Annotated in this window: 114 protein-coding genes, 2 pseudogenes and 1 riboswitch (2 of these 117 cut by a window edge); of the genes and pseudogenes, 40 read left to right on the top strand and 76 right to left on the bottom strand. The window is 64.7% G+C overall.

Features of this window, described 5'->3' with window-relative positions:
* The 3 genes in view from AC5RVN_RS04315 to AC5RVN_RS04305 are tightly spaced (at most 7 nt apart) and all read left to right on the top strand, a layout consistent with a single transcriptional unit that may run on beyond the window.
* A protein-coding gene (locus tag AC5RVN_RS04315; protein WP_494137169.1) for an aldo/keto reductase crosses the window boundary here: on the top strand, window positions 1-542 show its 3' portion. 328 nt of this gene lie to the left of the window's left edge; the window shows 542 of its 870 coding nt (coding positions 329-870); the start codon falls outside the window, past its left edge; it ends in the stop codon at window positions 540-542.
* Between the two features lie 7 nt (window positions 543-549).
* Window positions 550-1,479 carry an alpha/beta fold hydrolase gene (locus AC5RVN_RS04310; protein WP_494137168.1) on the top strand — a complete coding sequence of 310 codons (930 nt, stop codon included), beginning with the start codon at window positions 550-552 and terminating at the stop codon, window positions 1,477-1,479.
* Entirely contained in the window at window positions 1,476-2,570 is a 1,095-nt protein-coding gene (locus AC5RVN_RS04305) for a glycosyltransferase family 4 protein (protein WP_494137167.1), read from the top strand. Before AC5RVN_RS04310 ends, AC5RVN_RS04305 begins: the two co-directional genes overlap by 4 nt.
* Window positions 2,571-2,573: 3 nt before the next feature.
* Here the strand turns inward: AC5RVN_RS04305 and AC5RVN_RS04300 are convergent, their stop codons facing one another.
* The 13 genes from AC5RVN_RS04300 to pyrR form a co-directional block, all read right to left on the bottom strand.
* The gene (locus AC5RVN_RS04300; RefSeq protein WP_494137166.1) at window positions 2,574-4,721 is read right to left on the bottom strand and encodes a primosomal protein N'; all 2,148 of its coding nucleotides are present in this window, start codon (window positions 4,719-4,721) and stop codon (window positions 2,574-2,576) included.
* Between the two features lie 92 nt (window positions 4,722-4,813).
* Window positions 4,814-6,049: a methionine adenosyltransferase gene (gene metK / locus AC5RVN_RS04295; protein WP_494039774.1), complete on the bottom strand. Its 1,236-nt coding sequence runs from the start codon at window positions 6,047-6,049 to the stop codon at window positions 4,814-4,816.
* 87 nt (window positions 6,050-6,136) lie between these two features.
* Window positions 6,137-7,378, bottom strand: a complete 1,242-nt coding sequence (coaBC, locus tag AC5RVN_RS04290) for a bifunctional phosphopantothenoylcysteine decarboxylase/phosphopantothenate--cysteine ligase CoaBC (RefSeq protein WP_494137165.1) — start codon at window positions 7,376-7,378, stop codon at window positions 6,137-6,139.
* 35 nt (window positions 7,379-7,413) lie between these two features.
* Window positions 7,414-7,674, bottom strand: coding sequence for a DNA-directed RNA polymerase subunit omega (rpoZ, locus tag AC5RVN_RS04285; protein ID WP_003800778.1), 261 nt, complete (start codon window positions 7,672-7,674; stop codon window positions 7,414-7,416).
* 15 nt (window positions 7,675-7,689) lie between these two features.
* The gene (gene gmk, locus AC5RVN_RS04280; RefSeq protein WP_494039776.1) at window positions 7,690-8,286 is read right to left on the bottom strand and encodes a guanylate kinase; all 597 of its coding nucleotides are present in this window, start codon (window positions 8,284-8,286) and stop codon (window positions 7,690-7,692) included.
* Between the two features lie 47 nt (window positions 8,287-8,333).
* On the bottom strand, window positions 8,334-8,651 hold the full coding sequence (mihF, locus tag AC5RVN_RS04275) for an integration host factor, actinobacterial type (protein ID WP_494137423.1): 318 nt from the start codon (window positions 8,649-8,651) through the stop codon (window positions 8,334-8,336).
* 110 nt (window positions 8,652-8,761) lie between these two features.
* The gene (gene pyrF / locus AC5RVN_RS04270; protein ID WP_494039777.1) at window positions 8,762-9,634 is read right to left on the bottom strand and encodes an orotidine-5'-phosphate decarboxylase; all 873 of its coding nucleotides are present in this window, start codon (window positions 9,632-9,634) and stop codon (window positions 8,762-8,764) included.
* A complete protein-coding gene (gene carB / locus AC5RVN_RS04265) occupies window positions 9,627-12,956 on the bottom strand; it encodes a carbamoyl-phosphate synthase large subunit (RefSeq protein WP_494137164.1) in 3,330 nt (1,109 codons plus the stop codon). The genes pyrF and carB overlap by 8 nt, the downstream gene beginning before the upstream one ends.
* Window positions 12,956-14,275, bottom strand: a complete 1,320-nt coding sequence (gene carA, locus AC5RVN_RS04260) for a glutamine-hydrolyzing carbamoyl-phosphate synthase small subunit (protein ID WP_494039779.1) — start codon at window positions 14,273-14,275, stop codon at window positions 12,956-12,958. Before carA ends, carB begins: the two co-directional genes overlap by 1 nt.
* Entirely contained in the window at window positions 14,256-14,777 is a 522-nt protein-coding gene (locus tag AC5RVN_RS04255; RefSeq protein ID WP_494039780.1) for a PH-like domain-containing protein, read from the bottom strand. The genes carA and AC5RVN_RS04255 overlap by 20 nt, the downstream gene beginning before the upstream one ends.
* Window positions 14,777-16,111 carry a dihydroorotase gene (locus AC5RVN_RS04250; protein ID WP_494039781.1) on the bottom strand — a complete coding sequence of 445 codons (1,335 nt, stop codon included), beginning with the start codon at window positions 16,109-16,111 and terminating at the stop codon, window positions 14,777-14,779. Before AC5RVN_RS04250 ends, AC5RVN_RS04255 begins: the two co-directional genes overlap by 1 nt.
* Window positions 16,111-17,136 (bottom strand): aspartate carbamoyltransferase catalytic subunit, encoded by a 1,026-nt coding sequence (locus AC5RVN_RS04245; protein WP_494039782.1) that lies wholly within the window; start codon window positions 17,134-17,136, stop codon window positions 16,111-16,113. Before AC5RVN_RS04245 ends, AC5RVN_RS04250 begins: the two co-directional genes overlap by 1 nt.
* On the bottom strand, window positions 17,133-17,720 hold the full coding sequence (pyrR, locus tag AC5RVN_RS04240; protein ID WP_494039783.1) for a bifunctional pyr operon transcriptional regulator/uracil phosphoribosyltransferase PyrR: 588 nt from the start codon (window positions 17,718-17,720) through the stop codon (window positions 17,133-17,135). Before pyrR ends, AC5RVN_RS04245 begins: the two co-directional genes overlap by 4 nt.
* A gap of 179 nt (window positions 17,721-17,899) precedes the next feature.
* On the opposite strand from pyrR, the gene AC5RVN_RS04235 reads away from it, so the two are divergent.
* Window positions 17,900-19,180 (top strand): PrsW family intramembrane metalloprotease, encoded by a 1,281-nt coding sequence (locus tag AC5RVN_RS04235; RefSeq protein ID WP_494039784.1) that lies wholly within the window; start codon window positions 17,900-17,902, stop codon window positions 19,178-19,180.
* A 56-nt stretch (window positions 19,181-19,236) separates the two neighbouring features.
* Here the strand turns inward: AC5RVN_RS04235 and nusB are convergent, their stop codons facing one another.
* The 14 genes from nusB to AC5RVN_RS04165 all read right to left on the bottom strand — a co-directional run bounded on the left by nusB (window position 19,237) and on the right by AC5RVN_RS04165 (window position 32,621).
* On the bottom strand, window positions 19,237-19,647 hold the full coding sequence (gene nusB, locus AC5RVN_RS04230; protein WP_494039785.1) for a transcription antitermination factor NusB: 411 nt from the start codon (window positions 19,645-19,647) through the stop codon (window positions 19,237-19,239).
* The gene (efp, locus tag AC5RVN_RS04225; RefSeq protein ID WP_494039786.1) at window positions 19,647-20,210 is read right to left on the bottom strand and encodes an elongation factor P; all 564 of its coding nucleotides are present in this window, start codon (window positions 20,208-20,210) and stop codon (window positions 19,647-19,649) included. Before efp ends, nusB begins: the two co-directional genes overlap by 1 nt.
* Before the next feature lie 173 nt (window positions 20,211-20,383).
* Window positions 20,384-20,902: a tetratricopeptide repeat protein gene (locus AC5RVN_RS04220; protein WP_494039787.1), complete on the bottom strand. Its 519-nt coding sequence runs from the start codon at window positions 20,900-20,902 to the stop codon at window positions 20,384-20,386.
* Window positions 20,902-21,993 (bottom strand): 3-dehydroquinate synthase, encoded by a 1,092-nt coding sequence (gene aroB, locus AC5RVN_RS04215; RefSeq protein ID WP_494039788.1) that lies wholly within the window; start codon window positions 21,991-21,993, stop codon window positions 20,902-20,904. Before aroB ends, AC5RVN_RS04220 begins: the two co-directional genes overlap by 1 nt.
* Window positions 21,990-22,499, bottom strand: a complete 510-nt coding sequence (locus AC5RVN_RS04210; protein WP_494137422.1) for a shikimate kinase — start codon at window positions 22,497-22,499, stop codon at window positions 21,990-21,992. The genes aroB and AC5RVN_RS04210 overlap by 4 nt, the downstream gene beginning before the upstream one ends.
* A gap of 54 nt (window positions 22,500-22,553) precedes the next feature.
* A complete protein-coding gene (gene aroC, locus AC5RVN_RS04205) occupies window positions 22,554-23,753 on the bottom strand; it encodes a chorismate synthase (RefSeq protein ID WP_494137163.1) in 1,200 nt (399 codons plus the stop codon).
* Window positions 23,754-23,779: 26 nt separating this feature from the next.
* Complete coding sequence (locus tag AC5RVN_RS04200; protein WP_494039790.1) at window positions 23,780-24,640, bottom strand: shikimate dehydrogenase; 861 nt, start codon at window positions 24,638-24,640, stop codon at window positions 23,780-23,782.
* A complete protein-coding gene (mltG, locus tag AC5RVN_RS04195; RefSeq protein WP_494039791.1) occupies window positions 24,637-26,229 on the bottom strand; it encodes an endolytic transglycosylase MltG in 1,593 nt (530 codons plus the stop codon). Before mltG ends, AC5RVN_RS04200 begins: the two co-directional genes overlap by 4 nt.
* A complete protein-coding gene (ruvX, locus tag AC5RVN_RS04190) occupies window positions 26,226-26,819 on the bottom strand; it encodes a Holliday junction resolvase RuvX (RefSeq protein WP_494039792.1) in 594 nt (197 codons plus the stop codon). Before ruvX ends, mltG begins: the two co-directional genes overlap by 4 nt.
* Before the next feature lie 7 nt (window positions 26,820-26,826).
* Window positions 26,827-29,505: an alanine--tRNA ligase gene (gene alaS / locus AC5RVN_RS04185; protein ID WP_494137162.1), complete on the bottom strand. Its 2,679-nt coding sequence runs from the start codon at window positions 29,503-29,505 to the stop codon at window positions 26,827-26,829.
* Window positions 29,506-29,637: 132 nt separating this feature from the next.
* On the bottom strand, window positions 29,638-29,880 hold the full coding sequence (locus AC5RVN_RS04180) for a hypothetical protein (RefSeq protein WP_494039794.1): 243 nt from the start codon (window positions 29,878-29,880) through the stop codon (window positions 29,638-29,640).
* A gap of 17 nt (window positions 29,881-29,897) precedes the next feature.
* On the bottom strand, window positions 29,898-30,272 hold the full coding sequence (locus AC5RVN_RS04175; RefSeq protein ID WP_494039795.1) for a DUF948 domain-containing protein: 375 nt from the start codon (window positions 30,270-30,272) through the stop codon (window positions 29,898-29,900).
* A 146-nt stretch (window positions 30,273-30,418) separates the two neighbouring features.
* A complete protein-coding gene (gene rpsD, locus AC5RVN_RS04170; protein WP_494039796.1) occupies window positions 30,419-31,045 on the bottom strand; it encodes a 30S ribosomal protein S4 in 627 nt (208 codons plus the stop codon).
* A 169-nt stretch (window positions 31,046-31,214) separates the two neighbouring features.
* Window positions 31,215-32,621, bottom strand: coding sequence for a replication-associated recombination protein A (locus tag AC5RVN_RS04165; RefSeq protein ID WP_494039797.1), 1,407 nt, complete (start codon window positions 32,619-32,621; stop codon window positions 31,215-31,217).
* Window positions 32,622-32,694: 73 nt separating this feature from the next.
* On the opposite strand from AC5RVN_RS04165, the gene AC5RVN_RS04160 reads away from it, so the two are divergent.
* Entirely contained in the window at window positions 32,695-33,369 is a 675-nt protein-coding gene (locus tag AC5RVN_RS04160) for an acVLRF1 family peptidyl-tRNA hydrolase (protein ID WP_494039798.1), read from the top strand.
* Window positions 33,370-33,480: 111 nt separating this feature from the next.
* On the opposite strand, the gene AC5RVN_RS04155 is transcribed toward AC5RVN_RS04160, so the two are convergent.
* Together AC5RVN_RS04155 and aspS are read right to left on the bottom strand one after the other, a co-directional pair.
* Window positions 33,481-34,215: a GNAT family N-acetyltransferase gene (locus AC5RVN_RS04155; RefSeq protein WP_494040138.1), complete on the bottom strand. Its 735-nt coding sequence runs from the start codon at window positions 34,213-34,215 to the stop codon at window positions 33,481-33,483.
* Between the two features lie 134 nt (window positions 34,216-34,349).
* Window positions 34,350-36,128 (bottom strand): aspartate--tRNA ligase, encoded by a 1,779-nt coding sequence (gene aspS / locus AC5RVN_RS04150; protein ID WP_494137161.1) that lies wholly within the window; start codon window positions 36,126-36,128, stop codon window positions 34,350-34,352.
* Between the two features lie 109 nt (window positions 36,129-36,237).
* On the opposite strand from aspS, the gene AC5RVN_RS04145 reads away from it, so the two are divergent.
* Window positions 36,238-37,479 carry an APC family permease gene (locus tag AC5RVN_RS04145; protein ID WP_494137160.1) on the top strand — a complete coding sequence of 414 codons (1,242 nt, stop codon included), beginning with the start codon at window positions 36,238-36,240 and terminating at the stop codon, window positions 37,477-37,479.
* Between the two features lie 6 nt (window positions 37,480-37,485).
* Here the strand turns inward: AC5RVN_RS04145 and hisS are convergent, their stop codons facing one another.
* Window positions 37,486-38,862 (bottom strand): histidine--tRNA ligase, encoded by a 1,377-nt coding sequence (gene hisS, locus AC5RVN_RS04140; protein ID WP_494137159.1) that lies wholly within the window; start codon window positions 38,860-38,862, stop codon window positions 37,486-37,488.
* Between the two features lie 228 nt (window positions 38,863-39,090).
* On the opposite strand from hisS, the gene AC5RVN_RS04135 reads away from it, so the two are divergent.
* The 3 genes from AC5RVN_RS04135 to AC5RVN_RS04125 all read left to right on the top strand — a co-directional run bounded on the left by AC5RVN_RS04135 (window position 39,091) and on the right by AC5RVN_RS04125 (window position 42,343).
* The gene (locus tag AC5RVN_RS04135; protein ID WP_494137158.1) at window positions 39,091-39,903 is read left to right on the top strand and encodes a peptidylprolyl isomerase; all 813 of its coding nucleotides are present in this window, start codon (window positions 39,091-39,093) and stop codon (window positions 39,901-39,903) included.
* A 66-nt stretch (window positions 39,904-39,969) separates the two neighbouring features.
* Entirely contained in the window at window positions 39,970-41,496 is a 1,527-nt protein-coding gene (locus AC5RVN_RS04130; protein WP_494137157.1) for a DUF349 domain-containing protein, read from the top strand.
* A 112-nt stretch (window positions 41,497-41,608) separates the two neighbouring features.
* Window positions 41,609-42,343 (top strand): hypothetical protein, encoded by a 735-nt coding sequence (locus AC5RVN_RS04125; RefSeq protein ID WP_494137156.1) that lies wholly within the window; start codon window positions 41,609-41,611, stop codon window positions 42,341-42,343.
* Here the strand turns inward: AC5RVN_RS04125 and AC5RVN_RS04120 are convergent.
* The 9 genes from AC5RVN_RS04120 to pdxT all read right to left on the bottom strand — a co-directional run bounded on the left by AC5RVN_RS04120 (window position 42,224) and on the right by pdxT (window position 52,208).
* Window positions 42,224-44,614, bottom strand: a complete 2,391-nt coding sequence (locus tag AC5RVN_RS04120; protein WP_494137155.1) for a RelA/SpoT family protein — start codon at window positions 44,612-44,614, stop codon at window positions 42,224-42,226. The two genes, AC5RVN_RS04125 and AC5RVN_RS04120, sit on opposite strands and share 120 nt — an antisense overlap.
* Before the next feature lie 134 nt (window positions 44,615-44,748).
* The gene (gene secF, locus AC5RVN_RS04115; RefSeq protein ID WP_494137154.1) at window positions 44,749-45,771 is read right to left on the bottom strand and encodes a protein translocase subunit SecF; all 1,023 of its coding nucleotides are present in this window, start codon (window positions 45,769-45,771) and stop codon (window positions 44,749-44,751) included.
* On the bottom strand, window positions 45,771-47,531 hold the full coding sequence (gene secD / locus AC5RVN_RS04110; protein ID WP_494137153.1) for a protein translocase subunit SecD: 1,761 nt from the start codon (window positions 47,529-47,531) through the stop codon (window positions 45,771-45,773). The genes secF and secD overlap by 1 nt, the downstream gene beginning before the upstream one ends.
* Before the next feature lie 102 nt (window positions 47,532-47,633).
* The gene (gene yajC, locus AC5RVN_RS04105) at window positions 47,634-48,029 is read right to left on the bottom strand and encodes a preprotein translocase subunit YajC (RefSeq protein WP_494137421.1); all 396 of its coding nucleotides are present in this window, start codon (window positions 48,027-48,029) and stop codon (window positions 47,634-47,636) included.
* Between the two features lie 238 nt (window positions 48,030-48,267).
* Window positions 48,268-49,356, bottom strand: coding sequence for a Holliday junction branch migration DNA helicase RuvB (gene ruvB / locus AC5RVN_RS04100; RefSeq protein WP_494137152.1), 1,089 nt, complete (start codon window positions 49,354-49,356; stop codon window positions 48,268-48,270).
* Window positions 49,349-49,993 (bottom strand): Holliday junction branch migration protein RuvA, encoded by a 645-nt coding sequence (gene ruvA, locus AC5RVN_RS04095; protein ID WP_494137151.1) that lies wholly within the window; start codon window positions 49,991-49,993, stop codon window positions 49,349-49,351. The genes ruvB and ruvA overlap by 8 nt, the downstream gene beginning before the upstream one ends.
* A gap of 97 nt (window positions 49,994-50,090) precedes the next feature.
* Entirely contained in the window at window positions 50,091-50,669 is a 579-nt protein-coding gene (gene ruvC, locus AC5RVN_RS04090; protein ID WP_104044563.1) for a crossover junction endodeoxyribonuclease RuvC, read from the bottom strand.
* A gap of 68 nt (window positions 50,670-50,737) precedes the next feature.
* Window positions 50,738-51,493, bottom strand: coding sequence for a YebC/PmpR family DNA-binding transcriptional regulator (locus tag AC5RVN_RS04085; RefSeq protein WP_494137150.1), 756 nt, complete (start codon window positions 51,491-51,493; stop codon window positions 50,738-50,740).
* A 4-nt stretch (window positions 51,494-51,497) separates the two neighbouring features.
* Window positions 51,498-52,208, bottom strand: a complete 711-nt coding sequence (pdxT, locus tag AC5RVN_RS04080; protein ID WP_494137149.1) for a pyridoxal 5'-phosphate synthase glutaminase subunit PdxT — start codon at window positions 52,206-52,208, stop codon at window positions 51,498-51,500.
* A gap of 92 nt (window positions 52,209-52,300) precedes the next feature.
* On the opposite strand from pdxT, the gene AC5RVN_RS04075 reads away from it, so the two are divergent.
* Together AC5RVN_RS04075 and AC5RVN_RS04070 are read left to right on the top strand one after the other, a co-directional pair.
* Window positions 52,301-53,593: a MurT ligase domain-containing protein gene (locus AC5RVN_RS04075; protein WP_494039812.1), complete on the top strand. Its 1,293-nt coding sequence runs from the start codon at window positions 52,301-52,303 to the stop codon at window positions 53,591-53,593.
* Window positions 53,590-54,348, top strand: a complete 759-nt coding sequence (locus AC5RVN_RS04070; RefSeq protein WP_494039813.1) for a type 1 glutamine amidotransferase — start codon at window positions 53,590-53,592, stop codon at window positions 54,346-54,348. The genes AC5RVN_RS04075 and AC5RVN_RS04070 overlap by 4 nt, the downstream gene beginning before the upstream one ends.
* Before the next feature lie 49 nt (window positions 54,349-54,397).
* Here AC5RVN_RS04070 and AC5RVN_RS04065 read toward each other — a convergent pair whose 3' ends face one another.
* Window positions 54,398-55,672 (bottom strand): CapA family protein, encoded by a 1,275-nt coding sequence (locus tag AC5RVN_RS04065; protein WP_494137148.1) that lies wholly within the window; start codon window positions 55,670-55,672, stop codon window positions 54,398-54,400.
* An 84-nt stretch (window positions 55,673-55,756) separates the two neighbouring features.
* Between AC5RVN_RS04065 and AC5RVN_RS04060 the strand changes: the two genes are divergently transcribed.
* Window positions 55,757-57,769 carry a M3 family metallopeptidase gene (locus AC5RVN_RS04060; RefSeq protein ID WP_494137147.1) on the top strand — a complete coding sequence of 671 codons (2,013 nt, stop codon included), beginning with the start codon at window positions 55,757-55,759 and terminating at the stop codon, window positions 57,767-57,769.
* A 239-nt stretch (window positions 57,770-58,008) separates the two neighbouring features.
* On the opposite strand, the gene pdxS is transcribed toward AC5RVN_RS04060, so the two are convergent.
* The 6 genes from pdxS to AC5RVN_RS04030 all read right to left on the bottom strand — a co-directional run bounded on the left by pdxS (window position 58,009) and on the right by AC5RVN_RS04030 (window position 66,251).
* A complete protein-coding gene (gene pdxS / locus AC5RVN_RS04055) occupies window positions 58,009-58,935 on the bottom strand; it encodes a pyridoxal 5'-phosphate synthase lyase subunit PdxS (protein ID WP_494137146.1) in 927 nt (308 codons plus the stop codon).
* Window positions 58,936-59,082: 147 nt separating this feature from the next.
* A complete protein-coding gene (pgsA, locus tag AC5RVN_RS04050; protein WP_494137145.1) occupies window positions 59,083-59,706 on the bottom strand; it encodes a phosphatidylinositol phosphate synthase in 624 nt (207 codons plus the stop codon).
* On the bottom strand, window positions 59,696-60,283 hold the full coding sequence (locus tag AC5RVN_RS04045; protein WP_494137144.1) for an HIT family protein: 588 nt from the start codon (window positions 60,281-60,283) through the stop codon (window positions 59,696-59,698). The genes pgsA and AC5RVN_RS04045 overlap by 11 nt, the downstream gene beginning before the upstream one ends.
* 17 nt (window positions 60,284-60,300) lie before the next feature.
* Window positions 60,301-62,310, bottom strand: coding sequence for a threonine--tRNA ligase (gene thrS, locus AC5RVN_RS04040; protein WP_494137143.1), 2,010 nt, complete (start codon window positions 62,308-62,310; stop codon window positions 60,301-60,303).
* A 117-nt stretch (window positions 62,311-62,427) separates the two neighbouring features.
* The gene (locus AC5RVN_RS04035; protein WP_494137142.1) at window positions 62,428-65,916 is read right to left on the bottom strand and encodes a DNA polymerase III subunit alpha; all 3,489 of its coding nucleotides are present in this window, start codon (window positions 65,914-65,916) and stop codon (window positions 62,428-62,430) included.
* Window positions 65,913-66,251 (bottom strand): DUF6504 family protein, encoded by a 339-nt coding sequence (locus AC5RVN_RS04030; RefSeq protein ID WP_494039821.1) that lies wholly within the window; start codon window positions 66,249-66,251, stop codon window positions 65,913-65,915. Before AC5RVN_RS04030 ends, AC5RVN_RS04035 begins: the two co-directional genes overlap by 4 nt.
* 133 nt (window positions 66,252-66,384) lie before the next feature.
* Here AC5RVN_RS04030 and AC5RVN_RS04025 point away from each other — a divergent pair, with 133 nt between their 5' ends.
* Window positions 66,385-66,774 carry a hypothetical protein gene (locus AC5RVN_RS04025; RefSeq protein ID WP_494039822.1) on the top strand — a complete coding sequence of 130 codons (390 nt, stop codon included), beginning with the start codon at window positions 66,385-66,387 and terminating at the stop codon, window positions 66,772-66,774.
* A 19-nt stretch (window positions 66,775-66,793) separates the two neighbouring features.
* Here AC5RVN_RS04025 and AC5RVN_RS04020 read toward each other — a convergent pair whose 3' ends face one another.
* Window positions 66,794-67,114: a chorismate mutase gene (locus AC5RVN_RS04020; RefSeq protein ID WP_494039823.1), complete on the bottom strand. Its 321-nt coding sequence runs from the start codon at window positions 67,112-67,114 to the stop codon at window positions 66,794-66,796.
* Window positions 67,115-67,133: 19 nt separating this feature from the next.
* On the opposite strand from AC5RVN_RS04020, the gene AC5RVN_RS04015 reads away from it, so the two are divergent.
* The gene (locus tag AC5RVN_RS04015) at window positions 67,134-67,556 is read left to right on the top strand and encodes a VOC family protein (protein WP_494104869.1); all 423 of its coding nucleotides are present in this window, start codon (window positions 67,134-67,136) and stop codon (window positions 67,554-67,556) included.
* Window positions 67,557-67,611: 55 nt separating this feature from the next.
* Here the strand turns inward: AC5RVN_RS04015 and AC5RVN_RS04010 are convergent, their stop codons facing one another.
* Complete coding sequence (locus tag AC5RVN_RS04010; protein ID WP_494039825.1) at window positions 67,612-68,373, bottom strand: SOS response-associated peptidase; 762 nt, start codon at window positions 68,371-68,373, stop codon at window positions 67,612-67,614.
* Between the two features lie 123 nt (window positions 68,374-68,496).
* Here AC5RVN_RS04010 and AC5RVN_RS04005 point away from each other — a divergent pair, with 123 nt between their 5' ends.
* Window positions 68,497-68,754, top strand: a complete 258-nt coding sequence (locus AC5RVN_RS04005; protein ID WP_494039826.1) for a mycoredoxin — start codon at window positions 68,497-68,499, stop codon at window positions 68,752-68,754.
* On the opposite strand, the gene AC5RVN_RS04000 is transcribed toward AC5RVN_RS04005, so the two are convergent.
* Complete coding sequence (locus AC5RVN_RS04000) at window positions 68,755-69,501, bottom strand: lipoate--protein ligase family protein (protein WP_494039827.1); 747 nt, start codon at window positions 69,499-69,501, stop codon at window positions 68,755-68,757.
* A 163-nt stretch (window positions 69,502-69,664) separates the two neighbouring features.
* Window positions 69,665-70,468: a thioesterase family protein gene (locus tag AC5RVN_RS03995; RefSeq protein WP_494137141.1), complete on the bottom strand. Its 804-nt coding sequence runs from the start codon at window positions 70,466-70,468 to the stop codon at window positions 69,665-69,667.
* 169 nt (window positions 70,469-70,637) lie between these two features.
* Between AC5RVN_RS03995 and AC5RVN_RS03990 the strand changes: the two genes are divergently transcribed.
* Window positions 70,638-71,315, top strand: coding sequence for an endonuclease/exonuclease/phosphatase family protein (locus AC5RVN_RS03990; protein ID WP_494039829.1), 678 nt, complete (start codon window positions 70,638-70,640; stop codon window positions 71,313-71,315).
* Between the two features lie 13 nt (window positions 71,316-71,328).
* Here the strand turns inward: AC5RVN_RS03990 and AC5RVN_RS03985 are convergent, their stop codons facing one another.
* Together AC5RVN_RS03985 and AC5RVN_RS03980 are read right to left on the bottom strand one after the other, a co-directional pair.
* Entirely contained in the window at window positions 71,329-71,838 is a 510-nt protein-coding gene (locus AC5RVN_RS03985; protein ID WP_494039830.1) for an NUDIX domain-containing protein, read from the bottom strand.
* Between the two features lie 42 nt (window positions 71,839-71,880).
* The gene (locus tag AC5RVN_RS03980; RefSeq protein ID WP_494039831.1) at window positions 71,881-72,072 is read right to left on the bottom strand and encodes a DUF1918 domain-containing protein; all 192 of its coding nucleotides are present in this window, start codon (window positions 72,070-72,072) and stop codon (window positions 71,881-71,883) included.
* Between the two features lie 95 nt (window positions 72,073-72,167).
* Between AC5RVN_RS03980 and AC5RVN_RS03975 the strand changes: the two genes are divergently transcribed.
* Entirely contained in the window at window positions 72,168-72,674 is a 507-nt protein-coding gene (locus tag AC5RVN_RS03975; RefSeq protein ID WP_494039832.1) for a metallophosphoesterase family protein, read from the top strand.
* A 118-nt stretch (window positions 72,675-72,792) separates the two neighbouring features.
* A complete protein-coding gene (locus AC5RVN_RS03970) occupies window positions 72,793-73,686 on the top strand; it encodes a glucose 1-dehydrogenase (RefSeq protein WP_494039833.1) in 894 nt (297 codons plus the stop codon).
* A gap of 81 nt (window positions 73,687-73,767) precedes the next feature.
* Here the strand turns inward: AC5RVN_RS03970 and AC5RVN_RS03965 are convergent, their stop codons facing one another.
* Genes AC5RVN_RS03965 through AC5RVN_RS03955 form a run of 3 tightly spaced genes read right to left on the bottom strand, consistent with a single transcriptional unit; the run spans window position 73,768 to window position 75,117 of the window.
* A complete protein-coding gene (locus AC5RVN_RS03965) occupies window positions 73,768-74,211 on the bottom strand; it encodes a DUF1810 domain-containing protein (protein ID WP_494039834.1) in 444 nt (147 codons plus the stop codon).
* Window positions 74,195-74,764, bottom strand: a complete 570-nt coding sequence (locus AC5RVN_RS03960) for a DNA alkylation repair protein (RefSeq protein WP_494137420.1) — start codon at window positions 74,762-74,764, stop codon at window positions 74,195-74,197. Before AC5RVN_RS03960 ends, AC5RVN_RS03965 begins: the two co-directional genes overlap by 17 nt.
* Window positions 74,761-75,117, bottom strand: coding sequence for a TraR/DksA family transcriptional regulator (locus AC5RVN_RS03955; protein WP_494039835.1), 357 nt, complete (start codon window positions 75,115-75,117; stop codon window positions 74,761-74,763). Before AC5RVN_RS03955 ends, AC5RVN_RS03960 begins: the two co-directional genes overlap by 4 nt.
* Window positions 75,118-75,499: 382 nt before the next feature.
* Window positions 75,500-75,671: riboswitch (cyclic di-AMP (ydaO/yuaA leader) on the top strand.
* A gap of 3 nt (window positions 75,672-75,674) precedes the next feature.
* Here AC5RVN_RS03955 and AC5RVN_RS03950 point away from each other — a divergent pair.
* Window positions 75,675-76,526, top strand: coding sequence for a LysM peptidoglycan-binding domain-containing protein (locus AC5RVN_RS03950; RefSeq protein WP_494137140.1), 852 nt, complete (start codon window positions 75,675-75,677; stop codon window positions 76,524-76,526).
* Between the two features lie 101 nt (window positions 76,527-76,627).
* Here AC5RVN_RS03950 and AC5RVN_RS03945 read toward each other — a convergent pair whose 3' ends face one another.
* The 7 genes from AC5RVN_RS03945 to AC5RVN_RS03915 form a co-directional block, all read right to left on the bottom strand.
* Entirely contained in the window at window positions 76,628-78,103 is a 1,476-nt protein-coding gene (locus AC5RVN_RS03945) for a protein adenylyltransferase SelO (RefSeq protein WP_494039837.1), read from the bottom strand.
* Window positions 78,100-79,542: an APC family permease gene (locus tag AC5RVN_RS03940; protein ID WP_494137139.1), complete on the bottom strand. Its 1,443-nt coding sequence runs from the start codon at window positions 79,540-79,542 to the stop codon at window positions 78,100-78,102. Before AC5RVN_RS03940 ends, AC5RVN_RS03945 begins: the two co-directional genes overlap by 4 nt.
* Entirely contained in the window at window positions 79,539-80,558 is a 1,020-nt protein-coding gene (locus AC5RVN_RS03935) for a ribonuclease Z (protein WP_494104906.1), read from the bottom strand. The genes AC5RVN_RS03940 and AC5RVN_RS03935 overlap by 4 nt, the downstream gene beginning before the upstream one ends.
* Window positions 80,559-80,626: 68 nt before the next feature.
* Window positions 80,627-80,815, bottom strand: coding sequence for a hypothetical protein (locus AC5RVN_RS03930; protein WP_494039840.1), 189 nt, complete (start codon window positions 80,813-80,815; stop codon window positions 80,627-80,629).
* Between the two features lie 121 nt (window positions 80,816-80,936).
* Entirely contained in the window at window positions 80,937-81,365 is a 429-nt protein-coding gene (locus AC5RVN_RS03925) for a hypothetical protein (RefSeq protein WP_494039841.1), read from the bottom strand.
* Window positions 81,366-81,477: 112 nt separating this feature from the next.
* Window positions 81,478-81,846: a hypothetical protein gene (locus AC5RVN_RS03920; protein WP_494137138.1), complete on the bottom strand. Its 369-nt coding sequence runs from the start codon at window positions 81,844-81,846 to the stop codon at window positions 81,478-81,480.
* 108 nt (window positions 81,847-81,954) lie between these two features.
* A complete protein-coding gene (locus AC5RVN_RS03915; RefSeq protein ID WP_494039843.1) occupies window positions 81,955-82,167 on the bottom strand; it encodes a hypothetical protein in 213 nt (70 codons plus the stop codon).
* A 380-nt stretch (window positions 82,168-82,547) separates the two neighbouring features.
* On the opposite strand from AC5RVN_RS03915, the gene AC5RVN_RS03910 reads away from it, so the two are divergent.
* From AC5RVN_RS03910 to AC5RVN_RS03885, 6 genes are all read left to right on the top strand, one after another.
* Window positions 82,548-83,393: a universal stress protein gene (locus AC5RVN_RS03910; protein WP_494104881.1), complete on the top strand. Its 846-nt coding sequence runs from the start codon at window positions 82,548-82,550 to the stop codon at window positions 83,391-83,393.
* Between the two features lie 56 nt (window positions 83,394-83,449).
* Window positions 83,450-83,911 carry a polysaccharide deacetylase family protein gene (locus AC5RVN_RS03905; protein WP_494104882.1) on the top strand — a complete coding sequence of 154 codons (462 nt, stop codon included), beginning with the start codon at window positions 83,450-83,452 and terminating at the stop codon, window positions 83,909-83,911.
* Window positions 83,912-84,006: 95 nt separating this feature from the next.
* Entirely contained in the window at window positions 84,007-84,537 is a 531-nt protein-coding gene (locus AC5RVN_RS03900; protein ID WP_494039846.1) for a hypothetical protein, read from the top strand.
* The gene (locus tag AC5RVN_RS03895) at window positions 84,534-84,731 is read left to right on the top strand and encodes a hypothetical protein (RefSeq protein ID WP_494039847.1); all 198 of its coding nucleotides are present in this window, start codon (window positions 84,534-84,536) and stop codon (window positions 84,729-84,731) included. Before AC5RVN_RS03900 ends, AC5RVN_RS03895 begins: the two co-directional genes overlap by 4 nt.
* 55 nt (window positions 84,732-84,786) lie before the next feature.
* Window positions 84,787-85,674, top strand: coding sequence for an HNH endonuclease (locus AC5RVN_RS03890; RefSeq protein WP_494137137.1), 888 nt, complete (start codon window positions 84,787-84,789; stop codon window positions 85,672-85,674).
* Window positions 85,675-85,684: 10 nt separating this feature from the next.
* Window positions 85,685-86,209, top strand: coding sequence for a DUF2087 domain-containing protein (locus tag AC5RVN_RS03885; protein WP_494039849.1), 525 nt, complete (start codon window positions 85,685-85,687; stop codon window positions 86,207-86,209).
* Here the strand turns inward: AC5RVN_RS03885 and AC5RVN_RS03880 are convergent.
* Together AC5RVN_RS03880 and AC5RVN_RS03875 are read right to left on the bottom strand one after the other, a co-directional pair.
* Window positions 86,206-86,703 (bottom strand): hypothetical protein, encoded by a 498-nt coding sequence (locus tag AC5RVN_RS03880; RefSeq protein WP_494039850.1) that lies wholly within the window; start codon window positions 86,701-86,703, stop codon window positions 86,206-86,208. The genes AC5RVN_RS03885 and AC5RVN_RS03880 overlap by 4 nt on opposite strands.
* A 128-nt stretch (window positions 86,704-86,831) precedes the next feature.
* Window positions 86,832-87,077, bottom strand: coding sequence for a hypothetical protein (locus AC5RVN_RS03875; protein WP_494039851.1), 246 nt, complete (start codon window positions 87,075-87,077; stop codon window positions 86,832-86,834).
* Between the two features lie 383 nt (window positions 87,078-87,460).
* On the opposite strand from AC5RVN_RS03875, the gene AC5RVN_RS03870 reads away from it, so the two are divergent.
* Window positions 87,461-89,329, top strand: coding sequence for a vWA domain-containing protein (locus AC5RVN_RS03870; protein ID WP_494137136.1), 1,869 nt, complete (start codon window positions 87,461-87,463; stop codon window positions 89,327-89,329).
* 50 nt (window positions 89,330-89,379) lie between these two features.
* Here the strand turns inward: AC5RVN_RS03870 and AC5RVN_RS03865 are convergent, their stop codons facing one another.
* A complete protein-coding gene (locus AC5RVN_RS03865; protein WP_494039853.1) occupies window positions 89,380-90,006 on the bottom strand; it encodes an MBL fold metallo-hydrolase in 627 nt (208 codons plus the stop codon).
* A gap of 175 nt (window positions 90,007-90,181) precedes the next feature.
* On the opposite strand from AC5RVN_RS03865, the gene AC5RVN_RS03860 reads away from it, so the two are divergent.
* Window positions 90,182-90,754 carry a hypothetical protein gene (locus tag AC5RVN_RS03860; protein WP_494039854.1) on the top strand — a complete coding sequence of 191 codons (573 nt, stop codon included), beginning with the start codon at window positions 90,182-90,184 and terminating at the stop codon, window positions 90,752-90,754.
* Window positions 90,755-90,839: 85 nt separating this feature from the next.
* Here AC5RVN_RS03860 and AC5RVN_RS03855 read toward each other — a convergent pair whose 3' ends face one another.
* Together AC5RVN_RS03855 and AC5RVN_RS03850 are read right to left on the bottom strand one after the other, a co-directional pair.
* Window positions 90,840-91,700, bottom strand: coding sequence for a hypothetical protein (locus AC5RVN_RS03855; RefSeq protein ID WP_494137135.1), 861 nt, complete (start codon window positions 91,698-91,700; stop codon window positions 90,840-90,842).
* The gene (locus AC5RVN_RS03850) at window positions 91,684-93,450 is read right to left on the bottom strand and encodes an NAD(P)/FAD-dependent oxidoreductase (protein WP_494137134.1); all 1,767 of its coding nucleotides are present in this window, start codon (window positions 93,448-93,450) and stop codon (window positions 91,684-91,686) included. Before AC5RVN_RS03850 ends, AC5RVN_RS03855 begins: the two co-directional genes overlap by 17 nt.
* Window positions 93,451-93,596: 146 nt before the next feature.
* Between AC5RVN_RS03850 and AC5RVN_RS03845 the strand changes: the two genes are divergently transcribed.
* From AC5RVN_RS03845 to AC5RVN_RS03825, 5 genes are all read left to right on the top strand, one after another.
* Window positions 93,597-93,971 carry a UBP-type zinc finger domain-containing protein gene (locus AC5RVN_RS03845; RefSeq protein ID WP_494137419.1) on the top strand — a complete coding sequence of 125 codons (375 nt, stop codon included), beginning with the start codon at window positions 93,597-93,599 and terminating at the stop codon, window positions 93,969-93,971.
* Between the two features lie 65 nt (window positions 93,972-94,036).
* Complete coding sequence (locus tag AC5RVN_RS03840; protein WP_494137133.1) at window positions 94,037-94,729, top strand: MSMEG_4193 family putative phosphomutase; 693 nt, start codon at window positions 94,037-94,039, stop codon at window positions 94,727-94,729.
* A 24-nt stretch (window positions 94,730-94,753) separates the two neighbouring features.
* The gene (locus AC5RVN_RS03835; protein ID WP_494137132.1) at window positions 94,754-95,308 is read left to right on the top strand and encodes a DUF3090 domain-containing protein; all 555 of its coding nucleotides are present in this window, start codon (window positions 94,754-94,756) and stop codon (window positions 95,306-95,308) included.
* 2 nt (window positions 95,309-95,310) lie between these two features.
* Window positions 95,311-96,078: an SCO1664 family protein gene (locus AC5RVN_RS03830; RefSeq protein ID WP_494137131.1), complete on the top strand. Its 768-nt coding sequence runs from the start codon at window positions 95,311-95,313 to the stop codon at window positions 96,076-96,078.
* A gap of 1,114 nt (window positions 96,079-97,192) precedes the next feature.
* Window positions 97,193-97,390 (top strand): hypothetical protein, encoded by a 198-nt coding sequence (locus AC5RVN_RS03825; RefSeq protein ID WP_494137130.1) that lies wholly within the window; start codon window positions 97,193-97,195, stop codon window positions 97,388-97,390.
* Between the two features lie 92 nt (window positions 97,391-97,482).
* Here the strand turns inward: AC5RVN_RS03825 and AC5RVN_RS03820 are convergent, their stop codons facing one another.
* Window positions 97,483-98,379: a DNA/RNA non-specific endonuclease gene (locus AC5RVN_RS03820; protein ID WP_494104886.1), complete on the bottom strand. Its 897-nt coding sequence runs from the start codon at window positions 98,377-98,379 to the stop codon at window positions 97,483-97,485.
* A 60-nt stretch (window positions 98,380-98,439) separates the two neighbouring features.
* Entirely contained in the window at window positions 98,440-99,000 is a 561-nt protein-coding gene (locus AC5RVN_RS03815; RefSeq protein ID WP_494039863.1) for an RBBP9/YdeN family alpha/beta hydrolase, read from the bottom strand.
* A gap of 270 nt (window positions 99,001-99,270) precedes the next feature.
* Between AC5RVN_RS03815 and AC5RVN_RS03810 the strand changes: the two genes are divergently transcribed.
* The 3 genes from AC5RVN_RS03810 to AC5RVN_RS03800 all read left to right on the top strand — a co-directional run bounded on the left by AC5RVN_RS03810 (window position 99,271) and on the right by AC5RVN_RS03800 (window position 100,843).
* The gene (locus AC5RVN_RS03810; RefSeq protein ID WP_494137129.1) at window positions 99,271-99,816 is read left to right on the top strand and encodes an AMIN-like domain-containing (lipo)protein; all 546 of its coding nucleotides are present in this window, start codon (window positions 99,271-99,273) and stop codon (window positions 99,814-99,816) included.
* Window positions 99,817-100,139: 323 nt separating this feature from the next.
* Window positions 100,140-100,625, top strand: coding sequence for a PI-PLC domain-containing protein (locus AC5RVN_RS03805; RefSeq protein WP_494137128.1), 486 nt, complete (start codon window positions 100,140-100,142; stop codon window positions 100,623-100,625).
* Window positions 100,622-100,843, top strand: a complete 222-nt coding sequence (locus tag AC5RVN_RS03800) for a glycerophosphodiester phosphodiesterase (RefSeq protein ID WP_494039866.1) — start codon at window positions 100,622-100,624, stop codon at window positions 100,841-100,843. The genes AC5RVN_RS03805 and AC5RVN_RS03800 overlap by 4 nt, the downstream gene beginning before the upstream one ends.
* A gap of 44 nt (window positions 100,844-100,887) precedes the next feature.
* On the opposite strand, the gene AC5RVN_RS03795 is transcribed toward AC5RVN_RS03800, so the two are convergent.
* Window positions 100,888-101,079 (bottom strand): three-helix bundle dimerization domain-containing protein, encoded by a 192-nt coding sequence (locus AC5RVN_RS03795; protein ID WP_494039867.1) that lies wholly within the window; start codon window positions 101,077-101,079, stop codon window positions 100,888-100,890.
* 256 nt (window positions 101,080-101,335) lie between these two features.
* Between AC5RVN_RS03795 and AC5RVN_RS03790 the strand changes: the two genes are divergently transcribed.
* The 3 genes and pseudogenes from AC5RVN_RS03790 to AC5RVN_RS03780 all read left to right on the top strand — a co-directional run.
* Window positions 101,336-101,833, top strand: a complete 498-nt coding sequence (locus AC5RVN_RS03790; RefSeq protein ID WP_494137127.1) for a DM13 domain-containing protein — start codon at window positions 101,336-101,338, stop codon at window positions 101,831-101,833.
* Window positions 101,830-102,420, top strand: a complete 591-nt coding sequence (locus AC5RVN_RS03785) for a hypothetical protein (protein WP_494137126.1) — start codon at window positions 101,830-101,832, stop codon at window positions 102,418-102,420. The genes AC5RVN_RS03790 and AC5RVN_RS03785 overlap by 4 nt, the downstream gene beginning before the upstream one ends.
* Window positions 102,421-102,721: 301 nt before the next feature.
* Window positions 102,722-102,936: pseudogene (locus AC5RVN_RS03780) on the top strand (integrase core domain-containing protein); the annotation flags it as partial.
* Between the two features lie 66 nt (window positions 102,937-103,002).
* On the opposite strand, the gene nrdF reads toward AC5RVN_RS03780, so the two are convergent.
* From nrdF to nrdH, 5 genes are all read right to left on the bottom strand, one after another.
* The gene (gene nrdF / locus AC5RVN_RS03775) at window positions 103,003-103,977 is read right to left on the bottom strand and encodes a class 1b ribonucleoside-diphosphate reductase subunit beta (RefSeq protein ID WP_494137125.1); all 975 of its coding nucleotides are present in this window, start codon (window positions 103,975-103,977) and stop codon (window positions 103,003-103,005) included.
* Window positions 103,974-104,765, bottom strand: a complete 792-nt coding sequence (locus AC5RVN_RS03770; RefSeq protein WP_494137124.1) for an NUMOD3 domain-containing DNA-binding protein — start codon at window positions 104,763-104,765, stop codon at window positions 103,974-103,976. Before AC5RVN_RS03770 ends, nrdF begins: the two co-directional genes overlap by 4 nt.
* Before the next feature lie 38 nt (window positions 104,766-104,803).
* Window positions 104,804-106,924, bottom strand: coding sequence for a class 1b ribonucleoside-diphosphate reductase subunit alpha (nrdE, locus tag AC5RVN_RS03765; RefSeq protein WP_494137123.1), 2,121 nt, complete (start codon window positions 106,922-106,924; stop codon window positions 104,804-104,806).
* 20 nt (window positions 106,925-106,944) lie between these two features.
* Window positions 106,945-107,397, bottom strand: a complete 453-nt coding sequence (gene nrdI / locus AC5RVN_RS03760; protein ID WP_494137418.1) for a class Ib ribonucleoside-diphosphate reductase assembly flavoprotein NrdI — start codon at window positions 107,395-107,397, stop codon at window positions 106,945-106,947.
* Window positions 107,398-107,525: 128 nt separating this feature from the next.
* Window positions 107,526-107,771, bottom strand: a complete 246-nt coding sequence (gene nrdH / locus AC5RVN_RS03755; protein ID WP_050054847.1) for a glutaredoxin-like protein NrdH — start codon at window positions 107,769-107,771, stop codon at window positions 107,526-107,528.
* Window positions 107,772-108,182: 411 nt separating this feature from the next.
* Here nrdH and AC5RVN_RS03750 point away from each other — a divergent pair, with 411 nt between their 5' ends.
* Entirely contained in the window at window positions 108,183-109,100 is a 918-nt protein-coding gene (locus tag AC5RVN_RS03750; RefSeq protein ID WP_494137122.1) for a LysR family transcriptional regulator, read from the top strand.
* 45 nt (window positions 109,101-109,145) lie between these two features.
* Window positions 109,146-109,649, top strand: coding sequence for a DUF2004 domain-containing protein (locus AC5RVN_RS03745; protein ID WP_494039873.1), 504 nt, complete (start codon window positions 109,146-109,148; stop codon window positions 109,647-109,649).
* Window positions 109,650-109,701: 52 nt separating this feature from the next.
* On the opposite strand, the pseudogene metE reads toward AC5RVN_RS03745, so the two are convergent.
* Window positions 109,702-111,002, bottom strand: a pseudogene (metE, locus tag AC5RVN_RS03740) (5-methyltetrahydropteroyltriglutamate--homocysteine S-methyltransferase) (its annotated part continues 65 nt past the right edge of the window); the annotation flags it as partial.

Genomic DNA, 111,002 nt, shown 5'->3' with positions numbered 1-111,002 from the left:
TGGTCAACCTGGGCCTGGACTACGTGGACATGTACCTCATCCACTGGCCCTGCCCAAGGCGCGGCCTGTTTCCCGAAACCTACCGCGCCATGGAGACGCTTTACCGGGAGGGAAAAGTGCGGGCCATCGGCGTCAGCAACTTCCAGCCTGCCCACCTCGACCGGTTGCTGCAGACGGCAGAGGTAGTCCCTGCCGTAAACCAGATCGAGCTGCACCCGTGGCTCCAGCAGCACGAGCTGCGGAAGATTCACGACGGACTCGGTATCAGGACGGAAGCGTGGAGCCCCTTGGGCCGCGGCCGCGTGCTGGCCGACCCCGTGGTGCAGGCCTGCGCCGTCGAACACGGCAGGACCCCTGCGCAGACTGTTCTTCGCTGGCACATGGAACTGGGAAACATTGCCATTCCCAAGGCAAGTTCCGAGGCACGCATCCGGGAAAACCTGGACGTTTTCAACTTTGAGCTCACAGCCAGGGACATGGATGCGCTCGCCGGACTGGACCGCGGACAGCGGGTTGGTTCCCACCCGGACAACGTCAATTAGGACCTGCATGAAAACAACATCTCCGGGGCAGTCCCCCGCGCCCGCGTTCTTCAGCCCGGACCTGGCGGGCCGCACCCGCGCCTCTTCAGTGCAGCTCGGAGGCGGGAAGGTTTCCTACTGGACCTACGAACCCGGGCTGGTGACCCCTGAAACCCGGACCATCCTGGTGATCCACGGGTTCCGCGGCGACCACCATGGGCTCCTCCGGGTGGCCGATCAGCTCCCGGAGATGAAGATCATCATGCCGGACCTGCCCGGCTTTGGCAGTTCAGACGCGTTCGGGTCCGGTGGCCACACCGTAAGGGGTTACGGGGCGTTCATTTCGGAATTCATGACGGCCCTGGGTCTGGGCGCGGACACCGTTCTGTTGGGGCATTCCTTCGGCTCGATTATTGCCGCGCATTTTGTGGCAGCCAATCCGGGCACGGTGCATCCCCTGATCCTGGTCAACCCCATCGCCGCGCCGGCGCTGGAGGGACCGAAAGGCGTGATGACCAGGCTGGCCGTGCTCTATTACCGGCTCTCGGCCCGCCTGCCCCGACCGCTGGGGCTTGCCCTGTTGCGCAGCCCTGCAATTGTCCGGGTAATGAGTGAAACCATGGCAAAAACGGCCGACCGGGACCTTCGGCGCTTCATTCACGGCCAGCACCACGCCTACTTCAGTGCCTTTGCCAGCCGGGACAGCCTTCTCGAGTCTTTTACCGCCTCCGTCAGCAGCCACGTGGCCGAGGTGGCCAAGCGCCTGACCCTACCGGTGCTGCTGATCGCGGGAGAGAAGGACGAAATCGCCATGCTGCCGGACCAGCACCGGCTGGCCGCGCTGTTGCCCGACGGCGAACTCCAGGTCATCCCGGGCGTCGGCCACCTGATCCACTACGAAACGCCGGAGCCGGCTGCCCGCTACATCCGCAGCTTCCTGAAGGACCACCCCGCGTGAAAATTGTCATTGACGCCCGTTTCACCCGGACTGACCACCACGACGGCATCAGCCGCTACGGAGCCAGCCTCATTGCGGCAACGTCGAAAATCGCCGACGTTTCCATGCTTATTTGCGACATCCGCCAGCTCACCCTGCTGCCGGACGTGCCATACACACTGATCAACAGCCCCCTGTCCCCCGCGGAACTTCTCGTTGCCCGCAGGATCAACCCGCTGGGCGCGGACGTGGTGGTCTGCCCTATGCAGACGATGGGCACCTGGGGCCGGAAGTACGGGCTGGTCCTGACCCTGCACGACCTCATCTATTATGAGCACCCCGCACCCCCGGGATTCCTGCCCGCCCCCGTGCGGTTGCTCTGGCGCCTTTACCACAAGGCGTACTGGCCGCAGCGGCTCCTCCTCAACCGGGCCGACGTCGTCGCCACCATCAGCAGGACCACCGAGGCCCTGATGGCCAAGTACCGGCTCACGCGCCGGCCCGTCCGGATCATCAGCAACGCACCGCAACCGGCGCAGGAGCCCCGCGTACCGGAAGCCGGCGCCGAGCCCTCCCTTGTGTACATGGGCTCATTCATGCCGTACAAAAACGTGGAGACCATGGTGGCCGGCATGGCTGAACTGCCCGGCTTTACACTGCACCTGCTCAGCCGGATAACCCCGCAGCGGCGGGCCGAACTTGAGAAGCTCATTCCCCCGGGAGCCCGGGTGGTCTTCCGCAATGGCGTCACCGATGAGGAGTACAGCGCGCTCCTGAAAACGGCCACCGCACTGGTGAGCCTTTCACGGGCCGAAGGGTACGGCCTGCCTCTGGTGGAGGCCATGGCGCTGGGCACGCCGGTCATCGCCAGCGATATTCCCATCTTCCGCGAAGTGGGCGGCGACGCCGCGAGCTACGTCGATCCGGCCTCTCCCCTGCAGTTCGCGGACGCTGTGAAGAAGCTGCAGGACCCGGAGCGGTGGGAGGACATTTCGCGGCGTTCTGCAGCCCGTGCCGCGGAGTTCAACTGGGATGAATCGGCCCGCCAACTGGTGGACGTGGCCCAGGGGATCGTGGCCCGGCGCCGCGGCGGGCAGGGCCTTCGCAGGTAGCCGCTAGAGCACGTCAACCCCGTCCAGGCGCACCTGCACCGGTTCGGTGGCGCGCTTCGCGGCCGTTGCGGCGCGGGTGGCCCGCAGGACGCGGGTCACCGCAGCGGCCTGGGCGTAGGGGAAGAACAGAAGGGTCCGGACATCCTCCGCGGAGCGGCGGGCGGAGGGTGCAGCGCTGAGGATCACCGGCGCAGGGCCTGCAGTCCGGAGCAGGACCCCGGATTGTTCCAGTTGCGCCGCCACTGCGCCGGAGAAATGCTCGACGGCGGCCCGAGGCCCCGTGACCGAGGCGATGCGCACCGCTGGAGGAAGCTGCAGCTCAGCCCGCAGGGAGAGCTCACGCCGGGCGTAACCTGCAGGATCCCACCGGAGCAGCGCGCCCACCGGGCCGGTGTCCGATGCGGTAACCACTACAAGGCCCCCCTCTGCCCCTGGACGCACCAGCGCAGCGGCGTTGAACCAACGGCGCACAGTATCTTCACCGGCCCGCAGGGTTTCCCGGCGCAGCAGGGAGTCACCGTCCAGCAGCAAGGCCGCGGCGTATCCGTTTTCCGCGATTGGCTCGGCCCCCACCGTAGCCACTACCAGGGCGTTGCCGCTGGTTACGTGTGCCTTCACCTGGTCACCCGAGGACGTGATGACCGTCTTGCCGGGAAATGCCCGGCCCAGCTCCTCAGCCGTCCGAATCACGCCGGTTGCGCCCCTGCGCAGCTTCCGGCTGTTGCAGTGCGCGCAGTGCCACTTAGGGTCAGGAGTGGAGCACCACCGGCATTGGGGCAGGGCGTTTGTGCCACTCGGTCCGGCTACGGCCAGGGGACCCTGGCAGGCACCACAGCGTGCCGGCTCCCGGCACCTGTCACACACCAGCGACGGCGCGTAGCCGGCCCGGGCCACCTGGACAAGGACGGGCCCCCGTTCGAGGCCCTCCTTGGCCGCCCTCCAGGCAGCACCGGGAAGGCGGGCGATCCTGGCCAGCGGATCCCGCTCCTGCTCGAAGCTGTCCGCGGTGTTCACCACCCGCGGGACGGTGCTGCGGACCAGCGTACGGTCGGCTTCGACAGGCAGGGCCCAGCCCGTCTCGACAAGCCGTTGGACCTCGGTGCTGCGGGCGTGCCCGGCCAGGAGGCATGCCGCTCCCGCCTGTTCGGTACGCAGGAGCAGGACTTCGCGGGCGTGGGCGTAGGGCGCGCGCTGTTCGATGTGGAGGTCGTCGCCGTCGTCCCAGCAAACAGCGAGCCCCAGGTCCTTGACGGGAGCATAGGCGGCGGACCGGGTCCCGATAGCGACCCGGGCGGTTCCGGCAAGGAGTCGCAGGAAATTCTGGTAGCGCGGCGTGGGCCCGTCCTCTGCCGTCAGGCGGGCGACGGCAGAGGACGGCAACAGGTCCGCAACTGCCTCCTCAAGCCGGTCCAGGTCACGGTTGTCCGGCACCACCACCACGGCACCCCGGCCGGAGGCGTAGACAGCGGCAACGGCCTGGGCCAACAGCTGCGGCCAGCCGGCGGTGCCGTAACCCTGCAGAGGATTCAACACGGCCCTCGGTGAACCGCCATCAGTCAGGTGGCGCAGGAACGCGGAGCCGTTGCGGTAGCTGGTCCACGCATTTCCTGCGCCCGGCTCCTTCGCGGCCGCAGCATGTTCAACAGGCCCGTCGCCAGGGGTTTCCCCGGTTGCGGGATACGTCTTCTCCAGGCGCGCCACCCGCGGGGGAACCGCAACCCGGAGGACATCGCTGATGGTCCCGGCGTACCGGGCGGCGACGGCGGTGACCAGTTCGGTGATCCCGGACGTCAGGACGGGAACCGGGGAAACAACTTTCGCCAGCGGCAGCAGGGTGTGGCCGGCGTCGGACCCGGCAACCCGTTCCAGGATGAACCCGCCCAGGTCCTGGCCGTTAAACTTGACCTTGACCCTGACACCGGGCTGCGCATCCTCATCGAGGGCGGCAGGAACGCCGTAATCAAACGGCCGGTCCAGATGGGGCAGGGAGGATTCCACGAGCACCCTGGCTACCGGGAGGCGGGCAGCGAACTGCGGGCCGGTTTGCTGTTTGCGGGACGGGAAGCCCTGCAGCAGGGACGGCTGCACTGCTCCCGGGAGATCCAGTAACGGCTGTGCGGAATCGTCAGCAACCAAGGTGGCTACCTCCATTCAGCATGACCGGGTGGACGTGGCCAGTAGACCAGCCGGTACTGACATGTCAACCGGCACCGGCATTCCCTGCAGGAACTGGACGACAGGGACTAGGCGTTGAAGAACGCCTTCAGGTCATCCACGCGGTCCAGCCGCTCCCAGGTGAAGTCGGGATCGTCCCGGCCGAAATGGCCGTGGGCCGCCGTTTTGGCGTAGATGGGGCGCTTCAGGTCCAGGGCGTCGATGATGGCGCGGGGCCGCAAGTCAAAAATCTCTGCGATGGCAGCGCTGATCCGGGCGGGGTCCACGGTTTCGGTTCCGAACGTCTCCACGTAGGTGCCCACGGGGCGCGCCTGGCCAATGGCGTAGGCGATCTGGATCTCTGCGCGCTTTGCGAGCCCGGCGGCCACAACGTTTTTGGCCACCCACCGCATGGCGTAGGCAGCTGAGCGGTCCACCTTGGACGGATCCTTGCCGGAGAAGGCACCACCACCGTGGCGGGCCATCCCGCCATAGGTGTCAACGATGATCTTGCGCCCGGTCAAGCCGGCGTCTCCAACGGGACCGCCGATGACAAACTCGCCGGCGGGGTTAAGGATGTTCGCCGCGCGGGAAATGTCCAGGTTGGCACCTGCCAGGACCGGCTCGATGACGATGGAGGCGAGGTCCGCACGGAGCTGTTCCAGGCTTGCGCCCTCGGCATGCTGGCTGGAAATGACCACGGTTTCCACCGAGACCGGCAGGTCCCGGTCATAACCGACGGTGACCTGGGTCTTGCCGTCGGGACGGAGGTAAGGCAACTCCCCTGACTTGCGGACTTCGGTGAGCCGCTCCGAGAGGCGGTGCGCCAGCCAGATGGGCGTCGGCATGTAAGAAGGCGTTTCGTCGCTCGCGTAACCGAACATCAGGCCCTGGTCTCCGGCGCCCTGAAGGTCGTAATCGTCTTCCTGGCGTCCCTCGCGGGCCTCAAGGGAATTGAAGACTCCCCCGGCGATGTCGTTGGACTGCTGCCCGATGGATACGGACACACCGCAGCGGGCGCCGTCGAATCCGTTGGCCGAGGAATCGTACCCAATGCCCAGGATGGTTTCGCGCACGATCTGGGGGATTTCGACGTAGGCGTCAGTGGTGACCTCACCGGCCACGTGGACCAGGCCGGTGGTGGCCATGGTTTCCACCGCGACACGCGATTCCGGGTCCTTGTCCAGCAGCGCGTCGAGGATGGCGTCGCTAATCTGGTCGCAGATCTTGTCCGGGTGGCCCTCGGTGACCGACTCGGAGGTGAAGAGCCGGAGCGCGGACGGGGTGGCCGCGTGGGATGGGGGAAGGTGCAGCGGTAAAGTCACTCAACTACCTTACTGGTTGGGATCCGTACTCCCTGCAGGAGACGGCAGCAGATGTCCCTGTACTAAGCGAACGTGCGCGGGAACACGTCAGGCGCGGGGCGAAACGTGATTCAGTTCAAAGCCGATCCGGCTGATGATGGCCGCCGATACTTCCGTTTTGGTTCCGGCCGCCTCCTGGGGCTCGGAACCGGCCCGGGACAGGATGACAACGGCATTCGTGTCCTGCCCGAAGACCTTGTCAGCACCCACGTGGTTCAGCACCAGCAAATCGCAGCCTTTGCGCTCCAGCTTTGCTTCGGCATAGGCCAGCACGTCCCCCTGGCTGTCGCCGGTTTCCGCAGCGAAGCCAACAATCAGCTGCTGCCTCTTCCCGTGACCGGCGCTGTTCCGCAGTTCCACCAGTTCGTGCAGGATGTCCGGGTTGCGGACCAGGGTGATGACGGGGTCGGCGCTGTCATCACGCTTCTTGATTTTCGTGTCCGAGACCTCGGCAGGGCGGAAGTCGGCCACTGCGGCGGACATAATAACGACGTCGGAATCGGCCGCAGCCGCCAGCGCCGCCGCGCGCAGCTGCAGGGCTGTTTCCACCGGCACCACTTCCACTCCGGCAGGGGCCTGAACTTCCATGTGCGCTGCGAGCAGGCGGACGGTCGCGCCCGCATTCCGGGCGGCGACGGCCAGCGCGACACCCTGCTTGCCGGAGGACCGGTTCCCCAGGAACCGCACCGGGTCCAAGGGTTCACGGGTTCCGCCTGCGCTGATGGTGACCGTGCGGCCTGCCAGCGGCAGCTGGTAGTCAGAGTCGCCCTGGACCAAGGCCATGGCGGCATCGAAGATCACTTCGGGCTCGGGCAGCCTGCCCGGACCGGAGTCAGAACCCGTCAACCTGCCGGTGGCCGGCTCCAGCACGGCCACTCCGCGGCCCCGCAGGGTTTCCACGTTGGCCTGCGTGGCAGCATGCTGCCACATCTCGGTGTGCATGGCGGGAGCGAACAGCACCGGACCGTGGGCCATCAGCAGGGTATTGGTAAGGAGGTCGCCGGCCTGGCCGGTGGCTGCCTTGGCCAGGAGATCGGCTGTGGCCGGGGCGATGACCACCAGATCGGCTTCATGGCCGAGGCGGACGTGGTTGACCTGATGGACGTCGTCGAAAACGCTGTTGCTGACCGGATTTCCGGACAGGGCCTCCCAGGTGGCGGTGCCAACAAAACGGGTGGCTGCTTCCGTGGGGATCACCGTGACGTGATGGCCGGCTTCAGTAAAAAGCCGGAGGAGCGATGCCACCTTGTAGGCGGCTATCCCTCCCCCGACTCCGAGGACTATGCGCACGTGAACTCCGTCAACAGCACGTCAGGCGGCAGGTACTACTCTGCAGCTTCGATCGGCGTGGAAACCAGTTTGCCTTCGTTGATCTCTCGCAGGGCGATCGAGAGCGACTTTTCGTTCAGCTTGGTGTCTACCAGCGGGCCGACGTATTCGAAGAGGCCCTCGTGCAGCTGGGCGTAGTAAGCGTTGATCTGACGAGCACGCTTGGCACCAAAGATCACCAGGCCGTACTTGGAGTCTGCTGCTTCAAGCAGCGAGTCGATCGGCGGGTTGATGATGCCTTCAAGGTTCGTGGACACGAATTCTCCAAAATTCTAGCGGGCTGACCGTTCCGGCGTTCCTTGCGGATGCGGGGTCAGCCCCATGAGTGAAACAAGCTCGTCCGCTGCCCGGCGAACGTCGTCATTGATGACGGTATGGTCGAACTCCGGTTCAGCAGCAAGCTCCAGTTTAGCGGTTTCCAGCCGTTGCTGCTGTTCCTCGGGTGTTTCGGTGCCCCGGCCTACCAGTCGGCGGACCATTTCGTCCCAGCTCGGCGGCGCGAGGAAGACAAACTGGGCGTCCGGAACTGCGGCCTTGACCTGGCGGGCGCCCTGCAGATCGATCTCCAGCAGCACGGACCGGCCTTCGGCGATGGCCTGGTTTACGGTGCTCTTCAGCGTTCCGTAGGTGTTCTGTCCATGGACTACTGCCCATTCCAGGAGCTCGCCGTCAGCCACAAGCCGTTCGAACTCATCCTTTGACTTGAAGAAGTAGTGGACGCCGTCAACTTCCCCCGGCCGGGGTGCCCGGGTAGTGGCCGAAACGGACAGCCAAACCTCGGGGTAGTTGTCCCGGATGAAGGTGGACACGGTGCCTTTGCCAACAGCCGTCGGACCAGCGAGGACTGTCAGTCCAGGTTTATTACGCACGTATTCCTTTGAGCCTGAGGTCGGGGAAAGCGCCGGAGGTATCCGCGCTAGTTTTCGTCTATAAAATCTACCAGCGCCCGGCGCTGGTGGACGCCCAGTCCGCGGAGCCTGCGGGACGCGGCAATGCCCAGCTGCTTCATGATGGCGGCCGCCCTGACTTTGCCAACGCCCGGCAGTGCCTCCAGCAGCTCCGATACCTTCATCCGCGCCATGGCTTCATCCTCCACGGCCGCATTGATGATGTCGGCGGCGGACCTGGCACCGTTCTTGAGGCTTTCCTTGGCCGCCGCGCGCGTTGCCCTGGCTGCCGCCGCCTTGTTCAGGGCATTACTTCGTTCCGATGCGGATAAGGGTCGCAGCACCATGGTGGACACCCCCGGATCTGGGTGGATACGTCCACGGCGGCCGCCGTTGGACATGTCCTGAAACTACCCTTTGGTGCAGCCCGAATCAATGCATCAGCAGGAAAGCAGAGCTATTCGCCCAGCAACCCGTCAAGCGTCCGCTGGGCCGCCTCCCGCAGCGCCCGCGGCTGCGGGCCCGCCGAAAGAATGTCCCTGCTGGACGTTCCCAGCACTTGGGGATAGGAACTGCCAAAAGTGGCGCGAAGATGGGCCGGCGTAGCGCCCTGCGCTCCCAGGCCCGGTGCCAGGATGGGCCCGCGCATGGCTGCAAGGTCCACGTCGAGGTCAGCGAGGGCCGAGCCGACGGTTGCCCCAACCACGAGCCCTACCGAACCAAGCCCACCCGGGTAACGGCGGTTTTCGCCCCCGGCTGCCAGGGCGATCCTGCGTGCCACCGAGTCAGCTCCCCCGACGTGCTGGACTGACGCGCCCTCCGGGTTGGACGTCAGGGCGAGGACAAAAACACCACGTCCCGTCGCGGCCGCCAGATCGAGGGCCGGACGCAGCGACTCGAAGCCAAGGTAGGGGCTCAACGTCACCGAGTCAGCGGCCAGCGGCGAACCGTCCCGGAGCCACGCATCGGCATAGGCCGCCATGGTGGATCCGATGTCCCCGCGTTTTGCGTCGGCGATGGTAAGCACCGTTTCGTCCCGGGAAACAGCGAGGAGTTCCTCGAGGACACCCAGACCGGCTGACCCGTGGCGCTCGTACAGGGCCACCTGCGGCTTCACCGCGGCAGCGAGGGAACCGACGGCGTCGAGGACTGTCAGGGAAAAGGCGCGAAGGCCCTCGACGTCGTCGTTAAGCCCCCAGTCGGCCAGCAGGGCCGGGTGGGGATCAATACCCACGCACAGGGGACCGCGGGCGGCCATTGCGGCGCCAAGCCGGGAACCGAAGGACTCCCGGCTTGGCGCTTCAGCGGATGCTGCGGCCTGCTCAGGCATTCTGCAGGGCCGCCTTCTGCGACGCTGCCTTTTGGGATTCTCCCAGGGCCGCGGCGTGCTCCTGCAGGCTGGTGACGGACCATTCGTAGGTGCGCATCGCCTCAATGGCCTGTACGGCGGCGTTGAATTCGGCCACCGTGGTGATGCAGGGGATGCCGATGGACGTCGCGGCGGCGCGGAGTTCGTAGCCGTCGCTGCGGGCTTCACCGCCGGAGGGGGTGTTGAAGACCATGTCGATCTCACCGGCGATCACGAGGTCGGCGATGGTGCCTTCGCCTTCGGCGCTGCTGCCCTCTGCCACCTTGCGGACCGGAGTGGCCTGGATGCCGTTGCGGCGGAGCACGTCAGCGGTCCCGCCTGTGGAGACGATCTCGAAACCGAGGTCCGAGAGGCGCTTGACGCCCATGATTACCGAACGCTTGTCGCGGTTGGCCACGGATACGAAGATCTTGCCTTCGGTGGGCAGCGCGTTGTTGGCCGCTGCCTGGCTCTTGGCGAACGCCGTATCGAAGTGCTTGTCGATGCCCATGACTTCGCCGGTGGAGCGCATTTCGGGTCCGAGCAGGGAGTCCACCACTTTGCCTTCCAGGGTGCGGAAGCGGCTGAACGGCAGGACTGCCTCCTTGACGGACACCGGGGCATCCAGGGGCAGGGTGGAGCCGTCGCCGGCCTCGGGCAGCATCTTGTAGGCGCTGCGCAGCTGGCCGATGGTGACGCCGGTGCCGATCAGGGCAGCCGCCTTCGCCATCTGCACGCCGGTGGCCTTGGACACGAACGGCACGGTCCGGGACGCCCGCGGGTTGGCTTCGAGGACGTACAGCACGTCCGAGGCCAGGGCGAACTGGATGTTGATGAGGCCGCGGACACCCACGCCTTCGGCGATGGCACGGGTAGCCGTGCGCACACGCTCCAGGACGTTGGCGCCCAGCGTGATGGGCGGCAGGACGCAGGCGGAGTCGCCGGAGTGGATGCCGGCTTCCTCGATGTGCTCCATGATGCCGCCCAGGTACATGTCCGTGCCGTCAAAGAGGGCATCGACGTCGATTTCGACGGCGTCCTCGAGGAAGCGGTCGATCAGCACCGGATGGTCCGGGGTGATCTCGGTGGCGTTGGCGATGTAGCGGGACAGGTTGGGCTCGTCGTAGACGATCTCCATGCCGCGGCCGCCCAGGACGTAGGACGGGCGGACCAGGACAGGGTAGCCGATTTCGTCCGCGATCTTCTTGGCGTCCTCGAAGGACACGGCTGTGCCGTTCTTCGGGGAAATCAGGCCGGCCTTGTCCAGGACCCGGGAGAACGCGCCGCGGTGCTCGGCAAGGTCAATGGCCTCCGGGGAGGTGCCGAGGATGGGAACCCCCGCGTCCGCCAGCTGCTGGGCCAGCTTGAGGGGGGTCTGCCCGCCGAGCTGGACGAAGACGCCCATGACGCCGCCGGTGCGTTCCTCGGCCGCGATGACCTCAAGCACGTCTTCGAGCGTCAGCGGTTCGAAGTACAGGCGGGTGGAGATGTCGTAGTCAGTGGAAACGGTCTCCGGGTTGCAGTTGACCATCACCGTTTCGTAGCCGGCCTTGCGCAGCGCCATGGAGGCGTGGACGCAGGAGTAGTCGAACTCGATGCCCTGGCCGATGCGGTTGGGGCCCGAGCCGAGGATCAGGATGGACGGCTTGGAGTGCAGCGCCACCTCGTCCTCCTGGTCATAGGCCGAGTAATGGTAGGGCGTGTACGCGGCGAATTCGGCGGCGCAGGTGTCAACGGTTTTGTAGACGGGACGGATGCCCAGCGCCTGGCGGACGCCACGGACCACCGCTTCGGAGTTGTGCGTCAGGGCACCGATTTGCTCGTCGGAGAAGCCGTGGCGCTTGGCGCGCTGCAGCATGTCTGCGGTGAGTGCACCGGCCTGGCGGATTTCCCGGGAGATCTCGTTGAGCAGCTGGAGCTGGTCCAGGAACCAGGGATCGATCTTGGTGGCCTCGAAGAGGTCCTCAACGCTGGCGCCGCCCAGCAGGGCGCGCTGGACCTGGTGCAGCCGGTCCGTGGTCGGGCGCTTCGCCTTTTCAATGAGCTCAGCAACTTCCCATTCCGGGACAGAGCTGAAGTCCAGCTGGGAGCCCTTCTGCTCCAGTGACCGGAGCGCCTTCTGGAGGGCCTCGGTGAAGTTCCGGCCCATGGCCATGGCCTCGCCCACCGACTTCATGGTGGTGGTCAGGGTGTTGTCCGCTGCCGGGAACTTCTCGAACGCGAAGCGCGGGACCTTCACCACAACGTAGTCGAGCGTCGGTTCGAAGGACGCGGGCGTCTTCTGGGTGATGTCGTTGGGGATTTCATCGAGCGTGTAGCCCAGGGAAAGCTTGGTGGCGATCTTGGCGATGGCGAAGCCGGTGGCCTTGGAAGCCAGTGCCGAGGAGCGGGACACGCGGGGGTTCATTTCGATGACCACGACGCGGCCGGTGGCGGGATCAATGGCGAACTGGATGTTGCAGCCGCCGGTGTCCACGCCCACTTCACGGATGACGGCGATGGAAATGTCGCGCAGCCGCTGGTATTCGCGGTCAGTGAGGGTAAGGGCGGGCGCCACGGTGATGGAGTCGCCGGTGTGGACGCCTACGGGGTCGAAGTTCTCAATGGAGCAGACAACCACGACGTTGTCGTTTTTGTCGCGCATCATCTCGAGCTCGTATTCCTTCCAGCCGAGGATGCTCTCTTCGAGCAGCACTTCGGACGTGGGGCTGTACTGCAGGCCCTGGCCCACAATGCGGCGAAGGTCGTCCTCGGTGTAGGCCAGGCCCGAGCCCAGCCCGCCCATGGTGAAGGAGGGCCGGACCACCATGGGGTAGCCCAGGTCGTCGGCGGCCTTCAGGGCCTCGTCCATGCTGTGGATGATGTGGCTGCGTGCGGACTCGGCGCCGCAGCGCTCCACCACGCCCTTGAACTTCTCGCGGTCCTCGCCGAGTTCGATGGCCGCGATGTTGGCGCCGATGAGCTCCACGTTGTACTTCTCGAGCACGCCGTTCTTGTCCAGGGCGATGGCGGTGTTCAGTGCCGTCTGTCCGCCCAAGGTGGGCAGCACGGCGTCCGGGCGCTCCTTGGCGATGATCTTCTCCACCACCTCAGGGGTGATGGGCTCGATGTAGGTGGCGTCGGCGAACTCGGGGTCCGTCATGATGGTGGCCGGGTTGGAGTTGACCAGGATGACCCGCAGGCCCTCCTCCTTGAGGACGCGCAGCGCCTGCGTGCCGGAGTAGTCGAACTCGGCGGCCTGGCCGATGACGATCGGGCCCGAACCAATGACGAGGACGCTTTTGAGATCTGTACGTTTCGGCATTACTTCTTGTCCTCAGTCTTGTTGTCGTTTTTGTGTTCAGCGCTGTTGTTGTCCGCTTGCGCGGGATGGGCAGAGTCCACCGGGTCCTTGGACAGGTTGGCGGTCCTGCCGTCCCGGGTGCCCTCCATCAGGTCAATGAAGCGGTCGAACAGGTAGGCGGCGTCGTGCGGGCCGGCTGCTGCTTCGGGGTGGTACTGGACGGAGAAAGCGGGGATGTCCAGGCACGCGAGGCCTTCCACGACGTCGTCGTTCAGGCTGACGTGGCTGACCTCGACGCGGCCGTACCGTTCCTCCGGGGCCTGGGTGGCGCCGTCCAGTGGAGCATCAACAGCGAAGCCGTGGTTCTGGGAGGTGATTTCCACCTTGCCGGTGCGGCGGTCCATCACGGGCTGGTTGATGCCGCGGTGGCCGTAGCGGAGCTTGTACGTGCCGAACCCCAGCGCCCGGCCCAGGATCTGGTTGCCGAAGCAGATGCCGAAGTAGGGCAGCTTTTCGTCCAGGACGGAGCGGAGGAGGTTGACCTGGGCATCTGCCGTGGCGGGATCGCCGGGGCCGTTGGACATAAAGAAGCCGTCCGGGTTGACGGCCTTGACGTCTTCCAGGGTGGCGGTGGCGGGGAGCACGTGGACGCGGACGCCGCGTTCGGCGAACCGCACCGGGGTCATGGCCTTGATGCCGAGATCGACGGCGGCAATGCTGAAGCGGGCATCGCCTTCCCAGCCGTGGTCCTTCGGGTCCACCACGTACGCCTGGTCAACGCTGACTTCCTCAGCCAGCCGTGCGCCCTCCATCGGGGCGCTGGCAAGCACGGCGTCCACCAGCTCTTTATCAGTGGCCTGCGCGGCTTCGCCGGAGAAGATGCCGGCGCGCATGGTCTTGTGTTCGCGCAGGTGGCGGGTGATGGCGCGGGTGTCCACGCCCTGAATGCCCACGATGCCCTGTTCCACCAGCTCCTCGTCCAGCGAACGCTCGGAACGCCAGTTGGAAGGGCGGCGGGCCGCGTCACGCACGATGTACCCGGCCACCCAGATGCGGCGTGACTCGGCGTCGTCATTGTTCACACCGGTGTTTCCGATGTGGGGGGCCGTCTGGACCACGAGCTGGCGGGCGTAGGACGGGTCGGTGATGGTTTCCTGGTAGCCGGTCATGCCCGTGGCGAAGACTGCCTCGCCCAGGGCGGTTCCGGTGGCGCCGTAGCTGCGCCCGCGGAAGATGCGGCCGTCTTCGAGCACCAGCGCCGCTGGAGCTGATTCAGGAACGGAAACTGGGGCGGATACTGTTGCGTTTGTTGTCACTGTCTTACTTTCCACTAGTGGCATCAGCCGCGGGGGCCGAAGAAATCAATTCCTGAAGTGCTGCGAAAGACACGTCCCTGTCTCCGGCGAGGCGGGTCCGGAAGCCGGTGTCCAGCTCGTGGCTGCCGTGGGTCCATGACAGGACCAGGAGCCCGTCCTTCTCCACGAACTTGCCGGCCATGCCGCTGTCGAGCCGTACGCTGGTGAGGGACGCGGCGGGAATGTACAGCGCCGGCGCTCCTGCCCGGTCTAAGAGGACGCCGTGCGGGTAGACCGCCAGGGTTGCATTCGTCCGGATGCCCAGCCCATGCACTGCGATGCGGTCCAGCCAGTCGCCGCCGGTGGTGGACGCGACGTACTGCCCCTCGGCGCTGGTGAGCGCCTCCCCCGGTGCCTCGGGCACCGACGGCAACTGTTCGACGTCGGCCTGGCGCTTCAGGCGGTTCCGCCAGCCCAGCCCGATGAGGACGAAGGCGATGGCGATCAGGGCCAGCGTGATGGCCAGCGAGAGCAGCTGGGTGTCCATCAGGCGGCGCCCACGGAAGCGGCGTGCGGGTAGGGGGTGTTGAGGGCGCCGTCGAGGACGGTGGGGTGTCCCTTGAAGAAGGTGGCGACCACCTTGCCGGGAAGTTCCATGCCCTTGAACGGGGAGTTCCGGCCCATGGTGGCCATCTTCGAAGGCTCAACCGTCCAGCGCGCCGCCGGGTCCACCAGGATGATGTTGGCAGGTTCCCCAGCTTCAAGCGGCCGGCCCTGGTCTTCAAGGCGGCCGATCTTTGCGGCTGCGGCAGAGGTCACCCGGGCGAAATCGGCCCATGTGATCAGGCCGGTCTCGATCATGGTGTGCTGCACTACGGACAGGGCCGTTTCCAGCCCGGTCATGCCCATGGCTGCCTGCGCCCACTCGCATTCCTTGTGCTCGCTGGGGTGCGGGGCGTGGTCGGTGCCGACGACGTCGATGGTGCCGTCCGCGAGGCCTGCCCGCAGGGCCTGGACGTCGGCGTCGGTACGCAGTGGCGGGTTGACCTTGTAGACGGGGTCGTAGCTGCGGACCAGGTCATCGGTCAGCAGCAGGTGGTGCGGGGTGACCTCGGCCGTGACGTTGATGCCGCGTTCCTTGGCCCAGCGGATGATTTCCACCGAACCGGCGGTGGAGACGTGGCACACGTGCAGCCGCGAGCCGACGTGCTGTGCCAGCAGCACGTCCCGGGCGATGATGCTTTCCTCGGCCACTGCGGGCCACCCGGCCAGTCCCAGCACGGCTGACACTTCGCCCTCGTTCATTTGGGCGCCGGCGGTGAGCCGCGGCTCCTGCGCGTGCTGGGCAACCACGCCGTCGAACGCCTTGACGTATTCCAGCGCCCTGCGCATGAGGACAGGATCATGGACGCAGATGCCGTCATCGGAGAACATGCGGACCCTGGCGCGGGAGTCAGCCATGGCGCCGAGCTCGGCGAGCTGCCCGCCGGCCAGCCCCACGGTAACGGCGCCCACGGGGCGCACATCAACCCAGCCGGCCTTCAGGCCCAGGCTGTAGACCTGTTCCACCACGCCGGCGGTGTCCGCAACGGGAGTGCTGTTGGCCATGGCATGGACGGCGGTGTAGCCGCCCAGCGCAGCAGCCCGGGTTCCGGTCTCGACGGTTTCGGCGTCCTCGCGGCCTGGCTCGCGGAGGTGGGTGTGGACGTCAACCATGCCCGGCAGTGCCACCAGGCCGGCTGCCTCGATGACGTCTGCGCCGTCAACTGACATACCCGTTCCGGTTTCAGCAATAACGCCGTCGCGGATCAGCAGGTCTGCCGGCGCGCCGCCAAGGATCGAGGCTCCGCGGATCAGATAGGTTCCGGTGTTGCCTGCCATCAGTTGCTCTCCTTGGTGGAATGGGTGCCGGTATAGGCCAGGGCGGGGGTAGCGGCTGGTTCGCGGGTATCCCCCGACAGCAGCAGGTAAAGGGCTGCCATGCGCACGGAGACACCGTTGCGGACCTGGGCCAGGACCGTGGAGCGCGGTGAATCGGCAGCTGCAGCCGAAATTTCCAGGCCCCGGTTCATGGGGCCGGGATGCATGATGATGGTGTCCTTCATCCCCAGTGCGTCCAGCGCCCGCAGCCGATTGTCGTCGAAGCCCCACCGGCGGGAGTATTCACGGGTGCTGGGGAAGAAGGAAGCGTTCATGCGTTCGCCCTGCACGCGGAGCATCATCACTGCGTCGACGCCCTGCCCGATGGTTTCGTCCATGTTGTAGCTGACCTTGCAGGGCCATTTTTCGACGCCGATGGGCAGCAGGGTGGGCGGCGCCACCAGGGTGACGTCGGCGCCGAGCGTGCGCAGGAGCCAGACGTTGGAGCGGGCCACGCGGGAGTGCAGGACATCACCGGCAATGGCCACGCGCATGCCCTTCAGGTCTGCGCCCTCGGAGCCGGTTCCGGACAGGCGCGCCCAGTGGCGCCGCATGGTGAAGGCATCGAGCAGCGCCTGCGTGGGGTGTTCGTGGGTGCCGTCGCCGGCATTGATGACGGCGGCGTCGATCCAGTCCGTCGCGGCCAACCGGTGCGGTGCGCCGGAGGCCCAGTGCCGGATCACGACGGCGTCCGCACCCATCGCGGACAGTGTCTGGGCTGTGTCCTTGAGGGACTCCCCCTTGGAGACCGAGGAGCCTTTGGCGGCGAAGTTGATGACGTCTGCCGAGAGGCGCTTGGCGGCGGCTTCGAAGGAAATTCGGGTGCGGGTGGAGTCTTCGAAAAAGAGGTTGACTACGGTACGCCCGCGCAGGGCAGGGAGCTTCTTGACTTCACGGTCCCCTACGGCAGCCATTTCCTCCGCGGTGTCGAGGATGCGGACGGCATTGGCGAGACTGAGGTTTTCGGTGGAGAGCAGGTGCTTCACGAGCGGCCCTCGATCACTACTTCGTTGACCGGAGAGCCGCCCGGGGCGGTGTCGGTTTCCTCGAGCCGGACCCTGACTTTTTCCGCGGATGAGGTGGGGAGGTTTTTGCCCACATGGTCTGCGCGGATGGGCAGCTCGCGGTGGCCGCGGTCTATCAGCACTGCCAGCCGGACGATGCGGGGCCGGCCCAGGTCAACCAGGGCGTCGAGCGCGGCGCGGATGGTGCGGCCCGAGTACAGGACGTCATCAATGAGGACGACCACCTTGTTGTCGATGCCCGTTCGCGGCAGCTTCGTAGGATACGGCGGGCGCGTGCCCTGGTGGGAGAGGTCGTCGCGGAACATGGTGACGTCCAGTTGCCCGACGATGGCCGCGGCGTCCACGCCTGGGTCAGCGGCGGCAATTTTTTCGGCAAGCCTGGCAGCCAGCGGGTAACCGCGGCGGGGAATGCCAAGAAGAACGAGGTCCTGGGAACCCTTGTTGGCCTCGAGAATTTCATGGGCGATACGAGTGAGGGCCCGGTCTATGTCCGCCTGGCTGAGAACTACCCTGGCTGGAACCGGTGCGCTGGTGACAGAAGTCAACGCTCGTCTCCCCTTTCCCCGCCTCACAGGACGGAATTAAAAAAGGATCTTGTGCGTTCCAAAATTACCACAGGCGCATGGCCGGGCCCGCGCCGGCCGGACGCGTTGATGGTCACACTGCAGCGGACTTGTGCCGGGAATCCTTGGACACGTGGCGCGGGCCACCTAGGCTTTCGGTTATGTCGATGCATCCCCGCTACCCTGCGTCCGGGCCGCCCGAACATCCGTACCGTGGAGCGGGCGGCCCGCTCCCCCGCGACGCCAACCCGAGCTGGATGGGTCATGTGCAGCCGGAGAATTACCGGCCTGCTCCGGGGCATCAGGGCCGCGCCCTGGATACGGTGGTGCCGCCGCAGGTCCAGGGAACGGTGGTTCGGGCCGGCCGGACACGCAGCGGCGGGCTGGTGGGACTCACCGTCGGCGGCAGCGCCCTGGCCTTCCTCAGCCTGTTCCTGGTGGTGCCGTTCCTGCTCTCGAACACGGGCCCGGCCGGGTTCCTGGTGGGATTCCTGGCCTCGCTCATTCCCCTGTCCGTCGTCCTTCTGGCTGTGTATGTCATTGATAAGTGGGAACCCGAGCCGAAGCGGCTGCTGTACTTCGCTTTTACCTGGGGCGCGGCGGTATCCATTGCCGTCACACTGCTGATCCAGCCGTTTTTTGTGCTGGGGTTCCAGTTATCCGACGGCTCGGACCTGCAGACCTACATGGCCACGGTGCAGGCGCCCATTGTGGAGGAGTTTGCCAAGTCCCTGGGGCTGCTGCTTCTGCTCCTGCTGGCCAGGAAGCACTTCGACGGGCCGGTGGACGGGGTGGTCTTTGCGTTCACCATCGCGGGAGGCTTCGCGTTCACGGAGAACATCCTGTATTTCGGCAGGGCCATTGCGGAATCAGCAGACCCGGCCAGCGATTTCGCCCAGGTATTTTTCCTTCGCGGCGTGATGTCCCCCTTTGCCCATGCGATCTTCACGGGCACCACCGGACTCATCATGGGCTACGCCGCCCGGCGCTGGCACGCGGGCGCTTCGGTGGCTGCCTTCTTCGTGGGACTGGTGCCGGCCATGATCCTGCACAACCGCTGGAACAGCATGGGCCAGGGCTTCCTGGTGGATTACATCCTGATCCAGGTTCCCATTTTCTTCCTTGCCATAGCCGGCATCATCCTCCTGCGCGTCGCGGAGAAACGGCTGACCCGCCAGCGCCTGCTCGAATACTCCGCCGCCGGCTGGTTCACCCCCGCGGAGGTGGAGCTCCTGGCCACGCTGGGCGGGCGAAGAACTGCCCTTACCTGGGCGGGCAGCTACGGCAGGAAGCGGCAGATGAAAGAGTTCCTGAAGGCGGCGACCCAGCTGGCCAACACCCGCCAGCGCATCCTCAGCGGCCGCGACGTGCAGCTGCACCAGGCTGAGGAGCGCCGGCAGCTGCAGCGGGTCCTGGCCCTGCGGGCCGCCGTCGCCGGCTGATTAAACGCTGGAAGGGCCGGCCCCCACGGGGGCCAGCCCTCCAGTGATTCTGCAAGCTAAGCGAGCAGAGAAGGCTTCAGCTGCTGCAGGCGGCCCAGGAGGCCGTTGATGAACTGCGGTGACTCATCGGTGGACAGCGTCTTGGCCAGCGCCACAGCCTCGCTCACAGCCACACCGTCGGGGACGTCGTCGTTGTAGAGGAGCTCCCACGTGCCAATGCGCAGGATGATGCGGTCCACTGACGGCATCCGCTCGAGGGTCCAGCCCTGTGAGTACGTTTCGAGGAACTCGTCGATAGCGGCCTGCTGGGACACCACGCCCTCCACAATCTCCAGGGTGTAGGGGTTGACGATCTGGTCGGTCTTCTCACGGCGTGCCCGGAGCACGTCAAAGGCCGAAACCGAGCGCTGCTCGGCTTCGAAAAGAACATCCAGGGCCCTGTTGCGGGCTTTACCGCGTGCGCTCACTAGTCGGTGACCCGGCCGAGGTAGCTGCCGTCACGGGTGTCCACCTTGACCTTGGTGTTGTTCTCGATAAACAGCGGAACCTGAATCTCGTAGCCGGTCTCCAGGGTGGCGGGCTTGGTGCCGGCAGAGGAGCGGTCACCCTGCAGGCCCGGCTCGGTGTAGGTGATCTCGAGGACGACGCTCGGCGGCAGCTCGATGTACAGCGGGTTGCCCTCGTGAATGGCGATGTTGACCATCTGGTTCTCGAGCATGAAGTTGGTGGCGTCCCCCACCGTTGCCCCGGAAACCGTGATCTGGTCGTAGTCCGAGGTGTCCATGAACACGAAGTCGGCGCCGTCCTGGTACAGGTACTGGTAGTCACGGCGGTCAACGGTGGCGGTTTCGATCTTGAGCCCGGCGTTGAACGTCTTGTCCACGACCTTTCCGGACATCACGTTGCGCATCTTCGTACGCACAAAGGCGCCGCCCTTGCCCGGCTTGACGTGCTGGAATTCGATGATGTTCCAGAGCTGGCCCTCGAGCTTCAGGACCGTTCCGTTCTTGATGTCGTTAGTGGTTGCCACTGGTTTCCTCTGGTTTCTATGTCTGGTCGCGTTGTCAGACGTTGTATGCCGGGCGGGCCTGCCTCTCGGCGTGCCGGCGCGTTTTTGTCAAAAATCGGGGCGTCGAAAAAAATCCAAGAACCATTCTACCGGGTTAAACGGCGGCCCTTTCCGGGATAAGCCCGGGGAAGCGGTCAGCAGGCCAGGTCCAGGACGTCCCGGGCCCGCTGCAGCGCCACCGTGGATGAGTAGATCAGGGCGGCGTCCGCTGATTCCGCAACACGCAGGTCCAGGGCGCGGGCGAACGACTCGACCGCCGCCGAGGTCTGCCCCGCGGTGTACTGGGTCTTGCCGAGGAACTGCAGTACCAGCGCCTCCCGCGGCGTCCCCTGCACCTCGGCAAGCAGCTGACGGAACAGCTCCACGGCGCGGTCGAGCCGGTTTGAAACCCGGAGCACCTCGGCTTCGAAAGCCCGCAGCTTGAAGGACTCGGGATCCTTGAACCGCGCTTCGGCCAGCAGTTCCGCCGCCTCTGCGGAATGCCCTTCCACCAGCAGGACATAAATATGGTCGGCCGGATCGGCAGACACCGCCAGGGCCTCACGGCACGCGTCATGGTTCACGATCTGGGGCAGCAGCGTTTCCGGATTGATGCGGATTCCCGGGAAGCCAGCCTCCGGCCACTCTGCCGTACCTTCCATGTGGCCGTGCATCAGGAAGCAATCTCCTGGTACGCGGCGAACAGCAGTGACGTGTCCGGCACATCGAGGATCCCCGGTTTGGCAACGCCGTCCAGAACAACAAAACGCAGCAGGTCGCCGCGGGACTTCTTGTCCCGGCGCATTCCGTCCAGCAGGCCCTGCCACCGGTCCCGGCGGTAAGTGACGGGCAGTCCCAGTCCGTCGAGGATGGTGCGGTGCCGGTCGGCGTCGGCGTCACTGAGCCGCCCGACGCTGCGGGCCAGTTCGGCGGCGAACATCATGCCCACGGACACAGCGGCGCCGTGACGCCAGGAGTAGCGTTCCACCAGCTCTATGGCGTGCCCCAGCGTGTGCCCGTAGTTCAGGATTTCCCGCAGCCCCGATTCCTTGAGGTCTTCCGAGACAACTTTGGCTTTGACCGCGATAGCACGCTCAATGAGTTCCCGGAGGACGGCTGACTGCGGGTCCACCACCGCTTCGGGTTCCTTTTCGATGAGGTCCAGGATCGCAGGGTCCGCGATGAAGCCGCACTTGATGACCTCTGCCATTCCAGAGATGATCTCGTTTTTCGGCAGGGTATTCAGCGTGTCCAGGTCCGCCAGCACAGCTGCCGGCGGGTGGAAGGCGCCCACGAGGTTCTTGCCTTCGGCGGTGTTGATGCCGGTCTTTCCACCCACCGAGGCGTCCACCATGCCGAGCAGGCTGGTGGGCATGTGGATGACCTTGATGCCGCGCAGCCAGGTGGCGGCGACGAAGCCGGCGAGGTCCGTGACGGCGCCTCCCCCCACGGCCACGATCGCGTCGGACCGGGTGAAATCGTTCTGCCCCAGGACCTGCCAGCAGAAGGCCGCCACTTGGATGTGCTTGCCTTCTTCGGCGTCCGGGATTTCCGCCGTGAGTGAGGTGAAACCCGCTGCCGCCAGTTCGTCGCGGACGGTGTCCCCGGTGAGGCGCAGGGCACGCGGGTGAATGACGAGGACCCGGCGGACACGCTCGCCGAGCAGGCCGGGAAGGTCACCCAGCAGTCCGCGTCCCACCACGACGTCGTAGTTGTTGCCGGCGGATTCGCCGGTCACTTTGATGACTGTTGATTCGACGCTCACTTTTCAACTTCCTGTTTGGCAGCTGCGTAGTCGCGCAGTGCTGCTTCCAGCCGGCGTCCCAGCTCGGAAACCGAGCCGTGGCGCACGTCCAGGGTTATGTCAGCCAGCCGTTCGTAGACGGGCCTGCGGGTGGCAAACACGGCCGTCCAACGGCCAACCGCATCCCCCGCCAGCAGCGGCCTGCCCGAATTGCGGGCTATGCGTCCGGCAACTGTGCTGGCGTCGCATTCCAGGTACACCACAGTGCACCTGTTGAGCAGCTGTTGGGTTCCGGAGTCAAGGACAGCACCTCCACCCAGGGAGATGACTGTGGCCGTGCCTTCCGCTGCTTCGACGGCGTGGGCCACTGTCCTGGCTTCGATCTCGCGGAACGTGTGCTCTCCGCGTCCGGCGAAGATGTCGGAGATGGATCCGTGGGCCGCCACGATGACGGCGTCGGTGTCCACGAACGGAGCACCGAGCTGATCGGCCAGTTGCCGCCCGATAGCGGATTTACCGACGGCCATGGGCCCGATGAGCACCACCGGGCCCGTGGGGGCGGTTTTGTTGCTGGAGGGCACTTACTGGCCGATCGAGTCCAGGGACGCCGGGATGCTGTCCAGGTAGCCCTTGATGTTCCGAGCGGTCTCCGTCACCGAATCGCCGCCGAACTTTTCGGTGACCGCCTCGGCCAGGACCAGCGCCACCATGGCTTCCGCAACCACGCCGGCGGCCGGGACGGCACAAACGTCGGACCGCTGGTGGTGCGCCTTGGCGGCTTCACCGGTGCTGATGTCAATGGTCTTGAGGGCCCGCGGCACGGTGGCGATGGGCTTCATGGCGGCCCGTACGCGCAGCACGTCACCAATGCTCATGCCGCCCTCGATGCCGCCGGCACGGTTGCTGGTGCGGATAATGCGTCCGTCTGCATCGCGCACGATTTCGTCGTGGGCAGCAGAACCGCGGCGCGCGGCAGTGAGGAAGCCGTCACCAACCTCCACGCCCTTGATGGCCTGGATGCCCATGAGGGCTGCAGCGAGCCGGGAGTCGAGCCGGCGGTCCCAGTGCACGTAGCTTCCAAGTCCCGGCGGAAGCCCGTAGGCGAGGACTTCAACCACGCCGCCCAGGGTTTCGCCTTCCTTATGCGCGGCATCAACCTCGGCCACCATCGCATCGGAAGTTTCCCGGTCAAAGCAGCGCAGCGGATCGGAGTCCAGGGCCAGCACGTCGGCGGGAACCGGCAGGGGCCGTCCTTCGGGCACCGTGACGGTCGCGATGGAGACGGTGTGGCTGACGAGTTCAATGCCCAGGTGCTTCAGGAACTGCGCAGCGACGGTACCCATTGCTACGCGCGTGGCAGTTTCCCGGGCGCTGGCGCGCTCGAGGACGGGGCGGGCTTCATCAAAGCCGTACTTCTGCATTCCGGTGAAGTCGGCATGCCCGGGGCGGGGGCGGGTCAGCGGCGCGTTGCGGGCCTGGTCGGCAAGGAGTCCGGCGTCGACGGGATCGGCGGACATGATCTGTTCCCACTTGGGCCATTCGGTGTTGCCTACCTGGATGGCCACGGGGCCGCCCTGGGTACGCCCGTGCCGGACTCCGCCAAGGATGGTCACAACGTCCTGTTCGAACTTCATGCGCGCGCCGCGTCCGTAGCCAAGGCGGCGGCGGGCCAGTGAATCAGCGATGTGCCCACTGGTGATTTCCACACCGGCGGGGACGCCTTCAATAATTCCCATCAGAGCCGGACCATGGGATTCACCGGCAGTCAACCAACGCAACATATTTTCCATCCTGCCACGTATGGCGGTCACAGCGCCCGTCGGGGAAGGCCGACTGAGTCGCACATCACATCTATGACAGAGGAGTTAACTTCCTCGTCGAGCCGGCTGAACAGGCGCACCTGTTCCACCGCCTGGTACAGCAACATTTCAAGGCCGGGCACCACCGCACCGCCGCCGGCCGCCCACACAGCTGCAACGCGGCTGGGCCAGGGGTCGTAGGCGACGTCCAGCAATATGCCCGGCGTCGGCATCTTCAGTGCCGCGATCTCTGCCGCCAGCCCGTCCGCAGCGCGCGGCGGCAGGGTTGAGATAACGACGTCGGCGGCGGCTGTTGTTCCTGCCGCCTCCGCCAGGGGACGGGCCTCCAGTGCGAGGCCGAGGCTTTCTGCTGCGGCGCGGACTTCTGCTGTGCGTAACGGATCACGTACAAAAAGCCTCGCGGAGCCGGCTCCAAGTTCCCTAAGGGCTGCAACAGCGGCGGCCGCAGTCCCTCCCCCGCCGAGGATAACGGGGGACTCCGGTGTCTTGCCGCCCGCGTGCCGGATGGCGTTGACGATGCCGGTGACGTCCGTATTGAACCCGACGGCCCGGGAACCGGTCCCGTGTTCCTCAAAGGCCACGGTGTTCACTACTCCCAGGGTCCGGGCAACGCCGCGGACTTCGTCCACCTCACCGACCATGGCCGCCTTCAAGGGCATGGTGACCGAGAGGCCGCGCCAGCCTGGCTGGTCCCGGAGCTGCCGCATCAGCGAGGGCAGCAGTTGTTCAGTGACGTCGATTGCCGTGTAGCTGATGCCGATGCCGAGCTTGCTGTACGCCGCGTGATGCAGCGCCGGAGACTTTGAGTGGCTGATGGGGTGGCCCAGGACGGCTGCCCGCAGGCTCATGTGCAGCGGCCGACGTTCGCCGTGCACCAGGCGTTGTACTGCTCAACGTAGGTGTTGTGTTCAGCGAGCGTCCGGGAGAACTTCGTTTCCTTCGTGTCCAGGTTGATGGTCACCCAGTACAGGAAATCGTTGGACTTGGGCTTGGCGGCAGCGTCAATGGCTGTTTTACCCGGAGAACCGATCGGCCCGGGGGGAAGGCCCGGATTCGCGTAAGTGTTGTACGGGTTGGACTTGTCCTGGCGCTGCTCGTCCGTGAAGTTGTAGCTCTTGGTTCCCAGGCCGTAGGTGACGGCTGAGTCCACCTGCAGGAAGCCGTTGGTTTGATCGTTGGGCTTGAGCCTGTTGTAGATGGCCCCGGCCACGTCGCCGTACTCGGCCTGGCCGCCCTCGGCCTGGACGATGCTGGCGACAATAACTGCCTCATACTGCTTGGCGGGATCGTTGATGCCCTGGGACTTCAGTTCATCCACGGTGACCTTGACCAGCGATTGGAGGATGTCCTTTGCCGGCGTGCCAAGCGGATAACGGTGCTCGCCCGGGGCGAGATACCCTTCCAGGTTTTTGGCTGTTGCGGGAAGGCCAAACTGGGCCGGCTGGTTGCTGAGGGCCTGGAGATCCTGGATGGAGATCCCGGAACCTTCAGAAATCGCCTGCAGCGACTCGCCGATACGGAGGCCGGCACTGAGGGCGAAGTAAATTACCTTCTCCTGGTCCTTGCCGAGCAGGACATTGACGGCGTCGGTGTTCTTCATTTCCGTTTTGAACGTGTAGTCACCTGGAGCCAGGACACCGCCCGATGCATTGAACGCCTGGAGGAAGGTGTCGGAATTGGCGACGACGCGCTCACCTTCCAGCTTGCTGGCAACAGAACGCGTGCCTTCACCGTTCTCGACCGTCACCAGGACCTGGCCTGAACCCGGGCCAGGGAAGTCATTGGGTTTGCCGCTGCCAAGCAGCGGCTTCAGGAACTGCGCACCGACGGCGACCGCCGTGACGAAAACGGCAAGAGTGAGGAACAGCGCCAGCAATCTCCGGCGGCGGCGGACCTTCTTGGACGGTTTGGCCACTACGGGCGCTGCCGCAGCGGGCAGGAACTCGTGGTGCCCTGCGTGGTGCGCATCATCGTAGTGCCCCTGGTCATAGCGTCCTTCGTGATGGAGGGCATCGTCGTGGTGCACGCCCTCCTGGTAGTAGTGTCCCTCGGCATAGTGGGCGTCGTCGTCGTAATGCCCCTCCGCTGAGTCCCTGTGCCCGGCGAGGACAGGCTCCGGATAGGAAATGGAATCGTCGTCGTGAGGGGCGTCGTCGAGTTGGACGTTTTGGATGGACGGCGGCGCCTCCGGGGCGGCCGGGAGCGGCTGATCCCCCGGAGCCGGGGCGCCCGCAGGAAGCCGTGGTGCGGCGGCGGCCGGCGGTCCGGATGGCAGCGCCGGAACGTCCTGCCCCGTCTCGTAGGCTTGTTCGGGCACGGCGGCCTGGAGTCCGGTGTCAGAGGTCTTTTCCAGCGCCCGGAGTTCCTTGCGGGTCAGCGGCCTCGCTCCCCCGGCGTCCAAGGGGCCGGAAGCGTCGTCAATATTGGCAGGACTCACTGTTGCCTTCCATCATTTGAAGATTGGTCCGTGTCCGGGGTGGCGCAGACAGAATCATCCACTTCGCTGACCCCCGGGTCCCCGAAAGGGGAGGGCGCCGCCACGCGTCGGCCGACGTCCGCTCCCCTGGCTTTTTGCATGTCGAGGGCGTGCTGAAGGATACCTGCCGCCGCGACCTGATCAACTACTTTACGGTGGTTCCGGCTGCTCATGCCAGCTTCATGCAGGTTCCGGTGGGCTGTAACGCTGCTCAGGCGCTCATCCACCAGGTTCACCGGCACGGACAAAGCCCGTGACCCAAGCTCTGCAGCCAGGAGCTCCGCGTACTCCGTGGCCATTTTCGCGGACGCGTGCTCTTCACCCTTCATGGTCCGGGGCAGGCCAACGATGACCTGTACCGCGCCAAGTTCCTCAACCAGGTTGGCGATGACCCGCACGTCCGAGTTTTTCCTGGCGTTGCGGTCCAGCGTCTTGTACGGCGTGGCCAGGATCGAATCGCGGTCGCAGATGGCCACGCCTACCCGGACGGTACCGACGTCGACCCCCAGTTTAATGCCCTGGGGGGCGCCGGCTGCGGAAGGATTGGTCATGGGTGGGTTATCGCCCGGAAATGGCGTCCACGACCGCTGCAAGGGCAGGGGCCACCTTGGCAGCGTCCGTTCCGCCGCCCTGGGCAACGTCGTCCTTGCCGCCGCCGCCGCCGCCGAGGATCCCTGCGGCGAGACGTACCAGGGCACCGGCCTTGACGCCGGCTTCCCGTGCGGCTTCATTGGTGGCAACCAGGATCATCGGGCGGTCGTTCGCGACGCCGGCCACTGCCACCGTGGCGGCCGCTAAACCCAGGCGGTTCCGCAGATCCAGCGCCAGGCCGCGGAGGTCGTCGGCACCGCTGACCTGCCCGGCGTCGTGCGCGATGACGCTGACTCCGGAGGCGTCCCTGGCGCTGTTGACGAGCTGGGCGGCGGAAGCGGCCAGCTGCTCCTTGCGGAGCCTGTCGAGCTCCTTCTCCGTAGCCTTAAGCTTGGCAAGGGTGGCGGCGATCCTGTCAGCCAGTTGACCGGACGGGACCTTGAGCAGGTCGGTCAGTTCCGTCACCAGGGCACGCTCGGCGGCCAGGTGGCGGAACGCCTCCATGCCCACGAAAGCCTCAACACGGCGGTTTCCTGAGCCTACCGACTGTTCGCCCAGGAGGGAGAGGCTGCCGATCAGCGAGGTGTTGGCCACGTGGGTTCCGCCGCAAAGCTCTCGGGACCACGCGCCGTCGATCTCCACAACGCGGACCTCACTGCCGTAGTTTTCACCGAACAGGGCCATGGCGCCAAGGGCCTTGGCTTCAGCCAGTCCCATCACCTTTGTTTCCACGGCGTAGTTGTTCCGGATGGCGAGGTTGGAGACCTCTTCGATTTCCGAACGGGTGGCGGTGCTCAGGCCCTCGCCCCAGGCGAAGTCGAAGCGCAGGTAGCCTGCCTTGTTGTAGGACCCGCGCTGGGTGGCTTCCGGGCCCAGGATCTGGTGGAGTGCGGCGTGCACGATGTGCGTGCCGGTGTGGGCCTGCTCGGCCGCGTGGCGGCGTTCGCGGTCAACGGCTGCACGCACCAGTGAGTCCGCCCCGATCTCGCCTTCGCGGACGATGGCCTTGTGGACGCTCAGGCCCTTGAGCGGGCGCTGGACATCGAGGACCTCAACGACGAACCCGTCGCCGGTGATCAGGCCGGTGTCGGCTGCTTGGCCGCCCGCTTCTGCATAGAACGGGGTCTCGGAGAGTACGAGTTCAATTTCGTCGCCCGTGGATGCCTGCTGAACCGGCTGTCCTCCGGTGAGGATGCCGCGTACGCGGGATTCGCCGTCGAGCTCTGTGTAACCGGTGAAGACGGTCTCACCCTGGGCGAGGATTTCCTGGAAGGCGCTGAGGTCGGCGTGGCCGCCCTTCTTGCCTTTGGCGTCGGCCTGGGCGCGCTGGCGCTGCTCCTGCATGAGGCTGCGGAATGCTGCCTCGTCCACTTGGAGCCCGGCCTCCTCGGCCATTTCCAGCGTCAGGTCGATGGGGAACCCGTAGGTATCGTGCAGGGCGAAAGCGTCGGCGCCGGACAGGGGCTTGCTGGCGGCCTTGGATTCCTTGACGGCGTCCTCGAGCCGGGCGGTTCCGGAGGCGATGGTGCGCAGGAACGCCTTTTCTTCGGCGTAGGCGATGCGGCTGATGCGGGCGAAGTCGGTCTCCACTACTGGGTAGACGCCCTTCATGGCATCCCGTGAGGCCGGCAGCAGGTCCGGCAGGCAGGCCTGTTCGACGCCGAGGAGGCGCATGGACCGTACAGCACGGCGGATGAGACGGCGCAGGACGTAGCCGCGGCCTTCGTTGGAGGGGGTCACGCCGTCGGAAATCAGCATCAGTGCAGAGCGGATGTGGTCGCCCACCACGCGCATGCGCACATCGTCGGTGTGGTGCGGGTCGTCAGGCGTTTCAGCGGAGGTGTACTCCTTGCCCGAGAGCTCGGCTGCCTTGTCGATGACGGGGCGGACCTGGTCGGTCTCGTACATGTTCTCGACGCCCTGCAGGATCATGGCCAGGCGTTCCATGCCCAGACCCGTATCGATGTTGCGCTTGGGCAGTTCGCCCACAACGTCGAAGTCCTCCTTGGACCGGACATTTTCGATCTGGTACTGCATGAACACGAGGTTCCAGATTTCGATGTACCGGGTCTCGTCAGCCAGCGGGCCGCCCTCGATGCCGTAGGCAGGTCCGCGGTCATAGTAGATCTCGGAGCAGGGACCTGCGGGGCCCGGCTGGCCGGTGTGCCAGTAGTTGTCGGACTTGCCCATCTTCTGGATGCGTTCGGCCGGAACACCGGTGTTTTTCAGCCACAGTTCCTTGGCTTCGTCGTCTTCTTCGTAGACCGTTACCCACAGCAGTTCGGGTGCGAGGCCGTAGCCGCCGTCGTCCACGCTCTTGGTCAGCAGCTCCCAGGCGAACTTGATGGCGTCTTCCTTGAAGTAGTCGCCAAAGGAGAAGTTTCCGCACATCTGGAAGAAGGTGCCGTGACGGGCGGTTTTGCCCACTTCCTCGATGTCGCCCGTGCGGATGCACTTCTGCACGCTGGTGGCGCGGGAGTAGGGCGGTTCCTCGCGGGCGGTGAGGTAGGGAATGAACGGAACCATGCCGGCAACCGTGAACAGCAGCGAGGGGTCGCTGGAGACCAGCGATGCGGAGGGAACCGCGGTGTGGCCCTTACTGACAAAAAAGTCCACCCAGCGTTTGGTAATCTCCTGCGACTTCATGAGCTGTTTACTTACCCTTCTTGGTCCACACGTGTGCGTGGAAGTTCGTTCTCTTGGCAGTTCCGTGAGCACGGCTACTGCCGGTTGGTTCTGGCAGGCCGAGTGCGGGCTGCGGCCTGGCCGGTTGCCAGGTCAGCGGCGGACGAGTTCTGCGGACTCCACCCCGAGGGCGGCGCGGAGGTCCGTTTCCCGTTCACGCATGCCGTCGCGGATGGCATCGGCGAAGTCGTAGACGCCGTCGGCGAGCCGGCCTACTGCCCGGTTGAGGCCCTGCGGGCCCAGTGTGGACTGCATGCTGGCCTGTGCCTCCGTGACTTTGCGGAGCGCGATGACTCCGATCGCCACGCCGATTCCCATCCAGACAAGTCGTTTCATTTTAGGTTCTCCGGTGTTCAGCGGCTGCGGCGGCCGGCAGCGGGTTTCTTGCGGTTTGCCAGGGCGGTGCGGACGCCGTAGCTGAACGCTGCCACTTTGATGAGCGGCGAGCCAACGGTGGCGGCAACCAGCGAGGACAGTGCCGAGAGGTTTGCCGACGCGTCGGAGACGTTGGAGGAAATGCCGTCCACCTTCTTCAGCTGCTGGTTGGTGGTGGACACGGTGGCCGTGACCTCGTCCATCAGCGGTGTGGCGCCGTCGCTGAGGGACCTGATGGTGGTCCGGACCTCGTCCAGGACTTTGCCCAGCTTCAGGATGGGCACCGCAAGCAGCAGCACCAGGAGCGCAAACACTCCGGCAGCGATCAGGCCGGCAATATCGCCACCAGACATAGACGTTCATCTCCTAGAAATTCTGTGGTTCGTTCCCACCGGCGGACGCGTCGTAAAGCGCATTCCGCGGATGTCCCCCCAAGTACCTTACATACAAAGAAGCCCGCGGCGCTTGCCACGGGCTTCCTTGTATACGCTGCCTGGATTTAGCGTGCGTAGAATTCGACGACCAGCTGCTCTTCGCAGGTCACGGGGACCTCGGAGCGCTTGGGACGGCGGACCAGGCGTGCCTGCAGGGCTTCCAGCTTGACGTCCAGGTATGCCGGGACGGCGGGCAGGACGTCGCGGTGGGCGCCGGCTGCTGCAACCTGGAGCGGAGCCATGGTTTCGCTGCGGCTGTGGACGTGGACCAGCTGGCCCTCGCCGACGCGGAACGACGGGCGGTCAACGCGGATGCCGTCAACCATGATGTGGCGGTGCACAACCAGCTGGCGGGCCTGGGCGATGGTGCGGGCGAAGCCGGCACGCAGGACCAGGGCGTCAAGACGCATTTCGAGCAGTTCGATGAGGTTTTCACCGGTCAGGCCCTTGGTGCGGCGGGCCTCTTCGAAGGCACGGGTCATCTGTGCTTCGCGGATGCCGTACTGGGCGCGCAGGCGCTGCTTTTCGCGCAGACGTACGGCGTAGTCGGAGTCCTGCTTCTTGCGGGCACGGCCATGCTCACCGGGGCCGTACGGGCGGCGCTCCATGTACTTGGCGGCCTTGGGGGTCAGAGCGATGCCGAGGGACCGCGAGAGGCGGGCCTGACGGCGAGCACGAGTGTTGTTAGCCACTTGTGTCCTTCCAATATCTGCGGTGTGTCAGTGTTACTGGCCTCCACGATGGAGAGCATCGGCCAACCGCTGCCTTTTGCTACTGGGCGCAGGCATAACCTTCTCAACGTGAAATTGGGGAGATTGTGCGTCCGCGCCTTGCCAGACAACGTACTATCCTAGCACGGCCCTACTTGCCCCGGACGATCTTCCGCAGCCGCTCCAGCCGCACCGCGATGTCCCGCTCCGCACCGTTGGTTGTGGGCTGGTAATAGTCCTTCCCCACCAGATCGTCCGGCGGGTACTGCTGTGCTGCCACGCCGTGGGGCGCGTCGTGTGCGTACTTGTAGCCAAGGCCGTGGCCCAGCTGCTTGGAACCCGGATAGTGCGCGTCCCGCAGGTGGGCAGGGATGCCGTTCCCCAGCCCGGCGCGGACATCGGCAATGGCTTTGTTGATCCCCATGTAGGCGGCGTTGGATTTGGGGGCTGTAGCCAGGTGCACCACCGCCTCGGCCAGGATGATCCGCCCCTCGGGCATTCCGATCAGCTGCACGGCCTGGGCTGCGGCCACCGCGGTCTGCAGGGCAGTGGGATCAGCCATTCCCACATCCTCCGCCGCGGAGATGACGATCCGGCGGGCGACGAACCGCGGGTCCTCCCCCGCTTCGAGCATCCGCGCCAGGTAATGCAGGGCGGCGTCCACGTCCGAACCACGGATGGACTTGATGAAGGCGCTGGCCACGTCATAGTGCTGGTCCCCTGCGCGGTCATAGCGGACGGCCGCCACGTCAAGGGCCCGCTCGGTGTGCTTCAGTTCCACCTTCACCGTGCCGTCGCTGGCGTCGTCTGCATCGCCGAATGCCACACCGGCTGCAGCTTCAAGCGCTGTCAGGGCCCGCCGGGCATCACCGCCGGAGAGCCTGACGAGGTGCGCCAGGGATTCGTCGTCGAGTTTCACCTGTCCGCCGAGCCCGCGGGAGTCTGCAACGGCGCGCTGAAGGAGCCCCTCGATGTCGGCTTCGGTCAAAGGTTTGAGGGTCAGCAGCAGGGAGCGGGACAGCAGGGGCGAGACCACGGAAAAGGAAGGGTTCTCTGTGGTGGCAGCCACCAGGACCACCCAACGGTTTTCGACGCCGGGCAACAGGGCGTCCTGCTGGGCCTTGTTAAAGCGGTGGATCTCGTCGAGGAACAGGACAGTGGTGGTTTTGTACAGGTCGCGGGCGGTCAGGGCGTCGTCCATCACCCGCCGCACGTCCTTGACCCCGGCGGTGATGGCCGACAGTTCCACGAACTTTCGGCCCGGTCCCCTGGCGATGACGTGGGCAAGGGTGGTTTTCCCCGTCCCGGGAGGACCCCAAAGGATCAGGGAGGTGGGTCCGGCGGGACCGGCAGCGTCCACTCCCGCTGCCAGTTGCCGCAGCGGGGAGCCCTGGCCCAGAAGGTGCTGCTGGCCCACCACCTCATCGAGGGTGCGGGGCCGCATCCGGACCGCCAGCGGGCCGCGCTGCTTGGCGCTTCCGGTGGCGGGGGCGCCGCCGGCGTTAATGGGACCGTCGTCATCATCATTGCCGGGCCCGTGCCCGAAGAGATCTTCCACATAGATAGGCTACTTCCAGTTACCCGGGGGCTTCCGCCCGGAAGCTGCCGCCCTTCAGGGAAAGGATGCCTGCATGTCCTCACGTGCCGCCGCCGGGGGGCCGCGACCGTCCTCTGTCCGCACCGCCTATGTCACGGGCAGCCGCCTTCAAGGCTGGGCGGAGAGGTTCGGCGAGGGGCACGGCGGATTCCAGGTGCGCGATGACGACGACGGCCTGCGCCTTCTGGCGGACGACGGCGCCACAGCACTCCTGCAGGCGCCGTGGCCCGGCGACGGCCGGCCGGGCCGCGGAGCGGACGCCCTGGAAAGGCTCGCCTCCCTCGCGTCCCAGCCCCGCCGGCTCGGCCTGTTGCTGGTCCGGCGTGGAGGCTACGGTGTTGCGGTGGTCAGCGAAGGACTGGTGCTGGCTTCGAAGGTCGGTTCCACCTACGTGCAGTCCCGGTCCGCAGCAGGCGGTCAGTCCCAGCAGCGGTTTGCCCGGCGCCGGTCCAACCAGGCGGATGCACTCGTGGAAACGGTTGCCGGGAACGCGCTTCGGGTGTTCAGCGGAGAATCCTTCGAATACGTGGTTCCCGGTGGCGACAGGGCTTTGGCGGGCTTCGTCCTTGAGCACCCGGCTTTGAAGCATTACGCCGCCCTGCCGCGGCTGGCCTACCTCGACGCACCGGACCCCAAGGCGGCGGTACTGAAAAAGGCCGCAGCGGATGCGTGCTCGGTGCGGATCCAGGTCACCGACCCACCGGCTTAACCCCGGCCATCAACAGACGCGCGCCGCCCAATTCGACGGTTCCCTGCGCGTTCGGCGCTGCCGATCGTCGACTGGGCAGGGAACCGTCGAAACGGCGCAGAGAGATTGAGGTCAGCAGCCCGTCAGCGCCCGCTTGGGCCGCTGCTGGCGGTAGAGGTAGCGGCCCGACTCCTCGAACCCGGCTTCGCTGTACAGCTGCCGGGCACCATGGTTCCCCGCGGTCACCAGCAGCCAGAAGCTGTCCAGGCCGCGTTCTGTCCCTTCGGACAGGAGCGCCTGCAGCACCGTCGAGGCGTATCCCCGCCGGCGGCGCGAGGGGGACGTGGCCATGCAATAGATCCCGCCGGTTCCCTCCACCAGGGCGAGGCGCCCGACGGCGGCCGGGAGGCCGTCGTCGTCCCTCACCAGCGCATAGAGCGATGGGCAACCGGCAAGGATAGTGCGCGCTGTGTCCTGTTCCGCCTGGCCGCCGCGGCCGTCAACGCTCCACCAGAGACCCAGCCATTCCCTGCTTGGCCAGTCCGTGATGCCAACCTTCGCGGACCGTGGAAGCAGGGGCGCGGCTCCGGCCGGCCGGGCCATGATGAGCGTCTCCGACTGGCGGATGAAGCCCTCCTGGTCCAGCAAAGCGTTCAGTCCGGAATTGGCAGGCGTGTCCGTTACCTGGAAAATCAGGGGCAGCCGCCGCTGCCGGTACCACTGGGCCGCCTCGCGCAGCGCAGCCTGGGGCTCTGCGGCAGCCTCCCGCGGCCACACCGAGTTGGCCCGCTGGGTGACTCCTGCGGCAGCCCGGAGGACCCACTCCCCCGTGTCGTAACGCTCGACGGCCGGCCAGGCCGCGTCCATGAGCGTTTCGAAGCCGCCGGTTTCCGTACCACGAACACCTTGGACCACGGGGACTCCTGTCTGCGGACTAATTGTGCTGATAAACCTGAAGGCCCTCCCTGGCGGGAGAGCCTTCAGGTCAAGCGGGTGATGACTTATTTGCCGTCTGCAGGTTTCGCTTCCGGTTTGAAGTCCACGCCGGCTTCCTTGCGCTGCTGCGGGGTGATCGGGGCAGGGGCCGCGGTCAGGGGGTCGTAGCCGTTGCCCGTCTTCGGGAAGGCGATGACGTCGCGGATGGACTCAACACCTGCCAGCAGAGCCACCACGCGGTCCCAGCCGAAGGCGATGCCGCCATGCGGAGGGGCGCCGTACTTGAAGCCTTCCAGGAGGAAGCCGAACTTGGTCTGGGCGTCTTCACGGTCCAGGCCCATCAGTTCGAAGACCCGTTCCTGGACGTCGCGTTCGTGGATACGGATGGACCCGCCGCCGATTTCGTTGCCGTTGCAGACGATGTCGTACGCGTAGGACAGGGCCGACTCCGGGTCCTGGTCGAAGGTTTCCAGGAACTCGGGCTTGGGCGAAGTGAAGGCGTGGTGAACAGCGGTCCACTTGCCGGCCCCGACGGCGACGTCACCGGAGGCGACAGCTGCGGCTGCCGGTTCGAACATCGGAGCGTCAACTACCCAGCAGAAGGCCCAGGCGTTGGGGTCGATCAGGCCGGTGCGGTGGCCAATTTCGACGCGGGCGGCGCCGAGGAGGGCGCGGGCCGCGGACTTCTCGCCTGCGGCGAAGAAGATGCAGTCACCGGGCTTGGCGCCGACGGCATCGGCCAGGCCTGCGCGCTCTGTGTCGGTCAGGTTCTTGGCAACCGGGCCGGCGAGTTCGCCGTCTTCCTTGAACAGCACGTATGCAAGGCCCTTGTGGCCGCGCTGCTTGGCGAATTCCTGCCAGCCGTCCAAAGTGCGGCGCGGCTGGGAGGCGCCGCCGGGCATTACCACGGCGCCCACGTACGGAGCCTTAAAGACGCCGAAGTTCGTGTCTTTGAAGAACCCGGTGAGCTCGGTCAGTTCCACGCCGAAGCGGAGGTCGGGCTTGTCCGAGCCGTAGCGGGCCATGGCGTCGGCGTAGGTGATCCGCTGGATGGGCGTGGGGATCTCGACGTCGATCAGCTTCCACAGTGCCTTGACGATGTTTTCGCCCAGCGCAATGATGTCGTCCTGGTCCACGAAGCTGGCTTCGATGTCCAGCTGGGTGAATTCCGGCTGGCGGTCTGCGCGGAAGTCCTCATCGCGGTAACAGCGCGCGATTTGGTAGTACTTCTCGAACCCGCCAACCTGCAGGAGCTGCTTGAAAAGCTGCGGGGACTGCGGCAGGGCGTACCAGGAACCCGGGGCGAGGCGTGCGGGGACCACGAAGTCACGGGCGCCTTCCGGCGTCGAACGGGTCAGTGTGGGGGTTTCAACCTCCACAAAGCCGTCCTGGTGCAGCAGCTCACGGGCAACGCGGTTTGCCTCCGAGCGCAGCCGGAGGTTGCGGGCCGGGCCGGGACGGCGCAGGTCCAGGTAGCGGTGCTTCAGGCGCGCTTCCTCGCCCACTTCAACGTGCTCGTCAATCTGGAACGGAAGCGGCTCGGAAGTGTTGAGGATGACTACCTTATCCGCCATGACCTCGATCTCGCCGGTGGCCAGGGCGGGGTTCTCATTGCCCTCCGGCCGCTTGGCAACGGTGCCGGTGATCTGCAGGACATACTCGTTGCGCAGGCCGTGGAAGACTTCTTCCTCGCGCACCACAACCTGTGCCACGCCGGAAGCATCGCGGAGGTCAACAAAGGCCACACCACCGTGATCACGACGGCGGCCCACCCAGCCAGCGAGGGTTACGGTTTGTCCAATGTGCTCGGAGCGAAGGGATCCGAGGTCATGTGTGCGCAGCACAGCACGCCTTTCTGCGGGGTAACAGCGGGAAGATAAACACGAAGCTTAATAGGATCGTTCGGGGAACGATTCCGTTCGAGTTTACCCGCTGCAAAGGAACTGTCACCGCATGAGCGCGCACCAGCAACTCCAACGAAGGCTCGGCACCTTCGATGCCACCACCATCGGCCTTGGCTCCATGCTGGGCGCAGGCGTGTTCGTCGTCTTCGCACCGGCCGCCGCGCTGGCCGGAAACTTCCTGGTACTTTCGGTGGTCATTGCCGGGGTGGTGGCATACTGCAACGCCGTCGCCTCTGCCGCGCTGGCCGCGAAATATCCCACCAGCGGCGGAACGTACGTTTACGGCCGGGAACAGCTTGGCGAGTGGCCGGGCTTCCTGGCAGGCTGGGGTTTTGTCACCGGGAAAACCGCCTCGTGCGCGGCGATGGCATTGACGTTCGGCACCTATGCCGCCGGCAGTTACGCAGTACCGGTGGCCATCGCGGCGGTGGGGGCATTGACCGTGGTCAACCTGTTGGGCATCACGAGGACGGCACTGCTGACCAGGATCCTGCTGTGCGTAGTGCTGGCCACCCTGGTGTTCGTCGCCGTCGCCGCCATCATTGGGCCGCATCCAGCCGCGGGATTGGCCGACGCGTCTCCCGGCGGGCCGGCCGGCGTACTGCCCGCCGCGGGCCTGCTGTTTTTCGCCTTCGCCGGCTACGCCCGCATCGCCACACTGGGCGAGGAAGTCAAGGACCCTTCCCGTTCCATCCCCCGGGCAGTCCTGGCCGCGCTGGCTGCCGCCTTCGCCATCTACCTGGCGCTGGCGTTGCTGCTGCTCAACCATCTTCCCGGCGGTCAATTGGCGGCCACGAAGACCCCGCTGCTGGAAGCCGTCCTGCAGTCACAGCTCGCAGGCGGCGCGCCGGCAGTGCAGGCAGGTGCGGCAGCCGCGTGCCTGGGCGCGCTCCTTGCGCTCATCACGGGCGTTGGCAGAACCACGTTGGCAATGGCCCGTGAAGGTGACCTCCCCCGGCCCCTGGCCCGGGTGGGCGGCAAGCACACCGTTCCATACGTTGCAGAGGTCGCTGTGGCCGCCGTCGTAATCCTGCTCCTGCTGACCACCGACGTTCTGACGGTGGTGGGCTTCTCAAGCTTCGGCGTGCTGGTGTACTACGCCGTGGCCAACGCGTCCGCCTTCACCCTTAGCCCGCACCCGGGGTACGCGCCAAAGTGGCTGAATGCCGTCGGCTTCGTGGCGTGCCTGCTGCTGGCTTTCACTCTTCCGGCGGCCTCCGTGCTGACCATGGCGGGGGTCCTCGCGGCAGGGGTGGCGGGGCGGTGGCTCGTGCTGCGGTTCCGGCGGTAGCAGCAGCTATACGGAGGCTGCTGATGCCACCTGTGCGGTTGCCGCTACCTGTACCGCCAGGTCCTCCACGGGCGGCATCCAGGTTTCCGGATAGGCGATGACCTGTTCACCGGTGCGGATGTCCTTGACCTGGTGCGTGCCGTCCTCGTCGGTGAACCAGACGAAGGGAATCCCGCGGCGGTCGGCGAACTTGATCTGCTTGCCGAATTTCTCCGCCTTCGCCGCCACCTCAGTGGCAATTCCCCGGCCGCGGAGTTGGGCGGCCACGTCCTGCGCCGCACTCCAGCTGTCATCAGAGGTAAGCGCAACCAGCACGGCGGTGGGAACGGAGCGTGAAGCCTTGGCCAGGTCCTGGCTGAGGATGCGGGACACCAGCCGGGTGACGCCGATGGACAGGCCCACCCCCGGGAACTTCCGGTTGCCCTTCGAGGCCAGTGCGTCGTAACGCCCGCCGGAGCAGATGGAGCCGAGCTGCTCGTGCCCCACCAGAACGGTTTCCACCACGGTGCCGGTGTAATAATCCAGGCCGCGGGCGATGCTGAGATCGGCAACCACCTTGCCCGGAGCACGCTGGACAGCGGCCTCGATGACCTGTTCAAGCTCGTTGAGACCCTCGTCCAGCAGCTCATTGCTGACGCCCAGCGCCTGGACCTGTTCCACGAAGGAAGTGTCCTCAGTCCGGATGGCAGCCAGCTGCAGGGCCTTCCGGGCCTGTTCGTCCGTGGCCCCCAGTTCCTCCTTCAGCAACCCGGCCACCTTGTCCGCGCCGATCTTTTCGAGCTTGTCAATGCTCCGCAGGACGCCGGCCGTATCCTCGAGACCGATGCCCCGGTAAAAACCCTCGGCAAGCTTGCGGTTATTGATCCGCAGGCGGAAATCCGGGATGGGCAGGGCGCTCAGGGCCTCGGCAATAACCAGCGCGATTTCGACGTCGTAACGGAACGGCAGGTCACCGTCCCCCACCACATCAATGTCCGCCTGCGTGAACTCACGTGCGCGCCCTTCCTGCGGCCGCTCACCGCGCCACACCTTCTGGATCTGGTAGCGGCGGAAGGGGAAGGCAAGGTATCCGGCGTTTTCCACCACGTAGCGGGCGAACGGGACCGTGAGGTCAAAGTGCAGGGCAAGTGCGTGCGGATCCGCTTTCCCTCCCTTGACAGGGTTTTCGCTCTCGTCCTCCTGAAGCCGGCTCAGGCCGTAGACTTCCTTGTCGATTTCGCCCTTGCGCAGTAACTGGCCCACTGTTTCCACTGCCCGGGTCTCGATGGAACCGAATCCATGCAGCTCGAATACCCGGCGCAGCGTGTCCAGAACATGCAGCTCCACCAGCCGCTCCTCGGGAAGCCACTCGGGGAATCCGGACAGGGAAGCGGTGCGTGCCATGGTGGATGTTCTCCTCGTAGGTGTTGTGCCTGGGACTTGCCCGGCGCCGGCGAACAGGCCAGGAACGGCGGCAGTCCAGCCAGTCATGCATAAACTATGTGCGGCAGTCAGTTTATGCATCATCCGCCAGCATCTCTAATGGACGGACCGGCAAGGCTCGGCCGTCAGACCACTGCGCGCCGGAGCCCACACCACGGCTGTGCAGCAGCCCGACAATAAGGAGGACCCTTGCCGGCCAGTTCACGCAGCGCCCGCGAAGCAAAGCGCCGCATCCAGCAAATGGAAGCAAAGCGCGAGCTGCGGCGGGACCAGGAGAAGCGGCGCAGGCGCGACAACCTCATTGCCGCTGGTGCCGGAACCGCCGCCGTGGTGCTCGCCGTCGTACTCCAACTCACCGCTTTTGCCGGAAACCCCTCCGAGGAGGAGTTCTCTGCCGCAGAGGCGGGACTGACCAGCCCGTCCCCCTCGGCTCCTGCAAGCCCGGCTGCACAGGCAACCAACGGCCCGAATATCCCCGGCGCCGATACCGCTGCGGGCAAGACCTTCACCGGTGATCTGGTCCTCAACGGAACGTCCCTCGCTGTGGAGCTTGACGGGACCAAGGCCCCGCAGGCCGCCGCCGTCTTCAAGTCCCTCAGCGACGAGGGCTACTACAACGGAAAGACGTGCCACCGCCTCACCACCGGTGAGACCTTCGGCTTGCTGCAGTGCGGCGCCTCAGGCCCCGGGGGCCAGGGCGATCCTGCCTACACCTGGGGACCCCTGGAAAACACCCCCGCTGACAACACTTATCCGGCCGGAACTGTCGCCGTCGCCCGTACCGGCAACAACGCCTTTGGAAACGGGAAACAATTCTTCATCGTCTACAAGGACACCGTGATCCCGGCTGACACTGCCGGCGGCTACACGGTGGTGGGGAGGGTAACATCCGGCCTTGACGCGGTGTCCAACATAGCTGCTGCCGGAATTACGCCGGGCAGCAGCGACACGGACGGCGCACCTGTTGAACCAGTCACGATAGACTCGTTCTCTCTGAAGTAGGAAGCCCGGCCATGGAGCTGCGGTGCAGGACCTGAGCATTTTCCTTCAAGCGAAAGACTTTTAGCGGTGACAGACAGTCAGAAATCCGACGAAACAGCAACAGATGTGACCGAGACGGCGGCACCCGCCGCCGGCGGGGAAGTTTCTGTTGCAGCCACCACCCCGGCAGCGGAAGCTCCCGTGGAGAACGCTCCCGAAAGCGGCACCCCGGATCAGCCCTCCGCGGGCAGCGCCCCGGAACCGGCGCCCCGCCCCGCGCCCTCCCCTGCCGCTTTCGCCTCCCGGCCGAAACCCGCCGCCGCACCTGCTGCTGCACCTGTTGCCACCGTTCCCTCCACGTCCTTGGCCGAAGCCTCGAAATGGGGACGCGTTGAGGGCGACGGGCACGTATTCCTCAACATCGACGGCGGCGAGCACCCGGTGGGCCAGTACCCGGACGTCAGCGACGAAGAAGCTCTGGCGTACTTCGCCCGGAAGTACGACGACGTCGTGGCCCAGATTGTGCTGCTCGAGCAGCGCGTCAGTTCCAAGGCCCCGAGCACCGACATGCAGAAGACTGTCACGCATCTCCGCGAGCAGCTGGCGGAACGGAACATGGTGGGCGACCTCAGGTCCGCTGAGGCGCGCTTGGACAAACTCTCCACCCAGATCGCTGAGCTGGAAAAGGCGGAAAAGGCCGAGCACGACGCCGTCCGCGCCTCCGAACTTGCCGCCCGTGAAGCCATTGTGGCCGAGGCCGAGCAGATTTCCGGCCAGGATCCGGCCCAGACCCAGTGGAAGACCTCAAGCTCCAGGATGAACGAGCTCTTCGAGAGCTGGAAAACTGCCCAGAAGAGCGGAGTCCGCCTGGGCCGCAGCAACGAGGACGCCCTCTGGAAGCGGTTCCGTGCAGCACGCACCGTTTTTGACCGCCACCGCCGCGCCTACTTCTCGCAGCTGGACAGCAACAACTCCGCTGCCAAGTCCGCCAAGGAGAAGCTGATCGCCGAAGCGGAAGCGCTGTCCTCCTCGACTGACTGGGGTTTTGCCGCCGGCGAGTACCGCCGCCTGATGGACCAGTGGAAGGCCTCCCCGCGGGCGAGTCGCAAGGACGACGACGCCCTGTGGGCACGGTTCCGCGCCGCCCAGGACGTCTTCTTCACCAACCGCCAGGCCGCCAACGACGAGATCGACCAGGAGTACGCGGCCAACCTCACCGTCAAGGAAGCCCTCCTCGCCGAGGCCAACGCGATCCTCCCGGTCAAGGATTTGGCAGCCGCTAAAAAGGCTCTTCAGTCCGTCCGCGACCGCTGGGAAGAAGCCGGCAAGGTTCCGCGCGCAGACATGGGCCGTGTCGAGGCTGGACTGCGGAAGGTTGAGGATGCAGTGCGCCACGCCGAGGAAGAGCAGTGGCAGCGTTCAAACCCCGAGCGGAAGGCCCGCACCAACAGCGCCCTCTCCCAGCTGGAATCCGCGATAGCGGGCCTGCAGGACGATCTCGCCAAGGCTGAAAAGACGGGCGATCAGCGCAAGATCAAGGCCGCGCAGGAAGCTCTGGAGGCGCGCCAGGCCTGGCTTGACCAGATCCAGCGCTCGGCCAGCGAACTCTCCTAGGTCAGTCGCCTGCCCCACGCAGGCTGCCGGCTCTGACAGGCCCGGCTCCGGTTATCCACATAACCGGGACCGGGCCTGTGCCTGATAGTAGCGGGAACGGCAGGATGGGCAAATGGCGAATCCCCCACCTCCTCCCTCCGCGGCCCGTGGCACGGACCACCAGGGAGGCGAAACAGCACCCCGCTTTCCGGAGCTGTACGCCCCTGGCATGCCTTTCACTTCCCCCGAGCTGCAGTCCCTGGCCTCGGACGGGCTGCTGGAACGTTTCCACCAGCACGGCTATGCCGTCCCCGGAGCCACAGCTACTCCGCAGCTGCGTGCCCGGGCAGCAGCGGGGGCCGTGCCCGCGGCTGTGCGCCAGCGCGTGGTTGCAGGGCGTATGACAGCTGCATGGATCTACGGCTGCGCGGGCGAACCGGACCGGCTGGCCCTTCTGGTGGACGCCAAAAGGCGGGTTTCGAGTTTGCGGAACACCATGGGCTGCACCCTGCATGAGGTGAAGCTGGGCCCCTTCGACGTCGTGAGCCTGGGCGGCCTGATGGTGTCCAGCCCGTTGCGGACTGCCCTGGACGTTGCCCTGCACGTCGAAGCCGAACGCGCCATCCCCACCCTGGAAGGGCTGCTGGCGCGCCCGCAGAATGACGTGCGCCTGCGCCTGCTGGTTCTTGCCATTGAGGCCAGCCCCCGCGTCCCCCACAAGAAGGCCGCGTTGGAGAAGCTGGCCCGGTTAGCTCCGGCGTTTGTTTCCGGTGGTGCGGTAGACGTCGAAGACCCCGTCGATGCGGCGGACAGCGCTGAGGACGTGGTGCAGGTACTTGGGGTCGCCCATCTCAAAGGCGAACCTTGAAATGGCTACCCTGTCCGTGGAGGTGTGCACGCTGGCGGCAAGGATGTTGACGTGGTTTTCGGACAGCACGCGCGTGACGTCGGAAAGCAGGGACTTGCGGTCCAGCGCCTCCACCTGGATCTCCACCAGGAACACGCTGGACTGCGTCGGGGCCCAGTCCACGTCCACAATCCTGTCCGGCTGATCCTTCAGGTCCGAGATGTTGGTGCAGTCGGTCCGGTGCACGGACACGCCCGAGCCCCTGGTCACAAAACCGAGGATGGGATCAGGGGGCACCGGGGTGCAGCAGCGGGCAAGCTTCACCCAAACGTCACCGACTCCGCGGACCACAACACCGGAATCGGAGAATCGGGCCTTGGTGACCTGGGTGGGCACGCTGACTTCGGTGATGTCGTCGTCAGTGCTTTCATTCCCGCCGAGGCTTTCGACGAGCTTCTCCATGACGGACTGGGCGGAGGTGTGCCCGTCCCCTACGCCGGCATAGAGGCCGGAAATGTCAACGTACTTGAACTCCGCTGCCACTGCGGCCAGGGCCTCATGCGTCATCAGGCGCTGCAGCGGAAGGTTCTGCTTCCGCATGGCCCGGGTCAGGAGTTCCTTGCCGCGGTCGATCGCCTCTTCGCGGCGTTCCTTGCTGAACCACTGGCGGATCTTGTTGCGCGCCCTGGCGCTCTTGACGAAGTGCTGCCAGTCCTGGCTGGGTCCTGCCCCTTCGGCCTTCGAGGTGAAGATTTCCACCCAGTCGCCGTGGTTCAGCTCGCTGTTGAGCGGCACCAGTTTCCCATTGACGCGTGCGCCGATGGTCCGGTGTCCCACCTCTGTGTGAACCGCGTACGCGAAGTCCACCGGGGTGGACCCTGCCGGCAAAGCCATGACTTCACCCTTGGGCGTGAAAACAAACACCTCACGGGCGTTAATCTCGAACCGCAGCGAATCCAGGAACTCGCCGGGATCGGAGGTTTCCTGCTGCCAGTCCACCAGGGACCGCAGCCATCCCATGTCACCGTCGCGGGGGCTGCCCGGACCGACCGCAGTCCGGTTGGGTTGGTCCTTGTACTTCCAGTGCGCAGCCACGCCGTACTCCGCGCGTCGGTGCATCTCGTGGGTCCGGATCTGGATCTCCACCGGCTTCCCGCCCGGGCCGATCACCGTGGTGTGCAGCGACTGGTACATGTTGAACTTGGGCATCGCGATGTAGTCCTTGAACCTGCCTGGCAAGGGGTTCCAGCGCGAGTGCATGGTTCCGAGGGCCGCGTAACAGTCCCGCACGGAATCCACCAGGACCCGGACACCCATGAGGTCATTGATGTCGTCAAAGTCTTTGTCGCGGACAACCATCTTTTGGTAAATCGAGTAGTAGTGCTTGGGCCGGCCGGTGATGGTCGCCTTGATCTTGGCGTCCCGGAGATCCTCGGTGATCTGGTCGCGGATGACGCTCAGGTTCTTTTCCCGCTCGGGCGTCCGGTCCCCCACCATGCGGACGATCTCTTCGTACACCTTGGGGTAAAGGGCCGCGAAGGAGAGATCCTCAAGTTCCCACTTGATGGTGTTCATACCCAGCCGGTGAGCCAGCGGGGCGAAGATTTCCAGGGTCTCTCGCGCCTTGCGGGCGGAGGATTCCGCAGAGACGAAACGCCACGTGCGGGCGTTGTGAAGGCGGTCTGCCAGTTTGATCATCAGCACCCGAATGTCCTTGGCCATGGCCACGACCATCTTGCGCACGGTCTCGGACTGGGCTGCCTCGCCGAAGCTGACCTTGTCCAGTTTGGTCACGCCATCCACCAGCATGGCCACTTCGGGACCGAAGTCCCGTTTCAGGTCCGCAAGCGTGTAGGCGGTGTCCTCGACCGTGTCGTGCAGGAGGGCCGCCGCCAAAGTGGTCCCGCTCAGTCCCAGTTCGGCGAGGATGGTGGCAACTGCCACCGGATGGGTGATGTAGGGATCGCCGCTCTTGCGCTTCTGCCCCTGGTGGCTCTGTTCCGCCACGTCGAAAGCACGCTGGATCAGGTCAAAATCCTCTTTGGGATTGTTGGCCCTGACCGTCCGCAGCAGCGGCTCAAGGATCGGAGAATAATTTGCGGCACCACGTCCGGTCAGGCGCGCGAGCCTGGAGCGGGTACGTTCCCGCCGGCCGGGGAAAGTGGGGCGTGAGCCGGAATTATCCACCGGGACCAGCGAACCTGAACGCGCGGAAGCGGCCGCGCCGGTCTGCAGTCCGGCAGGACTTTTATCTCCCTGTGCCGTTGGCACGGACGCCGAACGTTCTTCCAATGAAGCACCCCTCACCACCGTTTAATTACTTCAGTCTATTCCCCTGCCCGCAGACTTTTTAAACGGGCCGCCGGTTAAACAGGACGGCCGGGCAGCGTCAGCATTCTGACAACTGCCCGGCCGGCGGAAGCGGCTCAGGTCTGGGCCGGCTCCACAACCGTCGATCCGGACCTGGAAGAGGCCTCGGCCCGGCGGTGCTCCACGCGCTTTGCCTGCCTGGCCAGGTCGGGCTCGTTCTGCCGCAGCCAGGCATACATGGGAGCTGCCACGAAGATCGTGGCTGCGGTTCCGATCAGGATGCCGACGAACAGCGCAAGGGAGAGGTCACGCAGTGTTCCGGCGCCCAGCAGGCCGGCGCCGATGAACAGGATGGCGCCAACGGGCAGGATCGCCACCATCATGGTGTTGATCGAGCGGACCAGGGTTTGGTTCACGGCCAGGTTGACTTCCTCAGCGAAGGTACGCCGGGTGGATGCATCCAGGTCTGCGGTGTTCTCACGGATTTTATCGAAGACCACCACCGTGTCATAGAGCGAGTAGCTCAGGACGGTCAGGAACCCGATGATGGCGGACGGAGTGACTTCGAAATCGCTGAGGGCATAAACACCGGCGGTAACGAACATCGTGACGGCCATGCCGGCGATAGCCGAGAGGGACATCTTCCAGGTGCGGAAGTACAGCGCCATCAGCACCGCAGCCAGGAGCACAAAGATCACCAGGCCGATCAGGGCCTGCTTGGTCACGTCAGCACCCCACGTGGGACCCACGAACGTTGATGTCACTTCGTTGTCCGTGACGCCATAGGCCGAAGTCAGGCCTTCCTTGATGCGGAGGGTCTCGTCATCGGTGAGTTTGTCGGTCTGGATCCGCATGGTGGTTCCGGCCACGTTTGCTACGCGGGGAACGCTGCCTTCCACCACGTCAGTGACGGCCTTTTCACCTAAGCCGGCGTCAGTGGTCTTCACGTTCGAAACCGTGAACTCAGATCCGCCGCGGAACTCGATACCCAGGTTGAAGCCGCCCTTGGCAAGCGGAATAAGGATGGACAGGGCAACGGCAGCCGCCGCAATGATGAACCAGATCTTTTTCGCGCCCACAAAGTTGTAGGAGCGCTTGCCCGTGTAGAGCTCGTTGCCGAAATTCGCGAAGCTTGGCATTACTTGTTCTCCTTCGCTGCAGACTTCGAGGAGCCTGCGAGCTGCTCCTGCTTCTGCGCCATGCGGCGTTCGGCAATGGTCATCCGGCGTTCCGCTTCGGCTGCGGCACCGGCATTCTTGGCGCGGACAACCTGGGCAGGCTTGTCTTCCGGGGTACGGATCCGGCCTGCGCCGCGGTAAAGCGGCACAGCGCCGAGGCGCTTGGGGTCAAGGCCCGAGAAGCGGTGTCCCTCGCCGAAGAACTTCGTGCGCGCCAGCAGCTGCAGCGTGGGGTGGGTGAACATAAACACCACAATGAGGTCGGCGATGGCGGTGAGGCCCAGCGTGAATGCGAACCCGCGGACGTTGCCCACAGCCACGAAGTACAGGACCAGGGCGGCAAGGAGGTTGACGGCCTTCGAGGCAAGGACGGTCCGCTTAGCCCGCTTCCAGCCGTTTTCGACGGCGGAGACCAGGCCGCGGCCTTCACGGAGTTCATCGCGGATGCGCTCGAAGTAGACGATGAAGGAGTCTGCAGTCTGGCCGATGGCGACGATGATGCCCGCGACGCCGGCCAGGGACAGCCGGTAGTTTTCGGTCCAGCCCAGGATGGCGATGGCAAGGTAGGTCAGGATGCCGGCAACCACCAGGGAGGCGATGGTCACGAATCCCAGGGCCCGGTACTGGAAGAGGGAGTACACCACCACCAGGAGCAGGCCGATTACACCGGCGAGGAGGCCCATGCGTAGCTGTTCGCCGCCGAGGGTTGCAGAGATCTGCTGCTCACTCTGGATTTCGAAGCTGATGGGCAGTGCGCCGAACCGAAGCTGGTCCGACAGGGCTTTGGCGCTCTGTTCCGTGAAGCCGCCGGTGATCTGGGGCCGGCCGTCGGTGATGACAGCGAGCGAACGGGGAGCTGAGATGACCTGGTCATCGAGCACAATGGCGAACTGGGCCTTGGGGTCGTTGCCCGAGTCGCCGCCGGCAGCCACGTAGAACTGGTTCAGGCGTTCGGTGACCTCTTTAAACTTCGCTGTGCCTTCGTCGTCGAACTGGATGTTGACGGCCCACTCGTTCGTGACGGCACCCTGGGCGCCCTGCTGGAGCTGGAAGGAGGACGTGACGATGTTGCTGCCCTTGACCTCTACCGGACCAAGGATGTACTTGATGGCGGGGTTTGTGCCGGAAGCAGGCTCACACGTCACCAACGGCTTGGCCGGATCGGAGCGTTCCTGCTCGTCCTGGGACGGGTTGTCGCAGTCGAGGGCTTCGAACTGCCGGTAAATCTCCGGAGTGATCCAGTTCGTGTCGCTGCTGTTGGCAGGTTCCGCCGTCGGCTTGGGGAGCTGGTCCTCGGGGGCCCGCGACTCCTCCGGGACGGGTGCACCGGCGCCGTTGAGAAGGACAGGGCGGAAGTTCATGTCGGCGGAGGCCTGGATCAGGTCGCGCGTCTGGGTCGACGGGGTGCCCGGAAGGCTGACCACCACGTTGCGCCCCGACTGGGTGCTGATTTCTGCTTCAGCGACGCCGGAACCGTCCACGCGCTGGCGGATGATCGCCACAGCCTGGTTGAGCTGTTCTTCATTGATGTCCGAACCGCCCTCCACCTTCGGCGCCAGGATCATCTGTGTGCCGCCTTCGAGGTCCAGCGCCAGCTTGGGCGCCCAGCTCGCCGGGCCGGCCATAGTGCCGCCTGCCAGGACAGCAGTCAGCACGGCGAGGATTACGCCGAGCCAGACCAGGACCCTGAGGCCTGGTTTCCTAGAACCAGTTCGTGCCATTGTTGATCTTTCTCTTATTCACGGAGGAACCGCCGGTGCCTGCCTGTTGCCGGCACCGGCGGCGTTCCGCAGCCGTAGAGGTGTCTTACAAAACCAGCGGGACTAGCTGTCCTTTTTGCCCTCATCGTTGAGGCGCTTGGGGGTCTCGTCCGGGGTTTCAGCGGTAACAGCGGAGCTGCCGGTCTCATGGGCGGTGAGGGATGAAGCGTCATCCGGCACGGCGGGGGCAACGGCGTCCGGCGCTGCTACCGGCTCCACGATCTTTGTAACGGCCTGGCGGTGTACGGTGGCGAGGTTGCCCGGGGAGAGTTCCAGGGTGACCTTGTTCTCTTCATCGTCGATGGCGACGATACGGCCGAACAGCCCGAAGCTGGTCATTACCTCAACCCCCGGCGCGAACTGCGACTGAAGCGCCGCCTGCTGCTGCTGGGTCTTCTTGTTCCGGCGGAACATCATGAAGATGAAGACGCCAAGCATGGCGAACAGCAGGATCGACATGATGTCAATGCCGCCGCCGGGCTGCGTAGTGGTGGTCTGGGCAGTGATATGTCCGAACACGGGGAAGTTCCATTCTGTACTTGCGTAGAGCTAATTGACAGCGCCGTCCGCTTTGAACGTGTGGTCTGGCGCGAAGCGCCATCCGTCCACGGGCTGCTGGTAGTGCTGCCTGCGGGAACAAAGACCCGAACGTGCCGAGCGTCATACCAGTCTAAAGGGAAAAACTGAAGGGAGCCTGTTATTCGCCTTGCGGGGCCCAGTCTTCGCCGGGGCCGGCGTCCTCACCCGCCGTTTCAAACAGGTCCAGTGGCTCCTGCCCGAAGACGCCTGCGGGGACGGCGAAGCCGAGGTGGGTCCAGGCCGGGGCCATGGCGATCCGGCCCCGGGGTGTGCGGCCCAGGAGCCCCTCCCGGACCAGGAACGGTTCTGCCACGGTTTCCACCGTTTCGGTTTCTTCTCCGACGGCGATCGCGAGGGTGGAGAGACCGACGGGGCCGCCGCCGAACTTGGTGATTAGCGCCTCCAGGACCGAGCGGTCCAGCCGGTCCAGGCCTTTCTTGTCCACTTCATACATATCCAGTGCTGCGGATGCCGCCCGCGCGTCAATCTGTTCGATGCCGTGAACCAGGGCCCAGTCGCGGACCCGCCGCAGGAGCCGGTTGGCAATGCGGGGCGTGCCGCGCGAACGTCCGGCGATTTCGCTGAACCCGGCAGAGTTCACCTTAAGGTCCAGCAGCCCGGCCGAGCGCCGCAGGACCAGCTCAAGTTCGGCAACGGAGTAGAACTCCAGGTGCCCGGTAAAGCCGAAGCGGTCCCGGAGCGGCCCGGGCAGCAGGCCTGCCCGGGTGGTCGCGCCCACCAGCGTGAACGGCGGAAGTTCGAGGGGAATGGCCGTGGCGCCGGCTCCCTTGCCCACCACGATGTCCACCCGGAAGTCCTCCATGGCCATGTAGAGCATTTCTTCTGCCGGCCTGGACATGCGGTGGATTTCGTCCAGGAACAGGACTTCGCCCTCGGACAGGGAGGAGAGAATGGCCGCGAGGTCTCCTGCGTGCTGAATGGCGGGGCCGCTGCTGATCCGCAGCGGGGCGTTCATCTCGGAGGCCACAATCATGGCCAGCGTGGTCTTCCCGAGGCCCGGAGGGCCGGAAAAGAGCACATGGTCCGCGCTTCTCCCCCGCATGCGGGAAGCCTGCAGCACCAGGGACAGCTGCTTGCGGACCCGGTGCTGGCCCACGAAGTCGTGGAGGTTTTTGGGCCGGAGCGCGGCCTCAATGGCCCGCTCCTCGGGTTCCTCCCCGGCGGCGACCACTGACGGTTCAGCCACGGCTGCCTACGCGGTTGCCGGCGCGTGCACCGTCCTGGCCCAGCCAGCGAAGGGTGGTCCGCAGGATCTCCGGCACGTTGCCGCGGAAGGACACCTCGGGGTCATCGGCCAGTGCCTTGTCGATACTTGCCGAAGCGTCTTTCTCGGACCAGCCGAGGCTGGTCATGGCCGCGACCACCTGCGGCTTCCAGGCAGCCTCGGCAGCGGTGGGGGCACCGGCCGAACCGGCCGTGCCGTGCGGAACCAGCTTCCCCGCGAGCTCCAAAACGATCCGGCCGGCCACTTTGGGGCCGATGCCCGGGACTTTCGTAAAAGTTTTGCTGTCGCCTGTGTGTGCCGCAACCCGGATTGCCTCCGGATCATGCACGGCGAGGACCGCCAGTGCCAGCCTCGGGCCCACCCCGCTGACACTGAGCAGGACATCAAAAACTTCGCGCTCGTCGTCGCACGCGAAGCCGAAGAGGGTGAGCGAATCCTCCCGGACGATCAGGGAGGTGAACAACTGGCCCTCCTCGCCCGTGCGGAGCCGGCTGAGGGTCTGGGGAGTGGCGTTAACGCTCATGCCCGCGCCGTTGAGGTCGATGACGGCCGTGGACAGCCCCACGTGCGCTACGGTTCCGCGAAGGAAACTGATCAAGGGGCTGGCTCCTGGTGTACCGCCGGGCTGCCCATGGGAGAGGCTGGACCGGCTATCCGAACATATCTACGAATACCCTAGCAAGCGGCCAGGACAATCAGCGTGCGCGCCGCACCTTCGCCTCGGCTTCTGCCCACGCCCTTTGTGCCGGCGTCAGCGAGGAACTGCCCGGCCCGGTGGTGGCAACGGCGGCACCGCTGCCAGCACGCCACGCGTGCGTGATGGCCAGTGCCAGCGCGTCCGCAGCGTCGGCCGGGCGGGGCGGTGCGTCCAGCCGAAGGATCTTGGTGACCAGCTTGGTCACGGCATCTTTGTTGGAGTTGCCGCTGCCGGTGACGGCAGCCTTGACTTCCGACGGCGTGTGCAGCGCCACCGGGATCCCGCGCCGCGCCGCCGCGGCAATTACTACCCCTGACGCCTGGGCGACGCCCATCACCGTGCTGACGTTGAGCTGGGAAAAGACCCGCTCAACGGCGAGGACTTGGGGTTCGTAGCGGTCCAGCCACTCGTCGATGGCCAGGGCGATCACCAGGAGCCGCTGATCAAGGGTCTCCTCGGGAGAGGTTCCCACCACACCAACGGCCACCATGGTGGCGCGCCTGTTCCGTTCCACGTCCACCACGCCGATGCCGCAGCGGGTCAGTCCGGGGTCAACGCCCAGTACACGCAGTGTCACGTGCACCCGGTTTCAGCGGGCATCCCGGTTTTGCGAGGCGGGACGGATTCAGGGGGCAAGGCCGGGCGTCACTCGGATTCCAGGGCAGCCTGGACTTCGTCGCTGAGGTCGGCGTTGCTGTAGACGTTCTGGACGTCGTCGAGGTCCTCCAGGGCGTCAACGAGCTTCATGAACTTCCTGGCGGCTTCAAGGTCCAGGGGCACTTCCATGGACGGAACGAATTCGGCCTCGTCCGTGTCGTACTCGATCCCTGCATCCTTGAGGGCATCCCGGACGGCCTGGAGGTCCTTCGGATCGGAGTGGATCTCGAACGAGTCGCCGTTGTCCTTGACTTCCTCGGCACCGGCGTCGAGGACAGCCATAAGGACGTCATCCTCGGTGAGGTCCTTCTTCGGCAGGGACACCACGCCCTTGCGGCTGAAGAGGTAGCTGACCGAGCCGGGGTCGGCGATGGTGCCGCCGTTGCGCGAAATGGCCAGGCGGACTTCCGAGGCGGCGCGGTTCTTGTTGTCCGTCAGGCACTCGATGAGCAGCGCTGAACCCTGCGGGCCGCGGCATTCGTACATGATCTCGGTGTAGTCGACCACTTCACCGGTGAGCCCGGCACCGCGCTTGATGGCGCGGTCAATGTTGTCAGCCGGAACAGAAGTCTTCTTGGCCTTGGTCACGGCCAGCTCAAGGCCCGGGTTGCCGGAAAGGTCCGGACCGCCCATGCGGGCAGCGACTTCGATGTTCTTGATCAGTTTGGCGAACGACTTTGCACGGCGGCTATCGAGGATGGCCTTCTTGTGCTTCGTCGTTGCCCATTTGGAGTGGCCTGACATGCTTCTACGCTTCTCCTCTGATCATGCGGATAAAAAGTTCGTGTACGCGTTTTTCCCCAGTCACTTCCGGGTGGAAGGAGGTGGCCAGCAGGTGGCCGGAACGCACTGCAACAATTCTAGCCGTCCCCGGCAGCGGGGCCGCGTGGGACGCGTGCTCCGGATCCGCGGGTTCCACCTGGGCCAGGATTTCCACCTCCGGGCCTACGCGTTCCACCCAGGGGCCACGGATGAAGACGGCGTGGACGGGAGGAACGCCGGCATCGGTGGCGCTGAAGTCCAGTCCCTTAAAGTCCAGGTCCGTTTCGAAGGATTCCCGCTGCCGGCCGAACGCGTTGCGCCGCACCGTGATGTCCAGGCCGCCAAATGTCTGCTGTGGTGCCCCGGAAAGGTCGGTGGCGGGGTCGGCGATGTCCGTGGCGAGCAGAATCATGCCGGCGCAGGAGCCATATACAGGCAAACCGCCGGCGATGCGGTCCTGGATGGGTCCGGCCAGGTCGAAGGCACGCGCGAGTTTGTCGATGGCGGTGGATTCGCCGCCGGGAATAACCAGGCCGTCCAGGCCGTCCAATTCCTTCGGGCGGCGGACGCCAACGCCCTCGGCTCCGGTTTCTTCAACAGCACGAAGGTGCTCGCGGAAGTCTCCTTGGAGTGCCAGCACGCCTATGCGCAGGCCGGCACCCAGGCGCGCGGCAGCCGCTGAAGGGGGATTTGTCATCCATCCAGCATACGGGCCGCGGCCTCTTTGACCTGCCTGGCATGCCCCGCCCCGACGCCGGTTCCATGCCGTTGCTGGGATATATTCGACTAATGCTCTATTTCAGTGTTCCGCTCGGCAAGCTGGTCCGCCGGGTGTCCCGGCTGCGGGGCGGCGGGTCTGCCTTCCCCGGGCTGGTGGTCGAAAAAATCGATCCGGGCTTTATGCGGCGGACGCTCACCACGCTCCCCCACGGCGTCGCCGTGGTCAGCGGCACCAACGGCAAAACCACCACCACCAAGATGGTGGTGGAGCTGCTCGAGAGCCAGGGGCTGAAAGTCTTCACCAACCGGACCGGCAGCAACTTCACCCGCGGTGTGGCCGCGGCGCTGCTGGGCGAGGTGGACTGGCGCGGCCGGCTCGACGCCGATGTCGCTGTCCTGGAACTCGACGAGGCCCACGCCGTGCACTTCGTCAACAGTGTGCCGCCCCGTTACTGCCTGCTCCTGAATGTCCTCCGCGACCAGCTGGACCGGTTCGGCGAGATCGACAAGACAGCGCAACTGCTCCAGCACATCGCAGCCAAGACCACCGGAACCGTGGTGCTGAACCGTGAGGACCCCCGCGTAGCGAGGATTGCGGAGACCCTTACCGGGCAGGAGGTCAAGTACTTCGGCCTGGATGATTCGCTGCTGGGCACCTTCCCGAACGATGACGACATGCGCGCCGCTCCCGGAAGTCCCGCCCCGGCGGACCTTCCGGACAAGCCGGCGGCCGACGTCGTACTCCGCAAAGTAGGTGCGGACACTGCCGAATTTGAGTACGACGGCGTCACGGTCACCACCGGGATGAAGCTGCGCGGCGTGTACAACATCTTCAATGCGGCCGCCGCGCTGACCCTCGCGCGGAGCATTTGCGGCGGCGGCGCAGCCACCGCCGACCACGGCACACTGCTGGCGGCACTCGCCCAGGTTGCGCCCGCCTTCGGACGCGGCGAAAGCCTCACCGTGGACGGCCAGCCCCTGGACCTGGTCCTGGTCAAGAATCCCAGCGGGTTCCGGCTCGGACTGAAGTCCTTTCCCGCCGGCGGCTACGCCACCATGATCGCCATCAACGACAACTACGCTGACGGCCGCGACATGTCCTGGCTCTGGGATGTTGAGTTCGACTCGCTGCGCGCAGGCGGAGTGGACCAGCTGACCGGCTCCCGCGCCTACGACATGGCACTGCGCCTGCAGTACGACGAGGTGCCGATCGGCGGCGTGGAGACCGAGATTGCGCCCGCCCTTGCTGCCTTCATCAGGGAAGCCCAGGGCAAGCCGAAGCGCATCTTCTGCACATACACCGCCATGCTGGCCATCCGGCGCGAGCTGTCCAAAATCACCACCGTGGAGGTTGTCTCGTGAGCCAGGCAGGCGCGGATACAGCGGAGAGCGCGGAGAGCAAGGGCACCCTCCGGGTGGTGCAGCTCTACCCGCGCGACATGAACATCTACGGCGACTGGGGGAACGCCCTGGTCCTCAAGCAGCGCATCCGGTGGCACGGCTACACACCGGAGCTGCTCGAATACAACGTGGGTGACCCCTTCCCGGAAGACGTGGACATTATCGTGGGCGGCGGCGGCCAGGACAGCGGGCAGCTGGTGATCCAGGACGATCTGCAGGCGCGCGCGGAGGTGTTGAAGGACCTGGCCGAGGACGGCGCCCCCATGCTGGTCATCTGCGGCCTTTACCAGCTCTTCGGACGTTTCTTCAAAACCCGGACCGGAGCGGTCATTCCGGGCATCGGCGTCCTCGACGTCGAAACCCATGGCACGGACGAGCGCCTGATCGGCAACGTCAAGGTGGCTACCCCCGAGTTCGGCGAAGTACTGGGTTACGAAAACCACAGCGGGCAGACCACCCTGGGCAACGGCGTCCGCCCCCTCGGCACCGTGGCCAAGGGCACCGGAAACAACAGCAGCGACGGCCATGAAGGAGCCCGCTACCGAAACATCGTAGCCAGCTACCTGCACGGGTCGCTGCTGCCGAAGAACCCGGCCATTGCCGACTTCCTGATCAAAACGGCAGCGGAGCGGAAGTTTGGGTCCTTTGATCCCGGCCAGCCGAACGACCGTTACGCGGAACTCGCCAGGGAACACGCGGCGCGCCGGCCCCGCTGAGAGTTCGAGGGTCCGGCTGCCGACGGCGGCACTCCCTTTTCGGGGCCGGTTACGGTTCGCGCGTGATGAGGAGCTCATGGGCGCCCGCCGCTGCAGCACCGCGTGCTTCCACCACAGTGCCGGTCCGTTTCCGGGTAGCCGCATCCGCTTCCGGGCCGGCACATGGACCCTGCGGCGCGTCGGCTGCTGCCGAGCACCAGCGGTAAGGGTCGCGGACCATCACGGACGGCACCCAGCCCAGATCCGTCGCGGACCATTGTCCGGATTGGTCCTGGCCGAACTGCACCCTTACCAGGAGCCCTTCGTTGTTGACCAGGTACCAGGGAGACAATTCCGTGACGCCGTTGCCGAGGCCGTACACGATCCAGGTGCCCTTGTAGTTTTCGATGGGCTGCACGGCGTGCGAGTGGTGCCCGTAGACCAGGTTGAACTGTCCGCTGTCCACCAGCGCATGCGCCGCTTCCTGCTGCTGGGTGTTCGGTTCACTGGAATACTCATCGCCGGCGTGCATCGCTGCCACCACGATGTCCGCTCCCAGGGCTCTCGCCTTTTCAGCCTTGGCGATCATCTTTGCCGGTTCCAGTATGTCCACCTGCCAGGGGTGGTCGGGGAGCAGGCCGTTGAGTCCGTAGGTGGCCTGGATGAGGGCTATCTTTGCGGCCGGCGTTTGCATGATGAGGATGCTGTGCGATTCTTGCTCGGTCCGGTAGGAGCCCGTGTGCTGCAGCCCGGCAGCATCCAGGGCGTCCAGGGTTCCCAGCAGCCCGTCCGTGCCGCGGTCGATGGTGTGGTTGCTGGCCGTGGTGCACCCCTGGTAACCCACTTCCTTGGCCGCGACGATGATCTGGGGCGGGACGTTGAACGACGGATACGCGGAGAACGGACCGTCAGGTAGCGCCACCGGCGTCTCCAGATGGCAGATGGCAAGGTCGCTGTTGTTGATGTACCGGTGTTGGCCCTGCAGGAGGGGCCTAAAATCCAAACCAGGCTTCCCGGCTGCTGCGGCGTCCTGCTCTGCCTGCTGCCACAGTTGGGCGTGGACGAGCATGTCCCCGGTAACAAGGAGGGTGGCACAGCGGACCGCAGGGCAGGGCGGGCCTTTGCCCGGGGTGGGGGCGGGTGCGGGTACGGGTGTTGGGGTTGAAGTGGCCGCAGGGGCCGGACCGGCGCCGGAACCCCCGCCCCGCGTAGCAGTCTCCGCAGGCCGCGGCCCCTGCCCGTCCTGTTCAGCGACCAGGCCGCAGCCGGCCAGCAGAGCAGCTGCGAGCAAGGTGCCGATGGTGGCGCCGGTTCGCGGCGCAGCGCTGCGCCAACTGATCCCCATAGCGGTCAGTTTAGATAAAGTCCCGGGCCGCCACGAGCATTTGGGGTCGTTGAGATGGCGTGGCCGGTGTGGAAGATTTGCGGCATGACAAACCCTCTGCTCTCTCCCAGCAAACTGCCGTTCGCTCTGCCGCCGTTCGCCGACATCGAACCTTCCCATTACACTGAAGCGGCAGAGGCGGGGTTCGCGGAGCATTTGGCGGAAATCCAAGCCATTACGGAGAGCCGTGATCCTGCCACTTTCGATAACACGGCGGTGGCAATGGAGCGCTCAGGCCAGTTGCTGCAGAGGGTTGCCGCCGCCTTTTTTACCCTCGTCTCTGCCGATGCTTCCGAGGAGATCCGGGAACTCGAAACCCGGCTTGCGCCGCTGTTCTCAGCACACCAGGACGAGGTGTTTTTGAACAAGGCACTGTACGAACGCTTCGCGGCCATCGGGACGGCCGGGCTTGATCCGGAGGCGGGCCGTCTCGTGGAGGAGTATCTGAAGGAATTCCGGCAGTCCGGTATCCAGCTGGATCACCCCGGACAGGAGCGGCTCCGCCAGCTCAACGCCGAACTGTCCAGGTTGGGCACAGAGTTCGGCCAGCGGGTCAAGGAAGGCATGAAATCCGCGGCGCTCCTGCTTGAGGATCCCGCGGACCTGGCGGGGTTGCCGGACGATGACGTGTCCGCTGCCGCGGAAGCAGCCCGGGCGGCCGGACACGACGGGAAGTTCCTCCTGACGCTGATCCAGCCGAGTAACCAGCCCGCCCTGGCCGCACTGGAAAACCGGGAGATCCGGCGCCGGTTGTATGAGGCGTCCGTGGCCCGCGGCAGCAGCGGCGGGAGCCTGGACGTGCTCGACCTCGCCCGGTCCATGGCGGCCCTGCGCGCTGAAAAAGCGGCCCTGCTGGGTTTTGCCAACTACGCTGAACTCGTGGTGGACCGCCAGACCGCACCTGATTTCGAAGCGGTCCAGTCCATGCTGAACCGGATGGCGCCGGCGGCGGACCGCAACGCAGATCGTGAGGCAGCGGCTCTCGCTGAGGCAGCCGGGCACCCCTTGGAAGCCTGGGACTGGGCGTTCTACTCCGCGAAGGTCCGCAGGGAAAAGTACGAGGTGGACGAGCAGGCCCTCCGGCCATACTTTGAGCTGGACCGTGTTCTCACCGACGGGGTTTTCTTCGCTGCCACGTCGCTCTACGGCATCACCTTCCACGAGCGGAAGGACCTTTCCGGCTACCACCCCGATGTGCGCGTCTGGGAAGTCCGAGAGGAGGACGGAAGGGCCCTTGGGCTGTTCCTCGGCGACTACTACACCCGGGGGACCAAACGGGGTGGCGCATGGATGAATTCCCTGGTGGAGCAGTCGGCGTTGCTGGGGACCATGCCCGTCGTTATCAACAACCTCAACATCTCCAAGCCGCCCGCCGGCGAACCTGCGCTGCTGACTCTCGATGAACTGCGAACCACCTTCCACGAGTTCGGACATGCCCTGCACGGGTTGTTCTCCGATGTCACGTATCCGCGGTTTTCCGGAACGTCGGTTCCGCGGGACTTTGTGGAGTACCCGTCCCAGGTGAACGAGATGTGGATTATGTGGCCGGAGGTGCTGGCCAACTATGCGAAGCACTACAAAACCGGGGAGCCGCTTCCGCAGGAGATTGTGGACAGACTGGATGAATCACGGCTCTGGGGTGAAGGGTTTGCAACTACGGAGTACCTGGGGGCGGCGCTGCTGGACCTGGCCTGGCATGTCCTCGGCAGCAGCGAGGTGCCTGAGGACGTCCTGGCTTTCGAGGACAAGGCTCTGGCAGCTGCGGGAATCGCCCATGCCCTGGTGCCGCCGCGCTACCGCACCGGGTACTTCCAGCACGTCTTCGCGGGAGCCGGTTACGCGGCCGGCTACTACTCGTACATCTGGAGCGAAGTGCTGGACGCCGAGACGGTGGACTGGTTTACCGAACATGGGGGCCTCACCCGGCCCAACGGCGAACGCTTCCGGCAGGAGCTGCTGTCCCGTGGAAACAGCCGCGACCCCCTCGAGTCCTTCAAAACCCTCCGCGGCCGTGAAGCCGAACTGGAACCCCTCCTAAAGCGCCGCGGCCTCGAGTAAAGCACTACTCCCCTGCAAAAGGAACGACGCCGGTCCCCCACCTGAAAAAGGCGAGGAACCGGCGTCGTACATAAAACATAAGGCGACCGCTTAGAGACGGACGGAGTTATCCGGCAGCGCGCGTAAAAGGGCCCCCGCGCCCCAGCCAGCTACAAAAGCTGCCAGGGAAGCGCGGGGAATAGCGCGCAGAGGATGGCGCCGTCCGGCGCCCCACAGGCGCCAGCCCCTGGACGAGCGATTTACCAGCCGCGCTCGGCGAGGCGGTGGGGCTGGGGGATCTCGTCGACGTTGATGCCCACCATGGCTTCGCCGAGGCCGCGGGAGGCCTTGGCGATGACGTCGGGGTCATCGAAGAAGGTGGTGGCCTTCACGACGGCGGCGGCGCGCTGGGCGGGGTTGCCGGACTTGAAGATGCCGGAGCCGACGAACACGCCGTCGGCGCCGAGCTGCATCATCATGGCAGCATCGGACGGGGTGGCGATGCCGCCGGCGGTGAACAGCACCACGGGCAGCTTGCCGGCAGCGGCGACTTCCTTGACCAGTTCGTACGGGGCCTGCAGTTCCTTGGCCGCCACGTACAGCTCGTCCTCGGGCAGCGCTGCAAGCTTGGCGATTTCGGAACGGATCTGGCGCATGTGCCCGGTGGCGTTGGAAACGTCACCGGTGCCCGCCTCGCCCTTGGACCGGATCATCGCCGCGCCCTCATTGATGCGGCGCAGCGCCTCACCAAGGTTGGTCGCGCCGCAGACGAAGGGAACCTTGAAGTTCCACTTGTCGATGTGGTTGACGTAGTCGGCCGGGGTGAGGACCTCGGACTCGTCGATGTAGTCCACGCCGAGGGACTGCAGGACCTGCGCCTCGACGAAGTGGCCGATCCTGGCCTTGGCCATGACCGGGATGGACACAGCATCGATGATCTGGTCGATCATGTCCGGATCGGACATGCGGGACACGCCGCCCTGGGCGCGGATATCGGCCGGAACGCGTTCCAGCGCCATCACAGCAACGGCACCGGCGTCCTCGGCGATGCGGGCCTGTTCGACGTTAACGACGTCCATGATGACGCCGCCCTTGAGCATCTCAGCCATGCCCCGCTTCACGCGGTTGCTGCCCGTGACGCTGTTCGCGGACGAACCGGCCTCGCTGCTTACATCAGGTGTAGACACAAAAACCCCTATGGGTAGATAGATGACATTCGCCGGGTATGCAGGGCGGCAGGAAGGTGCCATATCTGCAGACTCCGGGTTGCCGGATCCATTGACCGGGCAGTACCAATACTAGTCTCACCGCGCCCGGGCGGCTTAATTGGTGTGCTAATCGGCAGGGGTTGGTTCCGCAAGGGCCTGGCGGCGTACGGCCACCATGCGCTGGACCACCGTGATGAAGCTGGCAAGGGCCAGGAGTACGAGCGTTGCGAGCAGCACCACCTGCGGCAGCCCGAGGCCGGTAAGTCCAGTGACGACCAGCACGGACACGAGCCGTTCGGCCCGTTCTGCTATGCCAATGTTGGCTGTGAAACCCAGGGACTCCGCCTTGGCCCTGGCGTAGGAGACCACCATGCCCAGGACGAGGCAGACGGTGGCTGCCATGGCGATGGGAACGTTAGCACCACCGGTGAAGAACCACACGGCCACGCCGGCGAAGAGCGCGCCGTCTGCAATCCGGTCCAGGGTGGAGTCGAGGAAGTTGCCCCATCGGCTGCCCACCTCCTGCATCCTTGCCATGATGCCGTCCAGGACGTCGGAGAAGATAAACGCGGTGATGAACAGTGTCCCCCACCAAAGCTGCCCCAGCGGGTAGAAGACGAGGGCTCCCACCACCACCCCGGCCGTGCCGGTAATGGTCACCGCATCCGCTGAGACACCGATCCGAAGGAGCCAGCGGGCAAGGGGGGTGAACAGGGCGGTGAAGAACTTGCGGGCGTGCTTATTCAGCATCCGTCTCCCCGGGCCAGGCGTCAGCGACCTGTTGGCGGACCTCGTCCAGGGTCTGCGTGATCGCCTTGGTCTGGGCGATGATGGGGAAGAAGTTCCCGTCACCGCCCCAGCGCGGAACGATGTGCTGGTGCAGATGCGCGGCGATGCCGGCGCCGCCCACCACGCCCTGGTTCATGCCGAGGTTGAACCCGCCGGGGTTTGATACTTTCCGCAGGACCCGCATGGCCGTCTGGGTCAGTTCGGCGAACTCCGCCGTCTCCTCAAGCGTCAGGTCGGTGTAGTCGGGGATATGGCGGTAGGGGCAGACCAGGAGATGTCCAGGGTTGTACGGAAACAGGTTCAGCACAACGTAACAGGTCTTCCCCCGGTGGACGATCAGCGCATCCTCGTCGGTCCTGCCAGGCCCGACGCAGAAGGGGCAGTCGTTTTCATTTTTGAACTGGTGCTGGCCGCCTTTGATGTAGGCCAGGCGGTGCGGAGTCCACAGGCGCTGGAAAGCGTCCGGGACACCGGCGAGGTCAAAGTCGTCGGTAACGCCGGCATCGTCCGGATATCCTGCGCCTGTGTTCTCCTGCACGGTGCTGTTCCGTTCCGCTAGCTGGTCCGGTTACGGACGGCTTCCGTGATCCGCTTGATTGCCTCGGCGACTGGCACCCCGTTGTCCTGGCTTCCGTCGCGGAAGCGGAAGGATACGGCGCCTGCCTCGGCGTCGTCGCCGCCGGCGATGAGGACAAACGGTATCTTGTCCTTGCTGGCGGTGCGGATCTTCTTGGGGAACCTGTCCGAGGTGGTATCCACTTCTGCCCGGATGCCGGCGGCCTTGAGTTGGTCGACGACGTCGAACATGTACTCGTTGAACGCCTCCGCCACCGGGATACCCACCACCTGGACGGGAGCAAGCCAGGCGGGGAAGGCGCCGGCATAGTGCTCGGTGAGCACGCCCATGAAGCGTTCGATCGAGCCGAACAGTGCCCGGTGGATCATCACCGGCCGCTGGCGGGTGCCGTCAGCGGCCTGGAATTCCAGTTCGAAACGCTCAGGCAGGTTGAAGTCCAGCTGGATGGTGGACATCTGCCAGGTGCGGCCCAGGGCGTCCTTCGCCTGCACGGAAATTTTGGGGCCGTAGAACGCCGCTCCGCCCGGATCCGGAACAAGCTCCAGCCCTGATTCCTGGGCGACTTCGGCGAGGGTGCGGGTGGCTTCCTCCCAGGTGGCGTCATCACCTACGTATTTTTCAGGATCCTTGGTGGAGAGCTCGAGGTAAAAATCGTTCAGCCCGTAGTCCTTGAGGAGGCCAAGGACGAAGTTCAGCGTCTTGGTGAGTTCGTCCTTCATCTGCTCGCGGGTGCAGTAGATGTGGGCGTCGTCCTGGGTCATGCCGCGGACCCGGGTGAGGCCGTGCACCACACCGGACTTCTCGTACCGGTAAACGGAACCGAATTCGAACAGGCGCAGGGGCAGCTCGCGGTAGGAACGTCCGCGCGAACGGAAGATGAGGTTGTGCATGGGACAGTTCATCGGCTTCAGGTAGTAGTCCTGTGCCGGCTTGCGGATGGTGCCGTCGGCGTTGAGTTCCTCATCAACCCGCATGGCGGGGAACATGCCTTCCTTGTACCAGTCGAGGTGGCCGGAGACCTCGTACAGGTGGCCCTTGGTGATGTGCGGCGTGTAGACGAACTCGTAGCCGGCTTCGACGTGGCGCTGCCGGGAGTAGTCCTCCATCTCCTTGCGGATGATGCCGCCCTTGGGGTGGAACACCGGCAGGCCTGAACCGAGCTCGTCCGGGAAGGAGAACAGGTCCAGTTCGACGCCGAGCTTGCGGTGGTCACGGCGCTCGGCTTCGGCGAGGCGTTCCTGGTAGGCCTTGAGTGCCTCCTTGGTGGGCCATGCAGTGCCATAGATCCGCTGCAGCTGCTGGTTCTTCTGGTTTCCCAGCCAGTAGGCGGAAGAGGAACGGGTCAGGGCAAAAGCGTTGGAAATCATTTTGGTGTTGGGCAGGTGGGGGCCGCGGCAGAGATCGCACCAGACGGTGGTCCCTTCCTTGCGCTCAACGTTGTTATAGATGGTGATGTCGCCGGCGCCCACCTCGACGTTTACGCCTTCGCCGGCTTCGGCGGCCTCGTTTTTCTTGCCCAGGAGTTCGAGCTTGTAGGGCTCGTTTTTCATTGCTTCGCGGGCCTCGTCCTCGGAAACCACCCGCCGGACGAATTTCTGGTTCTGGTTGACGATTTTGAGCATCATCTTTTCGAGGGTTTTGAGGTCCTCGGGGGTGAAGGGCTCGGCCACGTCAAAGTCGAAGTAGAAACCGTCGGTGATGTAGGGACCGATGCCCAGTTTGGCGTCCGGGCGCAGCTGCTGGACGGCCTGGGCCATGACGTGGGCGGTGGAGTGCCGGAGCACGTTGAGGCCGTCGGGGGAATCGATGGTGACGCCTTCGACGTCGGCGCCTTCCGGAAGTTCCTGGTCCAGGTCCTTCAGCTCGCCATTGACACGGGCTACAACAACATCACGGCGCTCAAAGAAGAGTTCCGCACCGGTTGTCCCGGTAGTCACCTTGGTCTCTTCGCCATCGACGAGAAGGGTGATCTGCTGGGCATCTGACACGGGTGTCTCCTATTCAAAGTTAAGGGCTTCATAGCTTGTGGCATACGGGGACCACAGCCAGCCACCGTCAATGCTATCGGGTCAGCAGAGGGCCGACCAACGCGGCGCACGGCAGGATCAGCCGTTAAATCCCGTGATGGCCAGGCTCCTGCTGATTCCATCCAGGGGATGTGGGCCGACCGGAGCCAAGGCCTCCGAATCCGGGAAGGGCAGGGTCCCGGTCTGGCTGAGGTCCCAGGCCATGCTTGCGCTGATGCTGATTCCCCGTGGTCCTGTCCTCCGGGTGGTGCCGCGGATCAGCAGCATTCGGGTTCCGAAAAGGAGCAGGCCGGCTTTCTCCTGGGCCTCATGGAAGAAGACCGAATCGATGCATCCAGTGCCGTCATCGATGCTGATGAACACTACCCTCCTGCCGCCGCGCATGGGGGGTGTCTGGGTGGCCACGCGCACTCCGGCCACCAGCACTTCGGTCCCGTTGCGCAGGCCCAGGAGCTTGTCCGCGGTGGTTACCCCCAACCTGTCCAGCATGGGCCGGTGGCTGTTTATGAGGTGGCTGCTGACGTCAACAGCCAGGAGGTCCAGTTCTGCCCGGACATTTTCAATGAGGGTGGGTTCCGGAAGTCCCGGCTTGACGTTGCGCAGTTCAACATCGCCCAGGGGAAGGGACAGCTGCCCCTCGAGGACCTCGACGCCTTTCCGCCCGCCCGCCGTGCTCTGGAGCTGTTGCAGGTGCTGAACGAGGTCTGCCCGGTTGGCAGTGCCGCCGGCCTCACGGTGCAGGGAATCAAAAGCTCCCAGCTGTGCCAGGCGTTTGATGCTGGGTTTGCTGAGCCGCGAGCGCGCGCGGAGGTCTGCGAGTGAGTCATAGGGCTGGCCTGCCACGATCCTTTTCAGTTCGGTGGCTGACAGCCCGTAGATTCCGTTCAGGCTCAGCCTGATTCCCAATTTTCCTGCATCGGGTCCCTGCCGAACCCGTTCCACCCGGTACTCCCCCTTGCTGCGGTTGATGTCCAGGGGAAGGATGGGGATTCTCATCCTTCTGGCTTCGGCCACCAGCAACCGTTTGGGGTACATTCCGGGATCGTGTTCCCACAGTCCGGCCAGGAAGGCTTCGGGGTGATGGGTCTTCAGCCAGGCGGACTGGTAGGTGGGTACGGCGAAGGCAGCTCCGTGGGCTTTGCAGAAACCGAAGCTGCCAAAGGCCTTCAGGGTCCCCCAGACGTTGTCCACTACTTCCGGGGAATAACCCTTTTTCCGGGCTTCCCGGCGGAAGAACTTCTCAACAGCCAGTTCCTGGACCTCGTTGCCCAGGGCACGCCGGAATTCGTCAGCCCTTGCCAGGCCGCAGCCGGTCATCACATTGAAGGTTTTCAGGATCTGTTCATGGAAAACCGTCACCCCGTGGGTTTCCGCAAGGACGGGCTTCAGGTCTGGGTGGGGGTATACCTCGGGTGCGAATCCATGCCGGTGCTCAAGGAAGGGCCGGACCATGTCGGATTTCATGGGCCCGGGCCGGAACAGGGAAATGTCGATGATGAGGTCGTTGAACTCCCGCGGCGCCAACTTGCCGATCAGCTCGCGCTGCCCTGGTGACTCGATCTGGAAGCAGCCCAGGGTATAAGTACTCCTGATGAGTTCAAAAGTTGCCTCATCATCAAGGGGAATGGCGTTGAGGTCGATGTGCCCGTTTTCAGCTATGTAGTCCGGGCCTGATCCGTCCTGCCCGGAACCATGCTTACCGGCTTCCACTACTTCCTTCTTTGAAGGGTGGATCCGGATGACTTCCCGGACCGCAAACGCCATGGCACTTTGCATCCTGACTCCCAGGACATCGAGCTTGAGCATGCCCATGGGGTCCATATCGTGTTTGTCGAACTGGCTCATGGGCAGTCCCAGTCCGCTGGGCTGTACCGGGGTGCGGTCCAGCAAGGTGGCGTCCCCCAGGATCACCCCACAGGGATGCATCGAAATATGCCGCGGCAACCGGTCCAGGCGTTCCGTCAGGTCCACCAGCAGGTCCAGCTGCTGGTTTCCGTGGGCATCGCGCTGTTCCACGCGGCCTGCAAACTCCCGCAGTTCAGGTTTTTCCTGCAGCGCCTCCCGGAATTTCCGGGCGGAGAACCGCCACATCTGTTTGGCGATGTCCCCCACATCGCCATCATCCATACCCAGGGCCATGCCCGCGTCCCGGACTGCCCCTCTTGCCCGGTATCCGTTCTGCATGCTCATCAGCGTGACCCGCTCGGAACCGAAGCGTTCGAAGATCCGGCGGTAGACGTTATGGCGTTCGGCGCTCTCGACGTCGATGTCAATGTCCGGCAGGGTGGCCCGGTCCCGGGAGAGGAAGCGTTCGAAGATCAGGTCATGCTGCAGTGGATTGACCTGGCTGACGTCGATCAGGTAATTGACCAGGCTTGAGGCACCTGATCCGCGGGCTGCTGCCCTGACCCCCATGTCCTGGATCATGCGGGATACTTCGGCAACGGTAAGGAAGTAGGAAGAAAACCCCAGGTTCTGGATAATGCCGAGTTCGTGCCCGAGCCGGTGGTGCATCTGCTTCTCACTGCTGCCCGAAAGCCCCGGGAACCGCCTTCCGATTCCCGCCTCGCAGCGTTGCACCAGTTCAAGGTGCGGATCCTGGCTGATCCCGATTACGGAGGCTTCCGGCACGACGGGCTGCTTCCAGCCCATATCGGTTTCGGGGTCCATCCTGCAGAGATCGGCGAGCGCCTCGGTTTGTGCGATCAGCTGCTTGAGGTCTGCTGCACCGTATCCGGCGGCGGAGATAATTTCCCTGCCCAAATTCAGCATCTGGCCGGCGGATTTCAGCCAGCCCTGGCCGTTGGGTTGCAGCATTGGTTCCTGGGCCAGCTCCGGCAGCGATTTCAGGGTCCGGGCTGAGTCAAGGACATCGGCCGTGGCAGCGCCGTCCTCCGCGCAGTACCTCACAGCGTTGCTGAGGATGGCCGGAACGTGATGCTCTTCCGCGAGCTTGAGCATGCGGACGGCATGCGACGTACTTAGAGGTGCTCCCGGGGCGCTGAGCTGGGAGACGATTTCGGTGACCACTGTTGCCGGGGGCATGGCATCAAGCCATTGCTTGAAGAGCGTCCGGGGCCGCAGGTACCGGCGGCCTCCCATGGCACGCCCGACGTCGGAATCCGGCCCGATCAGGACCATCAGCACGGGTTTGAGGGTTTGCGGGTCCAGGGTACGGGAAGCAAGTTCCGCCCTGGTTACAGCCACGGGCACGGTTCCCCCGGACTTGCCCGAAGTGCGGGCGTGGGCATCGGACACCAGCCGGCACAGTGCACGGTACCCTGCACCGTTGTTGTTGCCGCGCGCGAGCACCACCACGCGGCCTGCCAGCTGGGTGCGGTGATCGCCGTCGTCGTCATACACCGCCAGGTCCACACCGACTATGGGATCAATGCCGGCGTCCATGCAGGCTTTGAGGTGCTTGATTGTTCCGTAGAGCCCATCACGGTCAGTGCAGGCGAGCGCGGTTGCCCCGTCAGCAGCGGCGGCCTGGGCCAGCTCCTCAGGCCAGGACACGCCATAGTGGGCACTGAAGGCAGTAGAGACGTGGAGGTGCGTGAAGCTCATGCTGTTCGTGGGCGAAGGGCGTCATGGATCCGCAGCAGCCGCCACCGGCCGCTGCGGATGTGGCGGGTCAGATCAAGAGTGAGCGGTTCATCCTGACCATTGCCCGCAGCGGAAGCTGGACCTGAGGGAAGCACCTGAACCCGCCAGATTTCATGGTCAACCAGTCCGGGCCCGGTGCCCAGCGGTGCACGGCTTTCTTCAGCCCACCACTGCCGGCGCTCGTACCATCGGACCGGCTCGGCGCAGACTGAATAGGACCGCCCTGCCCATTGCAGGCTCACCGGCTGGCCATCCTGGTTGCAGGCAACATCCACGGATTCACTGAACATCCCCATGGGCACCTCCCGGCCAGAGCAAGAAACTCGAACACATTCGAATATGTGTTCGAATATTTCAAGTCTAAGCCAGCGGCGGCACAAATCCTAGGCGGGGGTGGACGGACTGATTCGCAGGGAGCAGGATTGTGCCATGAGCACCCATGACGCACTCCTCAAACAGGTCAGCATCAAGGCCCAGGACTCCACCCTCGTGGCTACTTTCGACATCGACGGCAATATCCCCGGGTCCGGCGCCTATGTGGTGGGGCTTATGGCAGCCAGTCCGGACTACTCATCCCAACGGCGTTTGGGTATTGAATTCATGAACGGGGAGGCGATCGCCTTTTTCTCGTTCAATCACGAACAGAGCACGGAAGAGAACTACGATCTTTCGGGCGTCACACACTCCGGCAACACCATCACCGGGCATTTCCCGCTCGCTGCCATCAACGGGCTCGGCCAGGGGCACGTCATCACCGGCTTCAGCGAAGCGGACGGCAGGGAGTTCCAGTCCAATGTTCCGGTGGAGGAGAACCTGTAAACAGCTGGGCTGAAACGGCTCAGCTGTTCTCTTTGTGGACCCGGAGTTCGAGTTCGATAAAGCCCGAGATCATGGCACGGTAGGTGGATTCCACGATGTCCGGGTCAATGTCTTTCTTGGCAGCTGCGGAGCGGACGTGCTCGATGACCCGCTCCACCCGGCCCGGGGCACGGACCTCGGCGTCGTCACCCTTGAGGGTTCCGGCAATCCGGATCAGCCGCTCACGGCGGGCAATAAGGGCAACTATCTGGTCATCCACTTCGTCAACGGCAACCCGGACGGCAGCGAGCTGTTCCTTATCGGCCAGGGCGTCCCGATCATTCCCTTGAATTGTTGCCATCCTCTGACAGTATCGAACCATGCAGCCCAGAGTCGACTTCATTTCACTAGGCGTCCGCAGCGTTCCGGTATCCCGCACCTTCTATGTTGAGGGCCTTGGCTGGCCGGTCCACCGTGAGTTTACGGGGGATGTGGTGTTCATCCAGGTGAACCACGGCCTGGTGCTGTCACTGTGGGACGTTCGCCAGATGCAGGCCGATGCCGGGGTCTCCGAACCCGGCCCCGTCCCCTGCATCACGCTCAGCCACAACCTGCCAAGCACTCAGGATGTGGACCGGGTCATGGATGAGGCGGCCGCAGCGGGAGCCGCCATCATTGCTGAACCCATCACCCAGCCGTGGGGCGGCTACAGCGGCTATTTCGCGGACCCGGACGGCTTCCGCTGGGAGGTGGCGTATAACCCCGCATGGGCAGTGGACGACGCCGGATCGGTTACCCTTTAGCCCTCCGCTCAGCGGTCCGGGGACCTGCAGGCCAGGGCCTGAAAATTGGTTAGGCCTAGAACAGGGCTTCCACCGGGCGGATCAACTCCGGGCCGTTATTGCGGACATTACCCACCTCTTTGCCCACTGATTCAACGCGCCAGTCCGATGCCACGTCCTTGACCCCGGACCGGACCAGGTCAACCAGCGCCGCCGCGTCATCGGCCTGCGGGTCCAGCCAGGCCTGCATGGTGGCCTTGTCCATCGGCAACGGGACGCGGTCATGCAGCGCGGTCAGCTTGCCGAAAACGGTGGCTTCAGTGCCGGGGGGCGGGGTGTCGGCGGTCAAGATGGACGTGGAAAGCATCCACCCGCCCGGTTCTCCCGCAGGCCGGCCGGGATCCTTCCACCATTCATAGAGCCCGGCAAAAACCAGGCCCCGGCCTTCACCCGGGTGCACGTAGTAGGGCTGCTTCGCTTTCCCGGAGCCCTGCTTCCATTCGTAGTAGCCATCTGCGGGCACCGCACACCTGCGTGATTGGACAGCCTTGCGGAACGCCGGCTTTTCCAGTACCGATTCGCTTCGGGCGTTGATCATCCGCGAGCCGATGCCCGGGTCCTTGGCCCACGACGGAACCAGCCCCCACCGGGCCACGTGAAGCTGACGCACCTGCCTGGGCTCCGCACCCTCATCAATCAAGCGCTCCAGGACGATGGGCACATCGTCAGTCGGCGCAACATTCCACGACGGCGGGATGCTCACCTCATCCTCAAGTTCAGCGTCAAACTCTGCCAGGAGGTCCCCCACAGCACGTGCCATCACATAGCGTCCACACATGGCTCCAGCATGCCATCGGCGGCAGAAGCTGTCATCCAGGGACGCTGGAGGCGCACGAAGCCGGGAATACGCGGCTTTCCACTACCGTTGTCGGGAAGGAACCTCGACTCATAGGAGAAACTTATGGACTTCACTCCCGAATCCGGCACGATCACCATGTTTTCCACCACCTGGTGCGGCTACTGCAACCGGTTGAAGAAGCAGCTGGACTCGCAGGGCATCGGCTACACCGAGATCAACATCGAGGAAGTGGAAGGCACCGCCGAACTTGTGGAGCAGCTCAACGGCGGCAACCGTACGGTGCCCACCGTCCTGTTCCCGGACGGCACCGCGGCCACCAATCCTTCCGCTGCCGAGGTCAAGTCCCGCCTCGCGGCCTAGTCAGGCCCCCAGGCTGCTGAAGGCAGCGGTGCCCAGGGTGGCGTGGCCGGCATAGGCGGCCAGCAGTGCTTCCTCCACGGCGGCGACGTCCACCCCGGGCACAAGGTCGTTGACGGCTCCCGCCGTAGCGGGGTCCCACTGCAGCCCCAGGGCTGCATAGCTGTCGGTGAGGACCTTGCGGATGGGGGCGGAGTTCTCCACCACAATGACCGAGCTGAACAGCCAGCCGCCGGAGACCACCCGCTGTGCCGTGCCCACCAGCTTCACCGGCGGGCCGCCGGCGGGACCCGAGCCGTGCACACTGTATTCCCCCGGGCAGTACTCACCGGGGATTTCCCCTACAGCCGCCCGCACCCCTACGCTCTGCAGCGTTTCGGCAAACAGCTTCCCGAAGTATCCGAACCTGCTTTTGGAGCCGGCGATGGCGTCGGCGTCCGGTTCGATGTGATCCACCACGAGGGTTCCTTGGTGGTATGCGGCCGCGCGCCCTCCTGCGCGGCGGACCAGCGGCTCAAATCCGTTGTCGCGGCAGGCTTGGGCGGCTGCCTCGAAGCCGGGCAGCCGGGTGTCCCGCTGGCCGAAGGCGACGGTGGGGGCAGGACGGTACAGCCGCAGCGTGGGGCCGATGCTGCCGGTCCTTGCCTTGGCCAGGAGCTCCAAACCGAACTCCAGGTCCCGGGCCGCCCCGAGCGATGCCTCCTGCCGCACCACTGTGAGTGTGCGGTGTCCCGGTCCGGCCTGGTGCATGGTGCGAAGCTCCCTTTAATATCGTGCAGTTCCTTGGTGGCGCCGCCGCACCGGCAGTGACTGGCCGTGGCCGGCTCAGGCTGATAGGCCTCTTTCCGCCGGAGGCGCATTGCAAGCCTTTCGGCGGACAAGCCAAGCCTAGGGTACGCCGCAACCCGGTCCGTCAGGTCCTGCGCACGGTCAGGATCTGCTCTGCCCGGCCGAAAGGGCCCTGGAGGTCGTGCAGCACCGTTGACGTCAGGCCGATGCCGTCCCGGCCAAAAGAGACGGCGTTGTCCAGCCCCAACCATTCCCCCGCCGGGCGGCGGTACATGTGGATCTGCAGGTCGAGGTTGGGGAACGCGTAGCTGTCCTTCCCCGGCGGCACCCGGGCGGCGATGCCGTTGGCAGTGTCCACCAGCCCCATCAGCCGGGCGAGGTCGCCGCTGTCAGCGCTGTCCGTCAGGGGGTGGTCAGTGCGCAGCCATACCTTGCCGGCGCCCGGCCGGTGCCCTTCCGCCACGCGCATCTCCAGCGAACGGATGTAGCCGCCCGGCCACACCGCCGCGCCGTCGTAGGGCTTGCACTCCTCGGGTCCGGGTATGCCGGCGTCTTCCACTGCGGCCACGTCGGAGGTGTCGCTGGTGATCATCCGCCAGGCCGTGGCCCGGATGACCGTCCGGCCTGCGGCCACCAGCTCGGCCTGCAGCAGTTCAATGGTCCGTCCAGGCCGCAGGGTGGTGGTGTCAATGCGGAATTCGCCGCCGGGAATCAGGCCCAGAATCTCGTAGCTGAGCCGGGCCATCCGCATGTCCGTGCGCGGCTGGTGCCGTTCAAGGCTGTCAGCCATCAGCCCGGACGCAGGCGCCATGTGCTGCTCGTGGACGTTCCAGGCGCCCTGGGCGTGGATGGTGGACCGGAAGCGGCCACCGCCCAGGGATTGGTAGTAGAAATTTCCCTCGGCCAGTTCAGGCAGATCAGCGGACAACGTTGGCCCTTCCAGGAGATGTCAGTGAAGTGGCAATAACTCTATCGTTTAGCCCCGGAACCGCTCCTGGAGACGCTGGCCGACGCGGTGAAATGTTTGGAGCCCGGGACCTGTCCTCTGGGTAGACTCAGGAACTGGTCCTGTCAGCAACCCTCGGAAGAGGTGTTCCATGCGCGTCATCAGTTACAACCTCCGCGAGCACAAGGCGAGCGGAGAGCTCCTTGCCCTGGCCCGGAACCACGATATTGACGCGCTCTGCCTCCAGGAGGTGGATTCCAGCGACCTTCCGGAGACCCTGGGCCCGCTTCACCTCGCGGACGCCACCAAGGCGAACCGGCTCGGGCTCGCCATCTACTACCGCACCAGCCGGTTCACCGCCCTGGACACGCAGTCCTTTGCGCTGAAGAAGTCCATGCATGACAGGGTGCTGGCCCCGGCGCATGAACGCCTTATCGGCACCCGGGTGATGGACAACGAAACGCAGCATGAACTGGTGATCGGTTCCTTCCATGCCGCGCCCCTGACGGCCTCCAACTCGCTGCGGCGGAAGCAGATCCACGCGGCCCACGCCGAACTCCTGACCATGGGCAAAGGTTTGATGACACTGATGGTGGGCGACTTCAATTACCCGTTCTTCACCAAGAACCTGCATGTCCACATGAAAAATTCAGGCTACGCATTGTCGCTGAGCAACCGGCGCACGTACACCCGCTACAAGGTATTCAAGGGCCATTTCGACTTTGCCACCTCATTGGGGCTGGACATCACCAGCGTGGAGACCCTCCCGCGCGGGAACTCGGACCACCTGCCCATCCTGGTGACCGCCGAATACGGTCCGGACTACTGACCGGGCGTCCGGGCTAGGTTCCGGAGGCGAGCCGTTCCCGGAGGCCCGGCCATGCCGCCGCGAAACCGGGATGCAGCTCCTGGTGTTCCACATCAGCAAACGGAATCCACAGCAGTTCGATGCTCTCCGGATCGCTGATCACCGGATCAAACGGCTCCGTCACCAGCACCACCACGGTGGTGTAGGACCAGTAGCCCAGATCCAGCAACGACGTAAAGAGCACCTCGACGCTCTCCGGCGGCACCGCTGCTTCCTCAAACGCCTCACGCAGGGCGCCCGCTACGGCGTCCTCGCCTTCGTGCAGCGCCCCGCCCGGCAGTCCCCAGGTGCCGCCATTGTGGCTCCAGATGGCGCGGTGCTGCAGGAGCACGCCTTTGGCAGGGTCGTAGGCAAGCACCCCGGCGGCGCCGAATCTGCCCCAGTACCGGCCCCGTTCCCCTTCCACCCAGGCATCGCCGGGGTCGCGGGGGCCGGTGCGGACAGGCGGCGTGGAGGACTGTGTTGAAGCCGGGAAGTGATCCATCGCTCCAGTCTGACAGGTGGAGCGGCGCATCACACTGCGGCGCTACTGCCCGTTTCCGCGTTCGACGGCGAAATCACCGCCGGGATACATGACGGTTTCGTGGCCGTCGTCAAAGCGGACCAGGTATGGCGGGGTTCCGCCCTGGCCGCGGACTTCGAGGATCACCCCGTGCCGGTCCGTTGCACCGACGGTCCTTCCGTGAACGATGATCCTGTCGCCCTGTGCTGCCTCCATGGCTATCACCTCCAGCCCCAGATTACGACTGTCTGCCTCCGGGGAACAGGGCCGGAAAGGGCCAATCCGAACCGGCAGCATGGCAGGATTTCCCCATGCCGCTGAATCTTCTCCTGCTCGCCGATACCCACGTGCCCAAACGCGCCAGGGCGCTCCCCGCGCAGGTGTGGGCCGCCGTCGGGAATGCTGACGTGGTTTTCCACGCGGGCGACTGGGTGACGGTGGACCTGCTGGACGAGCTTGAGCGGCGAAGCCGGCGGCTGATCGGCGTGTACGGCAACAACGACGGCGCCGGCCTCCGCGCCAGGCTGCCCGAAACGGCAACCGCAACGCTTTACGGAGTCCGCTTCGCCATGGTGCACGAGACCGGCCCGGCGAAAGGCCGGGAGGCACGGTGCGGGGCGCTCTACCCGGATGCTGACGTGCTGGTCTTCGGGCACAGCCACATCCCGTGGGACACCACAGCCCCTGGAGGCCTGCGGCTGCTCAATCCCGGCTCACCTACAGACCGGCGCCGCCAGCCTGCCTGCACCTACATGACGGCGGCGGTGGACTCCGGCGGCATCACGGAGGTCAGGCTCGTCGAGGTTCAGCGGGACTGAACGGGGGCTGGGCCAGGAACACGGAGCGGGTTGGCAGGGACGGGCTGATTGCCTAGGCTGGAACGGTAAGCATGCTTAGCTTTCTCGTGTTCCACTCCGATCCAACAGGAGGACCACCATGACAGACCAGTACACCTTCCGCAATCCGGTCACCGCCTACGAGACAATTTCCCCGCCGAAGCAGGACCAGCCCGAACCCGGCCTGGACGCAGAGCTGGAACCCAAAGCGGACCTCGGTGAGAAAACCTACCGCGGTACCGGCCGGCTCGAAGGCAGGAAGGCAATCGTGACTGGCGCGGACTCCGGTATCGGTGCAGCCACAGCCATCGCCTTCGCCCGGGAAGGGGCCGACGTCGTCCTGTCCTACCTCCCGGAGGAGGAAGAGGACGCCGCCCGCATCGCAGGATTCATCGAAGCCGCCGGCCGCAAGGCCGTCAAGGTGCCCGGCGACCTGAAGGACCCGGTGCTTTGCCGTGAAGTGGTGGACACCGCCGTGGCCGTGCTGGGCGGAGTGGACATCCTGGTGAACAACGCCGGGAAGCAGGTGGCCCAGGAGGAGCTGACCGACATCACGGACGAGCAGTTCGACCACACCCTGAAGACGAACGTGTACGCCATGTTCTGGCTGACCAAGGCTGCCCTCCCACACATGCCGCCGGGCTCCACCATCATCAACACCACCTCCATCCAGGCTTACAACCCATCACCCACGCTGTTGGACTATGCCACCACCAAGGCCAGCATCAACAACTTCACCAAGGGACTGGCCCAGCAGCTCGCGCCCAAGGGCATCCGCGTCAATGCCGTAGCCCCCGGGCCCATCTGGACTCCGCTGCAGGTCAGCAGCGGCCAGCCCAAGGAGGAACTGCCGGAGTTCGGACAGTCCACTCCCCTGGGCCGTGCAGGCCAGCCGGCCGAGCTCGCCCCGGCGTATGTCTTCCTGGCCTCGCCGGAGTCAAGCTACGTCGTCGGGGAAACGCTGAACGTCAACGGCGGCAGCCCCTCGCCGTAGCCCGGCGCTGCCGGGTATGTTCGACGGCGATGCCCTGCGCAGGAAGCGCAGGCACCGCCGTCGGCTCTTTTGTTCGAAATTCTAGGTCGCGTCCTGGCCCGCCAGCAGCTCATCAGTCGCGGCGTCCGGCTGTCCGTCAAAAAACTTGGCCAGGACGGTCTTGAAGACGGTTTCGCCGGGTGCCGCGCGCAGGAACAGCGTCATGGACGAGTGCAGCTTCCGGGCATCGATGCCGCCCAGGATGTCCTCTGCGGTGCGGCCTGCATGGTTGGTAAGGGCCAGGGCGCAGTCGAGCAGCCGCGGGCCCAGCACCTCATGGTCCAGGTACTCCCGGGCTTCAGCGAGGGAGCTGATGGCGTACCGGCGGGACATGTCGCTCTGTCCCAGGCCGGCGAGCTGGGGAAAGATGAACCACATCCAGTGGCCGGACTTACTGCCCATCTGCAGTTCCGCCAGTGCCTGGTCGTACGTTCCGCCGCTGTCCTGGGCGTGGACGAATCGTTCAAGGTCAAAGGGTCCGTTCATGGGTGTCTCCTTGTGGTGGGGCTTCGGGTTCTGAATGGTGTTCAAGATAGTCCGCTGCGCGGCGCAACTGGCTGTCCGGGTCCGTCCGCCAGCGGGCGAGGACGACATTGGCACGTTGCCGCCCGTGTCCGTCAAGCCGTGCCAAAAACGGCGCCACAACATCGGCCAGCAGGGGGCCGGCCAGTTCTTGGGTCGCGGCAGTCCGCAGGAAGCCCTCAACCCGGGTCAGGTCCGTGTGGCGCAGGAGTGACACTTTGGACTGCAGCAGGACGACGGCGGCGAGGCGGCGTTCATATACGGCCCTTGAGCCGGGCCGTGGCTGGCCCCACAGCGCGGACGCGAGCTGCATAACGCCGTCGTGATCAAAATCCTTGAACTTGCGCAGGGCGTCGCGGACCGTTCCCCGGACAGCGCCCACTGAAGAACCGTAGGAGGCCAACCGACCGCCGAGCCGGGCCTCGACGTCGTCCGCCCGGTACCAGGAGCCCTCATTCTGCAGGGTGCGGTCAATAAATGCGGCGGCAGCCGCCACCTGCTCCCTGCCGCTGGTCATCGGCGGCCTGCCGCGGCGTGCCGGATGCAGAACGGCGTCCACGGCCTTGCCTCCAGCCTGCCCTCGGCAATGGCTTCACCGCAGACGGCGCAGGTGCCGTAGGTGCCGGCGGCGATCCTGGCCAGGGCTGCGTCTACCTGGTGGAGCCCGGCACTGCTCTGCTGCAGCAGGGCCGAAGCCTGGGACAGCTCGAAGGCGATGGTGGCGCCTTCGGGGTCATGCTCGTCATCCACATTCGAGTCCTGCCGGGCCGAGTTTGCCGAGGCGATGTCCTCGCGGAGGGCCGGGAGGAGAGCAATTTTGCGCTCCCGCTCCTCCTCCAGCAGGATCCGGAACCTTTCGTAGTCAGGCATGGCAAAAGCCTACGCGGGGTCAGTGCCTGTTCCCCGTCACCGGAGCAGTTCCAGGCCGTGCCTGCCACGCTGGGCCCCGGTTGCCTGGCCGAATTCCGGAGCCTTCCTTCCAGCCCGATATCCTCCTGCCGCGGAATCCCAGGGCGGCCTGTTTCACGCCGAGGTTATAGGTCTGTGACAAAGAACACGAGCCACATCTCCGGCGCGCCTATCTCGCAAGGTCAGGCTGGGGTGCTGCAACCCTCCAGTCGTTTGCGGAATGCGGTAGAAGCACCTCGTATGTTACCCAAACGTGACAATGGGGCCCCGCACGGGTTAGGGTCTTCAGGTGTCCCTCCCAGACGGGACATTCCCCTCAGTATGCCGAGCCCTGCCACTGACCCGGGAACCAACGCTCTTCAGCTGGCAGGGACGGGGGAACCAAGTTTCCGCGGCCTCATATGAGGCCTTGGGGTTAAGTCGATAGCACCTCCGCTTTTTCCGGATGTGCTCCCGGCCGGGTATCTCCAACCCGAACCCGACAGCTCACCCCGCAGGCATGGGAGAGGCGATCAACCGTGTCAAAAAATTCCATCACCGCCCGTCACCGCGCGACTCCGGCCCGCTCAATCGCGCTCCAGGGTTTGGCTGTGTCAGTCAAGTCCCTTGGCCGCCCGGCGCTCGCCGTTGCAGCAGCATCCGGCATTGCCTTCGGTGTCGGCGCCCCGGCCCACGCAGGCGTAACCGGTCCGGACACCACCGAGACCACTAACACCCAGGCTTACGCAGCACCGGCTGCTGCAGTGGCCGCCCCGGCAGCAGCCGCAGCCAACGTCCACACTGTTGTTTCCGGCGATACCCTCGGTGCCATCGCGGCAGCCCACGGCGTAGCCCTGAACGACGTCCTGGCTGCCAACGGCCTGGCGATCACCGCCATCATCTACCCCGGCGACCAGATCCAGATCCCCGGTGCCGGCTCCGCTGCAGTTGCTCCGGCCGCCGCCCCGGCTCCCGCCAAGGCTGCCGCTCCTGCCAACACCGGCATGAACCTGTCCTACGCCTCCACGGCTGCCGTACCTGCTCCGGCTGCACCTGCCCCGGCAGCTCCCGCAGCCACCGGCACGGGCACCGGCGCAGCCATTCTGGCCAACGCCTACGGCCAGCTGGGCGTCCAGCAGGACTGCACCGCCATGGTGGAGAAGGCACTCCGCGCAGTTGGCAAGAGCGTTGGCGACCTCGCTCCCGGCCAGTTCTACCAGTACGGCACCACCGTTGCCACCCCGGCTCCCGGTGACCTGGTTATCACCGCAGGCCACGTTGGCGTCTTCGCCGGCAACGGCCAGGTTGTCAGCGGCGGCGTGGACGGCTTCAAGACCGAGGTCCACTCCATCAGCTGGCTCGGCGGCGCTTCCTTCGTCCGCGTAGCGTAGTCACACCACCCGAACAGGGGCGGCAGACGGGATTAATCCTGGCTGCCGCCCCTGTTTTGTTTCATCGGGTCTCCCCTGGTTCCGGCACCAGGTGGGGATTTTCAGGTCCCGCAGAAGGTCTGGTAGCTGCCGAAGTCCTCCGGCGCTCCTTCGGCATAGCGTTCCAGCCCGGGCCTCTCACTGAACGGGGCACTGACCACGTCCAGGAGCCGGGTAAAGGGATCAAGGTCTCCCCCCGTTGCTGCGGCGAGCGCTTCCTCCACCAAATGGTTGCGCGGGATGTAGGCGGGATTGACCGTGTCCATCAGGTCCCCGTCCGGTTGCAAGGCGCGCCACCGCCCGGCCCAGGCATCGAAGGCCGCCAGGTCAAGAACCATTCCGCGGGCGGGGCGGTCGTTGCCCCTGGCCGCGTGCGAGAGGTTGCGGAAAAAGGACGTGTAGTCGATCGGTCCGTCCTTCAGCAGGGCCACCAGCCCGTCCACCAGCTCCGAGGCCTCTTCGGCCTCCGCGCTTCCGGCCGGGGCTTCCGCCAGGCCGAGTTTGGTTTTCATGCCGGCGAACCAGGCGTCACTGTATTGCCGGCGGAACTTGCCAAGTGCTTCCACCGCTGGGGCAACGGCCTGTTCCTGGTCTTCATGGAAGAGTGGCAGCATGGCCTCGGCCAGGCGGGCCAGATTCCATTCCGCGATAACCGGCTGGTTGGCGTAGGCGTAGCGCCCGCCCACATCGATGGAGCTGTACACCGCGGCCGGGTTGAAGGCGTCCATGAAAGCGCAGGGCCCATAATCGATGGTTTCCCCGGAGATGGTCATGTTGTCCGTGTTCATCACGCCGTGGACGAATCCCACCAGCATCCACTGGGCCACCAGTTCCGCCTGGGTGGACACCACTGCTTCGAAGAGCGCCAGGTACGGGTTTTCGGCGTTTGCGGCCTGGGGGTGGTGCCGGCTGATCGCATGGTCCGCCAGGCGGCGCAGGAGGTCCATGTTTTCGGTGGCCCGTGCGTACTGGAAGCTCCCCACGCGCAGATGGCTGCTGGCCACCCGTGTCAGTACCGCCCCTGGAAGCATGGTCTCCCTGCGCACCGGCCGGCCAGTGGCCACGACGGCAAGGGAGCGCGTTGAGGGGATGCCGAGTGCGTGCATCGCCTCACTGATGAGGTACTCGCGCAGCATGGGTCCGACGACGGCCCGCCCGTCCCCGGCACGGGCGAAGGGAGTGCGGCCCGACCCTTTCAGGTGGATGTCCCGCAGCCGGCCGTCCGGGCCCGTCAGCTCACCTAGCAGGAGTGCGCGGCCGTCGCCGAGCAGGGGCGAGTAGCCGCCGAACTGGTGGCCGGCGTAGGCCTGGGCCACCGGCGTCGATCCTTCCGGAACGTGGTTTCCGAGGAGGAGGCGTACGCCCTCCGCGGACCGAAGGTATTCCGGATCGAGTCCCAGATCCCCTGCCAGCGCATCATTGAGAACCAGCAGCTTTGGATCAGGTGCTTCCTCTGCCTGCCAGGGAACCGCCAGCTCGGGCAGTTCCCGGGCAAAGCGTCCGTCCAAAGCGACAGTTGTTTCTGCAGCAGCTGTCATGTGTTAAGCCTTTCCTCGTGGTTCGTTCTCCGGTTTATCAGCCATGTGACAAACCAGAGCACAACGCCGATGGCCATCAGACCGCCGGCAATTTGGTACTGGATGACGTTCCTGCCCACCCATGGGCCGGCAAGGAAAGCGCACAGCAGGGCCGCCACCAGCGGCAACTGCCCGGGCGAGGTGAAGAACACCTTGCGGTTGGGGTCCCGCTTGCGGCGCAGTACAAGGCAGGCAACGTTTACTACCGTGAAGACGCAGAGCAGCAGGAAGGCAGTGGTCCCGGACAGGTTGGCCACGATGTTGCTTTCCGGATCGCTGGTGACGTACAGGATGAGTCCCAGCGCCAGGACGGTGGAGAAGACGATGCCGGCCCACGGGGTACGGCGGCCCGGCAGGACCTTTCCGAGGGTACGCGGCAGGACGTGCTGGCGTGCCATTCCGTAGATGAGGCGGCTGGCCATCAGCATGTTGATCAGTGCTGTGTTGGCTACGGCGAAGACCGCCAGGAACGGAAAGATCCTGTCTATCGGGAAGTCGGGCGAACCCTTGTGGACCACCTCAAGAAGCGCGGCTCCTTCGGCTTCCCGAATGTTCTCAAGCTCGGTTGGCGTCAGTACGCTGACCACCGAGACAGCCACCAGCATGTAAAGGAGTACAGCTATTCCCAGCCCGGTCAGCATAGTGCGCGGGAAGATTTTTTCCGGATTCCTGGTTTCCTCCACCATGTTCACGGAGTCCTCGAAGCCCACCATGGCGAAGAACGCGATGGAGGTGGCGGCCGTAACGGCCAGGAACAATCCCTTGTCCTGGTAGTCGCTGAAGACAAGGATCTCGCCGGGGTTTCCGGTGCCCTGGGACATCGCGAAGAAGCCGACGCCGATCACAATGCACAGCGCGATCATTTCCACCAGGGTGAGGACAACGTTGAACTTGACGCTTTCCCCCACGCCGCGCAGGTTGATGATGGCCAGGAGCAGCATAAAGGCCATGGCGACGGCGGTGATGACACCTTGCCCGGGAAGTCCCATCCAGCCGTTGATCTCGAACCCGCCGAAGAGGTTTTGGGCCAGGACGTTGGCGGAGGTGGAGGCGCTGGTGATGCCCGAACAAACCACGGCGAAGGCCACCAGGAAGGTGACGAAGTGGATCCCGAATGCTTTGTGCGTATAGAGGGCAGCCCCGGCGGCCTGGGGGTACTGCGTGACCAGTTCCAGGTAGGAGAAGGCGGTCAGTGTGGCCACCACGAAGGCCAGCAGGAAGGGCAGCCACACGATGCCGCCCACCGTTCCGGCCATGGTCCCCGTGACGGCGTAAACACCGGCGCCGAGGATGTCGCCCACGATGAAGAGCAGGAGGAGTTTGGGGCCGAGGACCCGTTTGAGCTCGGGTTCCTTTCCTTCAGGAGTAGCGTCGAAGACTTCTTCGGAAGTTTTGCTCATTGTCGACCTCCACGAGAGGTTGGGCGGCTGCGCCCGGGCGGTATGCCGGATAGTTCACTCTCTACCCCCTGCAGGTGTTTGGCAATCAGCAGCCCCACGCCGTCCCCGCTGCCCGGCACGGGGTTGGCATGCCACCGCCGGCGCTTTGGAAAGGCGATATGGTCCAGGTCCTCGGCCGCCATCACCTTTGTGCCCGCGGCGCGCAAGTCCGCCTGCGCCACCAACTCGCTGACGTCGTCGTACCTTGCCGAAAAGTGCGTGAGCACAAGCGTGTCAACACCGGCGTCGGCTGCAAGCTTCCCCGCCTGCCCCGCAGTCAGGTGCAGATACCTGCCGGCGAGCGCGGCGTCGTCGTCGCTGAAGGTGGACTCGGCCACGAGGAGGTCCACGCCGTCGGCCAGCTCCTCAGCCCCCGCACAGGGAGCGGTGTCCATGACGAAGGCGAAGCGCTGGCCGGGCCGTGGGACACTGACGTCGGCGAGATGGACCCCCGCCAGCGTGCCCTCTCGCTGCAGCCGCCCGATGTCCGGCCCGTGGATCCCTGCCGCCGCCAGACGGTCCGGGAGCAGGCTGCGGCTGTCCGGTTCGAGGAGCCGGTAGCCGTACGTTTCAAGGCGGTGGTTCAGCGCCCGGACCTCAAGCCCTTCGGCCACCGTTCCGTTGCCGCCGTGCGGATGAAGCCTTAGGTCTATTCCGGGCGAACTGATGGACACGAGCGCCCGGACCACGTCCTCTCCGGACGCCGGGTAATGGAGATGGACGGGGTGGGCCACGCCGTCCAGCGCCATGCGGGACAGCACCCCGGGCAAGCCGTAGCAGTGGTCGCCGTGCACATGCGTCAGGCAGATCCGGGTGATGTGTGTTGCGGATACGCCTGCGTGGATCATTTGGCGTTGGGTTCCCTCGCCGGGGTCGAAGAGCAGCCCCTGGCCGTCCCACCGAAGCAGGTAGCCATTGTGGTTGCGGGTTCTGGTGGGTACCTGGGAGGCGGTGCCCAGGACAACGAGTTCACGCATGTCTGCGGGAGACCAAAAAGCAGGTTCCGGAATCATCCGGGACCTGCTTCGTGGTTCGTTGTGATGGGTCAGCGCCGCTTGAGCATGCCCATGATTTTGCCGGCCATGCCGCCGGTTCCGGCCCTGCCGCCCATGGCCCCGGTGGTGTTGGGCGTCCGCCCTGTTGTGTTCATTCCGGTGCCGCGGACTGTCCCGGTGGTGCCGGACCTGCCGGCGAACCGTCCAGCGGCATTCCTGATCATGCTTCCCAAGTTCATGTGAAACTCCTTCAGTCTTGACCCGGCCAACCGATATTCATCAGCCTGCTTATTATTTTAGCGCAGTTTCGTTTTTCGGCCAGAGCGGGCGTGGTTTCTTTTGCCGGCCCTGCCGCGGGTTTTAGCGCTCCAGGTCGTCGGGATCGAACTCGCTCAGGGGCGAGCCGCCGAAGTTTTCCTGATCGTCGCTGGCATCGGCTTCCCGGCCGGTGGGGTCCTCGCCGAAGTCGACGTCGGCCACCGCCTCGCCAAGGGTGGGCGTGCTCGCCGGCAATTCGTCCCCAGCCCCGTCGCGGGTTGCTTTCATGTCATCCCGCAGGGTCTGGTCGCTGAGGAAATCTTCCTCCTCGCCGGAAACCTCATCCTGAAGCAGCGGGTCCTCCTGCCAGCGGTCCGGGTTGTTTTCCGCAGCGCCGGGGTAGCTGTCAGGTTCACCGTTGGTCAAGGGATCCAGTTCAAAGGATGAGGCCGCGCCCGGGGTCTCGTCGAGGAGCACGTCGTTCTCTTCGACAATTTCAAGTTCGTCGTCAGGCAGGTTCTGTTCCGTCATGGTGATGCCTCTCTGTTCAGCAGCGTACGGGTAATAGTAAGCATACTGACGAACGGACGGCAGTGTGAACTGTCCGCCCCGGTATCAGCCTGGCGGCCGCCAGCTGCGGCCCCTACTGCGCCTGACTCCCGGGCTGCTCCTGGTCGAGTGCCATCAGGGTCAGCACTGCCACCTGATAGCCCCCGGCGCCGTCCACCAGCTGGTAGCAGAACCGTTCGCGGGCGTGGCCATGGTAGGACCAGGTGACAGCGGCCCAGGCACTGCCTGGCGTCTCGGCCAGCACCTCCACCTGCTTGTCGACGTCATTGACACCCTCGTACTGCATCCACGAGGAGGCGAAAAACTCCTCTGTCTGCCGCTGCTCCGTGACGGCGAGCAAGTGCCCGGGAAAAACGATCAGCGAGGGAACGGGGTAGAGCCGGCCCATCGCCACTTCGTCGCGGGCAAGCAGGGCGGAGGCATAGCGGTCGAAAAAATCCATGACCCTCTGGTTGGTTTCCGCTTGCATGGCGCTCCCGGTGCTCGTGCTGCTGTTGGGGTCAAGGCGCAGCCGGCCCCTCGACGCCCCTATCCCCCGTCAGATTCCGGATCAGTGCAGGAGCCACGATGCGTCCTGTGGCGGTTCGGGCTTGCGGCGCAGTTTCCGGACCAGAATGAGGAAGGGCCAGGCCAGCAGCTGCAGGACGCCTGCGGCCAGCAACAGACCCACCGCAAGCAGGAGCACCGGCGAGTACAGAAGAAAAACACCAAATGCGGCTGCAATGTATCCCGCAATCAGCGCCAATGCTGCTCCAGGATCCATTGAAACTCCTCTCAATTGTTGGGGGTGAATTTGCCGGCTGAGGTTGCCGGCAGAAAAGACGCCTTGGACGGCCCTGCAGGAGTCGCCGGGCGGGGAAAAGTGAACTTGACGGCGGGAGTGCCAGGAAGAATGTGAACGGCCACGGGGCAGGCTCCGGACTGCCGGGGCATCCACACCCAGCGAGCGATGGTGGCCGCATGCTTCTAAACGGTCATATAAGCGTACTCTCCTGCCGCCGGGCGAGGAAGAAGAAACAGCCTGCCTGGCGGCCATAACAGCCACGAAGTCAGGCACTTGCTGTCGCTGGGAAGGACAGCGGGTAGATACTGGGGGAAGCCCTGCAAACCAAAGGCAGCAACCATCAGGAGCACGAAGGAGCCATGCAGGAGGCACGGGCCATAGTTGCCGGCTACGACGGTTCGACCCCCGCCGCAGAGGCTGTCCGCTGGGCAGCGCGGCAGGCACGCCTTCGGGGCCGGGTGCTGCATGTGGTGCATTGCTCCATATGGCCACTGCTGACCAGGCACCTCGGTCCTGTTCCCGGTGTCTCAGACAGCGGGCTGGAACGCTCCGCCGAGGCCATCCTCGAGGAAGGACTCAGCCTTGCCAACGCTGCCGAGCCGGGGCTGGCGGTTGACTGCACCCTGCTGCATGGCCTTCCCGCCCAGGAACTCGCCGGTATATCCGCGCGCCAGGAAATGGTGGTGGTGGGAAGCCGGGGCCTCGGCGGCTTCCTGGGCCTGATCGTAGGGTCAGTCAGCCTGGAGCTGGCTGCCACGGCCTCCTGTCCCGTCGCTGTCATCCGCCCAGACCTCCGCCCGGATGGTCCGGTAGTGGTTGCTGTTGATGAAGGAGGTTCACCGGTTGCGCTGGAAGATGCGTGCACCCTGGCGTCGGCAACCAGGGCGAGACTCGCCGTCGTTCATGTCCGGCACATCCCCGGCGGCTACCAGCGCTTCCACGCCGGCACGGAAGCAGGAGCCGCCCCCGAGGCAGCCCTGCGGTCCGCCGTCCAGGCCGCACGCACACTCGCCCCCGCGGCAGACATCCAGGAAGTGCTGCTCACTGACACCTCCATCCCCCATGCCATCCTCGATGCCTCACGGGGCGCCTCAATCGTGGTTGTTGGTACACAAGGCCGCGGGCTCGTCAGGGAAACCATCGGTTCCATCGCCCACGCGGTACTTCACCACGCGCAGGGTCCTGTGCTCGTCTCCCGGCGCTGACACCTCATGGGTAATCCGGGCCGGAAACGGGGGCTTCAACAGGAAGATTAGGGGGATTGCCGGTATCGACAAGCAGTGCCACGGGAGGCCGCGTTGCGGCAGATGTTCGGCCCGTCAGCGGCCACCAGTTTCGCTTCCCCTATGCCGAATACAGCGACTCGACCCTGGCAGCAATCCGCCACCTGTATACCAATCACCGCGCCTTTGATGACGACGGGACGGAAGACTCCGGCTTCAACACCCGCACCAACTACAACCCCTACAACCTGAGGGTGAAGTTCGTTGAGGCGACGACGACCACGGAAACCGTGCAGGGCTGGATCGACTCCGCCAAAGCGAACAACGCCTGGCTGATCCTGTCCTATCACGGGGTGGGCGGGAACATAGGCGGCAGCGTCTACACCACGGACACTGCAGTTCTGGACGCAGACATGAAAGCTGTGCGGGACAGCGGCCTCGATGTCGTCACGGTTGCACAAGGTGCAGCCGAAGTCCTGTCGCAGGTATCCGGCAACTAGCAGGAGCCTGCGAAAGGCTGCCTCGGCGGCCAACGAGGGGTCTTCCGGCCGCGCTCCTCCCCGGCGCGACCCCCGCGGCAGCATAGGCTGACCGGGTGACTCCCGCCCCGTCCCCCAGCCCGCTTGATGTCGTGGTCCACTCGGGGCCAGCCGACTGGTGGGTTATCCTCGCCGGTTTAGGTCCGTTGGCTGTCCTCGTCGCAGCCCTGCTCGCCTTCTACATCAACTGGCGCACACTCAAGCAACGCACGGCAGCAGACAAGACCTCGTTGGACCAAAAGCGGGAAGCGGATGCCCAGGCGCTGCAGCAGAAGACAGAAGCGGACAGCCGTGCTGAATGGTGGCGCCGAACGCAGTGGGCGCTGGACCGGGCACTGGACGAGGACGAAGGTACAAAGGCTTTGGGGCTGGCAACCCTGGAAGTCCTGGCACGCAGCGACCTGGCACGTACCGAGGAACTCGAGTTATTCGACATCGCCTGGAAAAACGTCGCAGGTGAGGACACCAGCGATGACAACGGGCAGGAGGACCGCCTGGACCAGGAGTTCATGTTCGTGGACTCAGGTGGCAACATAAGCGAGAATGGAACAACTGATGAGGGCAAGATCAAGGAGGCTGGACCATGAGCGCTGCATCATCTGAACACCGCTTCGTCCATACTCCCCGAACCGGCACTTCCGCCAAACCGGCGCAACGGAAAACCACCCCTGCCGAGCATCGCGTTCAGGTGGCAGCAGCCAGGCTGCGCGTCACCCTCGATGAACGCCTCGGACGCGAAACGCCGGCCAAGACCAAGGCGCTCGCCAAGGAACCCATCTAGGTTCCGCGGATAATCCATGGGGCCGCAACCCGGGCGTGTCTGGAACAGGTGACTGGTGGCTGCAGTAATTCTGGGGTGGGACCCCAGTAAGCGGAACCGTTGGAACTACCGTGCCGTCGTCGAGAAGGTCGCGCGGTCCGGAAAGGTCCTGGAATGCTGGAGCGTTGGCTGCCACCCGGACATTCCCGTGGGAACCGAGGCCTGGCTCCTGCTGCAGGGCAGCAGCGACGCCGGCACCGGCCTCATAGGGCATGGCGTCGTTATGTCCGAAGCGTCCGAGGCCAGGCAGTTGGATGAGCCTGCCGCGACAGACTGGTACGTCACGGTCGCTTTCGATGCACTCCTCCCGTTTGGTGAGCAAATACGGCCTGAGGTCCTCACTGCAGCCCTCCCCGAAGACTTGTGGAGGGACGCCATGCCTCAGGCAGTCCTCGCCGTTCCGCCCGGAGCGGACCGTGACCTTCGCCGGTTGTGGCGGGACTACGGGCCAGCGGTAAAAGAGCCCCTTCAGCTGGTTCCCGGAACTTACCCGCCAGACGCTGTGAACACTGTGGAGGTGAGCCGCTACGAGCAGGACCCTGACGCACGCCGGATGTGCCTGGCATTCCACGGAACAGCCTGCGCGGCGTGCGGTTTCTCCTTCGAGGCTGCCTACGGCGACCTTGGCACCGGTTTCATCGACGTGCACCACATAGCGCCCCCGGCGTTGCTCGAGGGCGGGTACCAGCTTGACCCGGTGGCTGACCTCGTACCGCTGTGCCCCAATTGCCATGCCATGATCCACCGCGCCGTGGTGTCGCCGCGCACAGTGTCAGAACTCCGCGAAATCATTGCCGCCTCCGGCCACATGAGGGGCGAGGTGGTGAGTGCGCTTGCCTTGGCAGCCCAGGAGGATGCGCGGCGGATTCTTGAAGCGCGCTCCATCCTGAAGGACCTGAGCTGAGGAAAATGCGGTGACGAAGGGGGCAAGATACGGCGGACCGCACTGGCGGCGGGTGGTGGCTACTCTTGCCAACCCAGACGCCCGGACTGCCCACGCGCAAATTGTGCTCGGCGCTAAGCTCCCCGAGGTGCTTGCCGGCCTGAAGGACCAACGGCGAAACAGGGCGCTCGCAGCGCTCGTTGAATCCGGGCTGGTTGAGCGGAATGCCGACGGCGAACTGGTTGCGCCTGAGTCGATCTTCCGGGACCTTTTGGCTCAGCAGCCGCGGCGGCAGGCGCAGACCGGGTTGGCACGCTTCATGCGGCTGGGCAGGATCGAGAGGTATCCGGCCAACCTGTCGGAGCGCCGGGAGCTTTTGGCCTGGATTGCCAGCGAAACCGTGGAGCCGGGCGAGAGCCTGACTGAGAAGCAGGTCAATGAGCGGCTGCTCAGCTATACGGACGACGTCGTGCTGCTGCGCCGCTATCTGGTGGACTTCGGACTTCTGCAACGCACCGCCTCGGGATCCTCCTACAGCAGGCAGGAAGACGTTTAGGCGTCCGCTGGTTCTCGTGAGCTTCGCATCCCCTTATAGGCTGCCCCTGCCCCCACCACCAAAAGGAGGACGGCGAGATACACCGGGCCCAGGTGCCCAAGGGTGGCAAAGCCCCAGGGGTAGTGGGCCGGGACTGCCACTGCGAGTCCCACGGCCGAGACGATAAGGGCTGTGGTGAGGGCCCATCGTTCTCCCCGGCGGACTCCGTACCAGGACAGGCCTGCAAGGGCCAGCCCGGTTGCGGCTATGAAGCCGCTCAGAGCTATGTGCAAGTGGCTGATGTAGTGGGACAGCTGCGGGCTGAACGCTTCAACATCAGCTTTCCCCTTGTCCACCTGATCCGGGCCGATGCCCAACTCCAGGAAAGCGCCTGTGAAGTTGAGTACCAGAAAAACCGCGGCGTATGCCACGAAGGCCAACCCGGCAAGCGTCATCAGGGCGGCTCCCGTCCGAAGACGTGAGTGTTGGCCAGAGGTGGCGTGGATGGCAGGCATGCCCACCACCCCCTCTCCTGTTCACTTCGGTACTAAATGAGGGCCCTTTGATTGTGGGCCTGCGAAGTGAAACTTCTCAACAAGGAGATTCCTGCCAGCGCCGGGAATCTTTCCGGTGCTTTGCCGGACTAGCCGATTCGGGTGTAGCTGGTTTCCGTCTTTCCCAAGGGAGCCGAGTGGAGCGTCACGTAGGTGCCCTGGGCTCTGTTGGCGCTGCCTGAAAGGGCGCCGGGACGGGAGACGTAGCTTCCCTCAAGGCGGGGTGAGGCTTCGCGGTCGGTGGGAAGGCTGACGTAGCTTCCTCCCCGGGGCACACTGTTCCTGATGGTCGCCTGGAATTCCTGGTTTACGGTCAGTTCGGACTGCAGAGTCATGGTGTCTCCTGGTTATTGGGGGCTTGCCGGCGTCGCCGGCCGCAGTAGGTGCAGGCTGTTTCCCATAAGGGACGGTGGTCACCGGGAGTTAGGCCTACGGGCGGCTGCAAGTACGTGGGGAGGTTGCCCGGCGCCGAGGAGAGCCCCTACGCCTGACTCAACTCTACGCTATTAATATGACAAGCTCATAATAAGGTGCGCGACCTCACGGGTTTGGAAACAAGCACTTCCTTTGCGCCCGTCGGGGTTATCCTCAAAGTGCGTATCCAGTTGTGGGGGGCATCCGGGCGGGGGCTACGCGCACCCGCGGTGTGACTGCCGCGGGCCAGTTTCAATATTTGGACTCACACCGGGAAAACCCGGCGGATTACAAAGGAAACAGCATGGGCCGCCGGCACGCAGCATCTGACCCGACTTATCCGCGCTGGATCTGGATTGCTGCTGCGGCCACGGTGGCACTTCTCATCGTTGGGGGCGCATTTGTGCTGCGGGCACTGATTTTTCCCGCCTCTTCAGGCGAAGGTGGGACTTCCGGCGGTAATGGCAGCCCACCAGCAGCAGGAGAACCGCTGGCACAGGACAGTCCCGCCGCCGTCGCCGGCGCAGCTCCGTGCATTTCCTTGAAGATCCTTACTTCACTGGAAAACGCCGGGATGGTCCGGGCCCTGGCGGCGGAGTACACCGCGAAACCCCGCAGCGTGGACGGCAAGTGCGTGACGCCGGCAGTTACCGAGGAAAAGTCGGGGGTGGCCGCCGGCAAGGCAGCGGCCCTGTTTCCCGGCGTTCCGGCCGGTGACAAGCCCTCCGTGTGGCTGCCGGACTCCTCCGCGTGGCTGCAACTCGCAGCCCTGGACACGGCTGGAAGCCCCGTCCCGTCGGAGGGAATGAGCCTTGCCAGGAGTGCTGTGGTGGTGGCCATGCCGGAGACAATGGCTAAAGCCCTCGGTTGGGACAGCAAAGCGCCATCGTGGTCGGAAGTCTTTCGGATGGCCGAGAATCAAGATGCCTGGGAACGCCTCGGCCACGGCGACTGGGGGAAATTCAAGTTCGGCAAAGCGAGTCCGCTGGTCTCGACGTCGGGCTTAATGGCCTTGGCAGCTTCCTACGGCGCCGCAGGGGGCAGTGTCGGGGGCTTGGACGACATGGACCTGGATACTCCTTCCTTAAAGGAAAAGGTGCGCGCCGTGGAATTGGGCACCAGCCACTACATGGCCACCCCCGAGCATTTCCTGTGGCATGCGAGGGAGGCTGATGACGCCGGGAAGGTCGCAGAGTTCCTCTCCGCAGTGATTGTGGACGAAAAATCCGTTTGGGATTACAACCGGGGAGTATTCAGCGAGGACGGAAAGGCCCAGCAAACCGGTCCCCCACCCCGGGAGCCCCTCCGTGCCATCTATCCCTCCGACGGGGTGCACGTGGCTGACAACCCGGCTGTCATTCTTGACGGTGAATGGGTGGATAGCCAGCAGCGCTTGGCGGCCCAGGATTTCCTTGCGTTCGCGGTGACTGAGCAGGGCCAGCAGGTTGTCAAGGCGTCCGGGTACCGCACAATTCAGGGCAAGCTGGATGCGGGGGTGGCCGGAGTGGGCCGATACGCGGAGACGCTTCAGCCACTGCCGCTGCCCAGGTCGGAGGTGCTTTCTGGCCTTCAGGGCAGTTTCCCCGAGGTCCGAAAGCGGGCCAGGGCCTTGTTCCTGCTCGATATTTCGGAGTCAATGGTGCAGGAGCCCGGCCTGACCAAGCTGCAGCGGGCGAAGGATGCCGTTCTGAAAGCACTGGACCATTTTGTGGGTGAGGATGAAATTGGCCTTGCCGCTTTCTCCCAAGTGGGGGACGGCCCTTTGACGCCCGGCGTCGTAAGCCCGGTTGCCCCGTTCAAGACGAACAAGGACCACCTCATCGCAAAGCTCAACGAGCTCCAGGCAGTCGATGCCACGCCTCTCTTTGAGGCGGTGAGCCGCTTCGCCGGCGACCAGGCCAGGGAATACAAGGACACCTACATCAACACCATCGTGCTCTTGAGCGACGGCAAAAACGATACAACGCATCCGGGAGACCTCAGCGGGCTCGCAGAACAGTTAAGCCACCAGAACCACTCGACGCCGGTGCTCGTCTTCACACTCGCTTACGGGCCTGACGCGGATGTCCCCACTTTGCTGGGGATCGCCAGGGCAAGCGGGGCCCACTACTATGACGCGACAGATCCACAAAGACTCGAAGAGGTGCTCGGCGAGCTGGTGACCAGTTTCTAGGCCAGCAACGGGAAAGAGTCCGCGCAAATCCGCAAACGGCGTTGTCGTCATCACACAGGCATCCGTTCCCCTGGTCCGTAAACGGCTGGCGCGCCGTGGCCGAACAGAACGAGTCTTGGGCGCAGATCCGCCAGCCGTTTCATGGACTGCCGGTTGAGTTCAGGCTTCCACGTAACGAAGTTCGGAGGCCTGGACAGCCGGCGGATGTTGAAGAAGACATCCCCACACAGCAGTACCCGGTCGGATTCACGCCACAAGGCGATGTGGCCCGGCGAGTGTCCCGGCACTTCAAGGACCGTGAACCCTGCCACCCTGTCCCCCTCCTTGAGTTCCCTGTCCACCGGGCATGCCGGCGCCAGCGGAATTTTGGACATGAAACGGGATCCTCGACCTTCTCCGGCCGCCGTGGTCCCCGTTTGGATCGCCCCTCGGTCCGCGGCGCCTGCCCAGATTGGTATGCCGAGGCGGGCTCGGATGGCCCGTGATGAGCCGAAGTGGTCCGGGTGGGCATGGGTAATGAGGTTTGCCTGCAGGCCCAGGCCCTTGACCTGTCGAAGGACGCGGTTCCGCGCGGCGACAGTTCCTGCATCCACAAGCACGTCCCCCAACAGATAGATGTTGATCTGGTTGCGCGGGAATCCGGATAACTGGCGTACGCCAGGGGCAAGCTGCAGCATCGGCCACCTCACCAAGGCTTCAATGACGGTTACAGAAAGGATGGACGGCAGGGGGCACGCTTGCAAGAGATAAGCGGTGTCCAAAGACCCCTGACTTCACGTCGAAGTAAGCCCCGGCGGTCGAATTAGCCGGGTGGTGGTTGTACTGAACAGAAGGCTTGCCCACTATGGAAGTGTGGCGAGGAAGAACACAGGGCACCGGCGGGCGTTTGCCCTGTGGCCGCTGATCCTGCTCGCAGGTACATCAGCGTGTGTCTATGACTACCCTGATCCCGTACAGACAACAGCCGCCACCTCCGGGCCCGTGCGGACACAAGCTGATTCGGCGCCGGCAACAGGGGCACCGAAGCCCTACAGCGACCCACAGATCCTGGAGCAGGAGGCCAAGAACTACGCTGAGCTGTACCGTCTCCTGCGGGCGTCTCCGGGCCGGGCCCTCCTTTTCGAAGTGGGGCCACTGGACGGCCCCGTCCGGGGCTTTGGCAAAACCGAGAAGGTGCCCGCAGCCGGCCAGTACACCGTTACCGCAGCCTGCGTTGGTGCTCCCGGAGCGAAGGTCGCCGTTGGACAAGAGCATCCGGGCGCTCCCTTCCGTCCTACCGAGATTGCATTGGACTGCACTGGCGCTTCTTCGCGAGTCGTTGAACTTCAGGAGGCGTACGTCTTCACTCATCTGGTGCTGCCCGGCCCGGGCGATACGCCCTGGACAGGGGCAGTGGGCGGAGTCCGCGTAACCGCTGCCGGTTGAAGCGTCCCGCGCTGTCTCTGCGACTCCCCTCGTCGTCCCCGGTTCACGTCGCCCCTGGGCTCGCCAGGGGTGATGCGCAGCTGTTCTACCTAGCTCGGGCTGCCCGGTCACGGGTTAGTGCGAGCGCCCATCCGCCCGCTACTCCAATGGCAAGCAGCACGGTTACGAAACCGATCGCCGGGGCGCTTGACCAGGTCAGGGCGGAGCCGTACCGCAGCAGTGCGAGCGCCTGCAGAATGACGAAGGCAACGGACGTTAGGGCCACGGGCCGGACGGTGCTCAGGTCGCGGCTCAACTGTCCCTGCGCGGCCGCCCACCCAAGACCGACAAGCCACGCGCCGATCGCCCTCGCGGTGAGCTCGGACAGTGGCCACGGCCACCAGGTTGCGGCCTGAAGGGGAATCGCCAGGAGCGCCAAGCCATATAGCAGCAGCACCCCGGAGATTCCCGCCAAAAGCAACCGGAGCGCCGGGGGCAGCACGGGCCGTCCCGCCGTTGCGGTTCTGGTAGCCGGGGGCCGGGACCGGACCTGCATCCAGCTGACGACGAGCATGGCCACGGGCACAATGGCATAGATTGCCAGCCATGCCCAGGCGGCTAACTGGGCAAGGAAGGCAGTGTCTGAGGACAGGTGGAAGCGATCGAGATGAAGCAGGGTGACTCCGAAAGTCAAGGTCGTGAAGATGAACACGGGCCAGACTGCCAGCCTCGCCAGATCCCAAGTCGCTGAGCGGGCGCCTGTCACCTCCAGGCCAGCGCTCGCCCAGTAAGCCGCCCCGAGGAAGACCGCGGTCATGGGCGGATTGACTGTCCATGCGAACCACTCCGCAGTCCGGAGCGGAAACACGAACAACACGAGCCCGGCAAGAAACACGAGAAATGCAGCGGCGTAGAGCAGCCACCGCATCGGCGGGATGAGGGGTGTGACCTCAGTTGAAGCCGGCATCGCCGGGCAACTCCTCCGATAGGGGTGCCTCAGCGGGGGCAGGGAGCGGGGCAGGCAGGGGGTTCTCGGCGAGGTAGGTGTGCAGCATCGAGACCACCGTGGCCCCGTCGCCGACTGCGGTAGCCACTCTTTTGATCGAACCGGCCCGCACGTCGCCGATGGCGAAAATGCCGGGCATGCTGGTCTCCAGCGCCAACGGAGGCCTCCCCGACGTGACAGGCCCGGCGTCGCTGACCTCCCGGCTGACTCCCGTGCGCAGAAAGCCTGCGGGGTCGCGCTCGACGGCGTCGGGCAGCCAGGCGGTCCGCGGCACCGAACCGATCAGCACGAACAAGCCGCCGGCTTCAATTTCCTCGCTCGGGGTTGACTCATGCGCTCCCGTTGCAGAGATTTTGACGGCGGAAAGGAATCCGTCCTGGTCACGGCCCCCCACGATCCTGGTGCCGTAGCGGATAGCAACGTTGCGGGTAGCCCCAAGCTGGGAGATGAGGTACTCCGACATACTGGCCGACAGCGAGGGCCCGCGCACCAGCAGCGTCACTTTCTTCGCGTACTTCGCCAGATGCAGCGCCGCTTGTCCGGCCGAATTGCCGCCGCCCACGACGCAGACGTGCTTCCCCGCCATTGACGGGGCCTCGGAGACCGTGGCGCCATAGAAGACGCCCCTGCCCACCAGATCCTCCAGCTGAGGCAGGCCGAGGCGGCGGTAGTCCACTCCGGTGGCCACCACGACAGTGCGGCAGCGCACGACGCTGCCATCCGAAATTGAAGCAACGTACAAAGCCCCCTCGCTTTCGAGCCCCTCCACTTTCCGCAGGAACAGGAAGTCAGTGCCCAAAGTCCAGGCCTGGTGGAAGGAGCGGTAGGCCAGGTGCGCGCCACTCACACCCCGGGAGAAGCCAGGGTAGTTGCGGATTAATGAGCTGGTACCGGCTTGGCCCCCCACAGCTTCCCCCTCCACCACCATGGTGGACAGGCCCTCGGAGGAGGCATAAACGGCGGTCGCAAGACCCGAAGGACCAGCTCCCACCACCAGCACATCGAAAATCTTGTCCGCCGGCGGCGGCCGCGTCACCCCCATCGCTTCGGCGATCTCAAGGTCGCTGGGGTTCTCAAGGACAATTGGTGGAACGGTGAAATCCAGCACCATGACCGGCAGCACGGGGTCCCGCAGGTCCACGCTTTCCAGCGTGCGCTGCGCCGTTTCGGATCCTGCTGGGTGGAAGCCCACCGGGATGTGGTTCCGGCTCAAGGAGTCGCGCAACGTATGAGTCCTTTCGTCGCCGACCTCCCCGACCAGCCGGACGGCCTCGAACGAAACCCCCTGGGCCAGGTGCCAGTCGTCGAGGGCGTCAGTGATCGCGCCATGGAATTCTTCGTCGCGCGAACGTTCGGGACGTATAATCACCAGTTCGGCGTACCCCTGCCCGACTGCCTGGAACACAGTGGGGGCACTGGCGAAGTCACCCCATGTCACCACGACACCGCGCTTGGCGGCTGGGTGGAAGCCATACGCACGCCGCAGGAAATCGAGTCCACCGCGGTCAGCCGGTCCGTAGCATGCGAGGATGAGGGCGACCGGGCGGTTCCAGCGCCGGAGCCCCTCAAGCACCGCCCGCCCGTGGGCGTGGTCGGCGCAGGCCACCACCTCGTAGTCGGCACCGTACCGCCGGCGTAACTCGTCTTCAAGAATGCGCAGAGAGGTCGGGTCTTTCGTGGCAACCAGCATGATCGGAACCGAGTGCTCCATGGCCGTTGTCTTTCCGGTTCAATGGTTCGGTGGCGCTCACGATACTCGGGGTGGGACACCGGCGACAAGGGCGCGAAGACTCTGTCAGAATAGCTCCCGATGCGGGGCAGGCAGGATGACTTGAGCAGAACCGGAGCGCGGTGAAGATGGAGGACCCCATGGAGGAGCGCCATATCCCAGGAATCAGCCTCGGCGCCACACCCAGTGGACCCGGGTGCCTGGAGTGCCTCGGAGGTGACGGCCCGGGATGGTGGCTGCACCTGCGCCGGTGTGCGCAATGCGGCCACATTGGATGCTGCGATTCATCACCCTCGCAACATGCCAGTCTCCACGCCCTCACGGCCGGTCACCCCGTCATCAGGTCCTTTGAACCTGGGGAGGACTGGTTTTACGAGCACACCACGAAGAAGTTCTTTCGCGGCCCGCGGCTTCCGGATCCTCAATCCAGGCCGCCGGAGCAGCCGGCACCTGCACCGGCGGACAAGGTTCCGGCAGACTGGCAGGAGCGCCTGCACCGGTAGCCGCGGCGCCACAATTAAGCGCGCGACGGCGGGCTTCACCGAGGGATGCTGGTTAGGCTGGGTGGATGGCGACAGTTCTTCTCGTGCGGCACGGCCGCACCACAGCCAATGCCACCGGGCTGCTGGCCGGTCGGGCCGCAGGCGTCGGCCTGGACCAGGTCGGCCGCGAGCAGGCGGCGTTGACCGGAGAGCGGCTCGCGGGCATGCCCGTAGTTGGGGTGGTTTCCAGCCCTCTCGAGCGCTGCCGGCAGACCGCCCAGCTCATCCTCGACCGCCAGGCCGGCTCTCCGTACGCGCCGGTGGACCCCGACCTCACCGAGTGCGATTACGGCGAGTGGCAGGGCCGCACGCTCAGTGATCTCGCCACGGAGGATCTGTGGCCGGCTGTGCAGTCGCAGCCGTCCGCCGTCGTATTTCCCGGCGGTGAGTCCATGGCTGCCATGCAGGCTCGGGCGGTAGCGGCCATTCGCCGCCACGATGCAGCCTTCGAGGCCGAGTACGGTCGGGGAGCTGTATGGGTGGCGGTGAGTCACGGTGACATCATCAAATCCATCGTCGCCGACGCGCTGGGCATGCACCTCGACCTGTTCCAGCGCATAAACGTTGGGCCGGCCTCCGTATCGATCGTCAGCTACGGCGCCAACCGGCCGAGCGTGTACGCGACCAACACCGACGCTGGGGATCTGTCCTGGCTGTCGAACGGCGTCCACTCGAGCGACGCGCCGGTGGGAGGCGGTGCAGGGCAAAGGGCGCTCTGAACCTCATGTGCCTAAAATGCTCGTATGCCTACACGTGTTCATGAATTTGCCTGGCCTGATCGGGTCGTTGTTGGCACCATTGGCCTTCCTGGGGCGCGTACGTTTTACCTGCAGGTGCGGGCCGGGACCCAAATCGTAAGTGTCGCATTGGAGAAGCAACAGTCGGCTCTGCTCGCGGAGAAAATCGACGAAATCCTCGACCAGCTTCTGACCTTGGAGGGCAACCCCCACAGTGTTCCCACCGGTACTCCCATAGAACTGGTGGACAATGATCAGCTCGAGGCCGTTCATGAGCAGTTTAGGGCCGGCGCCATGAGCTTAGGTTGGGACCCGACGACCGCCCAGGTCGTCATAGAGGCCTACCCGATCACCGATAACGACCCTGATGGCAGCGACGAAGCCCTTGATCAGGACGAGGCTGACGTGCCCGAAATGCTGCTGGTGCGGATGCCAGTTGGCGCCGCCCGCGCATTCGCCAAGCGCACCCGTGAGGTCGTGGGCGCCGGGCGTCCGGCATGCCCGCTTTGCGGATACCCGGTAGACGCCGACGGCCACGTCTGCACTCTGCCCGAGGTCTGATAATGCCGGCGCCCGATTTGTTGACCGCGGAGCTGACGCTAACCGGGCGCATTACGACGGCGTCGAACGCCACCTTCGTGGGGACCATCGGCGACACGACCGTCGTCTACAAACCGGTTGCCGGGGAAAAACCGCTGTGGGATTTTCCCGATGGTTTCCTTGCCCACCGGGAGGTTGCCGCCTACCTGGTTTCGGAGGTTCTTGGCTGGAACGTGGTGCCGCGCACCTGGCTGCGCGATGGTCCCTTAGGTAAAGGGATGGTGCAGCTGTGGCAGGAGACTGACCCCGGCCAGAACGCGGTGGACCTCGTTGCGTCGGACGGCGTGCCGAAGACCGGTTGGAAACACGTTCTTGAAGGTCAGGATGAGGACGGGCGGATGGTCGCCCTCGTCCACGAGGACTCTCCGGCGCTCAGGCGGATGGCGGTGTTCGACGTCGTCGTCAACAATGCGGACCGCAAGGGCGATCACATTCTTGCCATGTGGGACGGACACCGGCACGGCGTGGACCATGGGCTCACGTTTCACCGTGACCACAAGCTGCGCACAGTGCTGTGGGGGTGGCTGGGCGAGGCTCTGACCCCTGAGGAGCACGAAGGCATCGATCGTGTCAGCAAGGAACTTCACGGTGAGCTGGGCCGAAACCTGGCGGGCCTGCTCAGCGCCGACGAGATTGCCTCGCTTGCCGCGCGTTGCGCCCGGCTGCGCTCAGCAGGGCGTTTTCCGGCTCCGAGTGGCGGGATGCCGGCGGTGCCCTGGCCGCTGTTTTAAGGCCTGTTCCATCCCGTCACCCCGGGCAGGCAGTGGCTTTGTAGGGCGGAAACTCAAGATCGACACAATTGTTCCCCAAGAAGGGGCAAACGTGCTTCCGCTTTGTCCCTCGGGCTTCCTAGAGTGACTTGCAGACAGCAGATGACTACGTCAGGGGGGACGTATGAGCAGGGCACCGTTGGTGGAGGAAGCACGTGGCGGGAAAGCTCCGGTTCCCGGCCCGCCCAAAAATTCCCTTGTTCGGCCGCGGCCTGCACAGCAGGCTAAGCCCTCTACCGGCCGGGAGCACGAGGTGCAGCGGCTGATCCGAGACCTCGCCGCTCTTGCCGCCCGGCGGCGTGGAAGCACCTCAGGCCGGATCTGATACGCTCCGCCAAAACGGACCTCTGTGGGTGTAGGCAGGGACCGGACCGTCGTGAGTACATTTCCGTGATGGGCACGTGGCCCCGGCTGGAAGATCATCAGCAGATAACGGTCCCTCCACCTCAGTTACGGGTTAGTAAACCTTTTGAGTGGACAGGGGAACCGGACATCCCCAGCACCTACTATGAGCCATGGACACGGTCCCCACGGTATTGCTGGTCTTCTTTGCCGCTTTCGCCTGGATTGGACTGACTGTGATCGTGATCCTGCGGTTGCGTCGGCGGCGTAACGGCTCAACGCTGGTGGCTTCCGCCCCGGCGGAACAGCACACCAGCCACGCTCACAAGCCTTGGCGGCGTGTCCGCCCAGTCACAGGGCAAGCCCCAGTACGTCGCAGGCTGCGGCTGAGGAAAGTCCGCAGGTAAACGCCCCCAATCACCTTCGAGGTCGATGGGTGTAACACGTAAGGCAGCAACGCAGTAGGCTGACGTGACCATGAGCCTGAGGGGGCAGCGCTATGAAACAGCAAGTTTTTGCGGCCGCAGTTGTAGCAGCACTTCTACTGACGGGCTGCACTTCAGCACCGAAAATCAGCGCTCTTGAGTCTCCAGCCGATGCGGAAGATCAACTTCCTGCCGGGATTACCGTATGGCCCTAAGACGAGATACCTTCCAGTACCGTGAGGTTCCTGGTCGAGCACAACGAGATCAGGTATTTCGGAGCGAAAAGCGCCGACGGCCATCGGGCTTGTGTGGTCGCAGTACGCCAAGACGCTGAGGCCATGTGGGTGGGCGGTTGCTCCGATCTAACGGACGATCAGGAAGTCGTCCAGGTAAGCGGTGTGGGTGTTGCTGAGACGGTACTGGTGTCGGACGGCTACGACGTCGATAAGCTCCTCGACGGCGGGTGGAAGCCCATTCATAAGAACATCGTCATCGCCGCGTCCTGAGGCGACACGGCCAATAACGCCAATCCGGCTACCAGCGCTGGCCCGCGCCTGTTCGGTGGAGGTCCTCAGAGGCCAGGCTGGCGGGTGTTCCCTTACGCGTCCAGGTCAAAGTCAAGATCGAGGCACTCTGTGGACACCAGTTCCCGCCAGGTGGTCCCGACCCGGGCGGTGCGGAGGGTTGCGGCGATCGGCATCCTGTCGGCGGCAACGAGTTGGTCGAGGTTCAGTTCAGTGAGTTCGGCGATATCGCGGACGGGTACCTGGAAGGTTCGGAACGGGCCCAATGGCGGAGCCTCCTCAACGGCGCCCGGCCGCGGCACGTCCGGCAGGTCGGCCAGCTGGGGTGTCTGGTCAACGACATACCCGGTGGCTGCCAGCTCGCCCCCATGGATGAAGGCTGCGACCTTGAAATACCGCAGGGGGATGCCGACTCCCCGATAGACGGGGTCGAGGTCGCTGAAGATCGGCCCGGTAAACACCAGGAGTTTCCGGCTGTGATGGGCGGCGTGGTCCAGGAGGTAGGACTCCATGCCGAGCCACAGTTCCATGCCCTGGTTGAACTTGGCGGCCTGCGGCGCAGCGTTGGTGTAGTGGAATGTGTCCTCGTTGGCCTGTGCCGCCTCGGCCCGGCTCTCACCCCAGACGGCGGACGCACGTCGGACCAGGTGTCCGCGATCGATGTCGTTGCGGGCGTAGACCCGTTCACCCGTCTGCTGGTCTTCACGCAGCCGTGGATCCAGCCGCCAGTTGATTCCTGCGCGGTCCAGGTCCATGAGTTTGCCGCCATCAATCCCCAGTGCTGTCACGGCCGCGAGGCGTTTGTCCGGGCGCATCAGCACTGAGAAGTGCGTGTATGGCAAAAGGACTGTCTCGACCCCGGCCAGCGTCGGGATGGGTACGGTAACGCCCAGGAAGCCCTCATTGTAGCCGCCCCTGGCGGCGAGGTCTTCGACGGTAGCGGTCCGTGCAAGCAATAATTCATCATCCATGCCCGGACCCTATCAGTGCCCGGTGAAGGTGGGGTGTCACCAAGGCGGCGAAGGCGGTTCCTAGTGCGACCCCAGCAGGTCAAGCACGGCTGGGAGGGTTGTCACCCCATCCTTAGCCATGAAGTGTCCCGCTCCTGGTTCCACCTGTAGCTGTGCGTTGAGCCGCCCGGCAAGCTCATCGGACGCTGCCGGCGGCACAAAGGGATCCGCATCCGAGCGGAGCACGGCCCGCTTGCCGATACTCCTGGCCACGCGTTCAACGTCAACGTCCGTTGCAAGAAAGCCATCCAGCTCCGGCAACGCTTCCAGTGGTTGAGTGAAGCCGGCCACCAGCACAAGACCGCCTAGCTCCCATGGCTCCGGCAGCGCCGCGAGTACTCGCAGTGCAGTAACCGCGCCGAGGGAATGTGCCACAACCGCCGTCCTGCTATCGGGCACCCCAAGAGCGGCACTGACAGCGCTCTCCCACGCTGCCGCATCAGGAGCGTCCGGGGCGGGCAGGGAAACGACAGTGACGCCGATGCCTTCTGCTTGGAGTACACCTTCAAGCCAAGGAAACCAGTTAGCATCCGGTGCAGCTTCGTACCCGTGGACAATAATGACGCGCTCGACTTCGCTCATAGGCAATGAGCCTAAAGGGTTGCCGGCAGTCCGGGTAGCGATGCCGCGACGGCGGCGCCCGGCGTCGTTACCCGGCGTCACGGGCGGGTCCAGAAACGGCACCAAAACGATTAAAACGGCCGGACGAGAACCCCCGAATTTACTAGCACGTGACCGGGAGGTGGTGTTCTTTACGGTTTCGCCCCGAAGCGGCAACAAGCCTCGTTTTGTGCCCCTCGCACTCCCTAATCTTGAGCTATCCAACCGCCCCACTCCCCTTGGAAGCACCCAATGAAAAAACTCTTTCTCTGGCTCACGGCCCTCCTGGCAGCCGTCGGGCTGGGCATTCTGGCACCGGGGCCCGCCTCGGCAGCATCGTATTGCGGTCTCGAATGGGGTTCCCTGGCTAAGTCCATGGCCGGGATGAGCTCCGCGTCCGTCACCAACGTCCGGACAGGGCAGCAACCCTGCTTCGACCGGATGGTGGTTGACCTCAACGGCCCTGCGAAGGGCTACACGGTCCGCTACGTCCCGGAAATCATCCAGGACCCCACCGGTTACACGATCCCCGTGTATGGCAAAGCGCGCCTGCAGGTCGTCGTGAATGCACCCTCGTATGACAGCAACGGCAACGTCACCTACAACCCGGCGGCAAAGGCTGAACTGTCCAACGTCGCCGGCTACCAGACCTTCCGGCAGGTCGTTTACGCCGGAAGCTTTGAGGGTTCCACCAGCATCGGCCTGGGCGTCCGCGCCCGGCTGCCCTTCAGGGTCTTCACCCTGGACGGGCCAGGATCCGGTTCCCGGCTGATCGTGGACGTCGCCCACTCCTGGTGACGTAATTGAGAAGGTGCCGCACGCCCGCGATTCGGTGTGCGGCACCTTCTTCCGTGTGGTTCAGCTAAGGCCACCGCGGGCTTCCCAAGCTCCCCAGGTAACTGCCAGCATGAACTTCCTGTCCGCCGGCCAGTCGACCTGAGCGCTCGTCCTGCCCGGAGCCACTTCCCGGGGCCACTCTCCCATCTCTCGGCTTCATCCTCTCGGCACCTGTCGTTGTCGCTTTCGCCACTCCCAGCACCTACGTTTGATCGCATTCGGTCGCCAGGCATCCCCACCACGCACTCGGAGCAGTAGCCACCCTGTCAGCCGCAAACTGCGCTGTGGCCACCAACGGGCAAACCCAGAAGGGCCTTACAGCAAAGGCAGAGGCCTTCACCAAGGTCGACCGCAATACCCAGTGGAACGAAGTCCAGAAGGCCAGCCAGGTGAAGTTCAACATTGTAACTAAGGTCGAAGCCGGCGCCCCCGCGCAGACCGCGTCGTGCGAACAGTTCGTCGACGTCGCCATCCGCGAGATGAAGGCCGTCAACATGGAGCACCGCGTCTCCATCCAAAGCTATGACTGGGGCGCGCTCTGCCTCGTGCAGGACCGCAAACCCGGCCTCCGGACCGTGGCCCTGACCAACAAGGACTTCCTGCAGACCGGCCAGCCCGGCGCCTCACCCTGGCTGGGCGGCACCGACTCCTATGACTTCGGCGGGGACCTCGTCAAGGCCGCTGCCTCCCTTGGCTTCGACGCCATCTCCCTCGTCCACGGAAACCCGCAGAACGGCAAGGTCACCGACCCCGACTACACCCCGTCGTGACGGCCGACATGGTGGAACGCGCACACGCCAAGGGCATGCAGGTCATCCCCTGGATCGTCAACGACCAGCCCACCATGCGCGCCCTCATGGACGCCGGCGGCGACGGACTCATCACCGACTACCTGGACCGTATCCGCGACGTCACGGAGGAACTGTCACTGAAGCTACCCAAGGAGTACGCTCTGACTCCTGGTGCATCTGGCCTGGCAACAAGCTAACCAGCAACCAAGTCGCTGGAAGCCCAGATGTCTGGCGAGTGCGACTACTGTCTTAGCCGGTCCCTGACAGCGCGTTCAACCAGGACCGGAACATAGGCCCGGACCCTGCCTTCGTCCAGGAAGCGGTGCTCCTGCTCGACGATGTCCTCAATGCGTTTCCGCGGCATGTCCGGGTACTTTTCCGCGAGGCGGTCCACGACGTGGTCGAGTGGACGCAGTTCTTCAATGACGCCCATTGGGAGAGTTTCGAGGCGAGGATTCCCAGATGCAAGACTGGATTTTTTCGTCGGCAAGGGCTATTGACCACTACCTGCCCTGGGCAGGTTGCCCCTGGTTCCCACGGTCAGCATGCAGCGCTCCTCCGGGCAGTCCTGGCACAAGCAGCTCGTGACCGGGCAGATCCGGGCCATGGGCTCAATATGTGCGGTGGCCTGGTTGTGCCTCCCCGCCTTGGACTCGGGTAGGGTGCCAAAGAAACGAATCATCGGGGGCATGATGAAACTGGTGCGACGTGTGCTGCTCGCCGGAGTCCTGGTGTCGGTCCTGGCGGGGTGTACTTACTCAGAGCCTGGGCACGATCAGGACACCCGCCCAGTCGAAGCAGCTTCGGCTTTCCCTAGTCCCTCGGCTGTGTCCGCCACGATGCAGGGCTCGTTCCAGTCCCTGACTGCAGCTACCTCTGGCACGGCCACCCTCGAGGTCAACGAGTCCGGCGCAGTTCTGCAGCTAGAGAACATGGCGAGTGAGCCCGGCAAGGATCTTCGCGTCATGCTCAGCCCCGGCACTCTTGCTGCCGGCGTCGGCGGAGATCTTGAATTGTCATCGACGGAGATGATCGAGATTGGCCAATTCCGGGACGGCGCCACCCAACGTTTTGTGATGGACGCACAAATGTGGACGGCCATGCAGGATCCAGCTCGGAGTGTGTTGATCTATGACTACTCCGCCAAGAACACGCGGGCAGTGGCAGTCCTCAGCGACCAGAAGTGAAGGCTCAGGCTAGTGCCTGGGTATATCCCGCTCCGGCCCACCGCTCGTGGACGTTCGCCGCCGTGTGCGTCGTGGTCCCGGCGCTGTCCCTGCTGGTGTTCAACCTGGCGAATCCCATCATCCAGCTGCTGCCCTGGTATGCGGCCGTCTACCTGCTGATCGGGGCCTGCATTTTCGGGCCCACCGGGAAGATCCCGTCGGTTAGGCAGGCCGTGGCGTTCCTGCTGCCCGGCGCCCTGCTCGTTCCCCTGGCACTGTTTAACGTGGGCTGCTGGGCCGGCGGCTGGCTGTCTGGTGATCTTCACCTTCAAAGGCATCTGGCCGATCTTCAGCCTCTGCCTGTTCCTCCTGCCGATCATCCCGCTCACCCGCATGGCATGCCCCGAGAATGGGGCCCGGCCACTGCAGGCCGGCTCGGAGGCGTTACTGGCCGCGGCCGCGGCCGTGGTGTCCTTCACAACCCCGACTCCGGAGGGCGCATGGGGGTCGCCCTGGATCTATGCCGGCGGTGCAGCGACTGTCAGGCTGATGATCGCGTTCTGGACAAGGGGCTTCCCCCGCCGATCTCAGCGGACCAGGCTCCATGACGGGGCCGTCCTTTAGAGTCCCGCTCCCCGGCTCAATCCATAAACGGGATGAGTGAGACGGGCTTGAGGCCCTGCAATAGCAGGGCCTCCGGACTCCACCTGGCTTGAAAAGGCTGCTACCCTCTCCGGTACGGATGCGGTCATCCGGAGCCAGCGCACCTTGGGCGAGGACGGAACCATTGACGCACACTTCCAAGGGAAGATGCCAACGGTGGCGGAACGCTGCGAGTAGCACGGAGCTTGTGGTTCCTACCCGGGCCGCAGCAGCCATGGGGCAGACCAAGGCGTACCCGTTCGCCGGGTCATGACAGATAACGCCTTCGCCTACCGGCTCTCCCGGAACTTCCAGGACGCACTGGCCGCCAACACATCCTGTTCAAACCCCGGCACCCCTGGCGAAACGGCAAAGCAGTACGCTTCAACCGCACCCTCCAGGAAGGATGGGCCTACCGGCAACCCTTCACGTCCAACCGGGCACGCACCGAGGCCCTGCAGCCATGGCTAAACTTCTACAACAACCACCCCACTGACAGAGAACAACTAGTCGCGAAATCGCCAACTAGGTTCCGATCCCCCACAAACCTAGAAGTCCCAGTCCTCATCTTCGGTATTGACGGCCTTGCCGATCACGTACGAAGATCCCGAGCCCGAGAAGAAGTCGTGGTTCTCGTCAGCGTTCGGGGACAGGGCCGAGAGAATGGCCGGGTTCACGTCGGTGACGGATGACGGGAACATGGCCTCGTAACCCAGGTTCATCAGTGCCTTGTTGGCGTTGTAGTGCAGGAACTTCTTGACGTCCTCGGCCAGGCCGACGCCGTCGTACAGATCGTGCGTGTACTGGACTTCGTTTTCGTACAGCTCGAAGAGCAGCTCGAAGGTGTAGTCCTTGATCTCCTGACGGCGTTCCGGGGTAACCGTTTCGAGGGCCCGCTGGAACTTGTAGCCAATGTAGTAGCCGTGCACGGCTTCGTCACGGATGATCAGGCGGATCAGGTCAGCCGTGTTCGTCAACTTAGCGCGCGAGGACCAGTACATGGGCAGGTAGAAGCCCGAGTAGAACAGGAAGCTCTCAAGCAGCGTCGACGCCACCTTCCGCTTCAGGGGGTCGTCGCCCTGGTAGAAGTCCATGACGATCTGGGCCTTCTTCTGAAGGTTCTCGTTCTCCGTGGACCAGCGGAACGCCTCGTCGATCTCCTTGGTGGAGGCCAGCGTGGAGAAGATGGAGGAGTAGCTCTTGGCATGCACCGACTCCATGAACGCGATGTTCGTGTAGACGGCCTCCTCGTGCGGGGTGAGCGCATCCGGGATCAGCGAAACAGCGCCAACAGTTGCCTGGACAGTGTCCAGCAGGGTCAACCCGGTGAACACGCGCATGGTGAGCTGCTGCTCGGCCGGCGTCAGCGTGTTCCACGACTGGACGTCGTTGGACAGCGGCACCTTCTCCGGCAGCCAGAAGTTGTTGACCAGGCGGTTCCAGACGTCCACGTCCTTGTCGTCCTGGATGCGGTTCCAGTTGATGGCCTCAACATGGCTGAGAAGCTTTACTTTTTCGGTCATGACTCCGACTCACTTTCTGAAGAGAGACTTGGTTTGGCTGAGTCCTCGACGCAGTACTTGCAGTCGGCTTTCTCGATGCCTTTGTTGGTGTGATGTCTCGTGTGTGCGGTGCGCTGGCTGGAAGGCATTGGGCGGCCCTTCCGTACTGCTGACATTTTCGCACGGGTTTCGGCGCTGGCCTTTTTCCCGAAGTTCGGGTTCCCGGCACCCTTCTTTGCTTCCGAAAGCGCCTTCCGTGTTTCCTCGCTGACAGCATGCCCGAATCCCGGATGGTCGGGCCCAAACTTTCCAAAATTGGGGTTATCCGCTCCAGAGTTTGTCCCTTTGCGGCTTTCTTCCCACTTCTTGCGTTGCTCTGGGCTGTGCCTCTTACCGTGGAATGGATTGGCAGCACCCGGGCGGCTCAGACCTTTTCTGCCTGTATTCCGGATTCGTGCAGCCTCCCGCATCTCCTCGGTCCAAATGACCCCGGTAGGACCAAGGCCACCATCCGAAAGATTGAGCAGCCGGTCGCCCTCCCGGCGCAAGTAGCTGATCCAGTTCATCTCAGCCTGGCCCAGCTCCTGCAGGCCTTCTATCCAATCCAGCTCGTCAGCGATGAGGTCACCCGGGTTCTGCTTACGAACCCAGTCATAGAACGGCGTCTTCCGTCCCTCCGCGGCCACTCGCAGGTGCTGATGGAAACGACGACTGGCTGTCTTGGTAGTGATACCGACATAGCGGTACTCGACCTCCCGCCGAAGCCGGATGCCGTAGACCAAGCCGCCCGTCGCCGTCGTCGTTTCCATCCTTCATCCCCTACGGAATTTCAACCTAATTCGACTGACTAGAGCATGCAAGAAACACAGTTGTCCACCTCGGTCCCTTCCAGCGCGAGCTGGCGGAGACGGATGTAGTAGATGGTCTTGATGCCCTTCTTCCAGGCATAAATCTGGGCCTTGTTGATGTCGCGCGTGGTGGCGGTGTCCTTGAAGAACAGCGTCAGGGACAGGCCCTGGTCCACGTGCTGCGTGGCAGCGGCGTAGGTGTCGATGACCTTCTCGTAGCCGATCTCGTACGCGTCCTGGTAGTACTCCAGGTTGTCGTTCGTCAGGTACGGCGCCGGGTAGTAGACGCGGCCCAGCTTGCCTTCCTTGCGGATCTCAATTTTGGACGCCACGGGGTGGATCGAGGAGGTGGAGTTGTTGATGTAGGAGATCGAGCCCGTCGGCGGCACGGCCTGCAGGTTCTGGTTGTAGATGCCGTGCTCCATGACCGAAGCCTTCAGCGCCAGCCAATCAGCCTGCGTAGGGATGTGCACCTTCTCAAACAGCTCCCGCACCTTCTCGGTTTGCGGCACCCACTCCTGCTCCGTGTACTTGTCGAAGAACTCGCCCGACGCGTACTTGGACTTCTCGAAGCCGCCGAACGTCTGGCCGGTCTCGATGGCCAGCAGGTTGGAGGCGCGGATTGCGTGGTACACCACGGAGTAGAAGTAGATGTTGGTGAAGTCCAGGCCCTCTTCGGAACCGTAGTGGACCCGTTCCCGTGCCAGGTAGCCGTGCAGGTTCATCTGGCCCAGGCCGATGGCGTGGCTCTGGTCGTTGCCCTTGGCGATGGACGGCACGGAGGTGATGTTGGACATGTCAGACACCGCCGAGAGTGCACGGATGGCCGTCTCGATGGTCAGGCCGAAGTCCGGGGAGTCCATGGCCTTGGCGATGTTCAGCGAGCCCAGGTTGCAGGAGATGTCCTTGCCGGTGTCCGCGTAGGACAGGTCATCGTTGTACGTGGTGGGCTGGGAAACCTGGAGGATCTCCGAGCACAGGTTGGACATGATGATCTTGCCGTCAATCGGGTTTTCCCGGTTTACGGTGTCCTCGAACATGATGTACGGGTAGCCGGACTCGAACTGGATCTCGGCGAGGGTCTGGAAGAACTCACGCGCCTTGATCTTGGTCTTCTTGATCCGGGAATCGTCCACCATCTCGTAGTACTTCTCGGTGACCGAGACGTCGGAGAACGGCATGCTGTAGACGCGTTCGACGTCGTACGGCGAGAACAGGTACATGTCCTCATCCTTCTTCGCCAGCTCGAATGTGATGTCGGGGATGACGACGCCGAGCGAGAGGGTCTTGATGCGGATCTTCTCGTCGGCGTTCTCACGCTTGGTGTCCAGGAAGCGGTAGATGTCCGGGTGGTGTGCGTGCAGGTACACGGCACCGGCACCCTGGCGGGCACCGAGCTGGTTGGCGTAGGAGAAGCTGTCTTCAAGGAGTTTCATCACGGGGATGACGCCGGAGGACTGGTTCTCGATCTGCTTGATGGGCGCGCCGACCTCGCGGATGTTGGTCAGCGCGAACGCCACGCCGCCGCCGCGCTTGGACAGCTGCAGGGCGGAGTTGATGGAGCGGCCGATCGACTCCATGTTGTCCTCGATGCGGAGCAGGAAGCAGGAGACCAGCTCGCCGCGCTGCTTCTTGCCGGCGTTCAGGAACGTGGGGGTGGCCGGCTGGAAGCGGCCGTCGATGATCTCGTCCACCATCTGGGTGGCGAGCTGTTCGTTGCCGCGGGCCAGGTGCAGGGCCACCATGCAGACGCGGTCCTCGTAGCGCTCCAGGAAGCGCTTGCCGTCGAACGTCTTGAGCGTGTAGGACGTGTAGAACTTGAAGGCGCCCAGGAAGGTCTCGAAGCGGAACTTCTTTTTGTAGGCGCGGTTGAACAGGTCACGGATGAAGTTCATTGTGTACTGGTCCAGCGTCTCGCGCTCGTAGTAGTCGTTCTTGACCAGGTATTCGAGCTTCTCTTCCAGGTCGTGGAAGAACACGGTGTTGTTGTTCACGTGCTGCAGGAAGTACTGGTGCGCGGCCTCGCGGTCCGCCTCGAACTGGATCTCGCCGCTGGGGCCGTAGAGGTTCAGCATGGCGTTCAGCTCGTGATACCCCAGGCCCTTGTAAGCGGCAGGCATCTCAGGCTTCTGGGCCCTGGTTACTTCTGTGTCTGCGACAGTCGTGTCCAAAACGTGTCCAATCCATTGTTTACGCGGGTCACGTCTTCTGGCGTGCCCATTAATTCGAAGCGGTAGAGGTGCGGTACTCCGCACTTGGCGGCAATGATGTCCCCCGCCATGCAGTAGTTGTCCCCGAAGTTAGTATTGCCGGCACCGATCACTCCGCGAAGCAGCTGCCTGTTCTGCGGAACGTTCAGGAACCGGATGACCTGCTTGGGGACAGAACCCTCTCCCCCGGTGCCGCCGTAAGTGGGCACCACCAGCACGAACGGTTGGGTGGCGATAAGGGGTGCATCCTTGGCGAGCAGCGGAATCCGCGCCACCTCACGGCCCAGCTTTGAGACAAAGCGGGTGGTGTTCTCGGATGCCGAGGAAAAGTAGATGAGCCGGCTGCCGGTGACAACAGCCGGAGCCGGTGCGGAAGCATCCACGCGCTGAGCCGCGGGAGATTCCTGCGATGTCCGGGATTCCTGTGCTGTGTGGAAGTCCTGGGCTGCTGGTGCTGCCGTCGGAGTCACCTCAGCTTGTTGTCTGTTGCGGGCAAGAAAAGGAGTGACCCCTAGGCCACGGAGGAAACAGCGGAGAGCGCCAGTTCCTCGATCTTGTCCGGGCGGAAGCCTGACCAGTGGTCCTGGTCGGTAACCACAACGGGTGCCTGCATGTAACCCAGAGCCTTCAGGCGCTCGAGTGCCTCGGCGTCCTGGGAGATGTCAACGCTCTGGTAGGCGATGCCCTTTTTGTCGAGCGCCCGGTAGGTGGCGTTGCACTGAACACAAGCAGGCTTTGTGTAAACCGTTACGGTCATTGTTCCTGTCCCCTTTGTCGAAGTCCTCGCTGGTCCGGTGTCCCGGTCCAAGCTGTATGTCGATACTACATGTAGTGCAGACGCCGCTTCGGAACCCCAAGATGATGTATTACAAGTATGTCATTTAATGCACCTTTAATCCACAGGGAGGTGCCGCCAAAATGTCCGGGATCCCGCTGTTTTAGCGGACGGGATCCACACCCTGTGGAGTACTTAGCCACATTTAACGCCCTGCGTGTCGTGGAAAAGACGGCGTGTCGGTGCCCCGGATGCGTCCGCCCCTGGAATCGAAAATGGCGCGTAAAGTGACCCCGGGAACCATTACGGGTGAGCAACACCACGGCCACTAAGTACAGGGAGCGGATGTAGCGGCAGCTTCTTCAGCGCTGGGGCGCAGAGTACTGTGATCAGGTGGTAAATCCGGTACACCTGAAGACCCTCCTGGAGGTCACGCGGCTGGGATCGTTCGCGGCGGCGGCGTCAACCTTGGGCTATACAGCCTCGGCAGTTTCCCAACAGATGTCGGCGCTGGAACGGGACACCGGCGTCGTCCTCTTCCAGCGCTCCGCACGCAGCGTGGTGCCGACGGAAGCCGCCGTCGTCATGACCCGGCATGCAGCCAAGGTGCTCACGGACATGGAAGCCCTTATGGCCGCAGCTTCCAGGACCCAGGACACCGCCAACCAGGAACTTCGGCTGGGCATCTTTCCCAGCCTGGCAACCTACGTCCTCCCCCGGATCCTGAAAAACCCGGCCTGGAAGAACCTGGGCATTGACCTGAAGGTGTCCGTAGCGGAGCCCGGCCAGACCATACAGGGGCTCCGCACTGGCGGCGACCTTGACCTGGCCGTGGTCTTCCAGGTGGGCCAGACCGGGTTCGCGTGGCCGAACACCATTAACCGGCAATGGATCGGCGACGACAACTTCCGCGTGGTGCTGCCCGCCGGCTGGGGTTTCCGGTCCGACGCCAAGGTTGCTGCCGACCACCTCTCCGAAATGCCCTGGATCATGCACCACCCGGGTACCAGCGATGCCATGGTGATTGAACGGCTCTTCGCGGGCTGTAACCTGCATCCCCGGGTGGTGGCGCACAGTGACGACTTCCACGCGAGCCTGGAGATGGCCGCGGCAGGGCTCGGGGCGGTGCTGGTTCCCGAACTGGCACTGCGCCACCGGCCTGCCGGAGTGGTGGTGCTTGACGTTCCCGAGATCCGGCTTGCCCGCAACGTTTTCGCGCTGCTGATCAATGACAGGAAAACAGCCCGGGTGCAGCTGTTTGTTGACCTGCTGGCCGAGACGCTGGCGGGGATGCGCACAGCGGTGAATTAGCCCGGAACGCTGGAATGCACTGCGGTTCGGGTCTATGTTGAAACTATGAACAAGGTAGCGAGCCAGCACTTTGGAGAGATCGAGCTCAACCACGGCAGGGATCACTTCATCGCCGCCAAGCATGAACTGCGCGGCCATCCGCTGGAAATCGACCTGAACGTTACCGCACACGATCACTTTGACGAAGCCGCCCTGCGCAAGGTCGACTACCGTTTGCGCTTCCTGCCTGAGCTGGTGGACGAGGTGCGGGACATGATCGCCGAGGAGCTGGAGCAGGAGGGGACCAGCCCCCAGGAGTACCTCCACTTCCACTGCAGCGCGCTCAAGGACGAGCACCTGCAAAAGGTTTTCGGCGTCTCCGACCGCAGCCAGTTGACCCATGCGGTGTTCCTCAAGGCGCTGAAACTTGGCCACGTTGGTATCTACCCCGGCCAGCCCGAACGCTACTTCGTCATGGACTTCACCCTGGGCGAGCATTTCACTGATGAGGTCCTCGTGGCGTCAGCCGATGAGGATGGCGTGGTGGACGACGAGATCGTCTGGTCCTGACAACGCAAAAACGGTGGTTGGGCTCAGGGCTCAACCACCGTTTTTTGTTGCCTTACTTCACGGCCTGCAGCAGGCCCGCGCGGACGGTCCTGGTGGCCTCCACCAGGTTCCGCAGGGATTCCTCCGTCTCGGTGTAGCCGCGGGTCTTAAGGCCGCAGTCCGGGTTGACCCACAGCTGGCGGGTAGGCACGTGCTTGACGGCGGTGCCCAGCAGCTCGGTGGCTTCCTCGGTACCCGGTACGCGCGGGGAGTGGATATCGTAAACGCCCGGGCCCACGCCGCACCCGAAGCCGTGTGACTCGAGGTCGTGCACAACCTCCATGCGGGACCATGCGGCCTCGATGGACGTAACGTCGGCGTCGAGGCCGTCGAGGCCGTCGATGGCGTCGATGATCATGCCGAACTCGGAGTAGCAGAGGTGGGTGTGGATCTGGGTGGCGTCCGCAGCACCGGCGGTTGCCAGGCGGAAGGAATCCACAGACCACTTCAGGTAGTCGGCGTGGTCAGCCTTCTTCAGCGGAAGGAGTTCGCGCAGGGCGGGCTCGTCCACCTGGATGACCTTGATGCTGGCAGCTTCGAGGTCGGCGATCTCGTCCCGCAGCGCCAGGCCCACCTGGTTGGCTGTCTCGCCCAGCGGCTGGTCGTCACGGACGAAGGACCAGGCCAGGATGGTGACCGGACCGGTGAGCATGCCCTTCATCGGCTTGGTGGTGAGGAACTGTGCGTACTCGGCCCAGGCCACCGTGATGGGGGCGCTGCGGGTGACGTCGCCCCAAAGGATGGACGGTCGGGTGCAGCGGGAACCGTAGGACTGGACCCAGCCGTGGACGGTGACGTCGAATCCTTCGAGGTTCTCGGCAAAGTACTGCACCATGTCGTTGCGCTCGGGCTCGCCGTGTACAGAACGTCGTAACCGAGCTCTTCCTGCAGCTCCACGACGCGCTTGATCTCGTCCTTCATGAGCTTTTCGTACTGCTCGTCGGTGAGAGCGCCCTTGTTGTTGCGGGCCCGGGCCGAACGGACCTCCGAGGTCTGCGGGAAGGACCCGATCGTGGTGGTGGGCAGCGGCGGAAGATTCAGGGCCTCTTCCTGGCAGCTTCGCGTTCGGAGTATTCGGAGCGGCTGAAGTCGGCGGCCGTCAGGGCCTCGGTGCGGGCACGGACCTCCGCACGGCGGACGCCTTCAGCGGTGGCACGGGAAGCGATCACTGCAGTTGCTTCCTCGATGGCTGCCCTGGCCGAGGTCGGTTCTGCCAGGTAGGAGGCCAGGGTCTTGACCTCAACTGCCTTCTGGTCGGAGAAGGCCAGCCAGCTGCGGAGCTGCTCGGGAAGCTGCGTCTCTTCGGCGACGTCG

This window comes from Arthrobacter sp. sptzw32 (assembly GCF_059089735.1).
The sequence above is the reverse complement of the archived record's forward strand: the minus strand, read 5'-3'. Positions and strand labels throughout refer to the sequence as shown.

Bases quoted from the DNA above. Each gene is read 5' to 3' on its own strand.
- AC5RVN_RS04310 (WP_494137168.1), top strand. From the start codon at position 550: ATGAAAACAACATCTCCGGGGCAGTCCCCCGCGCCCGCGTTCTTCAGC.
- AC5RVN_RS04300 (WP_494137166.1), bottom strand. From the start codon at position 4,721: ATGGAGGTAGCCACCTTGGTTGCTGACGATTCCGCACAGCCGTTACTG.
- mihF (WP_494137423.1), bottom strand. From the start codon at position 8,651: ATGGTGCTGCGACCCTTATCCGCATCGGAACGAAGTAATGCCCTGAAC.
- pyrF (WP_494039777.1), bottom strand. From the start codon at position 9,634: ATGCCTGAGCAGGCCGCAGCATCCGCTGAAGCGCCAAGCCGGGAGTCC.
- carB (WP_494137164.1), bottom strand. From the start codon at position 12,956: ATGCCGAAACGTACAGATCTCAAAAGCGTCCTCGTCATTGGTTCGGGC.
- carA (WP_494039779.1), bottom strand. From the start codon at position 14,275: ATGCCACTAGTGGAAAGTAAGACAGTGACAACAAACGCAACAGTATCC.
- AC5RVN_RS04255 (WP_494039780.1), bottom strand. From the start codon at position 14,777: ATGGACACCCAGCTGCTCTCGCTGGCCATCACGCTGGCCCTGATCGCC.
- AC5RVN_RS04250 (WP_494039781.1), bottom strand. From the start codon at position 16,111: ATGGCAGGCAACACCGGAACCTATCTGATCCGCGGAGCCTCGATCCTT.
- AC5RVN_RS04235 (WP_494039784.1), top strand. From the start codon at position 17,900: ATGTCGATGCATCCCCGCTACCCTGCGTCCGGGCCGCCCGAACATCCG.
- AC5RVN_RS04220 (WP_494039787.1), bottom strand. From the start codon at position 20,902: ATGCACGGCCACATGGAAGGTACGGCAGAGTGGCCGGAGGCTGGCTTC.
- AC5RVN_RS04210 (WP_494137422.1), bottom strand. From the start codon at position 22,499: ATGGCCGTCGGTAAATCCGCTATCGGGCGGCAACTGGCCGATCAGCTC.
- aroC (WP_494137163.1), bottom strand. From the start codon at position 23,753: ATGTTGCGTTGGTTGACTGCCGGTGAATCCCATGGTCCGGCTCTGATG.
- AC5RVN_RS04200 (WP_494039790.1), bottom strand. From the start codon at position 24,640: ATGAGCCTGCGGGCAGCCGTCCTGGGCCACCCCATCAGCCACTCAAAG.
- ruvX (WP_494039792.1), bottom strand. From the start codon at position 26,819: ATGACCAATCCTTCCGCAGCCGGCGCCCCCCAGGGCATTAAACTGGGG.
- alaS (WP_494137162.1), bottom strand. From the start codon at position 29,505: ATGAAGTCGCAGGAGATTACCAAACGCTGGGTGGACTTTTTTGTCAGT.
- AC5RVN_RS04180 (WP_494039794.1), bottom strand. From the start codon at position 29,880: ATGAAACGACTTGTCTGGATGGGAATCGGCGTGGCGATCGGAGTCATC.
- AC5RVN_RS04175 (WP_494039795.1), bottom strand. From the start codon at position 30,272: ATGTCTGGTGGCGATATTGCCGGCCTGATCGCTGCCGGAGTGTTTGCG.
- AC5RVN_RS04160 (WP_494039798.1), top strand. From the start codon at position 32,695: ATGTCCTCACGTGCCGCCGCCGGGGGGCCGCGACCGTCCTCTGTCCGC.
- AC5RVN_RS04155 (WP_494040138.1), bottom strand. From the start codon at position 34,215: ATGGACGCGGCCTGGCCGGCCGTCGAGCGTTACGACACGGGGGAGTGG.
- AC5RVN_RS04145 (WP_494137160.1), top strand. From the start codon at position 36,238: ATGAGCGCGCACCAGCAACTCCAACGAAGGCTCGGCACCTTCGATGCC.
- hisS (WP_494137159.1), bottom strand. From the start codon at position 38,862: ATGGCACGCACCGCTTCCCTGTCCGGATTCCCCGAGTGGCTTCCCGAG.
- AC5RVN_RS04125 (WP_494137156.1), top strand. From the start codon at position 41,609: ATGGCGAATCCCCCACCTCCTCCCTCCGCGGCCCGTGGCACGGACCAC.
- secF (WP_494137154.1), bottom strand. From the start codon at position 45,771: ATGCCAAGCTTCGCGAATTTCGGCAACGAGCTCTACACGGGCAAGCGC.
- secD (WP_494137153.1), bottom strand. From the start codon at position 47,531: ATGGCACGAACTGGTTCTAGGAAACCAGGCCTCAGGGTCCTGGTCTGG.
- yajC (WP_494137421.1), bottom strand. From the start codon at position 48,029: ATGTCGATCCTGCTGTTCGCCATGCTTGGCGTCTTCATCTTCATGATG.
- AC5RVN_RS04085 (WP_494137150.1), bottom strand. From the start codon at position 51,493: ATGTCAGGCCACTCCAAATGGGCAACGACGAAGCACAAGAAGGCCATC.
- pdxT (WP_494137149.1), bottom strand. From the start codon at position 52,208: ATGACAAATCCCCCTTCAGCGGCTGCCGCGCGCCTGGGTGCCGGCCTG.
- AC5RVN_RS04075 (WP_494039812.1), top strand. From the start codon at position 52,301: ATGCTCTATTTCAGTGTTCCGCTCGGCAAGCTGGTCCGCCGGGTGTCC.
- AC5RVN_RS04065 (WP_494137148.1), bottom strand. From the start codon at position 55,672: ATGGGGATCAGTTGGCGCAGCGCTGCGCCGCGAACCGGCGCCACCATC.
- AC5RVN_RS04060 (WP_494137147.1), top strand. From the start codon at position 55,757: ATGACAAACCCTCTGCTCTCTCCCAGCAAACTGCCGTTCGCTCTGCCG.
- pgsA (WP_494137145.1), bottom strand. From the start codon at position 59,706: ATGCTGAATAAGCACGCCCGCAAGTTCTTCACCGCCCTGTTCACCCCC.
- AC5RVN_RS04035 (WP_494137142.1), bottom strand. From the start codon at position 65,916: ATGAGCTTCACGCACCTCCACGTCTCTACTGCCTTCAGTGCCCACTAT.
- AC5RVN_RS04030 (WP_494039821.1), bottom strand. From the start codon at position 66,251: ATGGGGATGTTCAGTGAATCCGTGGATGTTGCCTGCAACCAGGATGGC.
- AC5RVN_RS04025 (WP_494039822.1), top strand. From the start codon at position 66,385: ATGAGCACCCATGACGCACTCCTCAAACAGGTCAGCATCAAGGCCCAG.
- AC5RVN_RS04020 (WP_494039823.1), bottom strand. From the start codon at position 67,114: ATGGCAACAATTCAAGGGAATGATCGGGACGCCCTGGCCGATAAGGAA.
- AC5RVN_RS04015 (WP_494104869.1), top strand. From the start codon at position 67,134: ATGCAGCCCAGAGTCGACTTCATTTCACTAGGCGTCCGCAGCGTTCCG.
- AC5RVN_RS04010 (WP_494039825.1), bottom strand. From the start codon at position 68,373: ATGTGTGGACGCTATGTGATGGCACGTGCTGTGGGGGACCTCCTGGCA.
- AC5RVN_RS04005 (WP_494039826.1), top strand. From the start codon at position 68,497: ATGGACTTCACTCCCGAATCCGGCACGATCACCATGTTTTCCACCACC.
- AC5RVN_RS04000 (WP_494039827.1), bottom strand. From the start codon at position 69,501: ATGCACCAGGCCGGACCGGGACACCGCACACTCACAGTGGTGCGGCAG.
- AC5RVN_RS03990 (WP_494039829.1), top strand. From the start codon at position 70,638: ATGCGCGTCATCAGTTACAACCTCCGCGAGCACAAGGCGAGCGGAGAG.
- AC5RVN_RS03985 (WP_494039830.1), bottom strand. From the start codon at position 71,838: ATGGATCACTTCCCGGCTTCAACACAGTCCTCCACGCCGCCTGTCCGC.
- AC5RVN_RS03980 (WP_494039831.1), bottom strand. From the start codon at position 72,072: ATGGAGGCAGCACAGGGCGACAGGATCATCGTTCACGGAAGGACCGTC.
- AC5RVN_RS03975 (WP_494039832.1), top strand. From the start codon at position 72,168: ATGCCGCTGAATCTTCTCCTGCTCGCCGATACCCACGTGCCCAAACGC.
- AC5RVN_RS03970 (WP_494039833.1), top strand. From the start codon at position 72,793: ATGACAGACCAGTACACCTTCCGCAATCCGGTCACCGCCTACGAGACA.
- AC5RVN_RS03965 (WP_494039834.1), bottom strand. From the start codon at position 74,211: ATGAACGGACCCTTTGACCTTGAACGATTCGTCCACGCCCAGGACAGC.
- AC5RVN_RS03960 (WP_494137420.1), bottom strand. From the start codon at position 74,764: ATGACCAGCGGCAGGGAGCAGGTGGCGGCTGCCGCCGCATTTATTGAC.
- AC5RVN_RS03955 (WP_494039835.1), bottom strand. From the start codon at position 75,117: ATGCCTGACTACGAAAGGTTCCGGATCCTGCTGGAGGAGGAGCGGGAG.
- AC5RVN_RS03945 (WP_494039837.1), bottom strand. From the start codon at position 78,103: ATGACAGCTGCTGCAGAAACAACTGTCGCTTTGGACGGACGCTTTGCC.
- AC5RVN_RS03940 (WP_494137139.1), bottom strand. From the start codon at position 79,542: ATGAGCAAAACTTCCGAAGAAGTCTTCGACGCTACTCCTGAAGGAAAG.
- AC5RVN_RS03935 (WP_494104906.1), bottom strand. From the start codon at position 80,558: ATGCGTGAACTCGTTGTCCTGGGCACCGCCTCCCAGGTACCCACCAGA.
- AC5RVN_RS03930 (WP_494039840.1), bottom strand. From the start codon at position 80,815: ATGAACTTGGGAAGCATGATCAGGAATGCCGCTGGACGGTTCGCCGGC.
- AC5RVN_RS03925 (WP_494039841.1), bottom strand. From the start codon at position 81,365: ATGACGGAACAGAACCTGCCTGACGACGAACTTGAAATTGTCGAAGAG.
- AC5RVN_RS03920 (WP_494137138.1), bottom strand. From the start codon at position 81,846: ATGGATTTTTTCGACCGCTATGCCTCCGCCCTGCTTGCCCGCGACGAA.
- AC5RVN_RS03915 (WP_494039843.1), bottom strand. From the start codon at position 82,167: ATGGATCCTGGAGCAGCATTGGCGCTGATTGCGGGATACATTGCAGCC.
- AC5RVN_RS03910 (WP_494104881.1), top strand. From the start codon at position 82,548: ATGCAGGAGGCACGGGCCATAGTTGCCGGCTACGACGGTTCGACCCCC.
- AC5RVN_RS03895 (WP_494039847.1), top strand. From the start codon at position 84,534: ATGAGCGCTGCATCATCTGAACACCGCTTCGTCCATACTCCCCGAACC.
- AC5RVN_RS03880 (WP_494039850.1), bottom strand. From the start codon at position 86,703: ATGCCTGCCATCCACGCCACCTCTGGCCAACACTCACGTCTTCGGACG.
- AC5RVN_RS03875 (WP_494039851.1), bottom strand. From the start codon at position 87,077: ATGACTCTGCAGTCCGAACTGACCGTAAACCAGGAATTCCAGGCGACC.
- AC5RVN_RS03870 (WP_494137136.1), top strand. From the start codon at position 87,461: ATGGGCCGCCGGCACGCAGCATCTGACCCGACTTATCCGCGCTGGATC.
- AC5RVN_RS03865 (WP_494039853.1), bottom strand. From the start codon at position 90,006: ATGCTGCAGCTTGCCCCTGGCGTACGCCAGTTATCCGGATTCCCGCGC.
- AC5RVN_RS03855 (WP_494137135.1), bottom strand. From the start codon at position 91,700: ATGCCGGCTTCAACTGAGGTCACACCCCTCATCCCGCCGATGCGGTGG.
- AC5RVN_RS03850 (WP_494137134.1), bottom strand. From the start codon at position 93,450: ATGGAGCACTCGGTTCCGATCATGCTGGTTGCCACGAAAGACCCGACC.
- AC5RVN_RS03845 (WP_494137419.1), top strand. From the start codon at position 93,597: ATGGAGGACCCCATGGAGGAGCGCCATATCCCAGGAATCAGCCTCGGC.
- AC5RVN_RS03840 (WP_494137133.1), top strand. From the start codon at position 94,037: ATGGCGACAGTTCTTCTCGTGCGGCACGGCCGCACCACAGCCAATGCC.
- AC5RVN_RS03835 (WP_494137132.1), top strand. From the start codon at position 94,754: ATGCCTACACGTGTTCATGAATTTGCCTGGCCTGATCGGGTCGTTGTT.
- AC5RVN_RS03830 (WP_494137131.1), top strand. From the start codon at position 95,311: ATGCCGGCGCCCGATTTGTTGACCGCGGAGCTGACGCTAACCGGGCGC.
- AC5RVN_RS03820 (WP_494104886.1), bottom strand. From the start codon at position 98,379: ATGGATGATGAATTATTGCTTGCACGGACCGCTACCGTCGAAGACCTC.
- AC5RVN_RS03815 (WP_494039863.1), bottom strand. From the start codon at position 99,000: ATGAGCGAAGTCGAGCGCGTCATTATTGTCCACGGGTACGAAGCTGCA.
- AC5RVN_RS03810 (WP_494137129.1), top strand. From the start codon at position 99,271: ATGAAAAAACTCTTTCTCTGGCTCACGGCCCTCCTGGCAGCCGTCGGG.
- AC5RVN_RS03795 (WP_494039867.1), bottom strand. From the start codon at position 101,079: ATGGGCGTCATTGAAGAACTGCGTCCACTCGACCACGTCGTGGACCGC.
- AC5RVN_RS03790 (WP_494137127.1), top strand. From the start codon at position 101,336: ATGATGAAACTGGTGCGACGTGTGCTGCTCGCCGGAGTCCTGGTGTCG.
- nrdF (WP_494137125.1), bottom strand. From the start codon at position 103,977: ATGACCGAAAAAGTAAAGCTTCTCAGCCATGTTGAGGCCATCAACTGG.
- AC5RVN_RS03770 (WP_494137124.1), bottom strand. From the start codon at position 104,765: ATGGAAACGACGACGGCGACGGGCGGCTTGGTCTACGGCATCCGGCTT.
- nrdE (WP_494137123.1), bottom strand. From the start codon at position 106,924: ATGCCTGCCGCTTACAAGGGCCTGGGGTATCACGAGCTGAACGCCATG.
- nrdH (WP_050054847.1), bottom strand. From the start codon at position 107,771: ATGACCGTAACGGTTTACACAAAGCCTGCTTGTGTTCAGTGCAACGCC.
- AC5RVN_RS03745 (WP_494039873.1), top strand. From the start codon at position 109,146: ATGAACAAGGTAGCGAGCCAGCACTTTGGAGAGATCGAGCTCAACCAC.